This is a genomic window from Polynucleobacter kasalickyi, from assembly GCF_900176405.1.
In the GTDB taxonomy this organism is placed as follows: domain Bacteria; phylum Pseudomonadota; class Gammaproteobacteria; order Burkholderiales; family Burkholderiaceae; genus Polynucleobacter; species Polynucleobacter kasalickyi.
On record NZ_FWXJ01000004.1, the window covers coordinates 57,672 to 173,014 of the forward strand.

Sequence of the window (115,343 nt, forward strand, 5' to 3'; positions counted from 1 at the left end):
ACCGTCAAGCAAAGTCCTCATCTTGGTCAAGCAATGACGGCGTCTGATATTAAAAAAGTTGACATTAGTATTGGCCCTGATGGTGTTGGCTTACCTGTTGGTTCTGGGAATGCTAAAACTGGACTTAAAGTATATGAAGCTCAATGTTTATCATGTCACGGTGCTAAAGGACAAGGTAAGCCAGTGGATGCGTTGGTTGGTGGCATCGGTAGTTTGAGTTCCGATAAGCCGGTAAGAACTGTCGGTAGCTTTTGGCCTCATGCCTCTACCTTATTTGATTACACAAGAAGAGCGATGCCACTCCAAAGTCCTAAATCCCTAACCAATAATGAAGTGTATGCCGTGAGTGCCTATATTTTATTTTTGAATGGCATCATTAGCGAAGATTATGAATTAAATCAGGGAAATTTAGCGCAAGTAAAAATGCCTAATCGGGATGGAATGATCGATTTTTCAAAAGAAAAATCAGTTGTATATAAGTAGTAATCATTTAGTTTTGTTATCTGTAGTAGTCATTATTAAAAACGTCCAAAGAGGCGAAGTTTGGTGATGTATTCAACGTAGCGAATGCATTGTTATCAAAAAATTTAAAGGAGACAAATCCATGAAATCATTTGGATTTAAATATGGCATCCAATGGGTGGCTTCAATTGCTGCTTTAGCGATGACGTCAGTAACGTTTTCGCAATCTTTACAAGATTTAAAAAACGACCCCAATAATGCTGAAAATGTTCTGACCTATGGCATGGGTTATAAACAACAGCGTTATAGTGATTTGTTACAAATTAATAAAGATACAGTCAAACGTTTAGTGCCAGTATGGAGTACTTCACTGGGTAGTAATTACGGTGAGCAAGGACAACCCTTGGTATACAACGGTGTCATGTATCTGGTGAATGCCGAATATACTGTCGCAATTAATATTGAAAACGGTCAACAACTTTGGCGCACCAAAGTGGATTGGGATCCAAATACACCACGTGTAGTCTGTTGCGGTATTACGAACAAGGGCCTGGCGATTTATAACGGGAAAGTTTTCCGCGGCACGCTAGATGCGCACATGGTAGCGCTGGACCAAAAAACAGGTAAACAAGTTTGGAAAACGAAGATTGCGAATTGGCAAGAAGGTTTCACCATTACTTCAGCGCCATTGATTGCCAATGGCGTTTTAATTACTGGTATTTCAGGTGCTGAGTTTGGTGTTCGTGGTTTTTTAGACGGTCTTGATCCTGAAACTGGTAAGCAATTATGGCGTAAATATACTATTCCAGCTCCCGGTGAAAAAGGGAATGAAACATGGCCAAAGGGGGATGCCTATTTACGCGGTGGTGGATCAACTTGGATTACTGGTTCTTACGACGCTGATTTAGATACCGTCTATTGGGGTGTTGGTAATGCTGGTCCTTGGGCGCCAAGTGGCAGACCAGGTGATAACCTTTACACAGCATCAGTCCTTGCGCTAAATCCAAAAACTGGTGATATCAAATGGCATCGTCAGATTGTACCGAACGAAATGTTTGACTTAGATGCCGTCTGGGAATGGATTGTTGGTGATATAAAGTACAAGGGAGCGAATCGAAAAGTCATCATGCACTTATCGCGTGGTGGATTCTTATACGTGGTAGATCGCACCAATGGCGAATTACTCTCGGCTAAACCTTTTGAGAAAATCAATTGGGCTACCCATGTCGATATGAAAACAGGTCGCCCAGTTGAGTCTGAGGTGTCTAAAAAAGTTCGTGCTGGTGAGCAAATTGAATTATGGCCAGGTCAATGGGGAGCTAAAACGTGGGGGCATGCGGCGTTCAACCCGATGGATGGACTGATTTATACCAATACGACCCATGCATCTCGCTTAGTGAAGTTTGAGCCCGTTGAGTATAAGGTCGGACAACGTTATGTGGGCTTACAAAATGCTCCAGCACCAAGAGATCCTAAAGAACCTATTGGTCATATGGAAGCGATTGATCCAATCACTGCAAAAGCGAAATGGCGTGTACCGTTAATGGATATTCCAAATTACTCTGCCGTACTAGCGACAGCAGGTGGTTTGATGTTTACAGGTAAAGAAACCGGTGAACTCGTCGCCTTAGATATGCAAACTGGCAAACAATTGTGGGAGTATAAAACGACCTCAGGCATTAATGCACAACCAATTACTTACTTACATCATGGCAAACAATATATCGCTGTGCAGTCTGGGATTGGTGGCGTTAACGTGGTTAGAATGGGACCTCAACTGAAAGACATCCCACGGGGTGGCTCAGTTGTTGTTTTTGCTTTAATGGATAAATAATCGAAAGACGATGATGAAAAAAATATTTACTACTCTTGCGATCGTTTGCTCAATCAGTTTAAGTGCCTTTGCACAGACTAATCAGGATTTGATCGCTAACGGAAAAACGGGCTCCACGGATGAGGTTCTTACCTATGGTATGGGGTATAACCAAAATCGATATAGCCCTTTAAGTCAAATTAATAAAAATACCGTTAAAAAACTCGTGCCGGTATGGAGTGTCGGCATGGAAAACGATACGGGCGAACAAGCACAGCCAATGATTCATGATGGCGTGATGTATGTCAGTGATGCGAAGTGGACGATTGCCATTGATGCTGTATCTGGTAAGCAGTTATGGAGAACACCGGTTGACTTTGATCCAGATACCCCTAGGGTCGTCTGTTGTGGTATTTCCAATAAAGGTGTTGCGCTTTATAAAGGCATGGTCTTAAGAACCACTTTAGATGCCCATGTGATGGCACTTGATCAAAAAACAGGTAAGCAAATTTGGAAGCAAAAGGCAGCAGATTGGAAACAAGGCTACTCCTTAACTGCAGCACCACTTTTAGCTAATGGCGTTTTGATGACCGGTTGTTCTGGTGCTGAGTTTGGTGCGCGTTGTTTCATTGATGGTTGGGAACCTGAAACGGGTAAACATTTATGGCGTCGTTGGACCATTCCAGGACCTGGCGAAAAAGGTCACGAAACTTGGATTCCATCCGAATCTTATAAGAATGGTGGCGGAAGTGCTTGGATCACAGGTTCTTACGATCCGGAATTAGATCTTGCCTATTGGGGAACTGGTAATGCTGGACCATGGAATCCTACCAACAGAAAGGGAGATAATTTATATTCTGCTTCGATTTTGGCGATTCGTCCAAGTACTGGAGAGATTGTTTGGCATTATCAAGCTGTCCCTAACGATGTTTTTGACTGGGATACCGTCTTCGAACTAGTTCTAGCTGATATTAAAGTTGAAGGCCAAAATAGAAAAGTACTCATGCAACTTAATCGTAATGGCTTTTTGTATGTATTAGATAGAACCAATGGTAAATTGATTTCTGCTAAGCCTTACGAGAAAGTGACTTGGGCTACCCATGTAGATATGGCAACAGGGCGTCCCGTAGAATCTGAAGACACCAAAAGGTTAAGAGCTGGCGAGAAAATTGAGATGTGGCCTAGCGTTCGCGGTGCCAAAAATTGGCCGCACGTTGCCTTTAATCCAAACACAGGGTTAGTGTATGCCACAACCAATCACGCCTACTCAAACTATCGATTTGTGCCACTGGCAGAATTTAAGCCAGGATTTAGATATCAAGGGGTTGAGAATTCTTATTCTCCAATTAACCCAGATACAGTAGCGGGTCATATTGAGGCGATTGATCCGCTAACTGCAAAACCTAAATGGCGTTTGCCGTTAATTGGCCAGGTAGGTGGTGCATCGATCATTGCAACCGGTGGCGGTTTATTATTTACCGGCAAACATACTGGTGAGGTGATCGCCATTGACTCCGATAAAGGTGAAATTGTTTGGGAGTTTAAGACACCTTCAGGTATCAACTCCAATCCAATCACTTGGTCAAAAAATGGTAAACAATACGTTACCATCTTATCGGGTCTAGGCGGGGTTGTTTCAGGAACTAGGGGCTTACCTGATATTCCTAAAATGGGCTCAATTTGGACTTTTGCTTTAATGGAGTGAGTATTTAATGTATTTTAAAAAAATAACAACCGTAGTTGTATTCAGCACCCTAGCCTGTGGTTTTGCTATGGCACAAGAGGAAGTGTTTTCAAAAGAATCGATTGAGAAGGGAAGGGCAATTTATGCACAAAATTGCTCTCCCTGTCATGGTCCTCAGATGGCAGATCCTCAGGGCGCATTTGATTTAAGAATCTTTCCACCTGAACAAAAAAATCGATTTTTTTATTCGGTGACAAATGGTAAGAATGGAATGCCACCCTGGGGTGGTCTCTTCAATAAAGAAGAAATCGCCACCTTATGGGCTTATGTAATGGCTGGTGAAAAAAAATAAGAAGAGATGTTTGCGATTCTCTTCATAGCAGAAATATGAAAGAGTATTTTTCTCTGAAGTTCTGAAAAGATTGACCATCATTCGGTAAATTACGGAATGATGGTCAATGTCTCTTTCTACATACTGACCCGGTTGTTTTAAACCGAATCTTTAAGAACTCTGTACGCTATTTTTAAAGAAACTTTTTGAAGTTAGTATGATTTTGATTATTATGTATCTAATACAACATCAGAGACACACCTATGTCATTTAGTTTTCCCTTTTCAGCCATTGTTGGCCAAGATGAAATGAAACTGGCCTTAATTCTTTCAACAATCGACCCTAATATAGGCGGGGTCCTGATGTTAGGAGATCGAGGAACCGGAAAGTCGACCGTCGTTAGATCGCTTGCCGCACTCTTGCCACCTATCAAGGCAGTCAGTCTTTGTAAATACCATTGCGATCCTGCATTGAGTGTTTTATGCAGTGAATGCGAAGATAAGAAACGTAACGGGATTAAATTAAAAGTAGATGTGATTAATACACCCGTCGTGGACCTGCCACTTGGGTCTACGGAGGATCGCGTGGTTGGATCCATTGATCTAGAAAAAGCATTATCGCAAGGTGTTAAATCTTTTGAGCCTGGATTACTGGCGAAGGCAAATCGTGGCTTTTTATACATTGATGAAGTAAATCTTTTAGAAGACCATTTGGTAGATTTGTTAATTGATGTGGCAGCTTCCGGAGAAAATGTGGTTGAGCGGGATGGATTAAGTGTGAAACATCCAGCGAAATTTGTGTTGATTGGTAGTGGCAATCCTGAGGAGGGTGAGTTGCGTCCACAACTACTTGATCGATACGGTATGTCCGTTGAAGTCCGAACCCCTACTGACGTGTTACAGAGAATTGAAATTATTAAGCGTCGGGAAGCGTTTGAGCGCGATCGAGAGCAATTTATTGCAAAATGGGCAGAGCAAGATTTAGAGATACAAAAGCACATTGTTCAATCTAAAAAAAGATTAGAACGTGTTGAAATCAGTGATGAATTATTAATAAAAGCCTCGACACTCTGCGCACATTTGGGTGCTGATGGTTTGCGAGGTGAATTAACCATGATGCGGACGATGCGGGCTTTAGCTGCTTATCAAGGTAAAAAGCACGCAGATATTCAGCATTTGAAGGCAGTAGCCCCCTTGGCGTTAAGACATCGTTTACGGCGTGATCCACTAGACGATACAGGATCTTCAGCGAGGGTTGAACGAGCAATCGAAGAAATCATTCAATGAAAACTGAACAAGCCGTTCAGGTTTGGCAAGATGCCTTATTGATTGCACAATTGCTCTCAGTTGATCCGCATGGCTTTGGAGGTGTTTGGGTAAAGTCTTCTGCGAGTGATGTGCGCAATCGTTGGTGGCAATTTACTCAAGAGTTATTTGGTAAGTCTAGGATTGTGACTGTTCCGTCGAGTGTTGACGATGAAGCTTTATTGGGCGGTATTGACCTTTCCAAAACGCTCGAGCATGGATCTCCCGTTTATCAACTAGGCATCTTAGAAAATCAACAGATCCGATTATTAAAACTGACAATGGCTGAGCGCTTACGATCTGCCTCTGTTAGTTATATAACCCAGTCTTTTGACGCTTCCTCTAGTAACTATGGGATGGCAGTGTTTGATGAAAGTACCCCGGATGAAGCTGGGGTTGCCCAAAAAATTTTAGACCGGTGTGCATTTCAAATACGGTTTGATGGACTGTCTTATTTTGTCATCGATCCAATCGAAGCCAATACACTCCCAAGCATTGAGAAGATACAACAAGATTATCAACAGCTTGTGATTGCAACTGAAACTATCGAAAGTATTGTTCGTACTGGGCTCGCATTTGGTATAACTTCAATTCGAGCTGTTTTATTTGTGGTGAAGACGGTACGAGCGTTGACTGCCATACGCGGCGTTGACGTTCCTACTGTAGAAGATATTCAAACTGCCATTCGACTGGTATTTACCCACCGAATCACTGCTTTACCAAGCATGCCTGAGGAGTCAGAAAAAGACCAAGCGGCAGAACCTCCACCCCCAGAGCCTGAGCAAGAGCCAGAACCTGCGCCAGAGGAACCACATGAGCCCTCTGAGACTGAGCAGACAGACGCGAACGATCCAAAGAATATTCCTCAAGAAGATTTAGAGGAAATGTTGATAGAAGCAGCCAAAGCTTATTTACCGGCTGATATTTTGGATTCGATTGTGTCAGGTCGAGTTGCGCATCGAGCCATGCAACAGCAACAAGGAAAATCTGGTAGTACACAGATGAGTTATGTCCGTGGCTTTCCTTTGCCTGCTAGAAAAGGGGTGAGAAAGTCAGGTCAGAAAATAGATTTTCTGAAAACATTACAAGCCGCAAGTCCTTGGCAAAAAATTCGTCGCCAAGATCCAAACCAAACAATGGCTTTTAAAATATTGCCAGAAGATATCCACATCAAAAGGTTTGAGCAACGTAAAACGACTCTGACGCTCTTCGTGGTGGATGCCTCTGGATCAAGTGCGCTTGAGCGCTTATCGGAAGCAAAGGGTGCCGTCGAGTTATTGCTGGCGCAATGTTATGTGCGCAGAGATGAAGTGGCTTTAATGACTTTTAGAACGAATCGTGCCGAATTAATTTTGCCTCCAACGAGGTCATTGGTGCGTGCGAAACGTCTATTAACGATGATGCCAGGTGGTGGTGGTACGCCACTCGCTTTAGCCATTCATGCAGCTGGCAATTTTCTAGCGCAGATTCAAAACAACGGTCAAACACCGATGATGGTATTGATGACTGATGCACGTGCGAACGTTTCGCTGGCGGGATTAGGGGGGCGAGAACAAGCATTTACAGATGCCTTGCAGGCGGCAAATGTATATCGTGGTTTTGGGATTAAAAGTATCTTAGTGGATACAGCTATCATGCCACAAGCGAACGCAAAATTAGTTGCGGATGCGCTTGGAGCGTTTTATGTACCCCTGCCACAAGGTAAATCAGCGAAAGTTGCTGCAGTTGCCAAGCAACTATCAAAGTAATTCAATTATTCCGATGGCTCGTTTTTATGTTTGTCAAATGTTTTCATGGACTGATTCCCTTTAACCCATGCTCTCACAAAAATTCCTAAGCCAAAAATCATAATAATTACGGCTGCAATGGTGCTTAAATCCATCTTCGTTCTCCTCGTATTGTCTTTGTTATAAAAGTCTATCTTAATCTTTACTACTGATTGCCTCTTGAGTCGCTTGAGCTATCAAGTCACTTGTTTCCGTGGGGTGAATTTCATGAAAAAGGTGACCTCCTTTTTTGATGAATAATTCTGCTGTTGGAAAGTATTTTTGCAGCACGGGCTGCAAACTTACTTGTGGTATCCATGGATCATCTTCGGTCATTAAAAAGGTCATGGCACTCTTGAGGGTACTACTTTTACGGAGTAGGGCCGGAATATCACTGGCTGCCATAAAATTCATTGAGCCGTGAATGTGCGAAGCTTGTTGAAATAAATAACGGTAATGAACCCGCTGATGTTCTTGCAAAATCGAATTGGTAGAGTCTAATAATTTATCAATCATCTTGGTGAGTCCAAGCGTCTGTGATAAGAAATTCGCCAACATACTAGAGGTTGCAATCGGATTGATGAATGGCGCCATAAAGTAGTTGTAGGCCGTCGGTGGGCTTACAAAAGAAGGATTTAACCCGAGTAGCACTTTGGGGTACGCCTTGCTGAGTGTTGCTAAATTGAGGCCACAATTTGCTCCTGCCGAATGACCAACGATGGTATCTGGCATCCATAACTCGATAGCTTCTAACAGTTGTTTGAGCTCAACAGCCATTTGATCAATATGTAATTGTGCCTTCGTCGCTCCTTGAGTAAAGCCATGACCAGGTAGATCTGGGGCAATGACTGTATAAGTTTCTCGGAGTTGATTAAAGATGATGTGCCATGAGTGCGCAGAGGATCCGGTACCGTGGATTAAAAGAATGGAAGGTGCTAATGGGTTTGGGTGGCGACAGATTTGATAATGCCAATGCAGATTGCCGACCTGAGTAGACTCACTAAAGGTTCTATTCGGCCATTGATATGGGATGCGAGCTGGATTCGATATCATGATACTTTTAAACACTAAAAAAATGTATTTTCCTCATGTTGAGTCATTTTCCAATTATTCTGATTGAAGTCATTTTGTGCTTTGGTGGCGTTTTATTGTTCGCTGGGTGGCAACTCAGAGAATTAAAAAAACTGCGCAAAGAACGTGAAAACAAGCAAGATACCTCTTCATAAAAAATTACAGTAAGTTCCTTCTAGATATAAACCCTTACCTCATCTGACAGGATTTAGGTTGACAGTAGTATTGATAGTGTCTATATTTATTTACATCATTATATGTATTTATAAATTTACAGTCATCTTTTCTGTTGTAAGGAGAGTTTATGTCCCCCAAAGAACTAATTGAACATGCCATCGACCATACGTTAAAGAACTTTGAGGACCCTACAGGACCTGAACTTCTCAAAAATGCGATTCGACATGCTGTTTTTCCTGGCGGAGCTCGGATTCGTCCGCAATTGACCTTGGCTGTAGCCGCGGCAAATGGCAATGATGATCCAAAATTAGCCATGGGAGCTGCAGTTGCTATTGAACTTTTACATTGTGGGTCTCTAGTACACGATGATTTACCTTGCTTTGATAACGCTGATTTAAGGCGTGGTTTACCAACTATTCACGCAGCTTATGGCGAGCGGATTGCTGTCTTAACCGGTGATGCCTTAATCGTGATGGCCTTTCAAGGTCTGGTGAGTGCAGCAAGTCAGTCTTTAAATCGCTTAGCCCCTGTATTAAATACGATTATGAGTGGTGTCGGTGCTCCACACGGCATTATTGCTGGTCAAGCTTGGGAGTGCGAAAGCAAGGTTTCTTTAAGAGTCTATCAACAAGCTAAAACGGGGGCCCTATTTACGGCGGCAACCTCAGCTGGCGCTATTAGTGCTGGAGCAGACCCTAAGCCTTGGCAATTACTGGGTGATAGCTTAGGAGAGGCTTACCAAGTTGCTGATGATATTCGGGATGTCATTGGTGACATGCAATCGATGGGTAAACCCGTCGGCAAAGATGAAGAATTGGATCGACCAAGTGCTACGCGTGAGTTAGGTTTGTCCGGTGCCGTGGAATACTTTGATGGCCTCGTCGCAAAAGCGGTAGACTCAGTTCCCGAGTGCCCAGGAGCGCCCATGCTCAGAAAATTGGTGGCATTAGAATCTGAGCGTTTGGTGCCAAATGCTTTGTATCAAAGAAACAATGTGCGTGCTCGTACATTAAAAAAGAAAAAAGTAGCGCATTAAGATGTCTAAAACTCTACCTTTCCAAGCGAGCGAGCCGGGTGTGACTTATTCAATCTTCGATCAGATCGTCATTTGGAAAGACCGCCAAATTGCCAAAAGATCGTTTCAGCGTCTAGCCGCTGGCATCCCGATTTTCAGATCAATTTCTAAGACGCGCGCAAATGATGTATTTGATTTAATGGCAGGATTTGTTTATTCACAAATCTTATTAGCTTGTGTGCAAGTTGAATTGTTTCAAAAATTGGCTGATGGGCCTAAATCCCAAGAGGAATTATTAAGCTTAATTCCCTTGCCACCTAAAGGACTTGAAAGACTATTGCTAGCTGCAGAGTCACTGGAATTACTTGAAAGACGATCAAATCAACGTTATGGGCTAGGACGTTTAGGAGCGCCCATGGTAAATAACGATGCATTATGTAGCATGATTTTGCATCACACTGCCTTATACGAGGATTTAAGAGATCCACTGTCCTTGCTGAGGGGTGATCCTCGAAAAAAAATTCTAGAGCAATACTGGCCCTATATCACTGAACAGGAGGAAGAGTTAAGGTCCTTGTCCGACAGTGAAAAAGTATCTGAGTATTCGAAGTTGATGTCAGATTCATTGCCTTTAGTGGCAGACGAGGTGATTGAGGCTTATGATTTTTCCAAACACCACACGCATTTGGATATTGGTGGTGGTCAAGGTACCTTTCTGAGACTAGTTGCGCCCCACGCACCAAATTTAGAAATGCAACTATTTGATTTGCCTGGTGTGGCGAATCTGGCGCAAGAGCAATTTAAGCAATCTCCAATTGCGAACCGAGTTGACTGTATTGGTGGTAACTTTTTTGAAGATACTTTGCCAAAGGGTGCGGACATTATTACCCTCATTCGGGTAATTTTTGATCATGACGACAACCGAGTTCTTCATTTACTCAAAAAAATTAGAGAAACATTACCAAAGGGTGGTGTTTTATTAATTGCTGAGCCAATGGCGGATACACCTGAAATACCAGCCATGGGACAAGCCTATTTCGGTATGTATTTGTTAGCGATGGGCCGTGGCAAACCACGCTCTACAGAGGATTTAAAGCAGTTGTTGACGCTTGCAGGTTTTAGTCAATTTAAGGTCGTAAAAACCAAAATGGCGATTAATGCACAAGTTTTACTTGCGGGTTATTAGGGTAAATACTGATTACCAATGCAAAATAAGTGTATATATTTGTTTACATATTGTGTTGTAAGTTTTAATATACATAAAGTTGTTCAGTTAAGAAAAAATTACTAGGGATTATGTGAAAGCTACTGCGATTCTCATTCAGCAACCAAAGCAAATTGAACTTGCTCAATTATCGATAGATGATTTAGTAGAAGGTCAAATAGCTGTAGAGATTGAGTATAGTGGCATCAGCACGGGTACTGAAAAACTCCTCTGGAGTGGTAAGATGCCCCATTTTCCGGGTATGGGCTACCCACTAGTCCCAGGCTATGAGTCAGTCGGCAAAGTGATTGAGGTCACAAAAAATTCCCAATATCAAGTAGGTGACACCGTATTTGTGCCTGGTGCCAAATGCTTTGGTGATGTTCGTGGCTTATTTGGCGGCGCTTCCTCGCACGTTGTGGTGCCACAAGAGCGAGTAATCCAACTAGACGAACAGATCGGTGCAGAAGGCGTATTGTTGGCTTTGGCGGCAACTGCATATCATGCAACACAGGGCTTACCAGAAAATCAGCCAGATTTAATCGTCGGGCATGGTGTAGTAGGCCGATTGCTCGCAAGAATTGCAGTGGCAAAAGGAAAATCGCCTGTTGTCTTGGAGACGAATAGTGCTCGTATGGCAGGAGCTGAGGGTTATCAAGTAGTGCACCCTAGAGAGCAAGATGCCAGTAAAAAGTACCCAATTATCATTGATGCGAGTGGTGATGCCGGTTTAGTCAATACGCTCATCAGCCAATTAAGTATGAATGGAGAACTGGTACTTGCTGGGTTTTACGACCAAGCTATTTCCTTTCTGTTTGCCCCTGCATTTATGAAAGAAATGCGGATGAGAATCGCCGCACAATGGCAACCTCAAGACCTTATCGCAGTCAAAGAATTAATTGATTCAAAACAGCTTTCCTTGGCTGGCCTTATTACGAATACATCAACACCAAAAGAAGCGCAGTATGCCTATCAAACTGCATTTGGCGATAGCAACTGCTTAAAAATGATTTTAGATTGGAGACAGAAATAATGAATACACCGATTCCAACACAAGCAACGATTCAGTTTATGAACTTAAAGCAAGAGGCTGCAATTGAGCCTTCTCCAGTGCCAACTGGTCCAGTGACGAAAGAAACACAAATTATTGCAATTTATGGCAAAGGTGGCATTGGTAAAAGTTTCACTTTGTCGAATCTGTCCTACATGATGGCTCAGCAAGGTAAAAAAGTATTATTAATTGGCTGCGATCCAAAGAGTGATACTACCTCCTTGTTATTTGGTGGTAAGGCTTGTCCAACGATTATTGAAACTTCATCGAAGAAAAAGCTTGCTGGCGAAAATGTCGAAATTGGTGACGTTTGCTTTAAGCGTGATGGTGTGTTTGCCATGGAATTAGGCGGTCCTGAGGTCGGTCGTGGTTGTGGTGGTAGAGGAATTATTCATGGTTTCGAAACCTTAGAAAAGCTAGGCTTTCATGATTGGGGATTTGACTATGTTCTCCTTGATTTCTTGGGAGATGTGGTCTGCGGTGGCTTTGGTTTACCAATTGCTAGAGATATGTGTCAAAAAGTGATCGTAGTAGGAAGTAATGATTTGCAATCACTATATGTGGCGAATAACGTTTGTTCTGCAGTTGAATATTTCCGTAAATTGGGTGGTAATGTCGGTGTAGCCGGTATGGTCATTAATAAGGATGACGGCACAGGAGAGGCAGCAGCCTTCGCAGAAAAAGTTGGTATTCCAGTCTTGTCTGCAATCCCGGCAAATGATGATATTCGTCGCAAAAGCGCTAACTATGAAATTATTGGCACGCCAGACAGTGAGTGGGGTAGCTTATTTGCTGAATTAGGTTTGAACGTAGCGACTGCGCCACCTGTTAGACCTAAACCACTCACTCAAGATGAATTACTAGGGCTGTTTTCAGCGGATCAAGTTGGGCGAAATGTTGTCTTAGAACCAGCTACTTTATTTGATATGGTTGGTAAGGATGAGATTGTTAAAGAATCCTTAGAAGTGGTCTACGACAAAGTATAAGACCATGAGCGATCATAAAATAATTCCAATTATTGCCAACCAAGAGACTTTAACGTCGGATGGTATGGGTTGTCACTCGGGTGCGGAGCAGATGTTAGATGCTGCACGCAAGGCCAATAAATCTGAAGTATTAAATCAATACGCTAAAGATTATCCAAAGGGCCCTCACGACCAACCGCAAAGTATGTGTCCTGCTTTTGGCTCGTTGCGTGTAGGCTTAAGAATGCGTCGCACAGCCACTATTTTGTCAGGTTCTGCATGCTGTGTTTACGGTTTAACCTTTACATCGCATTTTTACGGAGCGCGCAGAAGTGTTGGTTATGTGCCGTTTAATTCTGAGAGTTTAGTGACTGGAAAGTTATTCGAAGATATTCGTGACGCGGTTCATCAAGAAGCAAATCCTGATAAGTATGATGCTATCGTCATCATTAATTTATGTGTGCCAACAGCAAGTGGTGTACCACTACAGTTGTTACCTAAAGAGATTAATGGTGTTCGTATCATCGGAATCGATGTACCAGGATTTGGGGTGCCTACTCATGCTGAAGCAAAAGATGTCCTAGCTGGCGCCATGTTGAAATTTGCTAGAGCAGAGGCTCAGGCAGGTCCAGTGACAGCACCAAGAACGGGCTTATCTTCAAAGCCTACGATTACTTTACTTGGTGAAATGTTCCCTGTGGATCCAATTGGTATTGGCATGATGCTTGAGCCGATGGGTCTTGCAGCAGGTCCAGTAGTACCAACGAGAGAATGGCGGGAACTCTATCAAGCCTTGGATTGTGCAGCTGTAGCAGCGATTCATCCTTTTTACACCGCCAGTATTCGTGAATTCGAAGCTGCTGGTAGAAAAGTGGTTGGTTCAGCCCCGATTGGCTATGAAGGAACAGCCTCATGGCTCGAACAAATAGGAAAATCCTGCAACGTATCAGCAGATATGATTGCCAATGCACAAAATAAATTTTTACCAGCGATCAAAAGTGCCTTAGCTGCTAAGCCGATTAAAGGCCGAATCACGATGAGTGGTTATGAAGGTTCAGAGTTATTAGTAGCAAGATTACTCATTGAAAGTGGTGCTGATGTTCGTTATGTTGGAACCGCTTGTCCTAAAACTCCTTGGAGTGCAGATGATCTAACCTGGTTAGAGTCTCGCGGTGTTCATGTTCAATATCGTTCATCACTAGAACAAGATTTAGCTGCCATGAAAGAGTTTCAGCCTGATTTAGTGATTGGAACTACGCCGGTTGTGCAAAAAGCAAAACAGTCTGCCATTCCAGGTTTGTATTTTACGAATTTGATTTCAGCCAGACCATTGATGGGCGTCATGGGCGCTGGATCACTCGCGCAAGTCATCAATGCAGCGATTGGCAATAAAGAGCGTTTTGACACGATGGAAGCATTTTTTACGGACGTTGGGCATGACCACGCAGCGGGTGTATGGGATGAAATACCGCAAGATCGCCCTGACTTTAAAGCAGATACGCGTCGTCGTATGGAGAAACTTGCCAAAAAACGTAAAGCGGAGGAGATGGGTTAATGTTCGTTATTGATCACGATCGTGCCGGTGGCTATTGGGGAGCTGTCTATGTCTTCACCGCAATTAAAGGGTTACAAGTCGTTATTGACGGCCCTGTTGGCTGTGAAAATTTACCAGTGACCTCGGTTTTGCACTATACCGATGCTTTGCCACCTCACGAATTGCCAATCGTTGTTACTGGTCTCGGGGAAGAGCAACTGGGTCGTGAGGGTACTGAAGAGTCGATGAAGCGCGCCCATAAAGTACTTGATCCAGATCTGCCTTCTGTGGTTGTCACAGGTTCAATTGCCGAAATGATCGGTGGTGGCGTAACGCCTGAAGGTATGAATATCGCCCGATTTTTACCACGTACCATTGACGAAGATCAGTGGCAAAGTGCGAATCGTGCCATGTATTGGTTATGGACTGAATATGGCATGAAGCATATACCAGAACGACCTGCCAAAAAAGAAGGTGAAAAGCCACGGGTAAATATTATTGGCCCCTGCTATGGCACCTTTAATATGTATAGTGATTTAGCAGAGATTAAGCGCTTGGTAACTGGTATCGGCGCAGAAATTAATTTGGTATTTCCGCTATCCAGTCACTTAGCTGATGTTTCCCGATTGGTGGAGGCAGATGTCAATATTTGTATGTATCGTGAATTTGGTCGTTTACTCTGTGAAGGCTTAGAGCGGCCTTATTTGCAAGCTCCAATTGGTATGCACAGCACTACCAAATTTTTACGTAGTTTAGGTGAGTTACTTGGCTTAGATCCAGAACCATTTATTGCGAAAGAAAAGCATACTACTCTAAAACCTATTTGGGATTTATGGCGTTCGGTGACACAAGATTTCTTTGGTACAGGATCTTTCGGTGTCGTGGCTAATGAAACCTATACCCGAGGGTTACGTCATTTCTTAGAAGATGAAATGGGTTTGCCTTGTAATTTTGCAGTACCGCGTAAGCCTGGTGAAAAAACAGATAATGCGCAAATTAGAGAGCTCGTACAAACCAAAACACCTTTAGTGATTTTTGGTAGTTACAACGAAAGAATGTACTCAGCTGAAGTTGGTGGAAGAGCAGCATATATACCAGCTTCTTTTCCAGGTGCAATTATTCGCAGACATACTGGTACGCCTTTTATGGGGTACGCAGGCGCAACTTATATTATTCAAGAATTTTGTAATGCATTATTCGATGCTTTATTCCACATCATTCCTCTTGGGACTGAATTAGATAAGGTTGAAGCTACTCTGGCAAAAGAGGGGCAGCTTCACAACTTACCGTGGGAAGAAAAGGCACAAATCCTTCTGCAAGAAATGGTTGATTCTCAACCAGTACTCACTCAAATCTCAGTTGCTAAGAAGATTCGTGATCGTGCAGAAAGGGAAGCTCGACTCCATGGAGAGCAAGTAGTTAGTACAGCGCGGCTAGAAGAATTACAGACATCACTTGGCATGGTTATTGCTAAATGAAAACAATCAAGGTAACGATTGGGTCTAAAAAATATGGTGTAGTTAAGCCGTATCCCCAAGCTACACGGGGTGTGTGTGGTAGATGCCGCAAGGCTTTTTTATGGAGTAATCAACATGGCTGAAAACAGATCTATATCTGGTTTATCCGATGCGGAAGCTCAAGAGTTCCACACATTTTATGTACAGGGACTTGTCGGCTTTGCAGCAATCGCCGTAGTAGCGCACATCCTCGTTTGGGCATGGCGTCCTTGGTTTAATTGATTTAAACCAATATTTAAAAAGGAAAACTATCATGCAACTTAGTAAAGATTCTTTCTCAAAAACAATTCAAAGTGACTCTATGTCCTTTAAATTAATTTATGTTTTGTGTTTTTCAATTTGCCTGGTGGTGGCACTTTTTACGGTATTCCTACCTCATAAATGGAAGTTTTCTCTTCCTGGTGCCGAAAGCGGTCACTCGTTTATCGACTCTGTGAGAGTAGGTGTTTATAGCTTTATGTCTTATTTGATTTAGGAGAAAGACTATGTGGAGAGTTTGGAAACTATACGACCCATTACGTGCAATGGTCGCACAAGGAGTTTTCTTGTTCGCACTAGCAGCAATGATTCACTTGATTTTGTTAAGCACCAACCAGTACAAATGGTTAGATGGTATGAGTCAAGCGCAGTATTTGCAGTCACGTGCTGCAGCGAAGTAATTTGTAAAAAGCCTTGGGATAGGCTTTTTAGACTATCCCAAGCACTAATTCTTTTGTAACAATTTTATATAAGCGAGAGCAAAATGGCGATGCTCAATTTTGAAAGAAAGTACCGCGTACGCGGTGGAACCTTAATTGGTGGCGACTTATTTGATTTTTGGGTCGGACCATTTTTTGTCGGATTTTTTGGCATTACTACTATTTTCTTTGCCTTCTTAGGGACGGCGATGATTATGTGGGGTGCTGCTCATAATGGTGTTTTTAATTTTTGGCAAATAAATATTGCGCCCCCAGATATTGCCCTTGGCTTAGCTCCAGCACCCATGCATGAAGGTGGTATTTGGCAGATAGTGACCATTTGTGCTTTAGGCGCATTTGGTTCATGGCTCATGCGAGAGGTCGAGATTTGTCGTAAGTTAGGTATTGGTTTTCATGTACCTATCGCCTATGGCTTTGCCGTATTTGCTTACTTTACCTTGAATGTGATTCGACCAATTATGATGGGTGCTTGGGGACATGGTTTTCCCTACGGCATTATGAGTCACTTAGATTGGGTATCCAATACCGGTTATCAGTATTTACATTTTCACTATAACCCCGCTCATATGATTGCCGTGTCACTGTTCTTTACAACGACCTTAGCGCTAGGTTTGCATGGTGCCTTGATCTTGTCGTCTACGAATCCTTCCGATGGCGTGGTCAAAACCCCTGAGCACGAAGATACATTTTTCAGAGATATTATTGGCTACTCCGTTGGAACCTTAGGGATTCACCGAGTTGGCCTATTCTTAGCTCTTGCGGCGGTATTTTGGAGCGCTGTTTGTATCATTATCAGCGGACCGTTCTGGACCAAAGGCTGGCCAGAGTGGTGGACATGGTGGCTAAATATGCCAATTTGGAATTAATTAAGGACTGGAGAAAATAATGAATTATCAAAATCTTTTTACTCGAGTTCAAGTACGTGGCCCAATTAGTCATGGCATCCCCCTAGATGACTATGATCAACGCGAGCGTGGTAAGGGTGCTTTTTTCAATACCTTGATGGGGCGTATTGGCAATGCTCAAATCGGACCTATTTATTTGGGAAGATTAGGTTTGGCTTCCCTTATATTTGGAGCCTTAGCTTTTGTTCTTATTGGGATGAATTTTTGGGCGCAGGTTGGTTGGAGTCCGATTAAATTTGTACGGAATTTGTTTTGGCTTTCCTTAGACCCACCAGCACCACAATATGGCTTAAGAATGCCACCTTTATGGGAGGGTGGTTGGTTTCTTATCGTGGGCCTCTTTCTGATTATTTCTGTCCTACTCTGGTGGATGAGAACCTATCGCAGAGCTATTGCTCTAGGTCAAGGCACTCATATTGCATGGGCATTTGCTTCCGCAATTTGGCTCTTTTTGGTACTAGGCTTATTCCGCCCTATCTTAATGGGACGTTGGAGTGAAGCTGTTCCATACGGCATTTTCTCTCACCTGGACTGGACTGCTGCATTATCTATTCGTTATGGCAATCTGTTCTATAACCCATTCCATATGCTTTCCATCTTCTTTTTGTATGGATCAGTGTTGCTATTTGCAATGCATGGGGCAACGATTCTGGCCGTAAGTCGTTACGGTGGTGAGCGCGAGATTGAGCAAATTGTTGATCGTGGTACTGCTTCTGAAAGAGCCGCATTATTTTGGAGATGGACGATGGGCTTCAATGCAACGATGGAATCGATTCACTATTGGGCCTGGTGGTTTGCAGTTCTGACAACTTTAACGGGCGGCATTGGTATTTTGTTAACTGGTACGGTCGTTGAAAACTGGTACTTATGGGCGCAACACCATAATATGGTGCCAGCTTATCCCCCAACGCACGTGACTGATCCATCCCTCACAACCCCTGCGTTTGTACCCCCAGTTCAAGGAGGGAAATAATGAAAAATAGACTTTATTCTTTGGCAGCGCTATGCGGTCTAGTTGTGCTACTAACAGCCTGTGAGCGTCCGCCAATTGACTCTACTCAGCTTGGTTTTAGAGGTACGGCAATGGCTGATATCAAAAATCCAAGAACTGAGGCGACTTTAGTGAATCTCAATAAAGCGCCAGCTTCGATGGGACTAGCACCTGCTGAAGGTGATAAAGCGGGGAAAGTGTATAAAAACGTACAAGTATTAAACAACTTGAGCGTTGCACAGTTCACGACTTTTATGGTTTCGATGTCTAGTTGGGTTGCACCAGCTGAAGGTTGTACCTATTGCCATAATCCTGCAAATTTTGCTGAAGACTCAAAATATACAAAAATTGTCGCACGCAAAATGATTCAAATGACACAGGGTATCAATACCGGTTGGCAGTCCCACGTTAAGGAAACAGGTGTTACTTGTTATACCTGCCATCGGGGTAATAATATTCCACAAAATGTCTGGTTTAAATCACCTGAGCAGGCTGGTGGGCATATGTTAGGAAATTTGAATGGTCAGAATGATCCAAAACAAAGTACCGCATATACCTCGATGCCGAATGAGCCGTTTTCTAAATATATCTTAGAAAATAATCCTGCAAGGATTCAGGGGCAAACTTTCTTGCCAACTGGTAATAAAAAGACTATTCAGGAAACTGAGACGGTTTATAGCTTCATGAATCATCTTTCAAAATCTCTTGGTGTGAATTGTACCTATTGCCACAACTCTCGGATATTTAGTGATTGGGATCAAAGTCGTCCACAAAGATCACAAGCTTGGCATGCTATCCAGATGTTAAAAGATGTGAATAACGATTATATGTTGCCACTAACCAGTACTTTCCCTCAGGCAAGATTGGGTCCAACAGGAGACGTGGCCAAAGCAAATTGTGCTACATGTCATCAAGGTGTTAATAAACCATTATATGGGGTCAGTATGCTAAGTGATTATCCTTATCTTACGGGTCCAAAGAAACAACAAGCTGTAGTAATCGATAGTGGTAAATCCACATCGGTTGCAATGAAATAGCTTTACCGGTGTTGTAGCGCTGTCTTTGGCGCCTTCGGGCGCCATTTTTTTAAAGGATTTATATGGACGCACAAGTTGATCGATTTAAGATTGCCAGCTTAAATGCGGATGATCCACACCCCTCCAAATCACGTGTCATCGTGATTGGCTCTGGCTTTGGTGGACTTGCTGCGGCTATTCGGTTGTCTCTCAAAGGGTATGAAGTAACGGTGCTAGAAAAGCTCGATACACCTGGCGGCAGAGCTTATGTCTATCGACGCAATGGCTATGTGTTTGATGCTGGGCCAACCATTATCACCGCGCCATTTTTACTCGAAGAGTTATGGGAGATGTGCGGTAAAAAAATGAGCGATGAAGTGGACTTGCGCTTGATGAATCCTTTTTATCAAGTACGGTTTTTAAATGGGCGAGTGTTTAACTACACAGGTGATCGCACAGAGATGGAACAAGAAATTAACAAGTTTTCACCAAAGGATGTCGAAGGGTATCGACGTTTTTTAAAAGAAGCAGAAAAATGTTATCGCTTAGGATTTGAAGATCTATCAGCAATCGCCTTTACTAAATTATGGACACTGATCAAAACCTTGCCAAATATGTATAAGATGCGAGCTTGGGAGAGTATCTATACTTTAGTTGCTAGACATATCAAAGACCCCCAACTCCGAGAAGTAATGAGTTTTCATCCTTTACTTATTGGGGGCAATCCTTTTTCAGTCACGGCTGTATATGCCTTAATTAATGCTTTGGAGCAAAAAGGAGGTGTCCACTCTGTAATGGGGGGTACCGGCGAATTAATTAAAGGAATGGTGAAGTTATTAGACGGATTAGGTGTCAGAATTCGTTATGACAGTGAAGTGAAAAAAATCAATATCAATGAGCATGGAGTAACTGGCGTTACTTTAGCTGATGGTAAAGTTTTGTATGCGGACAAAGTAGTCTCTAATGCAGACTCTGCTTGGACTTATAAAAATTTAGTAGATGTGAAGTATCGTAAGCACTGGACAGATCGAAAAATTGCTCGCGGTAAATATTCCATGAGTCTATTTGTTTGGTATTTTGGCACCAATAAACGTTATGAAGAAGTTACCCACCATACGATGTTAATGGGCAATCGATATGAGTCTTTGTTAAAAGATATTTTCAAAAAACATCACTTACCCAAAGACTTTAGTTTGTACTTGCATCGTCCAACCGCAACTGACCCGTCAATGGCGCCGGACGGGCATGATACTTTTTATGTCTTGTCACCCGTGTCACATTTAGATAGTGGTACTGATTGGTCAGAACAAGTCGAAACGTATCGGCAATCGGTACAAAAAATGTTAGAAGATACTATTTTGCCGAATTTAGGCGAGCATCTGACAGAGTCATTCTGTACCACGCCACAAGACTTCCAGGACCGGCTCTTATCGTATAAAGGCGCTGCATTTGGACTAGAGCCATTATTGCTGCAAAGTGCTTGGTTCAGACCGCACAATATTAGTGAAGACGTCGAAGGACTGTATATGGTGGGTGCAAGTACTCATCCTGGAGCAGGAATTCCGGGAGTATTATCCTCTGCAAAAGCCCTAGACTCAGTGATTCCATCCCTTGTTAAAAGGTAACAATATGTTTAAAAATATCTTCAGTTCCTTGATTGCGCGCCCCATGTTAATGAGCCCAAGTGTTAGTAATGCTTCGTTGGATACCAAAGAATGTGAAGAATTAATGCGCGGAGGCTCCAAATCATTTTTTGCGGCATCCAGGGTATTGCCATCGCGAGTGAGAACCCCTTCCATTGCGCTATATGCATTCTGTCGCTTGATGGATGATATTGTGGATGATGGTCCTGATGATGAGAATGTAATCGCAATTTTGCAAGAACGAATTAATTGTATTTATCAAGGAGTACCCCACGATATACCAGCTGATCGAGCGTTAGCGAAGGTTGTCAAACCATGTGCTATTCCACAACCTTTGTTAGAAGCTTTACTAGAGGGTTTCTTATGGGATAAACAGGGTCGCGAATACGAAACCTTGGAAGATGTATATGATTATGCGGCGAGAGTAGCGGGTACTGTAGGCGCGATGATGGCCTTGATTATGGGGGTTCGCTCGCATCAAGCCTTAGCACGCGCTTGTGAATTAGGCCTCGCGATGCAACTCACGAATATTGCCAGGGACGTTGGGGAGGATGCACGTAATGGCAGGTTATACCTCCCAAGACAATGGCTTCGGGAAGAAGGTATTGCACCTGAAGAGTGGTTAAAAAATCCAGAATTTACACCTGCTTTAGGTAGAGTCATTGCGAGACTTTTAAAGAGTGCTGATGAACTTTATGCACGTTCACAAAATGGCATTGCCTATTTACCCAGAGACTGTCGATGCGCCATTATGGCCGCCCGTAAAGTGTATGCAGAAATTGGCCGAGTAGTTGAACGTCAAGGCTATGACTCAGTAAATAGTCGAGCAGTTGTATCTGGTGGACGCAAAAAACGCTTAATTATTCTTTCATTAAGCAGCATCATTTTTGGAGGTGCTCATAAAGAATATGAACACATGGAGCCCTCTATTGAGTACCTAGTTAAGACAGTACCCACAGAAGATCCATTTGCGCATTATGGAGGAAGCTTCGAACAACGGGTTGTTTGGGTAATTAACTTACTTGAGAAAACCGAATTAAGAAGAATTGCAGACTTTGAGACAATGGCCAGTCAAAACACGAAAGCCTAGATTTCTCAAAGAGTTGGTATGCGTGGCATTCTCCAAGGTAGCATCCATTTGACAATCGTAGAGCTAAACCTTGGAATGTTCAGCGTTTCATGCATCGCTTGTACCGGTTCGCCAAGCCAGTCGGCAGCAATCATCGAACGCGTATAAAAAGGAGTATCTTCAAAGCTTTGAAGAAGTTTGACAGACTTTTGGGAGCGAAGGTGTCCCTGGATTCTCCAAAAGGAAAGAGGTAAGCTCTGACGTGGGATTTCAGCAAATGTTTCAACTGTCCCTGCAGGAGTAAATCGTAGTAAAAGTAAATTCTCCTGCCTAGATTTTTCTCTGACGTCATAAATGACTGCAGTACTGCCATCTTTTAGGGTAGCCCTTGCCCAGTCCCACTCTTCAAAAGGATGATGAATACCCTCGTCGCCTTCATTGGAGTCAAGATATGCATGACCTGACCATTTAACGCCTGGATTTGGAAGATTTACCTCTACTCGTGAGGTCGGTGAAATAGGACCCCAGCGATGTTTTTTATTAGTATCTAATGGCACTGAATAATTAAATAAACCTTGTGGATAGACCGTGATCTTGCCACTAATTTTTTGGGCAAACGGTAAAGAGCGTTCATTGACTTGAATCGTTAGAGCATCCCCATTCCAAGTTAAATCACTCGGCCCCACCGAAAAATGTTCCGCATCTCGGAACATCGCCGTTTTCGTTCGTTCGGTCATCGCCCATCTTTTTTTACCCGGGGTATAAATCGCCACATTGATACAGCAATAATTATTCGGATCTGCGGGAGCTTTTTGATTCGCCCAAGCGTAGTAAGGTGAAAATACACTACCGACAAAAGCGATAATCGTAATGCCATGCTGGCCATCGTCGCTAATGGCATCCACATACCACCATAAATAACCACCACTTGGAACTACTTGGTTAAAGCAAGGTTCTCCATGAGCGTTGCGGCCGCCATGCGTCCCGAAAGAGTAGCCATCGGCACTCCCGGGCCCGGATGAACGCTCCCGCCTGCTAAGTATAGATTCCGAATGCTTGACTGAGAGCTTGGGCGATTGAATGAACTCATCCAACCGTGGGTTGCCATGCCGTACAGTGCCCCCCCCGTAGCTGGAAAACGCTGATGAAAATCCCAAGGGGTAGTTCGAACCGTCGCTGGGGAGGATAAATCTAGTGTTAAGCCACTCTTTGAAAGTAGTGTTTGGACTTGATCTTGGCATCGTGAGATTTCCGAAGGGTTTGGGTGGGAATCGCCAATAGCAGGTGCATTGACTAAAAGTAACATCCGCTCTAAATCTGGCGCTGTTTCATTGTTTAAGCGATCTTGCGCACAGAGGTAAACCGTTGGCGTTTTTGGAAAAGTTTGTAAATGAAAAATATCTTTGAATTCGTTAGCGTATTCTTGATCAAAAAAGACATTATGACGGGTAAGTGGGAGTGTAATACCTGACGTACTAACTGACCAAGTAATAGCTGATAAAGATCGACCGGTAGGGGATTTTGGTACGGCTGACTTTACATCATCACCTAATAGGCCATCATAGAGTGCGCTCACATCACCATTAAAAATAATACTATCTGCCGGTAAAAATGTTTGATCAGAAAGCGTCACTCCAGTTGCTTGATGATTGGTGATTGTAATTTTTTCAATTGTTTCAGAATGAATAATTTTTGCCCCACGAGAGATGGCTAATTCAGCAATTTTTTTAGGAATTTGAATCATGCCACCATCCACTGACCAAACCCCCTGAAGTTCAACATGGGCAATTAGCATTAAAGTCGCAGGCGCTAAGAAAGGTGAGGAACCACAGTAGGTCGCATAACGAGCAAATAATTGCCGTAACCGGGGGTCAGGAAAGTAATACTCAAGTGCGTCCCAAAGATTTTTAAATGGACCAATCCCCATCAATGTCTTACTACCCTTGAGACCAAGACCTTTGAGCATACTGGTCAGAGTTGGTCGTTTGGCGCAAATATAGGAAGACTCTAAACTTTCATACACATTTTTAGTCGTTTGGCAAAATTTTAAAAACAACTCCGCTTGTTTTGCGTTAGAAAATTCACGAATCGCTTGAGTACTAAGACTAGGGTCGGCAAATAAATCAAGTTTTTCTTGCCCCCAAAAGTGTCTTGCTAAAATAGGCAGAGGGGTAGATTTGATATGCAAATCAAAAGATTCATCACAAGCTTTAAAAAGTTCTTCAAATACCCAGCGCATGGTAAATACAGTAGGGCCAGAATCAATGCCGAGTTCTTGGGATTGCAGTTGTCGAATTTTCCCTCCGACCTCAACACCTTGATCAATCAGCGTAACATCAAGTCCTTGGTGAGCTAGTTCTAAGCAGGCGCTTAAACCAGCTATTCCACCTCCAACAATAACAACTCGATGTTTTTTAGGCATATGTTTTCCCCCGCCAAACCCCTTTCGGATTGATAGGAATAAAGCGTGTAAACATTGATTCTGAGAAATAGCCTTCTGTCTGCGCTGCTTTGATTGCCGCTAAATGCGCACCAGTTCTAGCATATTGATTCATCTGTTCAGTAGACTCCCAAATCGTAAATGTAGCTTGCCGAAAGTAAGGTGCTTCGCCGAGTCCAGCCGCTAATAAGCAACCATTAGCAGAGGTTAAAGAGAGTTCAGCAGGAGGGGCTTTTTGCCAAAAAGAGAATGCTTTTGAGGGTTTAATCGAAGCGCGGGTAATGGCTGCTATAGGGCCTTGTGAAGGCGCTACAACAGTCTCCGTTAAAGCGGTACTTGCCCACGTGCCTCTATTTGAGTATGTTTTTAATAAGACACTAAAAAACTCATTACTATGCTGTTGATAAGACTCAATGATGGGGGATGTATTTAAAAACGCTTTAGCGAACTCTTCTGTTTGAAAAACACAAAATAAGCCTTGGTGTTTAAAGCTTGGTTCAACAGCAAATCCACCTTGTTTACCACTTCCTAAAATTTTAAAAAATTCAAGTCCGGGTATTTTTCTGAGCTTGTATTTGCCGACTACAAATCTTGCTAAGCCCCAATAAATCGAATCAGACCGATAACCCATAAGACATAGGACAGCGGTTTGTGTACCCATAAACGCCGATTAGTTATCCTCAGCAGGGTTATGATCAATGATATTAAATCGACGCATCTTAATGTAGAGGCTCTGACGAGAGAGCCCTAACATCTCTGAAGCTGAAACACGATTATTCATTGTCAAATCCAAAGCGGACATAATGCATAATTTTTCAATCATATCGGTTGTTTCATTCACAATATCCCTTAATGGAACTTTACCAACTAACTCAGTTAATTTTGCGGCAGAATCTCGTAAGTCACTCGTTGTTTCATTGCGCTTATTCACTTGACTGCCTGTGGAGCGTACGCTAAATCCGATGACGCCACCTTCTACTGAAGGCACTTTAACTGCCGATATTTCCACATCTAAATTATTTCCCTGGGAACTAATCATCGTTGTGGCGTAATGCTTGATAGAGTCTCTATCTTTTAAATTGTTAAGGATGATGCGCAAATCAATATTGCCACGGCCTAACCAGTTTTCTAAAGATTCGTTGGTAATTTCAGAGCGATTTTCAACGCCTACCATTTTTAAAAAGGTCGTATTCCCCGAAATTACTTTGCCATTTGAGTCGGAGATCACAAAAGCATCAGGTGAAACATCTAAAGCACTAATGAGTTTCTGTGTGTCTTGATCCACGCTCTCAGGAGTAGTTGCACTGCCATCAATCGGGACGATGTTAATGAGGAAAACAGTTTGGTTGTCTTCCCTTAAGAAGTTTGACCTAAACTCCACTTTGGTGGAATTTTTTGCTAAGCAGAGTTCAATCTTTTTTTGTATATTGGTGTTACGTGATGAGTTTAGTAGATCTTGTAATTTTACAAAATCTGACATATCAATGAATTCAGCAATGGTTTTACCTTGCATTCTTTTATTCGGCTCTGACATCATTTTTTGAGCAACAAGATTTACTTCTAAGATTCTGAAGGAACTAGCTTCAATAATGATGTGGGCAGTCGTACTTAAGTCAAATAATTGACGATACCTTGCTTCAGCGAAGCGCAATTTTAAGTAATCTGTTTCAATCGCTTGTTGTGCTTCTACTAAGCGTTGTTGAAGTTTTGCTAAATTACTTAAATCTCGTCCAAAAGCTAAAATTTTATCGTCTTTGATGAGATGGACTGTAGAGAACATCAGTGGCACTGAATTGCCATTCGGTAAATTTAAATTAATCTGACGCCATCTTTGATTGCCCTCATCGCCGTTTAATGACAGCATTGATTCAATTTTTTTGGTACTTTCAATGGTGGCAGTTTCCACCCATGTTTTTCCAATTAAACCTTTTAAATCGTTCAGGCCTGGTGTTTGGGAGTCAATCACATCTTCAATCACCCCTTTTCTGTCTAGAATAAATACCGTATCTGCAATGTGGGACGCGATAACAGCGGCCGATTCAGAATCAATATTTTCTAAATGACGTGTAAAAGGATTTATTGAAAAATTCATATTTTATAGGGTTACTCGGGTAATCAACCATTGTAAATTGTTTTTCATCCGATAGCCTCTAATTCCTCGTGCTTAATTTTTGTTTAGAAATAAGAATCTCTGCTTGCCGGATTGCATCATTTGCATCTGATGATTTAATTTCGGCATTCACTGTAGCAAAGTACTCGGGATTAGAAATAAATAAAGGTCCACCGACCATAAATGAAACATTTGAATTCATTGACTTAGAGCGAAGCGTATCAATTAGATCATTGAGAGACTCAGCTTCTTTTTGAGTTCCCACAGAAATTCCAATCACGTCAAACCATTGTGTAAAAACTAACCGACTTAGCTCATGAGGTTGTAATTTGGGTTCGCCTGAAACTCTCCAGCCAGCACGTCTAAAAAACTCAACTAAGATAAATAAGCCTAATGTGTGTTGGGAGTTAAAGGCAGGTATTAATAGTGCATTTAATGTACCAACAGGTTTATTGTCTTGATTTTGGAAATGATGGCTCAACTCATACAAAATATGTTGTAAGCGCCAAAGTCCAACCGTCACATCCGAAAATGTACAAATATCATTTTCCCAAAGTTCCCCCAATTTTCTAGCAGTTTGAGGGATTAAGTCGAGATAAATTGAATCTGCAGATACTTGTTTTTCAATCAGTTTTTTTACAAAATCTAAGGACGTTTCTTGACTGCCATTGACGACTAGACCGACTAAAAAGTCAGATTCAATGGTCGTAACACTTCGTTGGCCTGGATTTGCAAGTTCTTCTAGCGAAGCATTTGCCTTATGGCTAACCAAAAGTCTAGGAATAATCTCTTCGTCTAACATTTTTACCAAAATATCTACAGGTTGTTTATCTGTTGACTTACTGATGTAGGGGTTGTCTTGCTTATCAAATTGTTCTGACCCAGTCAAACAATTCTCTACAGAATCAAAATATGTGTTTGGATTTTGTCGCATTAACTAACTCCTTAGAAGCATTTGCGGCGGGAAATTACCCAAGTTACACATTAATGAAAAATCCGTTTAAAAAATAGTAGGGGAAATACTGTCTAATTAAATATACAATATTACTTACATGGTGTCTAATTTATTTTACACAAACTAGGGTAATCCCTATTATGTGCAGGTATCAATAAGCGTAAACTTAAGTTGACAGTAAGGCTACTAGATCAATTTGGAGAAGAAGTGAAAAAAACCGTAAAGCCCCTATATACAACGGAACAGCGTAAAAAGCGTGACGAAACTGTATGGACTTTTATACAAGGTTTGTTAGCACCTCTACAGTTTATCGCATGTTTTGTCAGTATTTATTTAGTAACACGTTATTTACTTACAAGTGATGGTTATCAAATAGCGAACATTTCTGTGCTCGTTAAAACTGGATTTTTGTTGACCATCATGGTCACGGGTGCCATTTGGGAAAAGGTTGTATTTGGGCAGTACCTATTTGCGGAAGCATTTTTTTGGGAGGACATGGTCAGTATGGTTGTGATTGCCTTACATGTGACTTATGTTTATTGTCTCTTCCAAGGTAGTCTAGAACCTAAGTATTTAATGATTTTGGCACTAGTAGCTTATGCCACTTATATCGTCAATGCGATCCAATTCATATTAAAGCTTCGCCAAGCAAGAAAAGGTGAGCAAGCAAATAAAGTCTTCCAAGCGCCACAAATGAAAGCGGAGTTGCAATCATGAACGCCATTATTCCAATTAATCAAATCGTTGAAGCGGGTTGCGCAACCCAACCAATCTTAAAAGAACGTGGGCAACGTGAAGTATTTTGTGGGTTGACAGGTATTATTTGGATGCATCGAAAAATTCAAGATGCATTCTTTTTAGTAGTTGGTTCAAGAACCTGCGCTCACTTGATTCAATCAGCAGCAGGCGTCATGATCTTTGCAGAGCCACGCTTTGCAACAGCTATTATTGATGATCGTGATTTGGCAGGTCTTGCCGATGCAAATGCTGAGTTAGATAAGGTGGTACAGCAACTTCTAGATCGAAGACCAGATATCAAATTACTGTTTTTGGTGGGATCCTGTCCTTCTGAAGTGATTAAGTTAGATTTACATCGTGCAGCTGGAAGGTTGGATAAGCAGTATGGACCTAATGTACGCATCTTGAATTACTCAGGGAGTGGCATTGAGACAACCTTTACGCAAGGTGAAGATGCTTGTTTGGCTGCGATGGTTCCAGAACTGCCAGGCGTATCTCCTGATACGCAAAAATCACTCATGGTGGTCGGTTGCTTACCAGATATTGTGGAAGATCAATTTAAAAGAATATTTCAAGAACTAGGATTAGATCAAGTTCAGTTTTTTCCTCCAAGAAATTCGAAATCACTACCTAAGGTTGGACCGAATACTAAATATGTATTGGCTCAGCCATTTCTTGGCGATACTGCAAGAGCCTTAGAAGCACGTGGCGCAACCTATTTACCGGCGTTATTTCCCTTCGGAATTGAAGGAACCACGGACTGGTTATGGAGCGCTGCTCAAGAATTTGGAATTACTAAAGAACACTTTGATCGGGTCACTTTGCCCAAGCGCGAAAGAGCCAAGCATGCTTTAGAAAAACACCAAGCAGTGCTGAGGGATAAAAATATATTTTTCTTTCCAGATTCACAGTTAGAAATTCCTTTGGCTAGATTTTTACATGAAGAATGCGGTATGCAATTAACTGAAATTGGCACACCTTATTTACACAAAAACCACCTCGCAAAAGAATTAACTCGCTTACCTCATGAAGTTCTTATTTCTGAGGGTCAAGATGTGGAAAAACAATTAGACCGTGTGAAAGCTACTAACCCCAATTTAATTGTTTGTGGCTTAGGTTTAGCGAATCCACTTGAAGCGCAGGGAATGACGACGAAATGGGCTATTGAATTAGTCTTTAGTCCAATCCATGGCTATGATCAAGCCGCTGATTTAGCTGAATTATTTGCCCGACCACTGCGTAGAAAACAAAAATTACAGTTTAATGTGGAGGAGTTATGCAACTAACCCTTTGGACTTATGAAGGACCTCCGCATGTTGGGGCGATGCGTATAGCTACTGCCATGCAAAATTTGCACTATGTGTTGCATGCCCCTCAGGGGGATACTTATGCAGATTTATTATTCACGATGATTGAACGTCTCCCTAAGCGTCCTCCTGTTACATATACAACGTTCCAGGCGCGTGATTTGGGTGGAGATACTGCGCAGATTTTCAAAAACGCTGCAAAAGAAGCTTATGATCGTTTCACACCACAAGCTATGATTGTGGGCGCATCTTGTACTGCCGAATTAATTCAAGACGATCCTGGTGGCTTAAGCAAAGCGCTTAATTTACCAATTCCAGTGATTCCGTTGGAGTTACCTTCGTATCAGAAGAAAGAAAACTGGGGAGCTGCAGAAACCTTTTATCAAATTGTTCGTAGCCTCGCTAGCATCAATAATCAGTTAACTCAGACAGAACATGTTGCTAAAAGAAAAGCAGAATTAGCTGCTGGTAGAAAGCCACGTTGTAATGTCCTTGGCGCGACAGCACTTGGCTTCAGACATCGCGATGATGTGAAAGAAATCTCTAAGTTACTAGAAGAACTTGGAATAGAAATTAACGTATTGGCCCCTCTCCATGCAAGTCCGGTGGATATCACAAGTCTAGCTAATGCGGACTTTAATGTGATTCTATATCCAGAAATAGCGCATAGTGCTGCAGCCTGGCTCTCAAGAACATTTGGTCAAGCAAATACAAAGGTGATTCCGATTGGTGTTAATGCAACGATTGAGTTTATTAAAGAAGTTTGTGCACTTGCAGGAATCGATTCACAAGCTAAGTTAAAAAAAATGCAGTCCAATGCAGCTTGGTATGCACGCTCAGTTGATTCTACATACCTTACTGGGAAGCGAGTATTCATTTTTGGTGATGCAACACATGTGATTGCTAGTGCAAAAATGGCGACTGAAGAGTTTGGTTTTGAAGTAGTAGGAATGGGCACTTACTCCAGAGAATTTGCTAGAGAAGTTAGGGAAGCTGCCAAAAATTATGGCTTGGAAGCAATTATTTCTGATGATTATTTGACGATTGAACAAAAAGTTACTGAGCTTTCACCTGAACTCGTGCTGGGTACACAAATGGAGCGTCACATTGCAAAGCGTCTAGGAATACCCTGTGCAGTTATTTCGGCACCAGTGCATGTGCAAGATTTCCCATCACGTTACTCACCTCAAATGGGGTTTGAGGGAGCGAATGTCATGTTTGACACATGGATCGCACCTTTAATGATGGGCTTAGAAGAGCATTTATTAACGATGTTTAGAGAAGACTTTGAGTTTCATCAAGATGCACCAGCTTCTCATTTGGGACGAAGTGGTGGGGTAATTAAGAACGAATTACCGGCCTATTACGAATTAGATGAAAAGCCTTCTGAAAATATTGAAGCGATAAAAAATCCTTCTGAAAAGTCTTCCAATAGCAATGCAATTTGGACAGAGGATGCATTAAAAGAACTTGGGAAAATCCCATTTTTTGTAAGAGGTAAAGCACGGAAAAATACTGAAAAGTTTGCAGTTGAACAAGGCATGCAGGAAATCACTTTGGAAACTTTATACGATGCAAAAGCCTACTACAGTAAGTAAAAATATTCCTATCAAGTTTGTCATCGTGACCATGGATACACATTTGGTGAGTGCGACCGAGCGTGCCTATCAGCAATTATTAAAAGACTTACCAGGCTTAGAGTTAAAAATTCATGCGGCATCAACCTATAGTAGTGATGCTAAGCATCTTGCACAATGTCTTGATGATATCGCAACAGCTGACATTGTCGTTTCCACGATGTTGTTTATCGAAGATCATTTTTTACCAGTGCTTGAAGCATTAAGGGCAAGAAGAAATCAATGTGATGCGATGGTCAATGCCATGTCAGCGTCTGAAGTGGTGACTTTAACGCGTTTAGGTAACTTCGATATGAGCCAGCCTGCTTCTGGACCGATTGCTCTGCTCAAAAAATTAAGAGGTAAAAAGAAGGGGCAAGAAGGAACCGGTGGTGAAGCGCAGATGAAAATGTTACGTCGCTTACCTAAAATTCTTCGATTTATTCCGGGCACCGCTCAGGATGTTCGTGCTTATTTCTTAACTCTCCAATTTTGGTTGGGTGGCTCTGAAGAAAATATGTATCACATGGTTCGATATTTGATCAATCGATACGCAAGTGGCCCAAGAGAGGTCTTGAAAGATGCAAAATACAAACCATCTGAACCGATTGTTTATCCTGAACTTGGTATCTATCATCCGCGCTTAAAAGGTCGGATGAGTGAAGATATTACGAAATTACCGAAATTAGTTCCTGATGCAAAGGCAAAGGGTAAAGTCGGGGTGTTATTGCTGCGTTCCTATGTTTTAGCAGGTAATACTTTGCATTATGATGCTGTTCTAGCTGCCTTAGAGGCTCGTGGGTTTCAAGTTGTACCAATCTTTGCTGCTAGCTTAGATGCCCGTCCCGCAATTGATCGTTTCTTTTTAAAGAACAGTCGGGCAACGATTGATGCCATGATTTCATTAACAGGATTTTCACTCGTTGGTGGACCAGCTTATAACGATTCAAAAGCAGCAGAAGAAATTCTTGCTACTTTAGATATTCCTTATATTGCTGCGCATCCAGTCGAGTTTCAAAATATCTCAGAGTGGGGTAATTCAGAGCGTGGGTTGCTACCGGTAGAGAGTACCTTAATGATTTCTATCCCGGAACTGGACGGCGCAACTAATCCAATGGTCTACGGTGGTCGCACTGGTCCAATTGGCACAACTTGTACTGGTTGCCACAAGGCTTGTACATTTACAGAACAAAATAACAAAAACGATATGTTTACATGCGTTGAGCGAACCGATATGTTAGCTGCGCGCATTGAAAAAATGGTTGCATTAAGAAAGTCAACATTAGTAGATCGTCAAATTGCGATTGTTTTATTCAATTTTCCACCCAATGCTGGGTCCGTTGGGACAGCCGCTTATTTAGGTGTCTTTGAATCGCTCTATAACCTTCTAGAGAGAATGAAGCAGGAGGGTTATACGATTCCATTACCGGAGAGCGCAGATGCCCTACGAGAGTCGATTCTAGAAGGCAATGCAAGTCAACATAGCACGACGGCTAATCTACATTACAAAATTCCTCTGAATGATCATGTGAAGAGAGAGCCTTGGTTGCGCGAGATAGAAAAAGTGTGGGGATCTGCTCCAGGTAAACAATTAACAGATGGAACGGGTTTATTTGTCTTAGGTAAACAGTTTGGTAATGTTTTAGTCGCGATTCAACCTTCTTTTGGTTATGAGGGTGACCCAATGCGTTTATTGTTTGAAAAAGGTACTGCTCCTACTCATGCCTTTTCCGCATTTTATCGCTATATTCGGGAAGATTTTGGCGCCAAAGCTGTCTTGCATTTTGGTACGCATGGTGCATTAGAGTTTATGCCTGGAAAGCAATCTGGCTTGTCGGGTGCTTGTTGGCCAGATCGTTTAATCAAAGACATCCCAAATATTTATTTATATGCATCCAACAATCCTTCTGAGGGGGTGATTGCTAAGCGCCGTGCTGCGGCTACGTTGATTAGTTATTTGACGCCACCGATTGCGCAAGCCGGATTGTATAAAGATTTAGCTGACCTAAAAGAAGTGATCAATCGTTATCGATTAATTCCAGAAACTGAACAAGAAGAAGCGTTCTCGACCGAAAGAGCTGAATTATCGAAAATGATTGTGCAGCTTGCTCATACCGTTGAGTTAATCAAAGAGCCTCAGAATTGGGATAATTTATCAACTAGCGAAATCGATCGGCAAGTTGTTCAACTCAGCGAGTCTTTATTAGAACTTGAATATTCTTTGATCCCAGAAGGTTTACATGTCATCGGTAAAAAAAGATCAGACAAGCATCGTCAAGAAACCTTGCAATGCATGTCTCAATTTTCTTGTGATCAAAGTTTAAGTCTAGAAGTGATGGGAGATTTAATTGCTGGCAACTCGCCACAAAGTATTATTGAAAAACATCAATTAGAGTCCTCTGAGAAGCTCATTGAAGGTTTGCTTGAAATGCAAAAAGCAGATCAATTAATGCAAGAAGATTCGGAATTATCGGGAATTTTAAAAGCGTTAAATGGACAGTATATTAAACCAGCTCCTGGTGGGGATGTACTACGTAATGCTGAGGTTCTCCCAACAGGACGTAATTTACATGGCTTTGATCCATTTAGAATTCCTAGTAAATTTGCAGTCAAAGAAGGTGCTGCTCAAGCACAAATCTTATTAGATCGATACTTTAAAGATGACAAGACGATTCCAGAATCGATAGCGATTGTTTTGTGGGGTACTGATAACTTAAAAACAGAAGGAACACCTCTTGCGCAGGTCTTAGCGCTGATGGGTGCAGAGCCTCGCTTTGATAGTTATGGACGCTTGACGGGGGCACAACTCATTGATTTAGCTGTCCTAGGTAGACCAAGAATTGATGTAGTCACCTCAATCTCTGGCATCTTTCGTGATCTGATGCCCCTGCAGGTTAAATTATTAGCTGAGGCTGCATTGCTTGCGGCTAGTGCTCCAGAACCGATTGAAATGAATTTTGTCCGGAAGCACGCTTTAGCGTATCAAGAAAAAGTTGGTTGTGATTTAGAAACAGCGGCTCTTCGAGTTTTCGGTAATGCGGACGGCGCCTATGGGGCTAATGTGAATCACCTCATTGAAAACAGTTGTTGGCAAGATGAAGATGAATTAAGCAATACGTATAACAACCGTAAAGGTTTTGCTTATGGTGTAACAGGTAAGCCAAAGGTTCAAAGTGCAGAATTGATGAAAAACATTTTGGCTGATATTGATCTTACCTATCAAAATTTAGACTCTGTAGAACTTGGCGTTACAACGATCGATACTTATTTTGATACCTTAGGTGGTTTAAATCGCGCTGTCAAAGTCGCCAAAGGGGGTGTCGATACACCTGTTTATATTGGCGATCAAACAAGTGGCAGTGGTGTTGTTCGATCATTGAGTGAACAGGTGGCTCTTGAAACAAGAACTAGAGTGCTCAATCCAAAATGGTATGAAGGCATGATTGCTAATGGGTATGAAGGTGTTCGGCAAATCGAAACACATGTAACGAATACGATGGGGTGGTCGGCCACAACGGGTCAGGTACAACCTTGGGTATATCAAAAAATCACAGAAACATTTATTTTGGATGATGCAATGCGAGAAAGATTAGCAGCGCTAAATCCAACCTCATCCGCAAAAGTAGCTAATCGTTTACTTGAAGCCAGTGAACGGCAGTATTGGAAACCATCCGCTAAGGATCTCGCTATGCTTCGCCAGTTCGCTGGTGAGTTAGAAGATCGGCTTGAAGGCGTTTATCAAGGAGTATCTGTCTCATGAACACAGTATCAATCCCAGTATCAGCAATTCAAAGTGCTCGCCCACCTGATGGTGATGGTAGTGTGCAAGTTCACTTAGATCCTAATATGAAAATAGGTAATGCGAAAGTATTTGCAATTTACGGCAAAGGTGGCATTGGTAAAAGTACTACCTCCTCGAATTTGTCTGCAGCTTTTTCAAAATTAGGTAAAAGGGTCCTGCAAATTGGTTGCGATCCGAAGCATGATTCTACGTTTACTTTAACGGGAAAGTTAGTACCAACTGTCATTGATATTCTTGAAACAGTAGACTTTCATGCTGAAGAACTCAAAATTGAAGATTTTGTTTATCAAGGGTATAACGGCGTGATGTGTGTTGAAGCTGGTGGTCCTCCTGCTGGCACTGGATGTGGTGGATATGTCGTAGGTCAAACGGTGAAATTATTAAAAGAACATCATCTTTTAGAAGATACCGATGTCGTAATTTTTGATGTGCTGGGCGATGTGGTTTGTGGTGGATTTGCTGCCCCCTTGCAACATGCAGACCGCGCCCTCATTGTGACTGCCAATGATTTTGATTCTATTTTTGCGATGAATCGAATTGTTCAAGCAATCTCAGCAAAGGCCAAAAATTATGACGTAAGACTTGGTGGTGTAATTGCTAATCGCTCGGCTGGTACCGATCAAATTGATAAATTCAATGAAAAACTGGGTTTAAAACTCATGGCACATTTCCCAGATTTAGATGCTATTCGTAGAAGTCGTCTAAAAAAATGCACTATTTTTGAAATGGAATCTACCCCTGAAATTATTGCTGTTCAAGAAGAATATCTCCGGTTAGCCGCCTCTTTGTTGGAGGATTTACCAGAAGTTTATGCGGAGAGTTTAAAAGATCGTGAAATTTTTGACTTATTAGGATTTGATTGATGAGTACATTAACGCCATTTCGATACCAAAAAAGACGCGGTGAGCTGGAGGAATATTTCGATCGTACCGCCGTTGAGGCCTGGGCAAAATTAACTTCAGATGCACCCGTGAGCGGCATACGAGCTACAGTTCGTGCTGGTCGTGACCAAATGCGCACAACTTTATTAAGCCGCTTACCCGAAGATTTAAAAGGCCGAAGAATCTTAGATGCTGGCTGTGGAACAGGGGCACTTTCAGTGGAACTGGCCAAACGTGGGGCACACGTAATCGCCATTGATTTATCCCCTAATTTAATTGAACTAGCTAAAGAAAGATATGAGCCAACCTTAAGTGGCAATATTGAGTTTTATGCCGGCGATATGTTAGACCCAAGCCATGGATTTTTTGATTACGTGGTATGTATGGATTCAGTGATTCATTATCACTGTGCAGATACTGTCGATGTATTAGCTAAACTTGCTCAAAATACGCAAGAAAAAATTATCTTCACCTTTGCACCCAGTAATTTCATGTTGGAGATGATGATTCGAGTTGGCAAAGTCTTTCCTAGGAAAGATCGTTCACCAACCATTGTGCCTATTGCTGAAAACACAATCATGAGTGCTATCGAAGACCACGATCAATTAGCCGGATGGAAGGTGGGTTTTACCCAAAAAATCTCAAGTAGTTTTTATAAGTCACAAGCGATGGAGATTTATCGTAAATGAAATTTTGGATGAATAAACGTTCTTGGCAACAAGTCAGCATCAAGCTATTGCCTTTTGCTGACATTGCTACGAGCGAACTCCCTTTATCTAAATTGGTACGTTTATCACTCTTTCAAGTGACTGTAGGAATGGCCGCAACGTTGTTGATCGGTACTTTAAATCGAGTCCTTATATTAGAAATGGGAGTAAGCGCTTGGATCGTTTCATTAATGGTCGCTTTACCGATTGTCTTTGCTCCGTTTAGGGCATTAATTGGGTTTAAATCAGACACGCATAAATCGGTATTAGGTTGGAAAAGAGTTCCTTATATTTGGATTGGGACTATCTTACAGTTTGGTGGATTCTCTATCATGCCATTTGCCCTAATTTTATTATCCGGTGATACACACTGGCCCATGTGGTTTTCATACATTGCTAGCGCACTAGCTTTTTTAATGGTTGGGGCGGGCATGCAAACAACCCAGACAGCTGGATTGGCATTAGCAACCGATTTAGCCTCAGAGGAAGCAAGGCCAAGAGTTGTCGCCATGATGTACGTCATGTTGTTGGTTGGTATGGTGCTGAGTGGATTAGTTTTTAGCTTGTTTCTCAGTCCATTTTCGCCGATGCAATTAATTCAGGTCGTTCAGGGAGTAGCGTCAGTTACCGTGGTATTGAATCTTATCGCCGTTTGGAAGCAAGAAGCTAGAGACCCATTGCGTCATCAAAAAGTAGAGGCACAGGTGTTTCAGGCAACCTGGAAAAATTTTACGGCTGATCCAAAAGTAAAACGCTTTTTGATTATGCTTGGTTTAGGCACGGCCGCATTTAGTATGCAAGATATTATCTTGGAGCCCTACGGTGGTGAAGTGCTTCATTTGTCTGTCGCTCAGACTAGTTTCTTAACGGCGATTATGTCTGGAGGAGCAATTTGTGCGTTCGCTTTAGCAGCTCGTTTGTTGTCTCGTGATGTCAATCCCTATCGTATCGCCTCTGTTGCACTGTTAGTGGGTTTGCTCGCTTTTGTCTTAATCATCTTCGCTGAGCCTTTAAATTCACCTAGCTTGTTTCGAATTGGCACAGCCATGGTTGGTTTTGGTGGAGGGCTATTTTCAGTGAGTACCCTAATTATTGCCATGCAATTAGATAAATTATCCATGGCTGGTTTAACGATCGGGGCTTGGGGTGCAGTAAATACAACGGCTTCTGGAGTGGCTATATTTTTAGGTGGATTTATCAGAGACGGAATTACTAATTTAGCGATGAAGGGGGAGCTAGGTACTGCATTGATCTCTCCAGCTATTGGATATAGCTTTGTATACCACATTGAAATCTATTTGTTATTTGCAACACTTATTGCTTTAGGACCTTTAGTAATGTATCAAGCTAAAGAAATTCAACGTAAAAATTCAAAGTTTGGTCTAGCAGAACTCCCGATCTAGACCGTGTAAATAGGAGGAAATTATGGGAACCGGTGCAATCACTCAGTACGTAGATGTGGCTTCAGTTGTATTTACATTATTTATCATCTTCTTTTTAGGATTAATTAGATACCTTACTCTAGAAAGTAAAAGGGAAGGCTTCCCATTAGAATCTCAACGATTTGGTGAAATATATAATGAAAGTGGTATTTTAGGCTTACCAACATCAAAACATTACAAGCAAGAGTTCGGTAAATCTTTTGACGCGCCACTTAAAGAAGCTCCTGCTCCAGAAGTTTTAAATGCCAAACCTGCTCATCGTATGAATGGAGCACCACTAGTTCCAGTTGGCAATCCACTGCTTGCAGGCGTGGGACCAGGATCATACGCCAATCGTCAGGATGTGCCAGATGCCGGCTTACATGGTGAGCCAAGAATTCTACCAAAACGGTTACTATCTGGCTGGGAAGTTTTGACTGGAGATACTAATCCGATTGGCTTGACAGTGTATGGTGCTGATTTAAACCCAGCTGGAACTATTAGTGATATTTGGATTGACCATATGGAGTCAATTATTCGATATTTGGAAGTGAAATTATCATCCGGTCAAACAGTATTACTACCATTTAACTTTGCAACTTTTACAAAGTTTGGAGTAGATGTGGCTGCGATTTTAGCTAACCAATTTGATGATGTTCCTAAAACCAAACATCCCGATCAAATTACTTTGTTAGAAGAAGAAAAAGTGATGGCCTACTTTGGCGCAGGTACTTTGTATGCAACACCTTCTCGCCAGGAACCTTTGTTATGAGAAAAAATCTTAATAACGGATTTGAGTATGAGTATGAGGCTCAGTTAGGTTTGCCAAGTACTTTACCTAAAGATGAAAAAATATTATGGCAGGGCTCACCAGATTTATGGATGGTTGCCAAAAATATCTTTTTTATTCGTTTCGTTATGTTTTATTTTTTGGGACTGATCTTACTGGGATTTTTTGAGGGTTACCAGGAGGATCAAAGTTCTAAGCAGATATTGATTGCCTTTGTGTTGATGTTGGCTTTGAGTCTAATTGCCATCGGACTGTTAGCTTTTTTAGCGTTTTGTACGGCAAAAACTACGGTCTATACGATTACTAATCGCAGAGTTGTCATGCGAATTGGCGTGGTACTTACGAAGACATTTAACTTACCTCTATCGAAAATTGAGGCAGCCGATATTGTTCAGCAGAAAAATCTGCACGGCAATATTGCCATTCAGGTTGAAAGTTCTACCAAAATTGCCTTTTTCCACTTATGGCCACATGTAAGACCATGGCGTTTACAACATCCAGAGCCAATGTTATTGAGCCTTAAGAATGTTGATGAAGTCTCACATGTATTGACCCAAGCTTGGAGTGAAGTAAATAACCAAGAAGTCGTCGTGAATGATGTGCATGCACCACATAAAATGCCTGAGAAAAAAAGAACTACTGGCTTAATGCCAGCGTTTAGTAATGAAACCTCAACAGATTTTGCCCAAATATAGGAAATACGATGCAAATTGCATTCAACAAAACTAAATTACCTAAATCTGTACAGGCAGCAGTAGTCTGTTCATTAATTAGTTTGGTTGGATTTTTAGGAACAAGGTATTTTGAGGAAACGACTCTATTAGAGTCAAATATCCCGCCAGTTGCTACCAAAGTACTCAAGTTTGAGGATCAACAGGATGGTGGTGTACGAGTCATTGACTATACGAATAATGAAACTATTCATGTCATCAGTGGAGAAGCTGGGTTTGTAAGAGGAGTTCTACGAACCGTAGCTCGTGAGAGAAAAATGCGGGGTAAAGGCCCAGAAGATCCAATGATTTTAACGGCTTATAAAGATGGCAGGATTGTTTTAAAAGATCCAATTACTGATACAAAAATTGAATTAGAGTCATTTGGTAAAACCAATGTTGAAGCATTTAATGTGTTGTTATTTCAAGAAAAGAAAAAATCTTCATCATGAAAAAAATTGTCCCTTATGAATTAGATTTGGCCAACACTTGGGAGGACTTATATGCCCATGTACATTTAGAAAATGTGGATATTGGCCCTGGCGATAGCGTCCTGATTCAACAAGCTCCAACAAAATTAGCTTGGGGTGAAAAATATTCAGTGCAAGGTGAAGCGCTATATACAAAAGCAAGTATTTTCCAAAAAATATGGACAAGATTTTTTAGTCGTTTTGAAATCACCATGCTATATGAGGTCAGTTTTTCTTCAACTAGATACTCAAAAACAACGGGTAATAAATACCCTCAGCAACCCCAGAATACGTATTCTACAAATTTAAATGAACAACGGAGAACATCATGAACGCATTAGCCCCAGAATTTAAGGACCTAGCTCCAATCAATATGGCGACTGATAAAGCTCTTGAAAGTACGATGCTGAGTCCTCGATTTTATACCACGGACTTTAAAGAATTAGATGCCTTTAATATTGAATCGATGAGAGTTGAGTGGGATCGTTTGATGGCTGAGTTTGAGAGTGATCCGAATAACGCACATTTTCAACGACCAGAAAACATGCTCAAGGACTACTCCAAATTGCCCGAAGGCCTATATCAAGAATTTTTAGATTTTTTAATTAGTTCGATTACCTCAGAGTTTTCAGGATGTGTTTTATACGCTGAAATCAAAAAGAAAGTGACCAATCCTGATTTGAAAGATTTATTTGGCTATATGGCGCGTGATGAAAGTAGACACGCTGGTTTTATTAATCAATGGCTTAAGGATTTTGGTATCGGCGTTGATTTAGGGTTTTTAGCGAGAACAAAAAAATACACGTTCTTTAAACCAAAATTTATTTTCTACGCAACCTACTTGTCAGAGAAAATTGGTTATGCACGTTACATCACTATTTTTAGATTGGTTGAGCGTAAGCCAGAATTAAGATTTCACCCCATCTTTTTGTGGTTTGAACAATGGTGTAATGATGAGTTTCGCCATGGTGAAGCGTTTGCACTTCTAATGCGCTCTGACAAAAGATTAACATCGGGCATTAATTGTTACTGGATTCGTTTCTTCTTATTAGCTGTGTATGCCACGATGTATGTCCGAGATCACGCAAGGGTAGAGTTTCATCAAGCTTTAAACGTCAGTCCAACTGATTATGACCGCGAAGTTTTAAAAGTCACTTCTGAGATTAGCAAACAAATTTTCCCATTCACCATTAACTTGGATGATTCAAGGGTATGGGAGTATTTTGCAAAATTAAAAGATATTTCGGATCAGATGGATGCGCTAAAAAATCAGCCAGGAATATTGGGTAAGCTCAAGCGCGCTGCTTATGGGATGCAAGCGGGTATAACATTCATCAAACTTTATTTTGTGCCTGTTGTGCCAAATGAATTACCGATTAACGTTCGTCTTCAACCTGTTTGGTAAATCAATGACATCAGTTTGGCTCCCCCTCTTATTTACTATCTTTGTATGGTGGTTTAGTACGGGGTTTATTTTGTGGTTAGATCGTTTTTCACCACACTATTTCAAGACAATTATGTTTTTAAGCACGATTGTCTTGTTGCTTGCTTTTTTAGGTCTTTATCACAGCAGTCGAACCAATACAGTGACTAATGCCTACTGCGCCTTTTCCTGTGCATTATTGATTTGGGGCTGGCAAGAATTAGGTTTCTTATTAGGTTATGTTACAGGCTCTAGAAAGACACCTTGTCCAGAAAATGCTAAAGGGTGGTTACGCGCTAAGTATGCCTTTCAGGCTGTAAATCATCACGAATTAGCCTTAATTGTTTTGTTATTAATAGTGGTTGTCATTAGCCTGGATGCTAAAAACATGACTGGGTTGTGGACCTTCTTGATTTTATGGTTAATGCGGCAAAGTGCGAAATTGAATATTTTTTTCGGTGTTTTAAATCTGAATGAAAACTTCTTACCGACGCATTTAAAGTATTTGCAAACCTACTTTCGTCGTGCCCCAATGAATTATCTGATGCCGGTCTCTTTAGTAGGGTCTATGCTGTTTGTCGTACCTCTTTGGACGGATGCGACGATTGTTGGATTGTCTTCCCCAGAGGTGGTTTCTAAAACAATCCTCGCAACTTTATTATCTTTAGCAATTCTCGAACATTTATTATTGGTAATTCCATTTCAAGTAGAGTTTTTATGGAAGTGGGGCTTTCGCCAGGAAGGTTAATATGGGACATATCGACGCTGAAATCCTCCTTGCTCAACCACGCGGCTTTTGCGCTGGGGTTGATCGTGCTATTCAAATTGTCGAAGAGGCCATCGCACAATTTGGTCAACCAATTTATGTGCGTCATCAAATTATTCATAATGCCAGAGTGATTGAAGATTTAACGGCAAAGGGAGCAATTTTCATTGAAGAGTTAAACGAAGTACCTGCTGGCGCTACACTCATCTTTAGTGCGCACGGTGTTTCAGCCAAAGTCCGACAAGATGCAACTTTAAGAGGTTTTAGAATCTTTGATGCAACCTGTCCACTCGTTAATAAAGTACATGTGGAGGTTACAAAGTTCCATAAAGAGGGCATCAAGGTGTTGATGATTGGGCACGCTGGACACCCTGAGGTAATTGGTACGATGGGACAAGTTGATAGTGATATTTATCTCATTGAATCAGTTCAGGATGTTGAACACTTGAGTTTTTCGAGTTTAGATCGAATTGCTTATGTCACACAAACTACTTTATCAGTGGATGAGACGCAGGAAATTATTGAAGCACTTCTTGTAAGGTATCCGCATATTATCCAACCCAAAAAACAAGATATTTGTTATGCCACACAAAATCGCCAAGATGCCGTTAAAGTGATGGTGCCATTGATTGATATGATGGTTGTAGTTGGAAGTGCCAATAGTTCCAATTCAAATCGTTTAAAAGAATTAGCGGCACGTCTAGGGGTAGATTCATACTTGGTTGATCATCCTAATCAACTTGCTCCAGAATGGTTTGTTGATAAAAAACGTATTGGCATTACTGCCGGCGCCTCAGCGCCAGAAGCTCTGACTCAACAAATTATTCATCAAATTAAAAGCTATGGCTCTAGGGTTGTAAAGACCTTGCCAGGTATTGAAGAAACCACGATTTTCTCTATGCCAAAGGGATTGGTTAGCTAAGATGAAAGCTTCAGCCGTCCTCGAACTACTAAAACCGATTACTTGGTTTCCACCAATGTGGGCATTTGTATGCGGCGCAATCACCTCTGGGACTTCTTTTCAAGATCATTGGCTCACCATCATTTTAGGATTGTTGCTGACGGGACCCTTAGTGTGTGCATCTAGCCAAGCCGTTAATGATTGGTTTGACCGACATGTCGATGCTATTAATGAGCCAAATCGTCCAATTCCGTCTGGCAGAATTCCAGGTAAATGGGGTATTTATTTAGGCATTATTTGGTCATTACTTTCTTTAAGTCTTGGCGCATTTTTAGGCGTTTGGGGATTTCTGGCTACGCTACTAGCCATTCTTTTTTCTTGGGCATATAGTATGCCGCCGATTCGTTTGAAACAAAATGGCTGGTGGGGAAATTTGGCTTGTTCTATGAGTTATGAGGGATTAGCTTGGATTACTGGGGCTGCATTATTATCAGTCACCTTATCCCCGTCAAAACCATCCCTCTTACTAGCTTTACTCTTTAGTTTAAGTGCCCACGGAATTATGACTTTAAATGACTTTAAAGCCATTGAAGGTGATAAAAAAATGGGTATTCGCTCCCTTCCTGTTCAACTGGGACCGAAAAATGCTGCCTTGGTTGCTTGTCTAATTATGCTTATTCCGCAGTTAGTTGTGATCGGATATTTGTTGAGTTTAGACATGTTTACCTATGCGGTAGTATTCTTACTCCTGTTGATTGGACAAGTCTTGATGATGTTTTATTTTTATCAAAAACCCATTGAACGAGCACTTTTTTATAGTGGCTTTGGCGTGCCAATTTTTGTAAGTGGCATGATGGTGGCAGCTTTTGGTATTCGTCAGTTCGGAGTTGCTCAATGAATACAAATGCTTCTATGATTAATCATCAATTAGAAAATAGTCATACCGATTTTTTATCTTGGTTCGGCATTATTCGTTTAGGATTAATTCAAACATGTATTGGAGCAATTGTCGTGATGACAACCTCTACCTTGAATCGGATCATGGTCGTTGAATTAGCTTTACCTGCCATGTTGCCTGGATTTTTAGTTGCGCTTCACTATTTGGTTCAGTTAATTCGACCAAGAATGGGGTTTTCTTCTGATCAGGGAAAAAGTAAAACGCCTTGGATAATCGGTGGCATGGGCGTCTTAGCCTTGGGTGGCATTGGCGCCTCCATTGGTACCGTATTGCTCGCATCAAATTTAATATTAGGACTAGCTGTTTCTACCTTGTCCTTTATTTTGATTGGGATTGGAGTGAGTACTAGTGGTACTTCACTACTGGCCTTATTAGCGAAAAGTGTGAATGATCAAAAGAGAGCTGCAGCTGCCACCTTAGTTTGGATCATGATGATCTTTGGTTTTGCCTTTACAAGTGTAATGATTGGCAAATATTTGGATCCCTTTACGCCAGAAAAAATTATTATTATTGCCGTTACTATTTCTATTATTTCATTGGTAATCACAAATGTATCGCTGTACAAGCTCGAAAGTAGTCTTACCCCGTCCGTGAAAATAGAAAAACCAACTGCTGCCATGAACTTTAAAGTAGTGATTCGTGAAGTATGGTCAGACCCAGATATTAGACACTTTACGAAGTTTATATTTTTATCAATGCTGGCATTTAGTTCGCAAGATTTAATTTTGGAACCCTTTGCCGGTATGGTGTTTCACTACACCGTTGGTGAAACAACAAGTATGTCTGGGTTACAACACACGGGCGTATTAGTCGGGATGGTTTTAGTGGCGATTACGGGTAGTAGCAGACTCAGAAAGTATGTTGGATCTCTGAATCATATGATTGTCTATGGATGCATGGCATCCGCCTTAGCGATGCTAGGTTTGGCCGTAGGCGGTATTGTTGGGCAAACTTGGCCTCTTAAATTGAACGTTTTCATCCTTGGACTTGCGAATGGTACTTTTTCCATCGCTGCGATTGGTTCGATGATGCGATTAGCCGTACATGACGGCTTAGGTAAAGAAGGTGTGCGGATTGGTTTGTGGGGTGGTGCTCAAGCAATTGCATTTGGTTTAGGTGGGCTGATCGGTGCGATTGGATCTGATGTGGCAAGGCAACTTATTTCAGATACAGGATATTCCTATGCGGTCGTATTTTTGATTGAGTCTTTTTTGTTTGTAATTTCAGCTAAGTTAGCCTTGGATATAAAAAAATAATCCAGAAGAAAGGGTAGAAAATGGAACACGAAATTTTTGATGTAGTAGTTGTTGGGGGTGGTCCTGCTGGATCGACGGCAGCTGAAAAATTAGCATCTTCTGGTAAAAGTGTCTTACTTTTAGATCGTGGTGGTAGAGTCAAGCCATGTGGCGGTGCTATCCCACCGAGACTGATCAAAGATTATCAGATTCCAGATTCTTTACTAGTGGCTAAAGCTACTTCTGCACGGATGGTCTCACCAAAAAATAATCGTGTTGATATTCCGATTGATAATGGTTTTGTGGGTATGGTCGACCGCAGTGTCTTTGATGAGTGGTTGAGAGAGAGGGCTAGATCAAAGGGTGCAGAGCGTCGGTTAGGTAGTTTTGATCACCTAGAAGATCTTGGTGAGTATACAAAGGTGTTCTATAGTGTAAGAGCTAAGGGTGATGTGGCTGGAGGCGAATTGAAGAGTGTTCTAGCCAAAGCAATCATTGGTGCTGATGGTGCCAAATCAAAGGTTGGTAGATCTGCTGGTGTGCCTGGTTGTTCTGAAGCGAATTATGTGTTTGCTTATCATGAAATTATTCGCAAACCAACCACTACCAATTCCGATTACGATCCAAGTCGATGTGATGTAATCTATCAAAAAGACATTTCTCCTGATTTTTATGGCTGGGTATTTCCTCATGGAGATACGCTTTCTATTGGGACAGGTAGTGCCGACAAAGGCTTTTCTTTAAGAAATGCTGTTGCTAAGTTGAGGAAAGATATCGGCTTAGAAGATGCGGAGCTAGTTCGTCATGAAGGCGCACCTTTGCCAATGAAGCCTCTCAAACGCTGGGATAACGGTAAGAATGTAGTGCTTGCTGGTGATGCTGCTGGGGTGGTTGCTCCTGCCTCTGGAGAAGGTATTTATTATGCAATGTTAGGTGGAGATTTGGCGGCGCAATCCGTCGAAGCTTATTTGGTCCATCAAGATGCTAGTCAATTAAAGTTTGCCAGAAAAGCTTTCATGAAAGAGCATCGCTTAACCTTTGTTGTTTTAGGTGTGATGCAGTACTTCTGGTACAGCACGAATAAACGTCGTGAAAGTTTTGTCAAAATGTGTGAAGACAAAGATGTTCAACGTTTGACTTTTGAATCTTATATGAACAAGAAGATTGTTCGAAAAGATCCAATGGCACATTTAAAAATCTTTATGAAAGACATGGGACATTTATTAGGATTGACTAAAGTTTCATGAAATCTTTTTTTAAACAACCTCATCTCCTTGCCGCTGGAATTTGGATATTTACAATTGCACTCATCGGCGGGCTTCTGACTGAAATTGGACCTTGGTATATGAGTCTAAAGCAGCCAGGTTGGAAACCACCTGATTGGTCATTTGGGGTTATTTGGACAATTATTTTTATATTTTCTGGTGTGGCCTGGAACATTGCTTGGTTGAGCAGTAATCAAAGAAAAGAAAAAATTATCTTATCGATTTTGTTTCTTTTGAATGGCATTTTAAATGTTCTGTGGAGCTTTTTATTCTTCAAGCTACATCGCCCAGATTTATCGTTGATTGAAGCAATCTTTTTATGGTTATCCGTGTTTTTTATCATCTTAAATACGGCATCTTATGCACGTAAAGCTAGTGTATTGATGTTGCCTTATTTAATTTGGGTCAGCATCGCCATGTTACTCAATTGGCAAATTATTCAAATGAATAGCGCGTTTATTAGTTAAGGAAATCTCAGTGAATTTAATCTCCATCGGCATTAATCATCACATTGCACCTCTAGAAGTGCGTGAAAAGGTAGCGCTAGTTCCTGAAATTATGCCGGATGCACTGCAAGATTTACAAAAATATCTGAGCCAATCTCAAGCAAAAGATAAGTCAGAAGTGGCGATTCTCTCAACCTGTAATAGAACAGAAATATATTGTGCTGCCAACGATCAAATTATTACCGATCAACAAGTTACTGATAAAACGATTGATTGGTTGTCTCAGCAAAAGGGTTTTCAAGCCGATGAACTCACACCTTATTTGAACACTTCTATTGCCTCAGATGCTGTCAGACATGTGTTTCGGGTCGGTTGTGGCTTGGATTCGATGGTTCTTGGTGAAACACAAATATTGGGACAAATGAAACAAGCTGTACAAACAGCGAAGCAAGTTGGTTCCATGGGGACTTATTTAAACCAATTATTTAATAAAACTTTTTCGGTGGCGAAAGAAGTACGAACGAATACCGAAATTAATATGCATGCAATTTCACTTGCAAGTGCCGCCTTACGTTTATCAACTTTAGTGCTGGGTGATGTTGCAGAGCAACGTATTTTATTTATCGGTGCTGGTGAGATGATTCAGTTATGTGCCGCCCACTTTGCTGCGAAGAATCCAAAATCAATCACAATCGCCAATCGAAGTCTTGAGCGCGGTGAGTTATTAGCCGGATATTTACGAGATCAAGGCAGGGTTTCTGAAAGTATTCAATTAGTAGAACTGCCTAGCAAATTACATCAATTTGACATTGTGATTTCATGTACAGCAAGTTCATTACCAATTATTGGGATGGGGATGGTTAAAACAGCCCTTAAAAAACGTATTAGAAAACCATTGGTAATGATTGATTTAGCTGTGCCAAGAGATATTGAAAGTGAAGTCAGTAGCCTGCCAGATGTGTATTTGTATACCGTTGATAATTTAGGTGAGGTGGTGAAAGAAGGTCTTGGTCATCGTTTAAGTGCAGTGAAGAGTGCGGAACAAATTATCGATCAACAAGTTAGTCAATTTATGCAATGGCTGTCGCAACGAGCAGCTGTGCCATTGATCACTAGTATTAAAGAACGTAGTGAAGCGTTTCAGAAATTAGAACTTGAAAAAGCGCAAAAGAGATTAGCCAGAGGGGAAAACCCCCAAGAAGTAATGGCTGAATTAGCAAGGGCTTTAGCCAATAAATTTTTACATGGATCCTTTCATTTATTACATCATCAAGATGAGGAGACTTTTAAAGATTCAGAAAGAATGCTGAGCCAAATATACATGATGGATCATTTTCGGAGGTAACGATGTTAAAAATAACCAATCTTTTAAAAACAATTCAGAACCCGAATGATTTGCGAGAGCTTCATCGTGTCCAGTTACCTCAAGTTGTCAATGAACTGCGTAGTTTTATTGTGGAATCCGTATCAAAAACAGGTGGTCACCTCTCCTCCAATTTGGGTACTGTCGAACTAGCTGTAGCCTTACATTATGTATTTGATACGCCGAATGATCGTGTAGTTTGGGACGTTGGACATCAAAGTTATCCGCATAAAATTCTCACTGGACGACGTGATCAAATGAGTGCACTGCGTCAATATCAGGGAATGTCTGGCTTTCCTAAGCGCTCTGAAAGTCCATATGATGCATTTGGTACGGCACACTCATCAACGAGTATTTCTGCAGCCGTTGGTATGGCTGAAGCATCTTTATTGCAAGGTGAAAAGCGAGTAGCGATTGCGGTCATTGGCGATAGTGCCATGACTGGAGGGATGGCCTTTGAGGCCATGAATCATGCTGGTATCAACCGTAAACTACCGTTGATTGTTATTTTAAATGATAACGATATGTCTATTTCTCCAGCAGTTGGTGCGCTCAATCGATATTTAGCGCGATTAATTAGCAGTCCAATTTATGAAGTAACTAAAAATAGTGTCGGTAATATGTTGTCGGTATTCCCTCCACTCAGAGAGTTTGCAAAGCGACTTGAGGGACATGCTAAAGGCATGGTAGTGCCAGCCACTATTTTTGAAGAGTATGGCTTTAACTATATTGGACCGATTGATGGCCATGATTTAGATTCACTCATTCCTACCTTCAGAAATATTTATAAATTAGCTTTAGAGGGGGATGGACCACAATTTATCCATGTGGTGACGAAAAAAGGAAAAGGTTATGACTTTGCTGAGGCAGATCCAATTCTTTATCATGGGCCAGGGAAATTTAATCCAGTCACAGGCATCACACCATCAAAGCCATCGTCCTTAAAAACCTTTACACAAGTCTTTGGTGATTGGCTATGTGATATGGCGCGTGCAGACCAACGATTAGTGGGTATTACGCCAGCTATGCGTGAGGGTTCTGGCCTAGTGCGTTTTGCCCAAGAGTTTCCCGAAAGATATTTTGATGTCGGGATTGCCGAGCAACATGCTGTGACCTTTGCGGCTGGACTTGCCTGTGAAAAAGTGAAACCAGTTTTGGCTATTTATTCTACGTTCTTACAACGTGGCTATGATCAGGTAATTCATGATGTGGCTCTACAAGATCTGCCGGTTTTATTTGCCATCGATCGAGCTGGTTTAGTTGGCGCAGATGGCGCGACTCATGCAGGGAATTATGACATTGCTTACTTGCGTTGTATTCCTAATATGATCGTTATGACGCCAAGTGACGAAAATGAGTGTCGCATGATGTTATCCACGGGGTTTTATGCAAACCACCCATGTGCAGTGAGATATCCACGTGGTAGCGGGGGTGGCGCGCTAATGAGTGAAGGGCTTGACACTTTAACAATTGGCAAAGGTCTTGTCCGTAGAAACTCCACGCAAACTGAAAAAAGAATTGCCATATTAGCTTTTGGTACTTTATTACGACCGTCATTAGTGGTCGGTGAGAAATTAGATTTAACAGTGGTGGATATGCGATTTGTGAAGCCTTTAGATGAAGAACTGCTCTCAGAGTTACTGAAAACGTATGATCGTTTTGTGACCATTGAAGATGGCACAGTTCAAGGTGGCGCTGGTTCAGCTTGTCTTGAATACTTCGTTAAACAAGGTAAGCTACCGCATGTTTTACAACTTGGCTTACCAGATGAGTTTATTGATCAGGGTGAAGTTCCAATTTTGATGAGAGACTGTGGTTTGGATGCGGATGGGATTGAAAAATCGATCCGAAATACCTACCTATTGAATTAGATCATCTTCATCGAACTGTTTACTTGCCAATCCTTTATTTTATGAGATTGTGAGCCTTGACACTGTAAAATAGAAAGATCCCTTTGCAAAGATCAATTTATGACTACTAGTGGCATTAAACTAACTTCTTTATCTCATGGCGGTGGTTGCGGTTGCAAAATTGCGCCTGGAGTGCTTAGCCAAATATTAAAGCAAGCACCGATGATCAATCTCCCTAAGGAGCTTCTCGCAGGCATTGACAACAACGAGGATGCTGCGGTTTATCAAATTAATGAGCAGCAGGCGATTGTAGCAACCACGGACTTCTTTATGCCAATCGTGGATGACCCATTTGTGTTCGGTCAAATTGCTGCTACCAACGCTATTTCTGATATTTATGCGATGGGTGCACAACCGCTGTTTGCTCTTGCATTATTAGGCATGCCAGTGAATGTCTTGCCGGTTGATGTGATTGCTCAGATTACCGCGGGTGGTGCAAAGGCTTGTGCTGATGCAGGCATTATGATTGCTGGCGGTCACTCGATTGATACCGTCGAGCCTATTTATGGCTTAGTAGTGATTGGTATTGTTGATCCTGCCAAACTGAAGAGAAATAGTGGTGCCAAAGTGGGTGATCAAATTATTTTGAGTAAACCACTAGGAGTTGGCATTTTAAGTGCCGCCATTAAGCAAGAGAAAATTTCTAATGTAGCCTATCAAAAGATGGTGCAGCTAACCACTCAACTCAATAAACCAGGCCTGGCTTTGGCGGCTTTAGAGGGCGTGCATGCTTTAACCGATGTGACGGGCTTTGGCTTAGCTGGCCATTTACTAGAACAATGTCGCGGCGCTAATTTGTCAGCAAAAATCAATTGGTCTAATTTACCAATTATTCCGGAGGCGATTGAATACCTGCGGGCTGGTATTGTAACGGGTGCATCTGGCAGAAACTGGCTAGGTTATGGGCATGAGGTCACCCTTGCTGATGAGATTGAGCAATGGCAAAAGCATTTACTTAGTGATCCACAAACCAGCGGTGGTTTATTAGTTTCTTGTGCTCCTGAAGCGACCTCGTCTGTATTACAAACCCTCAACGAAGGTGGGTTTGAGCAAGCCTGTGTGATCGGCGAATTTACTCTTGGAAATGGATTATTCGTTTCGAAGTAGTATTTTTTGAGATGTAGCAGTTAATTTTTACAATCATTGAGAACAGAAAAAAGATAAAAAATGAATAACTTTTTAAGTATACGTAGTTTAAAAAAATCAATGGTGTTTGCAACTTTGTTGATTTCTTTATGGTCCTTGTCATGTGGTGCTCAAGCACAAAAGGTTCTCAAGGTATCGGCTATTCCAGATGAATCACCGACAGAGTTGCAAAGAAAATTCACACCTTTAGGTGAATATTTAGAAAAAGAAATTGGTATGAAAGTGGAATTTACCCCAGTTACTGATTATGCGGCTGTGGTGGAATCTTTAGCTACTGGCAAGATTGATATGGCTTGGTTAGGTGGTTTTACTTTTGTGCAAGCAAAAATCAGAACCGCTAGTCGGGTGATCCCAATCATTCAACGCGCAGAAGATGAACATTTCACCAGTAAATTTATTGTTCCTCAGGCAAGCACTGCTAAAAGCTTAGAGGATCTAAAAGGTAAAACTTTTGTTTTTGGTTCGCCGTCGTCTACTTCTGGACATTTGATGCCTCGTTTTTATTTAATGCAAGCAGGAATTAATGCAGATGACGATTTTAAGACCATCGCTTTTTCAGGTGCGCACGATGCGACGGTAGCATTTGTTGCTAGTGGTCGTGCTGAAGCTGGGGTATTAAATGCTTCTGTCTGGGATAAGTTAGTCGAGACTGCCAATCCTAATGCAGCAAAGGTCAAAGTTATCTCAACCACTCCGCCATATTTCGATTACAACTGGACAGTGCGAGGCGATTTAGATCCAGCGTTGGTCAAAAAAATTACCACTGCTTTTTTAAAATTAGATAGTAAAAATCCAGCAGACAAAGGTTTAATGGATTTGCAAAGAGCATCAAAATTTATCACGACCAAAGCTTCTAATTACGACAGCATTGAACGTGCTGCTAAATCAGCTGGACTTGTCAAATAAAGCGTGTCGAATCGATTGCAATCATCCAGCGTAACCCACTTAGATTTAAAAAAGGTTACGCTGATTCAACAAAATGGTCATCCATCGATCAATCAGCTTGATTTGAGAGTGAATCATTTTGAGAGAGTAGCTATTATTGGCTCCTCTGGCTCAGGTAAGACGACTTTATTATCTATTTTAGGGACTGCTTTAAAGCCAAGTTCAGGCGAGTATTTGGTAAATACAAAAAATCCTTGGTCTCTCTCCAGGGAAAAGCTCAGGCAGTTACGTACTCAAATTGGTTTTATTTATCAAGCGCCACCACTACCCTTAAAGCAGCGAGTTATTACCAGTGTTTTGGCTGGAAAATTAGGGAAGTGGCCTATTTGGAAAAGTATGCTGAGCTTGTTGTACCCCATGGATATTGCAGGCCCCCAAAATATTCTGGAGAAGTTGAAATTGTCTGAAGCTCTCTTTGTCAGGTGTGATACTTTATCCGGCGGCGAGTTACAACGAGTAGGTATTGCTAGAGTTCTATACCAAGACCCTGAACTGATTTTGGCGGATGAACCTATTTCAGCCTTAGACCCTGTTTTATCCGAATTAATTATTGAACAAATTCTGCATCATCAACAAAAGACAATTGTCGTGAGCTTGCATGATGTCGAAGTTGCCTTAAAGTGGTTCCCAAGAATCATTGGCTTAAAAGAGGGTCAACTTCAATTTGATTTACCTGCCGAAGAAGTTACAGAAGAGATGCTCGCAGCGTTGTACTCCTCTGCAACAGTTGCTTGAACATTAAGACTATTTTCTCACCAATGTTTTTCTTTCCCACCCAAGCGAAATTCAAAGATCCAGATGCTTTGCATCGGTTGAGTTATTTGGTGGTAGCTGTGATTATTCTATGGCCAATGCTGAAGGTTGCACAGGTCAACCCTGCATTGTTATTTGATGCAAATAACTTGAAGGTGATGGGAGATTTTTTAAAGCAATTCTTTCCGCCTAAATTTGAGCATGACTTTCTAGCCATTGTGTTTCGCGCGACGCTAGATACTTTAGCGATGGCTAGTGCAGGTATTTTTATATCATTAGCCATTGCTATTCCACTTGGCTTAGTTATCTCTCAAAGCATGTCTATTTCAAGAATTGGCCCAGGAAAAGGATATCGAATTTCGCAATCCTTACGGTACTTCGCAAGGCTAGTGATTTTATTTCTCAGGGGTATTCCAGAAATTGTTTGGGCCCTACTGTTTGTAAGAATTTGGGGTTTAGGACCAATGGCAGGGGTGTTGGCTATTGGGATTAGTTACGGTGGGATGTTAGCAAAAGTCTACAGCGAAATTTTAGAGTCTAGCAATACTAAAGTACCAAAGGCACTTTTACTCTCTGGTAGTTCAAGACAGTTAGCTTTTTTGTATGGATCTTTACCACTCGCCTCTCAAGAACTTGCGTCTTATACGGTGTATCGGTGGGAATGTGCAGTCAGAGCTTCGGTTGTAATGGGCTTCGTTGGAGCGGGCGGCCTTGGACAGCTGATGGACCAATCCATGAAAATGCTCAACGGTGGTGAGGTTTCGACAATTTTGCTAGTATTTTTGTTGCTTGTGTTGATGGCTGACTGGATTAGCCTTGTGATCAGAAAGCAACTCTCATGAACCGATCACCACAGCCTCAATTTTGTTTCAAATGTGTGGCGATATTTTTAGTAATCATCCTGTTCTTCGGCCTTAGTTTTTGGTGGATTGAGTTTAATCTAAGGACTCTTTTTACGGAGTCTGCCGTATCAAGTGCGGTTACTTTCATTCAAAGATTTTTCACGCCTGACTTGTCTTATAAATTCATTTTGAAAATTTATGATGGCGCTATTCAAACGATTGCTGTTTCTCTATTGGGCACTTTGCTAGCTGCCATCATTGCTTTTTTCTTAGCACTTGGCGTGAAGCCAGCCTCTCCCCTGTTCATCAGAGGGGTCATTCGATTTTTGCTGAATTTTTTGAGATCTGTCCCAGAATTAGTGTGGGCTTCATTAATGGTTCTTGCCGTAGGACTTGGCCCTTTTGCGGGCGTATTAGCGATTGCATTACATACCACGGGAGTATTGGGAAGGTTATTTGCGGAGACATTAGAGAATGCTTCTCCAGAGGTTACGAATGCACTTTTAAGAAATGGCACAAGTTCATTTTTAGCGTATTTATTCGGCACCTTGCCACAGGTTAGTTCACAATTTATATCCTATATTCTGTATCGATGGGAAATGAATATACGAATGGCCACCATCTTAGGCTTTGTTGGCGCAGGGGGTCTCGGGCAAATTTTATATTATGAGCTTTCTCTCCTGCATGAATCGAGAGCGTCCACCGTCATTATTGCGATGTTAATTTTGGTAGTTGCAGTTGATTTACTCAGCTCCAGATTAAGAAAATCGAATATGCCGGCGAATTGCTAGAAAGATTTGAATGGCTTACAAAGTGTATCTTTGTAAGCCATTATTTTTTTAGTATCTAAATCTTGCGCCACCATCTACGTTGATGACTTCACCGCTGATATATTTACCGCTGTTAGACGCTAAAAATACGGCGAGTTCGGCAACTTCAGATGGTTCACCCATTCGGCCAAAAGGTAAGTTACTTACCATTTTTTCGTAGGCTTTACGGTCAACTTCATTTTTTGGATGAAGAATTCCCTCCGTTCTAGAGGTCCGAATGAGGCCTGGACTAATACCAACTACTCTAATATTGTCGTTCACGCTTTCTGAACCGAGTGCATTATTGAACGCAACTAGTGCAGCATTGGCAGTTGAAGTACCAATCGACTTAAAGTTCAAGCGCTCCGCAGCCATGCCAATAATATTAATAATGACGCCACCGTTGGGATTTTTGGCCATAAAAGGATAAATATGTCGAGTTAAGAAAATAGTCGACATCACTTTACCTTCCCAAGCATCTCTAAACTGTACTGGATCAATATCAAATAAACTGCCTCGGCCCATTGCCCCAGCTGAGTTCACTAAAATATCTACCTTTGGGAAAAAGCTAGACAGTTCGGTTAGATTTTTCTCTTCAGAGAGATTCACAGCCTTTACTTCAACGGAAACATTAAATTCTTTTTCAAGAGCAGCTTTAGAGGTATTGAGTGAATCAATATCTCTTGCCACTAAAATGAGAGAAGCGCCTTGTTTAGCAAATGCGCTAGCAATGCCATAGCCAATTCCTTTAGACCCACCAGTGACAAGAACAACTTTATTTTTAAATTCTGAAGACATAGATAATTACTTTCTGTTGGATAGATTTATTCGGGTTTGATATTTAAGGATTGAATGATTTGACCCCAAGTTTTACTTTCATTGGTAATGAATTGAGCAAATTGTTGAGCATTGTAATCGCGAGATTCTGCACCAATATCAAGTAATCGCTTTTGCATTTCAGGGGATTTCATTATTTTAACGACTTCTGCATTTAATTGATTAACAATCGCTGGTGGTGTTTTGGCTGGTAAAAAGAGAGAATACCATTCGTAAGTCACAATATTGGGGTACCCTGATTCGGCGATGGTTGGAATATCAGAGAATACTTCTGGGCGTTTATTACCCGTCGTTGCCAATGGTCGTAAAGTGCCCGCTTTAATGTGCGGCAAGGTAGCTGTTGGGCTATTGATAAAGACTTGAAAACGATTTGCCAATAAATCCGCCAAGGCTGGACCACCGCCTTTATAAGGTACGCTGAGAACATCAATACCAGCTTCTTTCTTCAGGTATTCCATGGTCAAGTGACCAGAGGATAGGCCGCCTGGCTGTCCATATGCTAAAACACCAGGATTCGCCTTTGCGTAAGTAATTAATTCTTGAAAGTTTTTTACTGGTACGCTGGAATGTACGGTTAGTAAGCCTGGCATGATTCCTACGACAGCCAAAGGGATGAAATCTTTCTTGGAATCATACGGCAAGGATTTTGCAATGTAGGGATTGATGACGTGGGAACTGATCAACATTGCCATGGTATGGCCATCAGGTGCTGATTTTGCTAGTTCACTGGTACCAATAATTTGATTGGCACCCGGTTTGTTTTCTACGATTACGGTTTGACCTAAAGCTTTGCCCAGTTCAATCGCCAGAGATCTAGCAAGGTAGTCATTGGTAGCTCCAGGTGCTACGGGCACAATGATACGCAAATTTCGATTAGGAAAATCTGCCGATTGGGCATGATTAATAAGGCAGGTGATAGAAAAGATAGATGCGAAAATACATTTAAATAGGGGGAATTTCATCGCTTTTGTTCCATTGTTTATTGTTAAGGATATTTTTAGTAAAGCGTTTTTACTTGTCTCGCTGACAAGTATAATACCAATAGTAAGTAAAAAAATATAAGGAGATAAACGTGGCAGATAAGCCCCTTGGGATAGCTGTAATTGGTGCGGGTCGAATTGGTACATTACGCGCTAGACTCGCTGCAAAACATCCATCAGTTGGATTTTTAGCAATTTCTGATATTAATCTAGATAGAGCAAAGGCTTTGGCAGAAACGTCTAATGCCCATTTCTATTCTGATAATAATGAAGAAGTCATTTCTAGACCTGAGGTCAATGCCGTGATTGTTTCGACACCTGAACAACTCCATGCAGCGCCGATTAAAAAGGCACTTGAGTTAGGTAAACCCGTTTTAGTTGAAAAACCAATCTCATTTTCTCTTCAGGAAGCTGACGAAATTTTAGAAGTCCTTAAAAGAACCAATGGAAAGTTGAATATTGGTTATAGTCGACGTTTTAAAGAGTGTTACTTGCGGGCAAAAGAACAAGTACTCCACCAACGTTTAGGAAAAATTATTGGTGGTACCGCGCGCGTTTATAACTCGCGGGCGCAAGCCTTCTCCATTTTGAAACGAGACCCGCATGCTACCCCCGTGGTTGATGTCTTAACTTATTATGTTGATTTGATGTGTTGGTTGCTGGAAGATCAAGCTACGCCCGTAGAGATTATTGCGCGTGGCCAAACAGGTATTTTTAGAGAAGCTGGTTTCCCCATCGATGATGTCACCTGGGCAATTATTACTTTCTCCGATGGTGCTGTGATTAATTTGGGAATTAGTTATGCGTTGCCAGAGAGATATCCAACCTTAGGCCAGTCAGACCGGCTTGAATTATTGGGTCTTGAAGGGACGATGATTATTGATGATGACCATATGGATCATATCCTTTATTCCGATCGTGGCGTACCTCACGCCTATGTGCCAGATCATCAGGTGAACATGGCATTTTTAGGGAGTAATACTGCTGGTGATTGGGCCTGCGGTGACTTTTGGGGGCCACTCGGTAATGAAACACGTTCATGGTTAGACGCTTTAATTACCGGACAACCCACCATGCATACGACACCGAATCAAGCTCGCATTAATTTAGAAACCACCCTTGCGATTGAGTTAGCAGTAAGGACTGGCGAAGCGGTTAAACTTCCTTTGAAGCCATAAGTTATGTTCGTTAAATGTATTCTCGCGTGTGTACTACTGGTAGTTTCGATGACAGGGTACACACAAACTTACCCTAACCATACGGTAAAAATTGTTGGCCCCGGGGCAGGTTCCGGTACCGATATTACCGCTCGAATCTTAGCAAAATCCCTCAATAAATTGTGGGAACAGTCTGTGATTGTAGAAAACAAACCTGGGGCTGGTGGTACTTTAGGCATTAGCTCTGTGGTGAATGCGCCCCCTGATGGATACACCTTACTTGCGCAATCGGCAACTTACGTAATCAATCCAGCGGTTTATAAAAATTTACCTTATGACGTAACGAAAAGCCTCATTGAAATTGATATGATTGCTACGAGTCCTTATGTACTCGTTATCTCTGGCGCATCAAAAATCCAGTCATTAGATGATTTCATTAAAGAAGGTAAAAATAAATCCAGTGACTTTACTTTTAGCTCTGCTGGAGTGGGGAGTTCCACGCATTTAGCAGCGGAATATTTGAATCAAACCACGAATATGAAAGCATTGCATATTCCTTACAAATCGACACCTGAGGCGATGCAAGATGTGATTTCCGGACGAGTGACGTATTTAATGGCGCCTTATGAAGCAGCTTTGCCACAAATTCAGTCAGGTAAATTAAGAGCTCTGGGGATTTCTAGTAAAAATAGGGTAGAAGTCCTCGCTCAAGTGCCAACGATAGCCGAGCAACTCAATAACAATTTTGAGATGAATTTTTGGGTAGGATTGTGGGCGCCAATGGCTACTCCTAGTCCAGTGTTGAAGAAGTTAAAAGACGATGTGGCAAAAACACTTAATGATCCTGACACAAAAGCAGCTTTTAATGCGGCAGGCATTACAATTAAGTCGATGGGACAGACTGCATTTACCAAGTTTGTTCGAGAAGAAATTTTGAAATACCAAGTAATTGCTAAAGCAGCTGGTATCCAGCCACAATAACCTAAGACCTGAAAATTAATAAGATGAAAAACCCTATAAGGAAATTTATTTTCCTCAATACCCTATTAGCCTTTGCCTGCGCGTCTAATTTAATGGCTCAAACTGATTACCCAAATCGTCCAGTGAAGATTATTGCGCCACAAGCGACCGGTGGTGGTGTGGATATTGTCGGGCGCTTTATGGCCGATAAAATGCGTCAGGCCATGGGGCAATCTTTTATTATTGATAATCAAGCGGGTGCTGGTGGGGCTATTGCCGCTAAAACTACGATCCGTGCCCTGCCAGATGGTTACACCTTAATGATTGGGTATGTGGCAACCCATGGTACGAATCCGGCTGTGAAGAAAAATATTTATGACTCCGTCAAAGACTTTACACCGATCGCGATGTTTGGTGGCACGCCCAATGTCATCGTGGTTGCTAAAGGAGTACCAGTTAAAAATTTAAAGGAGTTGGTTGCCTACTCTAAAAAACAATCTTTAAATTATGGAACTTCAGGGATAGGTACTTTAAATCATCTCCTCATGGAACAGTTTAAGTTTAGTGCTTCGATGCCAGCCTTAATGGTGCCCTACAAAAGTATTGGCCAAGCTTTTACGGACTCTGTTGGTGGTTCTATTCAGGTGATTTTTCCTGGACTCTCGGCTGCGATGCCCCATATTCGTAATGGTACTTTAATCCCACTCGCTGTAACTGGTAATACTAGAAGTTCCCTCTTACCTGATACTCCTACTTTTAAAGAGTTGGGCTATGAAGGATTTGACGGTGTAACTTGGTATGGTTTAGTCGGTCCGGCAAAAATGCCTGATGACATTAAGAAAAAAATCAATTCAGAAGTGAATAAATTACTAACTCAGTCCGATGTTAAAAAGTTTTTTGTGGAGCAGGCACTCACCCCAATGCCAATGTCACCTGAGCAATTCGAAGACTATATGGTTAAAGAAGTAATTCACTGGTCGAAAGTGGCAAAAGATAGCAATATAACGGCGGATTAATCATGAAAAATATACCTACAACGACAGTATCAGAAATTTTAGCCCAGGCATTTATTGACATGCCATCAGAACTACCGGCAGAGGTAGAGACCTTAGTCGATTCACTGCTGATTGATGTGGCTGGCTTATGTGTTGCGGCAAGGCATGCTGATTACGTAACAGCGTCTTACCGAGCAACATTTGAAGAGGGGCAATGTACGGTCATTGGTCATGCACAGAAGGGTAATGTATTTACTGCGTGTTTTGTGAACGGTACAGCTACCCACGGTGAAGATTATGATGACACTTTTGAAGGTGGGCCGATTCATGCCGGAGCAGTGATTGTGCCGGCGGTACTAGCTGCCTGCGAACAGCACGGTTTATCTGGTAAAGATCTTGCAAGAGGGATTGCGATTGGTTCAGAAGTTATGTGCAGACTCTGTTCGGTAGCCCCAAAATTGGTTCATAAAGCAGGGTTTCATCCGACTGCGGTTTTTGGTGCTATTGGAGCCGCAGCAGGTGTGGCAAGTGCGCTAGGACTGAATAAAGAGCAATGGGTCAATGCACTTGGTATCGTTGGTAGTATGGCTTCGGGCATCATTGAGTACCTTGCTGAAGGTACTTGGACCAAAAGAATGCATCCTGGCTGGGCTGCTCATTCAGGGTATCGCGCTGCCCGGTTAGCGCAAGAAGGATTTACTGGACCAAGAACGTTGTTTGAAGGAGAGCACGGTTTTTTCCACGCATTTGCGAACCAAGATGACAACCATTTTGACGAAATGTTAGCTGGTGTTGGCTCGACATGGCTGTGTGCTGATATGGCATTTAAGCCGTATGCTTGCGGTACGATGGCGCATCCTTATATTGATTGCGCTCGGAAGTTGGTAGCAGATGGTTTAGATACAAATGAGATTGCTAGTATTGAATGCAATACTGCGGAAGGGATTGTACATCGCTTGTGGGAGCCGTTAGCCAATAAGAGAAACCCACCAAATGGCTATGCAGCAAAATTTAGTATTCCTTACGCCATTGCTGTTGGCATGATCCGAGATGATGCTGGCTTAATTGACTATGAAGAAGAGGTGGTGCATGATCCACGCATTCGTGAGCTGACCAATAAAATTTCTTATAAGATTGATCCGAACAATCCTTACCCTAAAAAATTTATTGGCCATTTAAAAGTCACTTTAAAAAATGGTGACGTTCTAGAGGCTTATCAAGGTCATTTCAGAGGTGGTAAAGATGAGCCAATGTCCATTGAAGTATTGGAGCAAAAGTTTACAGCGAATTGCATCTATGGCGGTTGGGACGCAGTACACAGTTCACAAGCCTTAGAGCAAATCAGAGGGATGCGTGATGCGGATGTTGTATCTGTCGATCAATTATCCAATTAAACCATCTATTAAATAGCCACGAAATTTTATGACAACACAATCACTTAAAGGCCAAGTAGCCATTGTTACTGGTTCGGTTAAAAATATTGGACGAGCTATTGCTATTGCTTTAGCGAGAGAGGGTGCCTGGGTAGTCATCAATGCTCGCTCACAGAGCGAGCAAATGGCAGAGTTAGTCAATGAGATTAATCAGTTTGGCGACGGGGCAAAAGCGATTGGTATCGCAGCTGATATTAGCTCGGTGGCTGGCGCAAAACTGTTAATCGATGAATCGGTCAAGGCTTTTGGCAAAATTGATATCCTCATTAATAATGCTGCACTTCGTAGACATACCCCATTTGCTGAATTGGAGTGGGAAGATTGGCGAGAGGTCATGGGCACTATTCTGGATGGGGCGTATTTATGTTCAAAGGCTGCTCTGCCTTATTTGAAAGAATCCTCAATGGGATCAATTGTCAATTTTGGTGGTTTATCGGCGCATACGGGTTCTAAAGAAAGAGCGCATGTGGTGACGGCAAAAATGGGACTTATTGGTTTAACTAGAGCACTTGCCCATGATTTAAGTGAGTTTGGTATTACGGTAAATTGCATTGTGCCTGGTTTGATAGATACCGTCCGAGGCGAGAGTGCCGGCAGTGGCACTCCTGAGCATCATGGCAAAAATAAGACCTTATTTGGCCGTCGTGGTACGACAGAAGAAGTGGCGAATTTAGTCGAGTTTTTATGTGGCCCTAAAGCGAGATATATCACTGGACAAACCATCCATGCTAACGGTGGAGCTTACTTAGCATAGTTTGTTTGTTTTTGAAGCAGCGCAAAAGCTTGACTAAAAAAGCCTTATTTCAAAAGCCTTACATTAGGATATTTTGTGCTGCAACAACCCCACTCGCTTTAGGCGTAAAACCATAAGCAGCCAAACCCATCTCACAGCCTGATAGGGCCGCTAGTAAAGATAACTCATTGCAGTCACCTAAATGGCCGATTCGAAAGACTTTCCCTTTTAATTTACCAAGGCCAGTACCAAGGGATAAGTTGTATTTCTCATGGATGAGTTTACGCAGTGCATCTGCATCAATCGATTCAGGTACTAATACGCTGGTAACCACTGGAGAGTAGACACTTGGATCCTGACACAGTACTTCAAGTCCCCAGGCTTTTACAGCCGCTCGACAGGCGAGTGCTAGTTTTTGATGGCGGGCAAACACTTGATCTAACCCTTCACCCAAAATCATATCGATCGCTTCGGATAAGCCGTAGAGGAGATTGGTAGCCGGTGTGGTGGCAAAATAGCCAGTTTGATTGGCTTCTAAAATTTCATCCCAGGCCCAAAATGCTTTGGGGAGGGTGGCAGTTTTACTGGCAGCTAGCGCCTTTGCGGAAATGGTATTAAAACTGAGGCCAGGAGGGAGCATCAGACCCTTTTGTGAACCACTGACGGTTACGTCCACACCCCAGCCTGAGTGTTCGTAATTGGCAGAACCTAGACCGGAAATTGTATCTACCATTAATAAGGCCGGATGATTTGCGGCGTCCATGGCAGCTCTTACCGCCGCAATATCGGAAGTAACTCCAGTGGAGGTTTCATTATGAACCACACAAACCGCTTTAATAAGGTGGTCTGGATCTGACTTCAGGCGTTCTTCAATGGCTTTTGCATCCACCCCACCACGCCAACCTTCTAAGCCTGGTTTAGAAATAAATTCGGTATTTAAGCCAATTCTTTGGGCAAGTCGCTTCCACAGGGCGGCAAAATGACCCGACTCATACATGAGAACCGTATCTCCGGGATTTAAGGTGTTGACCAAAGCTGCTTCCCAAGCACCCGTGCCAGAGGCGGGATAGATAATTACAGGATCATCGCTTTTAAATAAGAGGCGAATTTTTTGCAGTAACTCTAAACCAAATGCGCCAAACTCTGGACCACGATGGTCAATGGTTTGGTAACTAATGGCTCTTAATACTCTGGAGGGAACTGGACTTGGTCCCGGAATATGTAAAAAATGTCGACCTGAGGGATGGTTATCTAGTTTAAGCATTGGAATGAGTACTTTCTTCTTAGTGTTTCTTAGTAGATACTTTTTGCGGAATTTCAATTATATTAATACCTAAAATATAACATTCAACGCTATGCCATCGATTAATTTTTTGATGGAGTGAGTTGAGCAACCATCTTGGAAATAATGGAGACGAGTCAACAACTTCAAGCCCTTTTGTTAAAAAACACAAGTGGTGATGTATTCACTGATTTAGCTAGTCGTGGCCGTTATGCAACGGACGCTTCCATTTATCAGACCATGCCAATATCTGTCTTCATCCCGAAAACGGCTGAAGATATTGTTTGCGCGATCAATATTGCTAGAGAACTTGAGATTCCAGTCTTACCTAGAGGTGGTGGCACGAGTCAATGTGGTCAAACCACTGGAGCTGCTTTGGTCATTGATAACTCAACCCACTTCCGGAATATGCTGGAGCTGAATGTAAATGACGGCTATGTAGATGTCGAGCCTGGCATTGTGTTGGATCATCTGAATCAGCGCTTAAAAAAACATCATGTCTGGTTTCCAGTGGATGTATCTACTTCTGGGCAAGCAACGATTGGTGGCATGGCGGGGAATAATTCCTGCGGTAGTCGTTCCATTGCCTATGGCAATATGGTGCACAACGTCTTAGGGATTGATGCTTGGTTAAGTGATGGCCAACCACATGCCTTCGAATTGATGCAACATGCTAGCGGTAAAGTGTTAGAACTAGGGCAGTTTGTTCAACAGTTGGCACTGCAACATCGTCAGGAGATGGAAGAAAAATGGCCCAAGGTATTGAGAAGAGTGGCAGGTTACAACTTAGATGTCTTCCATAATCAAAATGAAAAACCCTACACGAGTGATGGGCGAGTGAACCTAGCTCATTTATTAGTCGGTAGTGAAGGTAGCCTCGCCTATTTTAAAAAATTACGTTTGAAATTAGCTGAACTACCCCAGCAAAAAACCCTTGGCGTGATTAACTTTACGAGCTTTTATAAAGCGATGGAAAGTGCACAGCACATTGTGAAGTTGGGACCTTGTGCGGTGGAACTGGTGGATCGCACAATGATTGATCTGGCCAGAACCAATCCCGCCTTCAAAAAAACCATTGAAACAGGTTTGAAAGACCCGCAAGCACCTACCCCAGAAGCAATTTTGTTAGTGGAATTTGCGGGTAATGATTTGCCAACACTCAAACAACAATTAAGTAGCCTAGTAGAGCTGATGGGTGATTTAGGTTTGGCGGGTAGTGTGGTGGAAATGATTGATCCGCAGATGCAAAAAAATCTTTGGGAAGTGCGTAAAGCGGGTTTGAATATTATGATGAGCCTGAAGGGCGATGGGAAACCCGTTAGCTTTATCGAAGATTGCGCGGTTCCCCTAGAACACTTAGCGGAGTACACCAGTGCACTAACAGAGGTGTTTTCTAAATATGGTAGTCGTGGCACTTGGTATGCTCATGCCTCAGTCGGGACCTTGCATGTTCGACCGATCTTGGACATGCGTCGGGATGGTGCAGTAAAAATGCGTGCCATCGCAGAGGAAGCTGCTGCTTTAGTGGCGAAATATAAAGGTGCTTTTAGTGGTGAGCATGGTGATGGAATTTCGCGGGGGGAGTGGATTGAGTGGCAATTTGGCTCAAACATCAACCAAGCGTTTAGAGAAATTAAAAATGCGTTTGACCCCAGTAACCTGTTCAATCCTGGGAAAATCATTGATCCGCCGAAAATGGACGATACGACCTTATTCCGGTTTCCACCAAGTTACCAGGTCATTCCCATTCAGCCCGTTTTAGATTGGTCGAGTTGGAATGTGCAAAATAATCCCTTAACGGAAATGACCTCAGCGCCAGGCTCTGGAGGCGACCCAGCCCAAGGATTCGCCAAAGCTGTTGAAATGTGTAATAACAATGGCCATTGTCGGAAATTTGATGCAGGCACGATGTGTCCCAGTTACCGTGTGACTCGAGAAGAAAAGCATGTCACGCGTGGTCGAGCAAATACCTTAAGGTTAGCCTTGTCGAATCAGTTGCCAGAAGCTGGCTTAGCCAGTGAGGAAGTGAGAGAAGTGTTTGATCTTTGTGTGAGTTGTAAAGGCTGTAAGCGCGAGTGTCCTACTGGCGTTGATATGGCAAAAATGAAGCTCGAATTTACGCATCAATACAAATTGAAACATGGCTTTACGCTACGCGATAAGTTAATTGGTAATTTGCCCCAATATGCGCATTGGATTGCCAATACTCCAGGACTGCCAGCGGTTTTAAATTTTAGAAATAAAAACAAGTTCGTTGCGAATCTACTCGAAAAATTGACCGGCATTTCTACCAAAAGAACTTTACCCAATTGGACCAAAGAAACTACTTTTAGATCTTCCTTGGAAGAGGAATTTGGTTTAGTTAATTTAACGGATTTACCAAATTCTCATAAGCCAGTAGTGTTTTGGGTGGACACCTTTAATGGTTTTTTTGAATCAGAGAATGTCCGTGCTGCCTTACAAGTGTTAAAAGCGGGCGGATTTAGTGTTCACTTATTAAGAAAAGAGAAAGGGCATTATTGTTGCGGTAGAACGTTTATGAGTACTGGCATGATGGATAAAGCCCATGCTTCTGCTAAAGAGCTTTTAGATGTGTTGATGCCCATCACGCAATTAGGGATTCCAATCATTGGCCTTGAACCCTCTTGTTTACTGAGCTTAAGAGATGAGTACCTAGTCATGGGCCTTGGTTATAGTGCACAAGAATTAACACAGTTAGCCAACAATTCAAAATTGTTCGAAGAGTTTTTACGAAAAGAATTAAGTCACGGCCGCTTACATTTAAAGCTTCAAGAGGCAAAACAATCTATTCAAGTACATGGGCATTGCCATCAAAAAGCCATGGATACTGTCAACCCTCTCTTAGATCTATTAGAGCTGATTCCTAATGCGGAAATTACTCTGATTGAAACCTCTTGTTGTGGGATGGCGGGAAGCTTTGGCTATGAGGCAGAGCATTACGATGTTTCAATGCAAATGGCTGAATTATCTTTATTACCAAAGATCAGAACCCACGCGAATGCGATTGTTGTGGCGAACGGTGCGAGTTGTCGTCATCAAATCCATGACGGCGCAGAGAGGCAAGCATTACATGTAGCAAGAGTATTAGCAATGCATTTAAAAGAACAGTCTTTTAGTACTTCAGTTTTCTCCATCAACGTATGAGGTGAGGTTCAGTATGCAAAGTTTTCAGAAGAAACAAAATTTTAAATTTCTAGTTGGGATATTTTTGATAGCCGGTTATATGTCATCTCTGGCATTAGCGCAAAACAGTAATCAAGTAGGTGCTTATCCAAATAAGACCATTCATTTGATTGTGGGTTTCGCTCCTGGTGGCGGTACCGATATTGTGGCTCGTGCAATTGCACCAAAGCTTGGGGAAATTTTAGGTCAAACTGTGATTGTAGAAAACAAATCTGGAGCGGCTGGCACTATCGCAGCAGACTTCATCGCAAAAAGTCCAGCGGATGGTTATAACTTGTTAATGGGGCATTCGAATTCGAATGCAATCGCACCGTTTGTTTTAAATAAGGTACCTTACAACCCTGCGACCGATTTTTCAGCGATTACCTACCTTGGTTATGTGCCCAATATATTAGCGATTAACCCAGCAACACCAGCGAATACGGTGAATGAATTAATTAATATTGCCAAAACGAAACCAGGCGAAATGACCTATGGCTCCTCCGGTATCGGCAGCACGCAACATTTGGCAGGTGCACTATTCGGTAAAATTGCGAATATTGATATTCGTCATGTTCCTTATAAAGGCAGTGGACAGGCGATTATTGATTTGATGGCTAATCAGATCTCTATGAATTTTGATACGATGCCGCCCTTATTGGAGCAAATCAAAGGTGGTAAGTTAAAGGCTTTGGCCATTTCAACACCGAATCGATTGGCCATCTTACCTAACTTGCCAACTTTTAATGAGGTAGGTATTCAGGGATTTGATGTAACCAATTGGTATGCGATCATGGGGCCTAAAAATATGTCCCCAGCGTTAATCGATAAAATCAATAAGGCGGTCAAGCAAGTCATGAATGACAGCAGCATTAAAGTCACCTTAGATTCTCAGGGACTGCAAACGACCGGGCCTAATACCCCAGCCGAATTTTCTGCTTTTATTAAACTGGAGTTAGATAAGTACCAGAAGATGGTCAAAGAACTCAACATTAAAACAGACTGAAAAAATTTCACAATTCATTACAAAATCGGAGACATGGATGACAACGCATGCAAAAATAGGCTTTATTGGGTTAGGCATTATGGGAGGTGCCATTTCGAATAATTTATTGAAAGCAGGTCACCAAGTGATTGGTTATGATGTCTCTCCCAGCGCTATCGAGCAGTTTGTGGCAAACGGTGGTCAGATTGCAAAGTCCCCATTAGAAGTTGCTAATGCAACCCCTTTTATCTTTACTTCTTTACCCACCGAGAAAGTGGTGAGAGAGGTATTTACTGGCAAAGAGGGTATTTGTCATAGTGAGTTACCCAATGTGGTGATGGAACTCAGTACGATGCCTTTGACATTAAAAATGGATATGTTTGCAGCGATGCAAGACGTGAATAAGTTTTTTATGGACTGTCCGGTAAGTGGGACGGGCGCTCAAGCTATCACTGGAGATTTAATTGTGTTTGCCAGTGGTCACAAAGAGGCATTCGAAAGTGTGAAAGATGTTTTCCCTAGTATGTCGAAGTCGAATTACTATTTGGGCGAGTGTGGCAATGGTTCGAAAATGAAATATTTAGCTAATTTGTTGGTAGGGATTCACAATGCTGCTGCGGGTGAGGTTTTTGCTTTAGCTGGTAAAGCGGGGATGAATTTAGATGATGTCTATGAAGTCCTCAAAGATAGCGCTGGTGGATCAAAAATGTTTGCCATTCGTGGGCCATTGATGGTGAATGATCAATATGATCAGATCACCGCGACAGTCAATACTTTCATGAAAGACCTGTCGATTATTTCAAAATTTGCGGCAGACCTAAATTGTCCTACCCCATTATTTGATACCACCCACCAACTGTATTATTCAAGCTTAAATCAAGGTTATGGTGAGGCTGATACGGCAGTTGTTTGTAAAGTACTCGAGCAAATGGCCGGGGTCAAACGTTGACATCCTCCCCGCTCTGAACGACGAGGTTTTCCGCACGATTAGATTAACAAATGGGCTTTGCTCTGCAAAGCCCATTCTTTATGAACTAACTTGGTTTATGCAGCTGCTTCGTCCTCTGGTGCAGTAATACTGCCATAGTGGGTATAGGTATTTTTCATATACCACTGAAAATACGACCAATAGCTCTGTTCTGGATAGAGTGGTGGATTGTCGGTGCTTTGACACGTTGGCAAACAAGATGCTACGGCATCTAAGCTAGTATTAATGAAACAGGCAAAAGAGTACCGGTCATTGTTTTTAGGCGGTAGTACGCGATGTGGCGTTGCTCGAAAGCGATTATTGGTCCAACGTGATAAAAATAAGCCGGTATTAACAATAATGGCTCCTTCTGGTACAACGGGCCAAAACCATTGACTATGCTCATCTAGTACTTGTAAACCTTGTTCAAGCGCGGGTGGCAAAAAGGTCATAAAGCCAGTATCTGCATGGGCACCTAAGCCAAACTCTTGGTGTTCTACGAATGCAGTTTTTGGATATTTAGCAATTCGAAAGTAGCTATAAGGTTCCTCAAAATAAGGTAAGAAGAAATTTTCTGGAAGCTCTAATGACTTGGCCCATACCGGCAGAAGTTTTAAACCTAGTGATTGGACCGTACTCATATATTTTTCTACGGTTGTCTGAAAACTAGGTAGTTTTTCTGGCCATCGGTTTCTTGAATAAAACTGCTTCCCAGCTAATACTTCAGGATGGTCTTCAGCATAATCCGTAGCGACCACCATACATTCGACGGAGTCTAATTTGGTATGTGTTTCATAACTTGAATGTTTTAGGATGGTAGCTCTTGATGGGACATACCCCCTTTGATGATCCGTGACTTTAATTTTTAATTTCTCTTCATCATCCAAAGCATGAAAAGCGCGGGTAGCTGCTTCCATTTCAGCAATTAATGCATCAGAGATTCCATGATTAATTACACACAAGAAGCCTAGTTTTTCACAGACCTCTCGCCACTCTGCACTTAACTGTTCAAGGGCACCAGGATCACCTCTTAAATACGGCCCCAAATCAATTACTGGCAGTGCTCTGCGTGGCATCTCGGCATCACGCGCATCGATTGCAGGTGAGTTCATTATGTTTTGTCTCCTATTTTTTATTTTTAAAATACCATACCTTTAGTGAACTTGTAATAGGGATCTTTCACTAAAGGGCTTTCCAATGGATCTAGGTGATTAATTTCCCAGGGTTTTTTTGATAGATTGTTTTAATGAGATCTGCAGTTCGATACGATAACGCACCCAATAAACCAGTTGGGTTATAGGCGGAGTTATGTGGAAATACGGATGAACCCAGAATGAATAAATTGTGTAGATCCCAACTTTGGCAATGTTTATTGACGACGCTATTCGATGGATCTGTGCCCATAATAGTACCTCCCGTATTATGGGTAGATTGATAAACTGCTGCGTTCCATGGGGTTACTCTAGGTGCTGGCTTTGTCATGTGAGTTGGATTTAATGACTTACCAATTTGATCGATGATACCTGCAGCAAAAGTAGAAATCTTATGTTCATTCGGTTTGTAATCAAATGTCATCCGCATGAGGGGAGTGCCAGCAGAATTTTTATAGGTGGAGTCTAAGTCAAGATAGTTATAGCGGTTCGGCATCACACTGCCATTCGCAGCAATCCGCATCGTTTTTTGATACCAAGTCGCCATAGATTCTTTCCAAGCAGATCCCCAACTTGGTGTACCTGGTGGCGTTGGATGGTACTCGAGTGGGCGACCATTAAAGAAGCCTCCCCAAATGGTCGCTCCACCGACGAAATTTTGTGGGGTGCGATCGAAGTCCCAATTAGCATGAAAGTCATCCATGACTGTAATCAGTCCACCAGCAGACATAAATGGATTAAAGATTTTATCTTTAAAAAATAGGTTCGCATTTGCGCCAGTTTGATAGGCGTAGTTTTTACCAATTAAGCCTTTTTGAGTAACTGGATCATACACTTGACCGATTCCAGAGGTCAGCATGAGTTGCGTGTTATTCAAACCAAAAGCTGCCAATATAACGATTTTCGCCGCTTGAAAACACTCTTCGCCGGTGACGGTATTGAGATAGCTGACACCCGTGGCGTTCTTCTTATCTTTACTCATCACCACTTTAGTCACCCAACTATTGGTGCGTAACTCGAAAGAAGGTTGACGCAATGCGACCGGTATCACCGTATTTAAAGGAGAACCTTTAGCATTGGATTCACAACCAAATTTTTCACAAAAGCCACAGTATTGGCATTGACCAAATTGAATCCCATCTGGGTTTTTATAGGCGGCTGAGGCATTGGCAGTGGCAATCGGAAAAGGGTTGTAGCCTAAATCTTTGGCGGCCTTTGTAAACAAATCACAGGCTAAACTTTGTTTGAGTGGGGGCAGTGGGTACTGATTTTTTCTTGGCGCCTCAAAGGGATTTCCCTCTTTTTTTAATTGACCATTGAGATTTCCTGCAACGCCTGAAACCCCAGCAATTTTTTCAAAACGATCATAATACGGTTCTAATTCAGCGTAGGTAATGCCCCAGTCTTGAATTGTCATATCTTCTGGGATGAATTTTTTTCCGTAGCGTTCAACATAGTTCGATTTGATCTTGAACTCCATATCCGTCCAACGCCATGTCTGACCATTCCAGTGCACACCTGATCCACCTAAGCCATCTCCGGGAATAAATGAACCATATTTACGCATCGGCAAAGCCATTTGTGTAATGGTATTTCGAACTGTCCAAGTTTCTTTTTTGAGGTTTTGTGCAAGACCAGTTCTCGCATGATATTCCAGTTCATCTCGAATATGAGGTACGGAAAAGTCGTTTTCCACTGTTCGATTGGCGCCACGTTCAAGGCCTACTACTTTCATACCTGACTCAGAAAGCTCTTTGGCGAGAATGCCACCACACCAGCCCATACCAACAATCACTACATCCACTTCTGCAAAATTTTTAGCCATCTCAAATCCTTCGAATTAACTGATATCAGAAATACTTAAAGTATTTGAGACAAATGGTTTGTTTTTATAGGTTTCAATATTAATGGCATGGGTCGCAATCACACCAGGGAAGCCAAGCATACGCCAACTGGCTTTGTTCGCATTGCCACCATAAATTGGGTCACAAAAGAAACCTTCATTGACCGTTTGATATAACAAGTCAAAAAATGTTTTACCTGATAAACCATTTTCAAAGGTAATCTGAGCAGATTGTAGTTTCTTTAATAATTCTTCTTTGGTGTTTTTGGGTAATAAATGGAAAGTATTTTGGTGATTTTTTACACAATATAAGTTCATTTGTTCGATGCCAAGGCGAGCTAACTCGGCTGGCGTCATAGGCAATTGGTAGCCCTGAAAGGCTGTTCCAGCCTGCCAAGGGCCATTGAGATACAGTCGATCACCTTTACCCCAGCCATCATTCAGCGCTCTATCCATAAATATATTCACTCCCAAATCACTACCCTTGGGACTATATTGATCCGCCGGAATCATATGATCTACCAATGCTTCGACAAATTCTTGTTCTGCAGGGGTAAAGAAAACATAACCTTTACTTACTGACGGCTCGGCTGCTGGCTTGGTGGGTTGGGAATTATTATTCTGTGCACTTACTGCCATTGAACTACCAATCGCTACAGAGCCGATTGCTGACTTTAGTAAAGTTCTTCGGTTTAATTGAAAGCCTTGGCCTGTATCAGCCTCTTTTGAATTACTCATATATTGCCCCTTTTTTAATACTTATTTTTTTAATATTTTAAACAAGTCTAAACCATGTAGATTAAACGAGGCTTTTGTTTCCGCAATGCCCCACTTCAATGAGCAAGAATGAAAACGCTAGAAACACCTATTTAGGTGTTTTTAATGGTTTTGTAGCTGTTCTGAATTTTCGAGGAGTTGATCCCAAAGCGCTTTTGCCGCAAAGGATAGGCTACGATTCCGTTTTTTTACGAAATAAATGGGCCTAATCATCGATGGGTCGCGAAAGGGAATCGCGATAATCTCTGGCCGATTACACAATGTAATCGCTGACTCTGGAACAATACTAATACCAAAACCATTGGCAACTAATCCAGCTACCGAATTTATTTGAGACACCTCAAAACCACTGTCATGAATCCCAATATCTTTAAACAAAACGTTTAATTTTTGTCTGATACTACCAGTTTTTGAGGTGAAAATAAAAGAACGGTTTTTGAGATCTTCAATCTGGATTGAAGAGTTCGTAGCTAGGGGGTCTGAAATATGGCAAAGTAAAAAGAGTCGTTCATTGATAAATAAAGTTTTTTCGAAGTCAATTTCATACTTAAGGTGGGCGACAAAACCAAAATCCACTTCCCCAGCCGATATTAATGCTAAGCAGTCATCTGCCACAACATCGTGTAATTTCAGAACAATCCCTGGAAATTGAACTCTAAACTCTGCTAGTTGTTTCGGTAGCAAAGAGGCTACTAGGGAAGGAGGAGCACCAATGGCAACTTTGCCGGCGTTTTTAGCAGACCGAAACTGTACTTCATGAACTATCTGCGCCATTTCATTGGCAATCCGGTGGGCTCCGATAGAAAAGATCTTGCCTTCGGGGGTGAGTGAGACATTTCTGGTGTTCCGGTCAAATAATTTCACGCCAATTTTTTCTTCGAGTCGGCTAATCATTTGACTAAATGCCGAGGCTGAGACATTACAACGTTCGGCTGCAAGAGAAAAACGTTGCGTTTCCTCTAGAGCTAAAAAGGCATCTACTAACCGACCAGAAAGATTCATAAGTAAAACTTCATAATTATTAAGTTAAATTAAGTTTACATTAATTATGTCGTAGTTCAAAATTTGGTTTTGGAGGGATTGATTGCAAAACTTTAATATTTCTTATGCCCAGAGTTTTTTCGGTGATCAGATTGATACTGTGATTCGAACTGTGGACTGTATGATCAAGCGGCGTTTGCCAGGTGCAATCGTTTTTGAAAACTTAGTGATGCCTGGTAATCACTCCTCCCATTCGGATTTTTTGAATCAACTAGGATCGGCTGCAATTCTGAATCAAGCAACTGGTAAATTGATTACAAAGTGCCTAGAAAATCATCTCCTGATCATCTGTAATTATGGCGAAAACTTTCCGGAGGTATTAGCGCAATCGATCATCAAATTTGCCATGGAGTTAGGGTTATCTTCGCCAAAGATTATGATTGACAGCGATAAAATCTTGCCAAGACACGGTTTCCCTGGAGTTCCTTTTTATCGCTTTGATCATCAGCATCATGCTACTTCTATCTTTTATAAAAACTTCCAAAATGGGCGAGATATTGCGGATGGTATTCAGTCTGGTGCGCAGATTCTGTTTACCAAAAATTTATCCTATTCATCACTGATTTTGGGAACCTCTATGGCGCATTTTGATTGGTCTGAGATGGATCAAAACCAATTGGCGAGCGCATCGATTATTGGCTCGATATTGGAATCTGATGGGCAATCAGAACACTTCTCGACGAGGATGGAAAACTTCGATAAATCTTTAACAGAGAAGTCAAAAACATTCGCAATCGCAGAATTTTCTGACGATGGTAGCTGTGTAATTTCTAAGTCTGATGCAGCAAAAGGTTTTTTAAATAACTTCATTGTGAAAAAGTTATATGAAATTGAAGAGCCCCATGCTCTGATTACGCAAGACATCATAGCGGATATTTGTAAACTAGTTGTTGAAGATCTAGGTGAAAACCAAGTGAGAATAAGGGGTGTTGTCGGTCATCCCTTGAGAACGATTCAATATCTCGATGATGTGGCGCTCTAAGGCATCTACTGTCAGTCTTCTTTAAAGATACAATCGGCATCCCTCCCTAGTAGAGGCATTCGTAGCTTGCACAACTATATATTGAGTATTTTTTTGCTCAGTTCTCGTTTAATGGCGATTGCGACCGTGATTCAGTTATCATTATAAAAAATACAAATAATTGGGGACATCGTATGAAAATAAATGATTTTCAGTATCGTTTATGGAAAAAATCTTTTCGCCTATTCAACATTCTTACTTGCGTCATTGGTCTTTTGCCAATAGCCGCATATAGTCAATCCACTTCTTTTCCACAAAAACCCATTACTCTGATTGTCCCTTATACCGCAGGGGGTGGAGTTGATTCGATTGCCAGATTGATTGTCCCCTTGTTATCTGAAAGATTAGGACAAAGAGTCGTGATTGAAAATAAGCCAGGTGTGTCTGGCATGGTTGGGGCGCAATATGTAGCAAAAGCGAATCCAGACGGTTATACGCTACTTGCTGGTAATACGACCACGAATGCGACGAATTATTACTTAACGAAAAGTTCTGGATATCACCCCATTAAAGATTTTGTGCCTCTTTCTTTATGGGATAGAGGTCCAACGGTATTAGTCGTACCGATGAATAGCCGTTTTCAGACTGTAAATGATGTGATTAAAGAATTAAAGAGTAAGCCAGGTAGTCTTAATTACGGATCCAGTGGTTTAGGTAGCGCGCATCATTTGTCCGCTGAGGTCTTTATGCATCTTACGGGGACATCGATGCAACACGTACCTTATAAGGGGGGGCCTGGTGTCATGGCGGATCTCATTGGTGGCCAATTAGATTTGGCGTTTGAAGTGGTGCCAGTTGCTAGCCCGTTTATTAAGAGTGGCAGGCTCAGAGCTCTGGGCGTAAGCAGTAAAGCAGAAATTCCCGCATTACCAGGTGTAAAACCGATTGCCGATATTGCAGTGCCTGGCTTTCAAATGGAAACTTGGCAAGGTGCTTTTGCTCCTGCTGGAACTCCTTTGGAAATTACCGAAAAATTAGGGAAAGAATTTGCTGCGGTGATTCAAAACCCACAAGTTCAACAAAAAATGCAAGAGCTAGGCCTCATTCCAGATTATCGCCATAACAATGAATTCAAAGAATTCTTGCAAGCGGATTTTGCAATGTGGGGTAAGTTAGTTAAAGATGCCAACATCAAAGCAGAATAGTTCAACCTATTAAGGGATCGTTTTGAAAGTTCAATCACTCCAGATTCAAGCTGTTAAAGTTCCACTCGAAAAACCAATCCCAAGTGGTCGGATGGTGATTTACTCAGCAGATGCTCTATTAGTTACGCTAAGAACCGATGATCATTTTGGGGAAGGCATGGTCTTCACACTTAATGGTGTTCGACTTAGCCTCATTCGCGAAATGATTTTGAGCTTAGAGCATCTTGTCATTGGTCGTGACATTAGTACCCATGGGGAATTTATTGCCCATGTTTGGCGGGAGTTGGTTTTTTTAGGTCAACGAGGCGTTGGGGCTGTCGCACTTTCTGCGCTTGATATGGCCTTGTGGGACCTCAAAGCCAAGCATGCAAACCAAAATGTCAGTCAACTATTAGGGGTTGTTCAACAGAGCTTACCCATGTATCGTAGTGGCAGCTTACGACTTTCTGCTTCAATTTCTGAATTGGAAGCGGAAGCTACGCAACTAGTCAACGAAGGTTTTAAAGCCATCAAAATGTCTCTAGGCTCTAAAAAGATAGCAGATGATGTGGCGAGAGTGAAAGCCGTTCGACAAGCTATTGGCAATGAGATTGAACTGATGACCGACTGTAATCAGCAATTGACAGTAACGCATGCGATTCGTTTAGGTCGCCAATTAGAAGCGTTTCAATTAGCCTGGATTGAAGAGCCAGTTGTGTTTAGTGATCATCTCGGCGAAGCGCAAATTGCAGCGGCTCTAGATACCCCGATTGCGAGTGGAGAAAATGAATTCACTGCTCTAGGTATGATCGAGATGCTTGAAAAAAAATCGGCAGATATCTTGATGCCTGACTTGCAAAGAATGGGCGGTCCTACTGAGCTCTTAAAAGTTGCTCACTTAGCCAAAGCCGCTAATATTGCGATTGCGCCACATTTGTTTACACAAATGTCACTACCACTAGCGGCGTCAATGACGAATGCGATTTATGTAGAGTACATGCCGTGGTTCTCACCACTCTATGAAGAACAATTGGTTTTAAATCCAGACGGTACCGTGAATGTGCCAACCACACCTGGCTGGGGATTTCAGTTTGATCAAAGTGCGATTCAGCAATTCTTATATAAATAAAAAGTAGTTAGTTGAAGTTGGAAATCAGTAGATTGGCGAGTTAAATTTTTAGAATGTCATTGAACATCATAGGAGACAAATCAATGAAAAAAGTTCTGTTAATGAGTATGTTGGGGCTGAGTATTCTGGCCAATGCACAGACCAATAATGACTTACTGATCGGCTCTAAGAACCCAGAAAATGTGGTGAATTTTGGCTTGGGCTACGATCTAAAAATGTTTAGTTCTCTAAAACAAATTAATAAAAAGAACGTCAAACAATTAGTGCCTGTCTGGAGTTCTAGTGTCAGCAATGAAATGGGGGAGCATTCTCAACCTACCGTCTTTGACGGTGTCATGTATGTCGTGAACGGCAATTGGACCTTTGCGTTTGATTTAGAAACGGGGCGTCAGATTTGGCGCACACCCGTGCAATATGAACGTGCTGCTTTAAGAGTGGCTGGTGGTGGAGCGCTCATGCGTGGGCCGGCAACGATTTATAGCGGTAAGTTATTCCGTCAATCGGTTGATGATCACTTAATGGCCTTAGATATGAAAACCGGTAAGGAAATTTGGAAGACCAAATTTGCTGATTGGAAAGACGGAACCAAAGGTGTAATTGCACCGATGATTGCGAACGGCGTGTTAATCAGTGGTATGGGCGGTAGTGATACAACTGCGCGAGGCTTTATTGAAGGGTATGATCCAGAAACTGGCAAACAACTCTGGCGTACTTATACGATTCCTGCCCCAGGAGAACCTGGATCAGAGACTTGGCCGACTAAAAATAGACCCGATGCCTGGAAGTATGGTGGTGGTTCAACTTGGCAATATGCAAACTATGACCCGCAACTAGATTTAATTTATATCGGAACGGGGAATGCTGAACCGTATAACCCTGAGTATCGAGACGGTACAGATGGTCTTTATACATCGAGTATCTTAGCGCTTCGACCAAAGACAGGGGAAATGGTTTGGTTCTATCAATACGTACCAAACGATAGTTATGACTTTGACTCTACTGCTGAGAGTATCTTAGCGGATGTGAAAATCAATGGCGAAGATCGGAAAATTTTGATTAACGCGCATAAAAACGGATTTTTATATGTCCTCGATCGTACCAATGGCAAATTACTTTCTGCCAAGCCGTATGTCAAAGTGAATTGGGCTAGTGAAATTGATCTAAAAACAGGCCGCCCAGTATTAACGGATATATTAAGTCGAGCAATGAGTGGTGAGACGGTGGATGTCTATCCTTCACGTGGCACTAATGCAGTATTAAATGCCTATAATCCCAAGAAAAACCTCATGTACATCAATGCTTGGAATCAAGCGCGGGTGATGAAGTATGTAAAAGCTGAGTTCAATTTAGGCTCAGATTATACGGGCGTTCAATCGGGATACAAAACTCCAGCCGGAGAGCCATTAGGATTTTTTAAAGCTGTTGAGCCCTTGAGTGGTAAAGTCGTTTGGAGTGCACCGGTGACGGATATGTTCAACTCCGCAGGTGTTTTAGCGACTGACGGCGATTTACTCTTCACTGGTAAATTAACGGGTGAATTTATTGCTTTAGATCAAGATAGTGGCAAACAATTATGGCAATATAAAACTGGCTCAGGGATTAATGCTCCTCCAATTACTTATTCATACAAAGGACGCCAATATGTAGCGATTCTTTCTGGGATTGGCGGTAGTAATCCGAAGCGATTTGCTGGTGATAAAGTACCGACTGGTGGTTCAGTCACCGTATTTGCCTTACCTTTAAAAAATTAATGTTTTAAGAAACATATTGAATGAAAAGTAGAAAATTATTAGTACTATTGACGATAGGTCTTGGGCATTGTTTGCAGCTTGGTGCTCAAGAGATGACTCCAGTGACAGTTGGTGAAAAGACCTATCAACAATATTGTGCGGCTTGTCACGGCGCGCAAATGAAAAATCCCCAATGGGGCTTCGATTTAGGGAAGTTTCCACGAGATAGCAAAATTCGATTTATCGATTCTGTTACATATGGCAAAAATGCGATGCCCCCTTGGGAGGATGTTCTTAGTAAAGATCAGTTAGAAGCCTTATGGGCCTATTTGCAATCAGTGCCTGCATCAATGTAGCGTACTCAGTAGTTTTTGCTGAGTAGCTTTTATTAGTAAGCCATCTTTACGATCGTGAAGATGGCGTTGCTTTATTGGGGTTCAATCCCTGCTGATGCAGCAATTTTTTGGTACTTCACAATATCTGCTTTCACAAACTGCTTGACTTGATCTAATGTCATATGACGTGATTGGATACCTGCTTTTTGGAATGAGTCCTTGACCTCAGCATCCTGCATGGCTAACCCAACATCACGATTAATTTTCTCAATAATAGGCGCCGGAGTGCCTGTTGGTGCCCATAATCCCACCCAAAGATTAATTTCAAAATTTGGGTAGCCCTGTTCTGCAATCGTCGGAATCTCAGGCATGATCTCTAAGCGATTTTTACTAGTCATCCCCAACACTCTTAACCGACCCGATTTGATCATGCCCATTGCCGCATCTACTGGAGCCATATAAAAAGTCGATCGTCCTGCCATCACATCCGCAATAGCGTCTGGAGAGCCTTTGTAGGGCACATGTAAAAGTTTGACGCCAATGGTTTGATTGAAGTATTCCGCAGCCAGGTGGGTGGAGCTGCCAACGCCAGCTGAAGCAAAGGCCATACTAGACTGTTTCACTTTAGCCATCGCTTCTAAATCTTTAACGGTTTTAATTGGATATTCAGCGTTAGTCACTAATGCATAAGGAGTCATCCCTAGAATATCAATATCGATAAAGTTCTTTCCTGGATCATAAGGAAGTTTTTTATAAATGGAAGGGTTTGCAGCATAGGAAGCGGATTGAATTAACAGAGTATATCCATCTGGCTCTGATTTAGCCACGAAGGCGGTACCAATGGACCCTCCTGCACCTGGTTTGTTTTCCACAATGACTGGTTGTTGCCAAAGTTTAGATAAATATTTTGCGACGATTCGAACGGTGAGATCAGCACCAGATCCGGCCGCTGGCCCAATAATCTTAACGGTTCTGCTGGGCCATGGTGGTTCTTCTGCAGGGGCGCTTGCAACAAATAATAAGCTAGTACATTGAAGAAGAAAAAAGAATGTCAGCCTTCTGTGTGAGGTGAAATTTTGTAACATAGGTCTCTTAATAATTGTTATGAATAGTTATACTACTAGTACATTCTAAACAAAAATAATTGGAGACGTGGTTATGCAGAAAATTGCCATTTTAGGCACTGGTGCAATTGGTGCAAGTGTAGGACTTGATTTAATCGAAGCCGGACACGATGTCATCTTGATTGATCAATGGCCTGCACATGTCGATGCGATGAAGCAAAATGGTCTTTTTGTAAAAATGCCAGGTAGTGAACATCAGCAAGCTGTGAAGGCTTACCATTTAAATGAAATTTATACCTTGAATCCTCAGTTGGATGTCGTGTTACTCTGTGCCAAATCGTATGACAGTATGTGGTTAACTCAGTTCATCAAACCCTATTTAAAATCGGACGGTGTTTTGGTCTGCGTACAAAATAGTTTCAATGATGAATGGGTTGCACCGATCATTGGTAAAGAAAGGGATATCCCCTGTGTCATTGAATTATCTGCTGCCATTACGGAGCCTGGCAAAGTACAACGTAATACAAATCGCCAAGGTACCTGGCTTGGGCTAGGGGAGTTGGATGGTCAAATAACACCTCGTCTTGAAGCCCTCAAAAACCTCTTATCAATTGTTGGAACGACGGAACTAACGAATAATATTTTCGGATCGAAGTGGTCAAAGTTGATTGCTAACTCAATGACGCAAGGACCAATTGGGATGTTGGGCATGAAATCATCCGAGGCAGTCCTCTTAGATGGTTTCTTTGAAATTGCTTTAGCGGCTGGGATGGAAACCTTTTTAGTTGCCAAAGCAGCCGGTTTTACGATTGAGCCAGTATTTGGTTTAGAACAAAGTGATTTTGATGGCTCACCCCGCAATGCGGTCGAACTTTTATATAAGACCTTAGTCAAACATATTGGACCTCATTCAAGAAACGCAGTGGTTCAGGACCACTCCAAAGGGCGACGCACAGAGGTGGATTATTTAAATGGCTACGTTGTTAAAAAAGGATTGGAGTGTAATGTGCCAACGCCGATGAATACTGCCGTTACGAAGATGAATCAGATGATTGCGGATGGTGTTTTTCCGGCCGAAGCACAAAATCTACAAAGAATCCAAACACTTCTAACCTGAGAAGATCATCATAAAAAATATTAGGAGACCCTATGAATAACACAAATATTAGTAATAAAAGAAATTTTTTAAAGATCTCTTCTTCCTTGTTAGGTAGTTCACTCTTGGCACCATGGGAAAGCTTTGGGCAAGAGAAAAAGGCGGATCTAGGCGCTAGTCAAGATGCAACCAAAAGAATTGCTCAATATGCATTGAGTGTCAGATATGACGATCTACCAGAAAAGATTGTGAATGAATGTCTGCGCGCCTTTGTTAATTTTGCTGGGGTAACCACGGGTAGTTGCAGGCATGAAGCCGTCGATATTTCGATTAAAAGTTTAGCGCCAGTTTCAAAATCTAACCAAGCTACCATTTTGGGTAGGAAAGAGCGATTTGATATTTTAAATGCAGCGTTCATTAATGGCGTTTCTAGTCATGTATTTGATTTTGATGACACGCATTTAGTCACTAATGTGCATGCGGCAGGACCAATTGCGAGTGCTTTACTTGCCTATGCGGAATATCGCCCAGTTTCAGGCCGAGAGTTTTTAACTTCCTTTTATTTGGGAATTGAAATGTCTATTCGCCTCTCGAACGCTTTGCATCCAGGTCACGCAGGAGTGGGTTGGCATGTTTCTGGCACTACGCCAACCATTGGTGCTGCCGTTGCTGTAGGGCGACTCATGGGGCTTACTGAGCAACAAATGATGTGGGCGATTGGCTTAGCGGCCTCGCAACCGGTTGGCTTTAGAGAATCCTTTGGTTCCATGAATAAAAGTTTTAATCCGGGAAGAGCTGCTTCCAGTGGCTTATTCTCTGCTTTGTTAGCCAAGAATAACTTTACTAGCTCTAATCAAACCATTGAGTCACGGATCGGTTGGGCAAATTCATTAAGTCTGACTAGAGATTATCAAGAAATGTTGGGTGATTTAGGCGTTCGTTTTGAAACAGCTCTGGATACCTATAAACCATTTGCTTGCGGTATTGTGATTCATCCAGCGATTGATGCCGCGATTCAATTACGTAATGAATACCGCTTACAACCAGAACAAATTAAGTCGATTCTGTACAAAGGTAATCCTATGGTACTTGAATTGACGGGTAAAAAAACACCGCAAACGGGCTTAGAAGGAAAATTTAGTGTGTATCACTCGGTAGCTGTTGCGCTGTTAAATGGTAAAGCGGGCGAGAAAGAGTACTCTGACCAGATTGTTTTAGATCCTAAAACCATTGCCATCAGAAATAAAATTGAAGTTGCAGTCGATGCTAATATTCCGAAAAAATCAGGAGATATGACCATTACCTTGAATGATGGCAGAGTCTTACATCAATTTATAGAAAATGCCGTGGGTAGTGTTGAAAAGCCAATGACGAATGCCCAGTTAAATGAGAAGTTCCACGATTTAGTAGATGAAGTGATGCCGAGAAAAAATACGAATCAATTACTCGATGCGAGCTGGAAGATTCATACCATGGCCAATGTCGGCAAGTTTCCTCGATTAAGCGTCGTCTAAGCGAAGAAGTAATAGTCATTTAGAATGAGGTAAATTTTTTTTTACCTCATTCTTTGAATATCTCTTAAAAACTATTCGGACTTAATATTGGCCTGACGCGCAACACCGCTCCATTTATTAAATTCAGATTTTAAATACTGGTCAAACTCTTCTGGGGAACTTGTGATAATTTCAATCCCTAACTTATCCATTTTTTCTTTAATCTCCGGACCACTCATCGCGAGCTTGATATCACTTTGTAGTTTGGAGACTAATTCTTTCGGTGTTTTCGCTGGTGCCAATACGCCGGCCCAAAGCGCTGCGTGAAAACCAGGAATTAGTGTCTCTGCAACGGTTGGCACTTCTGGTAACAATGGCGAGCGCTTTAATCCCGAATAAGACAAGGCCTTTAGTTTGCCTGCTTTAATTTGTTGAATTGCCTGTGAGGGACTTCCAATATTTAAGTCCACGACTCCTGTCATCGCATCCAACATCGCTGGCGCTCCGCCAATGTAAGGTACATGAACCATCTTGATGCCTAAAGTGGAGTCCATTAATTCCTGTGATAGATGATGGATTGATCCATCACCTGGAGTTGAGTAGGTCACCATGCCTGGTTTTGATTTGGCTAAACTCACTAATTGGGCTAAGGAATTGACGGGTAATTTAGGATTTGCCATCAACACGAGTGGTGAGTCACCAACGAGGCTCACCGGTGCAAAATCCTTAAAGGAGTCATAGGGTAACTTTGGTCGAATTGCTGCGACGACCACATGGTTTGTTAAGATGACCAGTAATGAATAACCATCAGGATTCGCTTTAGCAACGGCATCTGCCGCAATCGTACCTGAGGCACCGGGACGGTTTTCGACAATCACAGATTGTTTCCAAACCATGCTTAAACGCTCTCCTAATTCTCGCGCCACAATATCAGCCATACCACCTGGTGGAAAACCAACGACTAGCTTTACTGGTTTATTCGGAAAAGTTTGGGCTTGTGCATGGATTGATAAACAGGCCATGAACATCACATTACCAATAAGGAATATTTTTTTAATCATTAATAACTTCATTTACTTGACTCCTGATGATGGGTTAGCCACTGATGGGCTTGTTTTAAATTCGGAATGACACCAATACCCACTTGCTGGGATAACTGAAAGGTGCCATTTTGTACTTTTGGAAAGGGTTCGGCTAAAAGTTCTCTAAGTGGGTTTTCGTTCACATCGAGTTCTAATAAGCCATCACCACCTATCGCACTTAAGACATGCGCTGAGGTGAGTAGGCCAACGCCACTACCAAGCCAATGAGGGCAGTAGCGCAGACCTTGTTGCAAAGTGTTTTTAGCGACTATCCAATTGCCGGTCACTCCACCCCACTTGCCCACATCGGGTTGAAGTATTTTTAACCACTGACTTTGCTCGTTAAATGAACTACCCCGCAAGTTCTCACCGCCAGCGAGTGGGGCAGTAAATAGCTGTGCACACTCTTGCCAATCCTCTTTGCTCGCATTAGCAAGTAATGGTTCTTCAATCCAGCGTAGGGGAAATGGATTGATCATTGGTGCGATTTGGCGAATTTGCTCAATCGTCCAACCTTGATTGACGTCCACGAATAACTGCTCATCCTGCTGTAAATTGTCACAAATATTTCGCAGATTTTTTTCATCAATATCGGCACCAAAGCCAATCTTTTGTTTAAAAGCCCGAAATCCTTGAGCTCTGCTATGGGCTACTACTTCAGGGCCATCCGCAGGGTTGAGACCGCTGGCATAAACGGGTAAGGCGCGCAGAAGACCGCCTAAAAAATTCGCTAAAGGTAGATGATTTTTTCTGGCGAGCAAATCCCAAATAGCACAATCCAGTCCAGCAATCACAGAAGAAAATGGTCCAAACTCCCCGGTCTGAATTTGCATGGCAAGGGTTTTTTGTTCTAGAAAAGTCCAACATGCTTGCGGATTATCAAAGCTTTTGTTTTTAAGTAATGGAAAGATAATTTGATGAACGATATTGTTTTTATGATCTGCCGCAAAGGAAGGTAGGGTGGCATAAATTTCCCCCCAGCCAAAACAGCCGTCTAGATCCTCTACCCTAACTAACAACGCCACTCGTAAATTAACTGTAGTCAAGGTCGAAACAACCGGTTTTTGTACTGGAGCTTTAAAAATAAAGGTACTAACCCTCGCAATTTTAAATTCGGTTTGATACTGTTCTAAATTCGGTAATAGTTCAAGATTCATGATGGGATGGTCATGCTACGGACGATTTCTTCATTTGGGTCGCACCCAAGTCCAGGCACTGTTGGCAAACTAATTTCTCCATTACTCGCTAAAACCGAATGACCTAATGGATTATTCGTTAAGGTAGCAAACGAATATTCAATCAAAGGTTTTTCAGGTAAGCAGGTGGCCAAATGTAAGGTAGCTAATAAGCCAGGCCCAAAGTAAGGGGAGTGTGGCATTACTGGAATATTAAACTTTTCTCCTAAAGCGATGATTTTTAGCATTTCAGAAATGCCGCCAATTTTGGTGACACTGGGTTGAATAAAGTCGACCGCATTCGCCTCAATCATTTGCTCAAAATGTTTGAGGCTTAAATTGTTTTCACCGGCCGCAATCTTCATCTTGCCATAGCGCTTTACTTTAGCTAAGTTACTAAAATCTTCGGGAGGCCAAATAGGTTCCTCTAGCCAATAGAGTTCAGATGGTATCAACTGATCAATCATCTCTATCGTGGTTTGATAATCCCACGGACAGTTCACATCCATCATGAGTGGCAAGTCTAACCCCATCACTTCTCGAGCGGCCTGTACCTTATCTACGCCAAGTTCATGTAATTTGATGGCTCTAAAGCCCTTGTCTAAGGCATCTTGGGTATTCTTTTTCACGAGATCCACCGTACCATAGCGCATCAGACTGGCGTAACAAGAAAAGGATTGATGTGACTTACCCCCAAAGAGCTCGGTTAAAGATTTATTTTCACGTTTACCTTTTAAGTCCCACAGGGCAATATCTAAGCCGGATAGTGCGTAGGTAACGGGGCCAGTTCTGCCTAAAATATGTAATTGTCTTTGCAGTTGATTCATCAAAGCAGGAATATCGGTTTCGTCCCGACCCATCATCAGCGGAGCAATTAAGTGTTCGAATGCTTGTTTGGTCGCTGGCCACACCGATAAACCAAAAGCTTCGCCCCAGCCAACTAAGCCCTCTTCCGTTTCAATCCGGATCAATAAAACTTCCATTCTTCGCGGGATCCCTGCAAAGGTCGGCTTAGGACCGCCAATCTCATAGGGAATACTGATAGGTATTGCTTGTGCTGAACGTATTGTCATCGCAATACCTCCTTTTAGGTCTCCAAAATTTTTGAAATATTCTCTTTTTTTATAGTATATACTAGCGAAAAATAACTATTTGCATTCATAAAGGTGCAAAACAATCAGGAGACAAGACATGACGATTCGCTCTGTCGAAGCCTTTCCTTTAAGCTTGCCATTTGATATCGGTGGACCAAAACCTATTTTTGCTGGCAAGACAAGAGAAATGGAGATGTTGCTAATTCGAGTAGAAACTGAGGATGGCCTCGTCGGTTGGGGGGAGTCCTTTGGCTTCAGCATTTGGCCTGCAACAGTACAGGTAATCGAGCGCCTAGTTAGTCCTTTAGCGGTCGGTCGTGATGAGTCAAAAATTGACGAACTCATCCTAGAAATTAGTCGCAAACTTCACCCACTTGGGCGTGCTGGAGCAGTGATTTTTGCCATTTCTGGTTTGGATATTGCCTTATGGGATATTCAGGCGCAACGACAACATCTCTCTTTAGCAAATTACTTATCTAAAGACCCCAAAAAAACCATCCCAGCTTATGCTAGTTTGATTCGTTACAACAATCCTGATTTAGTCGCAAAGAATGCAGCAGCTGCGGTGAGTAAAGGCTTCAAAGCGATTAAATTGCATGAAACTGGCGTAGCTGAAATCAAAGCAGCGCGGGAGGCGATTGGTCCAGATATTCATTTAATGGTGGATACGAATTGTCCATGGACGCCAGAACAAGCCATCCAAATGTGTCAACAATTAGAACCGCTCAATTTGTTGTGGATCGAAGAGCCGGTATGGCCGCCTGAAGATCATATCGGTTTAGCGACAGTAAAACGAGAGGGGAATATTCCCACTGCCGCGGGAGAAAATGCTCTAGGCTACACAGATTTGAAGAGTCTAATTACTCATCAAGTCGTAGATTACTTACAGCCGAGCGTGACGAAAATTGGCGGGGTTTCTGAAATGTTAAAAATTATGGGTCTTAGCAAAAATACGACGATTCAAATTGCGCCCCATTCCCCGTATATGGGACCTGGCTTGATTGCGACAGCGCATCTGATTGCCGCTCAAGCAGAAGATATTTTCTTGGAATACACCTTTTGTCAAATGGATCTTAATCCACTCGGAAAATCAGTCCTCACGGAAGATGGGTGCTTTCCTATCTCCAATGAACCTGGTTTAGGTTTGGCAGTAGATATGAATATTGTGCAGCAATTATTAGTGAGTTAATCATGATGAATCATCGAATGAACGTTTTATTTTTAAATTTCCTTACTTTGGGTTTATTGATGTTTGGCGTGAATCTATCAGTTCATGCCCAACCTACCAGTATGGTGCGACTCGTCATCGCCTTTCCTCCCGGTGGTCCATCTGATGCCCTAGCCCGGCAGTTAGCAGATCAGTTAGGGGTTGAATTGGGACAGAACGTCCTTGTTGAAAATAAACCCGGCGGGAATGGTGCCGTTGCTGCTCAATATGTACTGAATGCTCCGAATGATGGTAAAACTTTATGGCTCACTACTGCTGGAGCCATCACGATAAATCCGAACTTGTATCCGAAACTGACCTATGACGTTCAACAGTTTGCGCCGGTATCGTTGGTAGTCAATAATCAAGAAGTATTAGTGGTGAATGGCAAAAATCCAGTAAGCGATGTCGACGAATTCTTAAAGAGCTCTCTGTTAAAAAAAGGTGGTTTGAATCTCACCTCTTCTGGCATTGGTAGTATGCCGCACATGGCCATTTCTTTATTTCAAGATTCCACGGGTAAGACCTTTACCCATATTCCTAATAAAGGAGCTGCTCCCGCTATTACCGATTTATTAGGTGATCATGTGGATGGTTTTTTTGGAGATATTCCAGGCGTGCTTTCTTATATACAGGCTGGCAGTTTAAAAGCGATTGGGATTGCGGCAACTCAGCGCAATCCCTTATTGCCGAATGTCAAAACTTTTGATGAAATGGGTATTAAAGGGATGCACTTAAATAATTGGAGTGCGATTTATGTTTCTAAGGGAGTTTCTAATAGTGTCTTGGATGAGTTAAATAGTGCGGTTAAAAGGACCCTAGAAAATAAAGCCACCTTTGAAAAAATCAAAGCATCAGGGGCAGATCCACAATGGTCAACCCGCAGTGATTTATCTCGGATGGCACAAAACGAATCAACAACTTGGCGTAGAGTGATTCAAAAATACAATGTAAAGGCGGAGTGATGAAAAAAAATTGGTTGATTTTTTCCCTGATGGTTTGGATTGGTCTATCCAGTAGCTCAGCCCAAGAGTATCCGAATCGGCCTGTAAAAATGTTGACGGGTTACCCAGCTGGTTCTTCGGTTGATTTGTATGGCCGAGCCATCAGTTCGAAATTGCAAAAAGTATTCAAACAACCCTTCGTCTTCGAAAATAAAGTAGGGGCTGCTGGTACTATTGCTGCTGAAGCAACGGTTCGCGCACCAGCTGATGGTTATACCTTGTTAAATACTGCCTCGCAAATCACCATCAATCCCTTTGTCCAAAAACTTTCCTTTAATACCGAAAAGGATTTGATCCCAGTAGCGCAGACACTATCGATTAGTTACATCTTACTGGTTGGTCCTGACTTCCCTGCGAAAAACCTATCGGAATTAATTGAAGTTGCTAAAAGCAATCCTAAGAAATTCAATTACGGTTCTTATGGTAATGGTTCTGGTCCGCACCTTGCGATGGCGATGCTGAAAAAAGCCGCCAATATCGATGTGACTCATATTCAGTATCGTGGATCGGGGCAAATGTTGACAGCACTCATGGCGGGCGAAATTCAAATGGCTTTTGATACGACTACCGCTACTTTAGAGTTAATTAAGGCTGGTAAATTAATTCCACTGGCAACGGGAGGTAGTAAAGTATTAGAGGCTTTGCCCAACTTACCCACGATTGCCCAAAAATATCCTGGATTTGATGCCGACGGTTGGCAGGGGGTTTTTGTACCTGCAGGAACACCTAGTCCGATTGTGAGCAGACTCAATCTAGAAATTAATAAAATTATTCAAGAGAAAGAGTTTCGCGACCTTGCTAATTCAAGGGGAGTAATTGTTACACCAGGTTCTCAAGAGCAGTTTACCGAGTTTGTTAAATCAGAACTCAAGAAATACGAACAAGTGGTGCGTGAGAATAATATCTACCTAGAGTAATAGACACTCTTCTCTACTCTACAAGTCTTTAAGAAATCATGCCAATGATTTCTTAAATAAGTGCTACATTTAAGCTTGTTAATTGAATAACTTTAACCTCTAATTTTTCTAGTTGAGAATTCAGTAATTGACACATGCACCAACTTGGGTGACGATGTTCTTTGCGGTGCATATAATTTAAGAATAGTAATAAACTAGGTTTAAATTAACACTTATTGATCAAACGATCTTCAAATATATTAGGGAATGCGAATGGAAGTTAGTCAAGAAACGCAAGAAGTTGATGTCGATAATGCCATTGACAAAATCACTAATAACCCATTACCCCACTATGAGCCTTACGGATGGCATCACTGGCCAGCTTCTCCTTGGTTTTCTTATCAGTTCCGTCGAGGTCTTGGTGAAACACAAGAAGGTGGAGGAGCGGTTAGTGAAGTGTTTCAAGTTGCTTCCAGAATTGATCCTACGAGTGATGAGAGCTGGCACGAAGAGTGGAAACACATTGCGGATCGCAATTTTTTAAGAGCTGAAGAAGCCGAATCGAAGAAGCATATTGTTACTGCTTCGAACTGTTTTAAGAGAGCAGCTGATTACTATCGTCAGGCAGAGTTTTTTCTATTACCCGATGATCCAAGAAGGCTAGAGACCTTTACGCTGATGGAAAAATCCAGTTATGGATATTTAAAATATTTAAATCCGCCAGGTGAAATCGTTGATATTCCTTACGAAAATGGGGCTACTTTACCGGCCTATTTTGTCAGGGCTCCATTTCCTGGTGATAAGTTGCCAGTGCTCATTTGTATGGGCGGCTTAGATTCCATTAAAGATGAAATGTGGTTTATGCAAGCGCATGGTTGCTTGCAACGTGGGATCTCGGTACTCATGATTGATGGCCCTGGTCAAGGTGGCGCTCTAAGACGTCAGGGTCTTGTGAATCGACCCGACACGGAAGTACCGATTGGTTACTGCATTGACTATTTAGAGACCAGAAGTGATGTGGATGTCTCAAAAATTGCTGTTTGCGGTTCTAGTCTAGGTGGTATCTATGCGGCTAGAGCAGCTTGCTATGAGCATCGTTTAGCTGCTTGCATTTCGCATGGCGCTGTATTCGCAATTACAGATATGTGGGGTGGGGCAGCAGAAGATCACGGCTTAGCTACGCATATTAAGTGGGTATTTGGTTGCGATAGTATGAAATCGTCGATGGAAAAAGCGAAGGACTTCACCCTTGCCGGCCATTTAGAAAACATGCGTTGTCCTTATTTGATTATGCATGGCGGTCATGATGTCTTGACGGTTTCCCAAGCGAAGAAAGTATATGACTATGGTCAAGCAAAAGGTGTGAACTGTACACTTCGCTTACTTGATGAGGAGGAGACGGGTGCAGAACATTGTCAACATGATAACCCGACGATTGGCCAAGAAATTTTGGCGGACTGGTTAGCAGATCAATTTGGTATTGATCAAGAGCAGTTACTGAAATCAACCGTTAACAGTGCTATCTAGGAAATTTGATGATTAATATTGGGGTAGATCGCATTCGAGCGGCTGTCATTGGCATTGATTTACATCGCGGACATTTGGATATGTCGGTAGCCACCATGCCAGCGAGTCCTGAAATAGCTAGTGCTGTGGTTGAGAAAAATATTGCTCTCATGAATTGGGCAAGAACCAGTTCGATACCCGTCATTCATTTAGTGACACGGTATCGCGATTCCAAAGAAATTAGTATGAATGCTTTTTGGAGAACGCGCGCGGCGGATCCAAATAACCCAAGAAAAAATGTCATGAGACACAATCTCATTGGTATGCCTGGCTGTGAAATCATGCCGGGAATCTATGATCCAGCTAAAGACTTTGTCGTAGATACCAAAAAACGCTATAACTGTTTTGTTGCTACCGATTTAGAATTTTTACTCAAAACCCACGATATCAACACCCTCATTATCACTGGTGTGAATACCAATAGTTGCGTGTTATCTACGGTTACTGCCGCTTGCTCGATGGATTATGCTGTGATCGTTCCAAGTGATTGCGTGAATACGATGGATCATCCGAGTCTGCATGACGCCGCCTTATTGTGTATTAAAACTGCCTTTGGCTTTGTGATGAGTTCGGAAGAAGTCATGCAATTACCGGAACTTCAGAACGTATGAATAAAACCTTAACTCTGCAGGAGCGATTGCAATCCGATGAATTGCTCTGGATGGTGAATGCTGGCGGCTCTTCCATCGATGTGATTGATTCATTAGCCAGAGCTGGTGCTGAATGTGTGTTTATCGATTGCGAGAGAACGGCCATCAATATAGAGAGTATTACACCGATGGTTCGAACCATCCATGCGCACGGGATGTTTGCGGTTTTAAGAAGTGAGTCGCTACAACCTGAAGTTCTGATTCGTTATTTGGACCGGGGGATCGATGGCTTAATTTCTCCGCACATTGAAACGACTAGTCAGTTACAAATGATTAGTGAAGTTGTGGATTACGTGGGTAGCTCACAATCTAGAACAATTTTTAAGATTGCACAAATTGAATCGGTGCAAGCATTAGAAAATATCGCCAATTTATCCATCGATCAATCCACCGATACATTTTTAATTGGTCCGAATGATCTCTCGCACAGTCTTGGCTTAAAGGGAAGTCAAACCGACCCGCTTTTGTGGCAAAAGGTAGATGAGGTGATTAGCGCATTAAATCAACAGACAAGAACTTGGGGTATCCCTGGCAATCCGCAAACAGCAAGCAATTGGGTGAATAAAGGGGCCAGTTTTTTATATTGTTCAGTAGATCAGATTTTGAAACTGGGCTACGCAAATTTCTGTAAAAAAAACTAAATAACTAAGGAGAAAAAAATGGCAATGTTACCAAGTGAACGGACGAACTTTTCAGCAATTGTTGATCGCCCACCCTTAAAGTTTCCCAATAAAGCCAAGGTAATTATCTGGTCGATTGTGAATTTAGAAGTGTGGGATATCGCCAGACCGATGGCACGTCAGGTAATTCCTGCGCCAACTGGATTGCCATTGTTGCCAGACGTTCCTAACTGGGCTTGGCATGAATACGGTATGAGAGTTGGTTTTTGGCGGTTTAAGGCGCTGTATGATTCGCTCAATATTACCCCGACCTTGGCATTAAACGCACGCGTTTGTTTGGACTATCCACGGGTTGCCGAAGCTTGCTTGAAATCGAACTGGGAGTTCATGGGGCATTCCTATGAACAAATGCCGATTCATAAGGTGGAACATCAAGAAGAAATGATCGCAAAGTCCATGTCGACGATTGAAGCCTTTACTGGTAAGCGTCCAGTTGGTTGGCTTGGCCCTGGCCTAACACAGACTTATGAAACCCCTGATTTATTAGCGGCCGCTGGCGTTAAATACATTGGCGATTATCCCTATGATGACGAACCAACCGTGATTAAAACCACCAATGGTCCTCTAGTGACTCTGCCCTATACCGTCGAGAATAACGACATCCCAATGATGATCGTACAACATCATGAAGCTGCTTATTGGACGCAAAAATGTATTGATACCTTTGATCAATATTATTTAGAAGCTGAAGAACGGCCAAAGATTTTGTCAATCGCCATTCATCCCTATATCAGTGGACAACCTTTCCGGATTGCTTACCTTAAAAAAGTGTATGAACACATCAACAAACATGCGGATGTAGTTCATATGACTGGCGAGCAAATCTATGACTGGTATAGCCAAACTTCAATGTAAAAACAAGCGATCCCTATGACTTTTTTCCTTTTCCAATTATTAAATGCTTTCACTTTTGCAGCGCTACTCTTCATCGTCGGGAGTGGCTTTACTTTAGTGTTTGGATTAATGCGAATCGTCAACTTGGCTCACGGCGCCTTTTACCTCTTGGGTGGATATGTTGCTTACGTTGTAACAAATCAAACCAATAATATGTTTTTTGGTATTTGTGCGTCGATCTTAACGCTTGCCATCATGGGGATGCTTGAACAGTTTCTATTGAAATTTGCAAAGGGGGCTGAGCTCCGTCAGGTATTGATGTCACTGGGTATCGGCCTCATGGTCAACGATATATCCCTGGTAATTTTTGGGGGAGATAGTTTGTCGGTGCCCATCCCGTCGTATTTACAGGGACCGATGGAACTGTTTGACATTACTTATCCGAAGTACCGACTATTTGTTTTATTGATTGGCATATTGATATTTTTTGGTTTGAATTTCTTAATTAACCGAACAAAGCTAGGTGCTTTGATTCGCGCTGGGGTAGATGATGCTGAAACAGTTGAGGCGTTAGGAGTTAACATTCGCCAAATTTTTACCATTACTTTCATGATTGGTATGGCCTTAGCTGCTATTGCTGGTTCACTGGGTGGTGCTTTCCTATCCCTCTATCCAACGGCAGATTCGGAAATTCTGGTCTACAGCTTAGCCGTGGTGATTATCGGCGGACGAGGAAGTTTGATTGGCGCAGCCATTGGTAGTTTAACGGTGGCTTTACTCTCCACTTTTGGGCAAGTTTCTTTCCCTGAATTATCTTATTTTGTTATTTTTGGTCCAATGGCATTGCTACTTGCCTTTAGACCTAATGGACTATTTGGAAAGCCGGTATAACTATGTTACTTAAACACTTTGCTTCTAAATTTGGCGTTCTTTTTTTGGCACTACTGTGTGTGGTGTTGCCTTTAATGGTACATCCATATTTTTTAAGTCTCATGACCCTGACATTTATTTATTCAATTTTTGCTATTTCGATTGATATTTTGGCGGGCTATGCTGGTAGGACTCCTTTGTGTCATGGTGCGATTTTTGGAAGTGCTGCTTACACCGCTATTTATTGTGTGATCACGAGTCAATATGATCCTTATACGGCCGTACTGTTAGGGATTGGAATGGCGGCAATCATTGGACTAGTGTTCGCGGTACTAGCGGTGCGTACCAGTGGGGTTTATTTCTTATTACTCACCCTTGCTCTTGGCATGATCATTTGGGGAATTTGCCAACGGTGGACCTCTGTCACCGGAGGTGAGAATGGCTTGAGAGGCAATATTCGACCAGATTGGTTACAAAGTGCTGAGCATTTCTATTATTTCTCTTTTGTTGTTTTGATTGTCATTGGTTTCTCCGTCTTGCGTTTTGTGAAATCCCCGTTTGGCTTAACCTTAAAAGGCATCCGCGAGAGTGAGTCTAGAATGCGTAGTTTAGGTTACAACACGACCTTACACCTCATCATTGGCTTTGTTATTTCATCCGTAGTGGCTGGGATCGCAGGTGTTTTGTACGCACTCTTTAATAGTTTTGTAAGTTCCTCTAGCGTCTCTCTCGCCCAATCAGTAAAAGGCTTGCTGATGGCAATTATGGGTGGGGTGGGTACTATTTTTGGTGGCGTGGTTGGTTCCGCTCTCATTATTTCGTTAGAGAACATTATTAGTTCTTACACCGAACGTTGGTCATTTGTGATGGGTTTTATGTTTGTTCTGGCGATGATTTTTATTCCAGAAGGAATTGTTGGCAAATTAAAAATTTCCAAGAAATAATTTTTTACTATTTTTAACAGGGGTTTACTATGAATCGTCGTAACTTTATTAAATCAGGAGCTGCAATTAGTGGATTATCTGTTTTCGGCTCATTTGAAGAAGTCTTAGCCCAAACAACTGGTCCGATTAAAATTGGTTTGATGGCACCTTTAACTGGGGTGTTAGCGGCAGGGGGTAAAGAAATTGTTGAAGGTTTTACCATGTATTGGGAGTCGATTGGTAAAAAAGTGGCAGGAAGAGATATCCAAATTTTTATCGAAGATGATGCCTCGAATCCGGACATCGCTTTACAAAAAGCCCGTAAATTAGCGGAGCAAAATCAGGTAGATTTCTTGGTTGGTAATTTACTTGCGAATACTGGTTTAGCAGTCGCTGAATACGCTAAGACAAGTGGTATTCCTTATTTTATTCCTGTCATTGCGGCCGATGATTTAACGCAGCGCACCAGAATTCCTAACGTGATTCGTATTGCTGGCTACACAGCGAGTCAAACTTCGCATCCTTTAGGTGACTATGCCTATAAAACTTTAGGTTATAGAAAGATTGTTACTATTTCTCAAGATTACACCTTTGGTCATGAGCAGTGTGGTGGTTTAGTGCAAGTCTTTACAGAACTAGGTGGTCAAGTATTGAATCAATTCTGGAATCCACTCAATACGCAAGATTTCAGCCCTTACTTTGCGCAAATTCAGGCGCTAAAGCCAGATGCAGTTTTTGTGATGGAAACCGGCGCTGATGGTTTGAGATTTTTACAGCAATGGACCAACTTTGGCTTGAAAGGTAAGATTCCATTATTGTGCGCACAAAATACTACTGACCAATCAGTGATTCGTAGCTTAAATAGTGGTGAAGCTGATGGCTTGATTTCTGCAGCGCATTTCGCGGAAGGCGCACCGAATGTACAGACACAAAAATTTGTGGCTGACTATTTAATTGCACACAATCACTTCCCATCTATCTATGGCTTCTCACACTACGTCGCTGCTATTTGGATTGCGAAAGCAATTGCCAAAGTGGACGGTAATATTTCTAATCGTCCAAAATTCTTAGAAGCCATTAGAGGGACTGTTTTAGAAGATTCTCCACTCGGTCGGCCAGTAAAATTGGATACATATGGTAATCCGATTTATGACGTCTTCATCCGTAAAGTAACGAAGCGTTCCGATGGAAAATATTGGAACGTGCCAATCGAAACTTATCCTGGCGTATCTCAGTTTTGGAAATACAAGCCTGAGGAATATTTAAAGCAACCTCCTTACTCTAGAACTTTCCAAGGAATAAAGAAAATTTGATGGAAAAATTGATTCTTGAAGTGACCAGCCTTTGCGTCCAGTTTGGCTCTTTTAAGGCAGTTAATAATGTTTCCATGAAAGTAAGTGCTGGGGACAAAATTGCTATTCTTGGCCCGAATGGGGCTGGTAAAACTTCTCTCTTTAATGCGATTACAGGGATGACACTACCCACTCAAGGAACCGTATCGATGGGTGGTGTTGCTATTACTCGAGCATCACCTAATCGACGTGCTGAGTTGGGTATTGCAAGAACCTTTCAAATTACAAACTTATTCTTTGGTTTAACAGTGGAAGAAAACTTACTACTTGCCGCCAGAGGTTTACAACGTAGGAAGTTTTCACTATTTAGTTCAGCGACTCTACCCATCAGTGAAGAAGAGTTGGTGGAGTCTGTTTTAGAAAGATGCCACCTCTTAACGAAACGACATTGGTTAGTCAAAGAGATTTCTTATGGGGAGCAACGCCAGTTAGAGTTAGCCATGTCACTGACAAGCTCTCCTAAGGTGTTGCTCTTAGATGAACCTGCTGCCGGTTTATCCCCAGCAGAGCGAGTCGTGATGTCAGACGTGATTAAAAGTTTGCCAAAAGATTTAGCCATCGTATTGATCGAACATGATATTGATTTAGCCTTGAACTTAGTCGATAGAGTCATTTGTATGTATCAAGGGGGTGTTTTGGTAGAAGGAAAGCCGGACGAAATTAGAGGAAATAAGAAGGTCCAAGAAATTTATTTAGGAAAACCTCGCAATGCTTAAAATTGATCAAGTTTGTTCATCTTATGGAGAAGCCCAAGTCTTAAATGATGTTTCTATGCAGGTGAATGAGGGGGAAATTGTTGCACTATTGGGCAGAAATGGCATGGGTAAGACCTCCTTAGTGAGAACCGTCATGAATCTGTCCAACCCTTTGAAATCAAAAGGGCAAATTGCCATTGGCCAGCAATCATTGGAGGGCTTAGCTCCATATCAAGTCTCACGTGCTGGGGTTGGATATGTGCCGCAAGGAAGGCGATTATTTTCATCCCTGACAGTTTTAGAGCATTTACAGATTCTCGATAAGAAAAGTCCTGGTGCCTGGAGTGTAGAAAAAGTCTTTGAAAACTTTCCGCGCTTAGCAGAACGAAAGACGAATCGTGGTAATGAGTTATCCGGTGGTGAAAGACAACTGCTTGCTATTGCTCGTGCACTCATGACGGGTCCAAAAATTCTACTAATGGATGAACCCACCGAAGGTTTGGCGCCAGTAACGGTTGAACTGGTTGAAGGGGTGATGCAAACATTGAGGAAAGAAGGACTCGGTATTTTGTTAGTAGAGCAAAATTTATACAGTGCTTTAGCGGTTGCCGATCGCGTATATATTCTTGAGACAGGAATGGTAGTTTGGTCAGGCACGCCAGATCAACTCTTATCGCAGCCCGGCATCTTAGATCGATACTTGGGAATTCATTAATTGTTACCCTTTAATGAATTTGATTTAGTTGGTATTGCCAATGCGATTCGTGCAAAACAGTTTAGTGCCTATGAGTTAACTCAGGAGTCGATTCGACGCTTCAAAACCATTGGTGCTAAATTCAATGCCGTATTTGAGGTGAGTGAAGAAGAGGCTTTACTACGAGCAAGTGAATTAGATAAAAAACAGCAAAATAAGGTAGCTTTAGGTTTACTCCACGGGGTACCGTTAGCACATAAAGATCTGATTGCTAGAGCAAACCACCAGATGCATGTGGGCTCGAAGATATTGTCAAACAACATTGCTACTGTGAGCGCTAAGGTCAATGACTACTTAGAAAATGCGGGTCAAGTCAATATTGGTTCTTTACATATGGCCGAATTTGCACTTAGTCCAACTGGTTTTAACCAACATTACGGTCATGGAAAAAATCCTTGGAATCCGCTCTATGTTTGTGGAGGATCATCGAGTGGTTCTGGCATTGCAGTTGCTTCACGGCTTGTATTTGGTTCTATTGGCTCAGATACTGGTGGCTCTATTCGACATCCAAGTGCCATGTGTGGCCTGACCGGCTTGAAGCCAACGAATGGTCTAGTATCGGTTGAGGGGGTTTTCCCACTGTCTAACTCCTTGGACTGTGTGGGACCAATGACCCAATCGGTGCGAGATGCTGCAAGGCTTCTCACGGTCATTACTGGCAATATAAAAAATTATGAAGCCCATCTAACAAATCCAATTCGTGGCATGAAAATCGGTATTCCTAAAGTTTATTTTTATGAAAACTTAGATCCTGCTATTGAAGCATCTTTGCAAGATACTATCTCCGCCTTTAAAGATTTAAATGTTGAATTTGTGGCAGTCGATGTGCCAGAGATGTCGACGGTGAATCAGAATATGGGGATTGTATTAGCTTATGAAGCTTTCCAACTCCATCAAGCATGGTTGCAGCAGTTTCCAAACGATTATGCTGATCAAGTAAAGGCTCGTATTGAGTTTGGTAAAGACATCTCGCCAAGTACCTACGCGAATGCCTTAAACCAAAGATCAATCATTCAAGAGGCCTTTCAAGCAAGCTGGTTCGCCCATTGTGATGCGGTACTAGTGCCAACTATTCAAGTGCAAACTCCTGCGATTGAAGCTACCACGCGGGGTACCACTACTGAAATCCTAACAAATCTATTCAGAGTGACTCAAACCACCAAGGGAATTAATTATTTGTCCTTTCCGGCTTTAAATCTACCAAGTGGCTTTACCAAAGAAGGGCTACCGATTGGCGTTCAATGCATCGGTAATGTTTTTCAAGAGGAAACATTATTGCAATTAGGAAATGCTTTTCAAGCGATTACTGATTATCATCAAAAAATGCCTAAACTTGCCTAAGTGTGAGTTTGACGATTAGATGGTGATCTTGCCAATAGTGCGCATGGCATCCAAAATTTGAGTACTTTGAGTGTCATAGGTCGAAAGGGAGCCATGCAGTATAGGGATCATTTTGAGAATTTCATCAGCCCCAAAAAATTGCATCGACCAATTGGGAAACATTCTCTTTTCTATTTTTCTTTTCTCTAGAATACGTTTAACGCTATGCTTTGGGTCCCTAGATATTTTTTCGAAAGTCTCTATGATTTGTTTTTCTGGGCCTTCTAAAATTTGTCCAAAATAACCATTGTCGTAATATAGGACGCCCGTAATTTGATGATCATAATTCCAACGTAGCGAATCCTTCAAGATTGGCAAAAGAATCAGAGCATCTACTTCGTAGCTGGCTTTACTAACATAGGTGAGATCGATTAAGTCCATGATGTCCTAATCATATCAAAATGATCGATCCAACTTTCAAAATCTGTAACATTCATTGGCTTTGCAAAGAGATATCCTTGGGCATATTGACAGCCTAAAGCGGATAATGCCCTCAGATGATCGATACTTTCAACCCCCTCAGCAATTACTTTCCGATTAAAAACATTCGACAAAGCGATAATACTTTTGACAATTGCCATATCATCCATGTTACTCAACATGTCAAAAACAAAGCTTTGGTCAATCTTAATAAAGTCAACCTGTAGGTGTTTCAAAAAGTTTAATGACGAATATCCAGTGCCAAAGTCATCTATGGCAAATAAGAAACCATATGACCGGAGTTCATTAATGAGTTGAGAAGTAGCGATCGAGTCTTCAAAAGCACTCGTTTCTAAAATTTCAAAGCCAATTTGATGAGGAGAAACCTCCGGATATTGCTGAATCAACTCCTTGATAAACGGCATTAAAGTTTTCGATTGGAGATGATACGCTCCAATATTCAAGAAAATTTCAGTTCTTCTACCCACTAAATTCCACTTATTTAGCTGTTCAAAACAAGAACGAATGACCCATTCGCCATGTTTGATGCTGACCTCATCATTTTCGATATAGGGTAAGAAATCACCTGGTGTCATTAAGCCCTTGGTGGGGTGATTCCACCTAGATAGTACTTCAGCGCCTGCCATCGTTAAATTGGATAACTGAATTTTGGGTTGAAAATAGAGTTCGAGTTCGTTTCGTTTCAGGGCGTTCAGGATGTTCGAAGAGGCTTCTTTTTTCACCCTAAAGGAATAATGTGTTTTGGTATCAAAATATTGAATCGAGTTTTTGCCAGACTGCTTTGCTTGATACATTGCTTGATCTGCATGGCGGATCAGAACTTCTTGGTTGGATGAATCTTTCGGGTAGAAATTAACACCAATACTACAAGAGAGTTGTACGAAGCGATCATCCACCATAAAGGGCTTTGAGGTGGCAGCTAGAATTCTTTCTAAAACAATGGAGGACTCATTAATTTCCTCAAGATCAGTGAGGAGCACAATAAATTCATCACCACTGATTCTGGACAAGGAATCACCTTTGCGTAATGCAGCTTGGATCACATTACTAATATGGATTAATACTTTATCGCCGACGATATGGCCATATGTATCATTTATTTTTTTAAAATTATCTAAATCAACAAAAGCAAGTGCTAAAGACTGACTCTTTCTATCGCAAATTGTCATTGCTTGAGTGAGTCGATCCAAAAAAAGAGTTCGATTGGGTAATTTGGTGAGGGGGTCATAGTGGGCCAAAAAACGCATTTCTTCTTGGTCTTTGTGGTGCTGCGTTACATCTCGAATCACGCCCACATAATTTTTGCCCATGTGACTCAGAGAAAGTTCTACCCACAAAATATTACCAGTGACATGGTTGAAACGGATTTTGTAGGATTTCTTTAATTGGTCTAATTGGATATGATCTTTAAAGTTTAAATCCAGGACATCTTGATCTTCATAGTAGAAGAAATCACTGAGCAGTTTGCCTAAAGGGGACTCGGTGAGCCCAGTAATTTTGTGCCAAGCAGAATTAACAAATAAAAAACGACCTTCACTATCCAACTCAAATAAAATTTCGTTCAGTAACTCGACACGCTCGCGCATGCTTTTCTCACTTGCAACAAGGGCTTCCATGAGTTTATTAGTTGCTGATATTTGTAAATCAACTAATATACTTTTATCTGTTTCCATGTTTCCTTGATTGGCATGATTCGTTCATGAGACCCGCTAATAAGATCTTAGCGACTTAACTCATCACCAATGATTTTGATTCAATCACAGATCCATAAAGTGGGAAAACATTCTCACAATAGAAGGAGTGCTCTAAGGCAGTTCTTGCCGATGAACAATCTTCCACAATCGATACTTTGTAGCCACGCTCATACGCTGCACGACCCGTTGAATCGATACACAGTGAAGTGACCATGCCGCATACCCAAACTTCTTTAATCGAGTTCGCTAACAAGGTATTGTCTAAATCTGTTTTTGAGAAGGCATTAAAACCAACTTTGCCAGATACATAGGTAATTCTGTCACCAAACTCAGCTAATTCAGGAATATTTTCTGCACCAAAAGTGCCGACAGAAAAAGCGCCAGACTCTTTAATCTTATCTAAAATTCCAGACGAATTAGAAAGTGCTCGGTAACTACTTTCTAACACAATCGGCGTAGAGATAATGAGTGCTTTTGTATTCGCTAATTTACGAATTAAATTCATCGTGTTTGCTAGCACTTCATCAACGCGTCCAGGTTCTTCTACTACACCTCTGAGAACGCCATTTTTTGCGAAGTAATCGTTTTGAAAGCCAACCAAGATTACTGCTAAGTTATCAAATGCATCCATATTATCACCCTGTGAAATTACTAAATCAATGAAAACTAGTTTTTATAATACTCTAGATTAAAACAATATGATTACTGCTTGATTAAAAAAATCCTCTAAAATCAATAAAGAAGACGGTTCTATCAAAAAATCCAAGAAATTCTCCTCGCCGGTGCATAGTTTTAATTGGTTTTTAAATTTTGTTCCTCTAATTGGATCGATAGCATCAAGCTACTCAGCGATTTGCCATGTGGGTCTAGGGCTAATGATCTGGTCACGCCCCCACCTAAAGCTCCTTCGATGACAAAATTTAAAGCCTGCAATTTGGGTAATTCATATCGAATAATCGGTCCCTGCGTGATGTGCTGGAATGCCTTTTGTACCACCTCTACGGTCAAGTGTTGTTGAATAACTTCCCAAGCTGCTTGGTTATATGCAATCACAGAAATGTTGGAGGTGTTTCCCTTATCGCCAGCCCTTGAATGTGCAATATCATGTAACAGAATCATGCCGTAATCTTTCGTATTTGTAGGTTGGGGTCGACCCAATGTCTCGGAATTAAAACGGACTGAACCGCTAAGACGGATTTAACCACGGGGTCTATACCACCCCCAGCCCCAGTGGGTCCATTAATATGGAGGGCGCGACATTCAAATCCGACAGCAGTTGCAGCGGACTTGTTGTCGGTTCTAACGGCTAAACGCAAGCGTACTTCATAGGGCAGTGCTCGGTGCTCGGGTAAGCCATGCAAACTTGACATGCCAATGTAATCAATCCGAAATTCAGAATACGAGAAGCCGCGTTGTTTGAGTCGATCCTGCACGATTTCCGCTCCCCATTTGGCTCTTTCTAGCGCATTGGGTCCTGCGTAAGAAATTTGTCCCTCGCCGATATATCCATCATCGTAGCCAACCGTCACTTTATAGCTAGGGGTTCTTGGCTTCCCCAGTGCAGAGGTCACTTGCACCCGGTCTAGACCAAGTTGTAATAATTCTAGTTCACTTACATCTAAAATACAGTCTGGCGTAATGTAATGTTTTGGGTCGTGTAATTCATACAGTAATTGTTCTTTCACGGTCGCTAAACTCACTTGGCCACCCGTACCGGCTACCTTGCTAATAGAAAATCTGCCATCACGATGAACATCTGCATAGGGATTGCCCAGTTCTGATAAGTTATTCACCTCTTTGATTCCCGGATCTGCAAAATTTCCACCGCTGACTTGAGCACCACATTCCAATAAGTGCCCACATACTGTCCCTGCAGCAATTTTAGGTAGATCGTGATAACTCCAGCCAAACTCATGCATCATCGGTGCTAAAAATAAAGAAGGATCCGCCACTCTGCCAGTAATAATGATTTGTGCATCGGTTTCCAAAGCTCTCACGATGGCGTCGGCGCCTAAATACGCATTACTTGCAATCATCTTCGGTAGCAACGATTCAACGGGTAAGCCTGACTCCATGATTTCGAGTTCAGGATGCGAGCGTACTAGCTCAGTCACATCATCACCGGTCACAATCGCACAGGAAACATCACCCAGGTCAAGTTCTCTGGCTAACTTTCTGGTTTCGATCGCGGCTGACTCAGGGTTCGCTGCGCCCATATTGGTGATAATGCGAATTTGATGAGTCACACAGGCAGGTAAAACAGCCGACATTCTCTCGATTAATCTTGGGGTATATCCTTTTGAGGGATTTTGTAGTTTGGTTTGTTGTTCTCTAGCGATGGTTCTTTCGGCTAGACATTCAAAGATTAAATAATCGATCTGTCCTTGTTCAGCCAGCTCAACAGCGGGAGGGATTCGGTCGTCCGAAAATCCTGCACCGCCGCCAATCCTCAAAAATTCTGTATGTTTCATTCGTTGTAATATCTCACTTTTATGTCTCAAGATTGGTTTTAATATTATGATGTTGAAAAGAATTAATATAACTGATACTGGAGATAGTAAATAAATGTCGATGTGTTCATTCAAGACTGTCCAAAACCTCAAAATTGTTTTTTTGTTTGCCCTTTTGTGTGGGCAATTAGTTGCCCAAGCTCAGAACTTCCCCAGTAAAGCCATTACCTTAGTGACCCCTTTTACGGTCGGTAGCGGTACTGATCAAAAAGCGCGGGCGTTGGCACAGATTATTAGTGCCGAATACAAAATTCCAGTCATCGTAGATCCGAAACCGGGTGCGAGTGGGTTTATCGCTTCCCAATATGTCGCAAAAGCAGCTCCTGATGGTTATACCTTGTTGTATACGACCAATACGACTCACGCAGCGAATGAACATCTTTTTAAGAAAATTCCTTACGACCCTGTGAAAGACTTTACCCCTGTGGCACTCTTGTTTAAGGGATATATGTTTTTATTGGTAAATCCTAAATCTAAAATCTATTCCTTAAATGACTTACTGGATGTAGCGCGTAAAAATCCTGGTAAGGTGAATTTTGCAAGTGGTAGCTCTTCTAGTCGAGTGGCGAGTGAGTTACTTGCACAAATGACGAATATCGATATTATGCATATCCCGTATAAGAGTAATCCTCCTGCGGTAACGGATTTATTGGGCGCCCAATTTGATTTTATGTTTGCAGATGCTTCCACTGCAGTACCACAGATTCAGAGTGGGAAGTTACGCGCACTAGCCGTTAGTGGTACCTCCCGCATTGCCTCAGTGCCTAATGTGCCAACCGTTGAAGAAGCGGGAGTAAAGGGGTATGACATGTCTTTTTGGAATGCGATTTACTTACCCGCTGGAGCACCTGAGAAAATCACCAAACAGCTAAATGAGATGTTTGTTAAAGCAGCTGAAACGAATGAAATGAAAAATCATTTAATGAAAAATGGTGAAGAACGTGTCGTCTCGACGCCTGAGGGCCTAGCGAAGTTTCAAGCAGCAGAGTCCCTTAAATGGGGTAAGGTGATTCGTGCGGCACATATTGAGCCAGAGTAAAGATTTTATTAATAAAAGATAATCGTTCGTCGATGAAAAAAATCCTGATGAGTTTGGCACTATTGCTTAGCGTACTTTTTTATTTTTGGACTCCCAACCTGGACGTCCATCAACTAGAAGCTAACTATGCGAAGCCACCAAGTCAATTCATGAATGTGCTGGGAAGCAGAATGCATGTGCGGGATACGGGCCCTAAGCAGGCGCCAGCATTGATTCTCATCCATGGTTTTGGTGCGAGTTTACATACTTGGGATGAGTGGTCATCGACCTTAGACAAAGAGTATCGGGTAATTCGTTTTGATCTACCAGGATTTGGTTTGACCGGCCCTGATTCGACAGGGGACTATACAGATGATCGAACAAATGCGCTTCTCCTCGAACTGATGAGGCAATTACAGATCGAACAAGCAACGCTGATAGGCAATTCCATTGGTGGCAGAATCGCCTGGTACTTTACTAGTCAATATCCTGCGCAAGTAAATAAATTAGTGTTAATTTCCCCAGATGGTTTTAAAAGTCCAAATGGGAACTATGGACAACAGCCTGAGATTTCTTCCCTGATGTATCTCATCCAATTCATAATGCCAAAATTTTTACTCAAGCAGAACCTAGAAATTGCCTATGCTAACCCAGCAACCTTAACCCCTTCTATGTTAGACCAATACTATGAACTGTTATTAGCTCCTGGGGTACGGCAAGCCATGATGCAAAGGATGCAACAAAGAGTTCTAAAAGATCCTAAGCCCTTCCTGCAGTCGATTCAGCAGCCTACCTTACTCCTTTGGGGAGAGCAGGACAGAATGATTCCTGTAGAAAACGCACAGGATTATTTGAGCTTGCTGCCTCATGCAGAATTACAAACTTTAAAAAATACCGGGCATCTTCCTCAAGAAGAAAACCCCGCTCACCATCTGCGGGGTTTGTTAGAGTTTCTAAAATCTCCAAAATTGTACTGAATGCAACGAAATACCAGTGAGGTGTTGACTGTCTATGCAATGATTCGATTTCGACACTCACCAAAGCCAATGCGCACTTGATTGGGCAACTCGCAGTAAGCTCTAATGGTTAACTCATCGCCATCTTCTAGAAAGCTACGTTCCTGACCATTGGCTAATCGAATCGGCGTTTTACCACCTTGACTTAATTCCAGTAAGGAGCCAGCGTTTGCGGGACTGATGCCTGATAAAGTGCCAGTTCCCAGTAAATCGCCGGATTGTAAATTACATCCATTACTTGCATGGTGAGTAATGAGTTGGGCAATCGTCCAATAGGCTGCTTCACTAAACTCGGACTGCGTGAGTCGATGAGCGGGAAGACCTGCTTCGCGCATGGCTGCAGTTTCTAGATCTACTTCGAGTTGAATGGATATGGAACCATGCGCTGTGTTTTCGGGGTGACTCAGATAGTCTAATACCTCTTCATTCTTATCAGAGCGGGTCCAGGCTTTACGAAATGGTGCTAGAGCCTCTTTGGTAACAATCCATGGGGAGATGGTCGTTGAAAAATTCTTCCCTAAAAAAGGTCCTAAAGGTTGACCTTCCCAACCTTGGATATCGCGAGCAGACCAGTCATTCAAAATGCACATACCAAAAAAATGTTCCTCCGCCTGCGCCATTGAAATCGGTTCGCCTAAAGCATTACCGGTGCCAATGAAAATGCCAAGCTCGAGTTCGAAATCAAGTCTTCGAGAAGGACGGAAATAGGGTGGTTTTCCCTCACTTGCCCGCATTTGCCCGGAAGGTCGTTTGACATTTGCTCCTGATACCTGAATAGACGAGGCTCTACCGTGATAGGCCACGGGTAACCACTTGTAGTTGGGTGATAAGGGCGCATCTGGCCTGAGCATTTTGCCAACCGAAGTTGCATGATGGATCGATGCATAAAAATCGGTGTAATCATGAATAAAGCAAGGTTTTGACATGCAGGCTGCTTTTTGATCGACTAAGCGCGTTTCGATTGCTTGAGTATTGGTATTGGCAGTTGACAGTAAATCGGTGATCCAATTCCGCATGGATTGATGAATCTCTCCCGATAAATTCATGTACTGATTGAAGTGACCTTGGTTGAGCATTAAAAATGCTGCATGGAGATCCTGAGGTACTTCTACTAGACCTTCGAGTGTTGAAAAATCAAGAATTTTAGTACCAATTGCGACCCCAATACGGTTTGTACTGGGTAGATCACCCGGGAGTTGAAAACTGCCCCAAGGTAAGTTTTCCAATGGAAAGTCACAGTTTGGAGTATTTGCAGAGCTTACCCAGCTTGATTTTTTAAGGTTTTGCATAATTGAAAAGATAGAGTTGTACGTCAAGGTTAATGAATTGACAGAATTTGCTTAGAAAAATTAAAGCGATTAAACTAACAAACAGTATAAATAATTCCTAACCACGATTAGGAAAAATGCCCATGAGGCACAGGAGACAAAAAATGATAAATAAAGCCTTAGCGTTGCCAAAATTTCGCCACTTGATCAGCGATCTGTTGCAAGTGTTTTCGGTGGCTACCGTATTGTGCGGTTGCTTCATGAATCCCTCATTTGCCCAAAATGCACCGAAAGAAGAGTACCCTGACCGTCCGGTGAAGTTGGTTGTCCCTTATGCTCCGGGTGGACCTACCGATATCATCGCCCGACTTCTCAGTCAAAAATTGACTACCCTTTGGGGGCAGGCCGTGATTGTTGATAATCGACCAGGTGCCAGCGGTAACACTGGTACTGCACAGGTGGCTAAATCAAAACCGGATGGTTACACCATTCTTTTAAATACAAGTTCAGTTGCAGTAAACACGAGTTTATTCATCAACCCTGGCTACAACTTAGAGAAAGATTTTGTTGGGATTGCAAATGTTGCCTCTACACCCAATATTTTCGTGGCTGGATCAAGTTTGCATGAAAAAACTTTGAAAGAGGCCATTGAAAATGCGAAGTCTGGAAAATATAACTATGCATCACCTGGCGATGGCACAACCCCCCATCTTTCGGCTGAGTATTTGTTTAAAGTATTAGCAAAGGTACCTGTTGCCCATATTCCTTATAAGGGGGCTGGACCGGCTGTTAATGCTGCTTTAACCGGGGAGGTACAGTTTGGTAGCGTTGCTGTACCAGCGGCTAGCCAATTAATTATCGGTGGACAATTGAGGGGATTAGCGGTCACTAGTTCGAAACGTATTGCTTCTTTACCCAATGTGCCAACCGTTGCTGAATCAGGCTTTGCTGGTTTTGAAGATTACACGTGGGTCGGCGTATTTGTTCCGAAAGGAACTCCTCAGTCTTTAATTAATAAACTGAATAGTGATATTAATAAAATCTCTAATCAAGATGACTTCAAAGACCGCTTAGCAACCCTTGGTTTTGAAGGTGTAGGTGGTAGCGTTGAGCAATTTAATAAATACCTTCAAGCAGAATCTGTGAAATGGTCAAAAGTGGTTAAAGAGATTGGTATCACCCCCCAATAATAAGGATATTTAGATGCAGAACGAGTTACCTCCAGTGAGAAGAGTTGTTACCGAAAACGATGAAAATGGGAAATCTTTTTTTGTCAGTGATGGGGCGCCCACTTCAATCCGTGAAGTTGCTGAGCGACCAGGATACCGCGTAAATAATATTTGGCGCACCAGTGCTAGTCCTGCTCTCATTCGAGCAGCTGATGATATTCATACGCACCAGGGCATCATGCCACCCAAAAATGGTACGGTACTCAGAATTATTGATTATCCGCCGGATCCTCAAGATCCTGTTGAGTTAAAAAAGCAACTTGATGCGATGTTCTCTCATCTTTATAAAGATGCTGGCCATGACTTAAAAGAGGGTGAGCATCCCGGTATGCACATTACTGAAACGGTGGATTATGCAATTGTTCTTTTTGGACAAATGACTGCGATTTTAGAATCAGAGGAAACGGTTCTTAATGCAGGAGACGTACTTATTCAACGTGGGACGAATCATGCTTGGACGAATCGATCAGGTAAAGCAGCAAGAATTGCTTTTATCTTAATTGATGGTTCAAACCAAGAATAACAATCGAATCTTTTTCTTCTATAACTCAAACAGAAGCAGGGCTGGTCAAACACTGCATGGTAGTTAGCACCTAGGCTAATGCTTGATTACACAATAGTAGTTCATGCACCAAATTGTTCATCTTGTGTAATTTTTGGTGCATGAAGAATCTTGCACCAATCAGCTCACTATAAACTCAATTGAATAAGAGATGATTTTATCGGTGGAGAGATTCAGGGTATTTCATTCATCTCGTAACTTGGTTGATAGATGATAAGAGTGAGGGGGGAGCATGATTCAATCAGAGCCATACTCATGGCCATTTGATGGTAACTTGACGATTCAAAATACTGCATTAATTGTGATTGATATGCAAACGGATTTTTGCGGGTTTGGGGGCTATGTCGATAAGATGGGCTATGACTTGAGCTTGACCAGAGCGCCTATTGAACCGATTAAAAACTTACTCCAAGTAGTTCGTGAATTGGGACTTTTTGTGATTCACACGAGAGAAGGACATCGTCCTGACTTGACTGATTTACCCGCTAATAAACTCTGGAGATCAAAAAACATTGGTGCTGGTATTGGCGACCCTGGTCCCTGCGGAAGAATACTGATTCGAGGCGAACCGGGTTGGGAAATTATTCCAGAACTTGCGCCATTAGCAACTGAATGTATTATCGACAAGCCTGGCAAAGGTTCTTTTTATGCAACTGACTTAGATTTGATTTTGAGAACGCGTGGTATTCGTAATTTAATTTTGACGGGTATCACTACCGATGTTTGTGTCCACACTACCATGCGAGATGGGAATGATCGTGGCTATGAGTGTTTGTTGCTAGAAGACTGTACTGGAGCAACCGACTATGGAAATTATTTAGCTTCATTAAAAATGATTCAAATGCAAGGTGGCGTATTTGGGGCTGTATCCAATTCACTGCAATTGATTGAAGGATTAAAAAAACTATCCAGATGAAAACAATTTTAGCGAAGCCCTATGATTTTCCATTAGATCCCAAGTCTTGCGCTTTGGTCGTGATTGATATGCAAAGAGATTTTGTTGAATCGGGTGGATTTGGTGAAGCATTAGGTAATGATGTTTCTATTTTGCAAGAAATTGTGCCAACAGTTGAACAGTTACTAGCTCTATGGAGAGAGGGTTCTGGGCTCGTGATTCATACGAGAGAGGTACATCTTCCCGATTTAAGTAACTGTCCCCCAGCAAAAATTCGTCGTGGAAATTTAAAAACAAAAATTGGTGATCAAGGGCCAATGGGTAGATTGTTAGTTGCAGGGGAGTATGGATCCGAAATTATTGAATCTCTGATGCCCTTGGAGGGTGAAATTGTGATTGATAAACCCGGTAAGGGGGCTTTTTACAATACAGATCTTGGCAAAATACTGCTTGAAAAAGGGATCACTCAATTAATCATTGTTGGTGTAACGACTGAAGTTTGCGTTCAAACAACGATGCGTGAAGCGAACGATCGTGGATTCGACTGTCTATTAATTGAAGATGCAACGGCAAGTTATTTCCCTGATTTTAAGCAATCGACGATTGATATGATTGTTGCACAAGGGGGTATTGTGGGTTGGTCAACTCCTTTCGCTAACTTATTGCAAGGGATAAAAAGTTGAATCAACATCCTTTTACGATTAGAGAGTGGAAAGAACTTTATCAGGGTGGAGTCTATACCCCGAGAGATTTAATTTTTAAATTAATTTCGGGTTTAGATCCGCACGATCCAGCTTTGATTTTGGTGTGCCCCGACTGGTTTGTTGAGGCTCAATTACAACAACTTGAAAAATCCGACCATCACGCCTTACCTTTGTATGGTGTGCCTTTCGTTGTCAAAGATAATATTGATGTGGCAGGTCTTGCTACCACCGCGGCCTGTCCAGAATTTGCTTATATTGCCAAAGAAAATGCTCAAGTTGTTGATCGACTCATGCAGGCCGGAGCAATCTTAATTGGTAAGACAAACCTTGATCAATTTGCAACGGGACTAGTCGGTACGCGTTCCCCATTTGGAGCGGTACCTAATACTTTTGATGCTAGATATATTAGTGGGGGTTCTAGTTCCGGCTCAGCCTCTATGGTGGCCAGAGGGATAGTGCCGTTTTCCTTAGGAACAGATACAGCCGGTTCAGGTCGTATCCCTGCAGGGTTAAATAATATTGTTGGTTTAAAAGCCACGCCAGGTAAAGTGCCAATGAAAGGCGTGCTACCAGCCTGTAAAACAATTGATGTGGTTTCGATTTTTTCCTTAACGGTGGCAGATGCCGGAACCGTTCTATCCATTATTGAAGAGCTTGATGATACCAATACCCCCCCTAGGTTTGTGCATCAAAATGCTTGGTTCAGAAATGGTGAAGGCCTCCCAAAACTTGGGATCCCAGCGAATCCTTTACTCAACCAAGAGCTAGGATACCAAAAAGCTTTTGAACATTCGATGACCGAAATCAAGCAACAATTTTCAGTAACGCCTATCAATATGACTCTGTTTGATCAGGTTGCGCAATTACTCTATGAAGGTCCTTGGGTTGCTGAACGGTTTATAACGATAGAAAAGCTATATCAGTCGAATCCTGATGCAATTGATCCTACAGTAAAAAAGGTGATTGAAAAGGCGCTCCAGTTCGATGCTATTACAACCTTTAAAAAACAATATGAATTAGAGGACTTAAAGCGTCAAACTCAAGCAATTTGGCGTGAAATTGATGTCTTAGTTGTGCCAACTACGCCAACCTGTCCAACCCTTGAAGCGGTAGCAAAAGATCCGATTCTTAGAAACTCTGAACTTGGCGCCTACACCAATTTTGTTAATCTCTTAGGTCTATGTGCAATTGCAATCCCCGCCTCTATGAGTGATAGTGGTTTGCCATTTGGTATTACATTGATAGCGCCGCATGGCTATGATCATGCCCTAGTAAAGTTGGCGAGTTTTCTTGAAAAAGACAACACGCTATTATTAGGTAAAAATTTACGAAGTAAGCTACCCCAAGACCAAGCGTTGAATCATCCATTGGCGGCTAGACCTACCATGGAGATTGCAGTGGTGGGAGCACATTTAAAAGGCATGCCACTGCATTACCAAATTCAAGATAGTGGCTGTCAATTGGTTGAATCAACCTTTACTGCCAAAGAGTATCGACTATTTGCTTTGGCAAATACAATACCACCGAAGCCTGGATTAGTTCGAGTGGAAGACGGTGGAACTGCGATTGAAGTCGAAGTGTATCAAATGCCTCTAGATCGAGTCGGTGAATTTTTAAATCTAATTCCTACTCCGTTAGGCTTAGGCTCGATAAAACTAGAGAGCGGTAAAGTTGTGAAGGGGTTTATTTGTGAACCAATCGGTATACAAGGAGCCAAGGATATCAGTGAGTTTGGTGGCTGGAGAGGATATTTAAATCATGCTGCATGAACCAATAGTGAATCAGCCTGAAGTTGTGGCAGAAATTACCAAAATTTTTTACGAATATGAGCAGGCTTTGATGACCAATGATGTCGAAAAATTAAATCAATATTTTTGGCAAGATGAGCGGGTCACTAGATATGGCATTGGTGATCGACAATGGGGCATTCAAGAATTAGTTGCTTATCGACAAGAAACTCCGGCACCTGATTTCACGAGAACTTTAGAGCACCTTCGGGTGAGTACCTTTGATCAACATACGGCGATTTGCCAGGTTGAGTTTGTCAGAAGTGATACAACATTACGCGGTTTTCAAACGCAAACGTGGCTGAAGATGTCAGGTATTTGGCGGATTGTATCAGCCCACGTTAGTATGATTCCGTTTGGAAAATAAGACGAAATATCTTTAGTCTAGCAAGTCGATCGAGTACTCTTTTAATAATTCTAAAGACACGATTTCAAGTGCCTTCATATTCGTGCTTTCTAATTTAATTTTGGGGGCGCAGTTGGCTTCTAGTGCTTCTAACCAGCGATTGATACAAAGGCACCATTGATCGCCAGCAAGCAAGCCTGGAAATCGATGTTCTGGCCTGGGCGTGGTCAAGTCGTTTCCTTGGCGAAAACTGAACTGTAAAAACTCATCCGTTACTACCGCGCAAACCAAGTGACTGCCAAAATCGCTCTCATCCGTTTTGCAACAACCATCTCTAAAATAACCTGTTAGCGGTTCAAAAGAGCAAGGAACAATCGGTTGCTTGAGAACATTGAGGGTGATATTTGAGTTCATTGAGTTATTTAAATAAAAAGGTAAAGTTCAGTCCAACAGTGTATTGAAAAAGCAGTAACTCTGCTAGAAAGTTTAAACATTTTGCTAACTGATTAGAAAATTGTAACTTCTGCATAGACCCGTAAATTGTGGCAAACTTTGCTCTAACCAACAAAAAACCTTAATTGGATTACCGATGAAAATTGACGACAAAGATCCCGAAAGACATGCTGGCATTGAATATCCCATGGAGGTCGGTGCTCCCGTTTTTGCTCCCATTAAGGTGTTGGAGGAAAAAGATAAAGCAGTCAATATTGCTCGTCAAAATGCTAAGCAAGAGTATGACCGTATCATGGAGCAAGCTGAGGTACTAATGAGGCAGGCTAAGGCTTTGCAGGCTAGACTTGATGCCACAGAAATGGTACATGGTGCTAAATTTAGCTTTAATCCTATTCATGGCAAGATTTACCATTTGTACGCTGATAGTAAAAATAGTGTGAACGTTTTAATTCATAACGGACCCATGGATTGGAGTTGTGGTATCCCCCAAAACTGGATGTATTTGATGGCGGTTAAAAAATTAGGTGACAGCACCTGGGCTGTCATCGATGGCGACAACAATCCAATTTAGTCTAGGTGAATGTTGGCATCCTTAATGACTTTCCCCCATTTGAGAATGTCTTTTTCGATGAGAGTTTGAAATTCCGCTGGCGTGGAGGTAAAGCCTACAGCCCCTTCCTGACGTAATTTTTTTGAAAATTCTTCAGATGCCACCGATTTAATAATCGCTTTATTGAGTTTTTCTATGACTTTCGGTGGCGTACCTGCTGGAGCCAAAATCCCATTCCAGCCTTGCACATCAAAGCCCTTGATACTCTCCGTCATGGATGGTGTGTCAGGAAAAATCGGTAAGCGATCTTTGGTACTAACTCCAAGAATTTTAATTTGTTTGGATTTAATGTAGGGAACTGCACTACTTGCCGAGGCTACTAAGTACATATCTGTTTCGCCACTAATTAAAGCTGTCATTGCCTGTGGGCTACCTTTATAGGGGATGTGAGTAATATTGGTACCTATCATGGCATTCAATAATTCAGCACCAAGGTGTCCAAGACTGCCAGCTCCAACTGTTGAAAAGTTTAATTTTTTTGAGTTTGCTTTCGCGTAACTAATAAACTCATTCATGGTATTCGCTGGAGAGTCTTTGGGTACTACAAATACCATGGACACACTACTCACTAGTGATACCGGCGTAAAGGACTTTAAGGTGTCGTAAGGTAATTTAGAAAATAAAGAGGGATTCGTGACATGAGATGGGAAAACCATTAATAAGGTGTAGCCATCGGGAGCAGATGTCGCCACAAATTGAGACCCTGTGATGCCACTTGCGCCAGGGCGATTATCTACAAATACTTGTTGCCCCAAGTTTTGACTGAGTTCTAGGGCTAATAGTCTAGCTAAACTATCCGTCACTCCACCAGCACCAGAAGGTACGACTAGTCGAATCGAATGATCTGGGAATTCGCCCTTGGAAGATTGGGCAAAAACCAAATTAGTGATTAATAACATTGCTGAAATCATCCAGCCAAAGACATATTTGATGGTCATGTTCTACTTTTTCGGAAATTGGTCAATAAACTGACGAACTACTTGACTACTTTGGTCTGGCGCTACTGCCCCTGTATGGTAGCCGTCTACGTCAATCATTTCTAATCTTGCTTGAGGTATTGCGCTCTCATAGCTTGCAAATTGAGCTCGGCCACGGCGCTTAGACTCATTGCCAACAATAAGTACAGGCTGCTGAATGCCGTGTAACTCAGGCTCTAAATTCACCTGAGAGACCCAATTTAGATAAGCGTGAGTAGTGCTAACTGACGTTTGACCCATCAAATGAATCCACCATTCAACTCCTTCTTTGGGCATTTTGCTGCCAAGTCTCTCACCCATTGTCCAACGAGCCCAACTTTCAACGCCATGTTGATCAATATGATCTAACCAACCGGTCGATTCAGGAGCCTTAATAGCAGGAGTTACCATAGTGATACTTTTAATTAGCTCTGGATCAGCTAATGCGGTAGCAATCGCACAAATATTGCCACTTTTCCCACCCACCAAATGAACTGGTTTATTTGGTGACACCGTTTTAATCAGTGTTTTTAAGTCACGAATTAATAAATCTGTTGTGTATTCAAAACTTGCTTCCACTGCTCCTGAAAGGCCAAAACCCCGTTGGTCAAATCGAATCACACGATAATTTCTGGAGAAATGAGGTACCCAACTATGCCATGCCGGAGTACTCTCAGTGAAGCCGTGAATAAAAATGACCGTCTCAGACTCAGTCCACGGATCGGTATGGTCATCTACCACATAAAATAGTTGAGCATTCTGCTCCACTGCCAAAAAGAATCCATTCATCGGTGTTTTAGGTTCTTTTGAGTTGGCAGTTAATGTGTGTTGTTGGGTTGTCATTCTGAGGTCTCCAAATTGCAGATACTTTAATTGTCGTTATTCTTTCAATTATAGTGAGAGTCGAGCGCATTCGTGCTGCCTTAGTTCCTGAGTGGCTATCTGAAAATTTTCTCTGATTCAGCTAAAATTCAATTACTTTGTGGAGCATTGAAACTCCTGCATTCTTTAAATATCTTCATTTCAAACTTTTTTGTCACAATTGAATAAAATTTGGGGTGCCAATAAAGTATCTGATTTTCCGTCTAGCTATTTTTAATTCATTCAATAAGTACATTTCATGTTTGCAAAATCATTCTCCAGTTGGTTAAATCGTCGAGGTATTCACTATGGTTTTGTAGTAGCTACGGTGACCTTTTTTACGATGTTAATCATGGCGGCGGCGCTTGGTTTACCCGGCGCGATGATGAAATCCTTTAATCAGGAGTTTGGTTGGAGTGTGGATGAAGTTTCTTCAGCAGTGGCTCTCAGGTTCTTCTTGTTTGGATTAATGGGACCTTTTGCTGCCTTACTGATGGAACGTTACGGCTTAAAAAAAGTAATGTGTGGGGGCTTATTTTTGGTAGGTACTGGCTTGGCACTAGCCACCCAAGTAACTGCCCTGTGGCATT

111 protein-coding genes (2 of these 111 cut by a window edge) are annotated in these 115,343 nt (G+C 42.0%); 84 read left to right on the forward strand and 27 right to left on the reverse strand.

Annotation, left to right across the window (positions count from 1 at the left end; all coding sequences use genetic code 11):
- The 6 genes from B8983_RS04935 to B8983_RS04960 form a co-directional block, all read left to right on the forward strand.
- On the forward strand, positions 1–483 hold the 3' portion of the coding sequence (locus B8983_RS04935) for a c-type cytochrome (protein WP_084283029.1). Its footprint begins 69 nt before the window's first position; the window shows 483 of its 552 coding nt (coding positions 70–552); its start codon lies off the left edge, out of view; the stop codon is at positions 481–483.
- 121 nt (positions 484–604) lie between these two features.
- Positions 605–2,296 carry a PQQ-dependent dehydrogenase, methanol/ethanol family gene (locus B8983_RS04940; protein WP_084283030.1) on the forward strand — a complete coding sequence of 564 codons (1,692 nt, stop codon included), beginning with the start codon at positions 605–607 and terminating at the stop codon, positions 2,294–2,296.
- A gap of 10 nt (positions 2,297–2,306) precedes the next feature.
- Entirely contained in the window at positions 2,307–3,980 is a 1,674-nt protein-coding gene (locus B8983_RS04945; RefSeq protein WP_200806870.1) for a PQQ-dependent dehydrogenase, methanol/ethanol family, read from the forward strand.
- A 7-nt stretch (positions 3,981–3,987) separates the two neighbouring features.
- Positions 3,988–4,311, forward strand: a complete 324-nt coding sequence (locus B8983_RS04950; protein ID WP_084283031.1) for a c-type cytochrome — start codon at positions 3,988–3,990, stop codon at positions 4,309–4,311.
- A gap of 242 nt (positions 4,312–4,553) precedes the next feature.
- Positions 4,554–5,576: a magnesium chelatase ATPase subunit I gene (gene bchI / locus B8983_RS04955; RefSeq protein ID WP_084283032.1), complete on the forward strand. Its 1,023-nt coding sequence runs from the start codon at positions 4,554–4,556 to the stop codon at positions 5,574–5,576.
- Positions 5,573–7,342, forward strand: coding sequence for a VWA domain-containing protein (locus B8983_RS04960; protein WP_084283033.1), 1,770 nt, complete (start codon positions 5,573–5,575; stop codon positions 7,340–7,342). Before bchI ends, B8983_RS04960 begins: the two co-directional genes overlap by 4 nt.
- A gap of 5 nt (positions 7,343–7,347) precedes the next feature.
- Here B8983_RS04960 and B8983_RS14265 read toward each other — a convergent pair whose 3' ends face one another.
- The gene (locus tag B8983_RS14265; protein WP_255372799.1) at positions 7,348–7,476 is read right to left on the reverse strand and encodes a hypothetical protein; all 129 of its coding nucleotides are present in this window, start codon (positions 7,474–7,476) and stop codon (positions 7,348–7,350) included.
- Positions 7,477–7,516: 40 nt separating this feature from the next.
- Complete coding sequence (locus B8983_RS04965; protein ID WP_084283034.1) at positions 7,517–8,413, reverse strand: alpha/beta fold hydrolase; 897 nt, start codon at positions 8,411–8,413, stop codon at positions 7,517–7,519.
- A gap of 35 nt (positions 8,414–8,448) precedes the next feature.
- Here B8983_RS04965 and B8983_RS13995 point away from each other — a divergent pair, with 35 nt between their 5' ends.
- The 15 genes from B8983_RS13995 to B8983_RS05035 all read left to right on the forward strand — a co-directional run bounded on the left by B8983_RS13995 (position 8,449) and on the right by B8983_RS05035 (position 22,237).
- Positions 8,449–8,586, forward strand: coding sequence for a hypothetical protein (locus B8983_RS13995; RefSeq protein ID WP_159460817.1), 138 nt, complete (start codon positions 8,449–8,451; stop codon positions 8,584–8,586).
- Positions 8,587–8,735: 149 nt separating this feature from the next.
- Entirely contained in the window at positions 8,736–9,644 is a 909-nt protein-coding gene (locus B8983_RS04970; RefSeq protein ID WP_084283035.1) for a polyprenyl synthetase family protein, read from the forward strand.
- A 1-nt stretch (position 9,645) separates the two neighbouring features.
- Positions 9,646–10,809 carry a methyltransferase gene (locus B8983_RS04975; protein WP_084283036.1) on the forward strand — a complete coding sequence of 388 codons (1,164 nt, stop codon included), beginning with the start codon at positions 9,646–9,648 and terminating at the stop codon, positions 10,807–10,809.
- A 112-nt stretch (positions 10,810–10,921) separates the two neighbouring features.
- Positions 10,922–11,860 (forward strand): chlorophyll synthesis pathway protein BchC, encoded by a 939-nt coding sequence (bchC, locus tag B8983_RS04980; RefSeq protein WP_084283037.1) that lies wholly within the window; start codon positions 10,922–10,924, stop codon positions 11,858–11,860.
- Entirely contained in the window at positions 11,860–12,864 is a 1,005-nt protein-coding gene (locus B8983_RS04985; RefSeq protein WP_084283038.1) for a chlorophyllide a reductase iron protein subunit X, read from the forward strand. The genes bchC and B8983_RS04985 overlap by 1 nt, the downstream gene beginning before the upstream one ends.
- Positions 12,865–12,868: 4 nt before the next feature.
- Positions 12,869–14,398: a chlorophyllide a reductase subunit Y gene (gene bchY / locus B8983_RS04990; protein ID WP_084283039.1), complete on the forward strand. Its 1,530-nt coding sequence runs from the start codon at positions 12,869–12,871 to the stop codon at positions 14,396–14,398.
- Positions 14,398–15,855 (forward strand): chlorophyllide a reductase subunit Z, encoded by a 1,458-nt coding sequence (bchZ, locus tag B8983_RS04995; protein WP_084283040.1) that lies wholly within the window; start codon positions 14,398–14,400, stop codon positions 15,853–15,855. Before bchY ends, bchZ begins: the two co-directional genes overlap by 1 nt.
- A gap of 114 nt (positions 15,856–15,969) precedes the next feature.
- A complete protein-coding gene (gene pufB / locus B8983_RS05000) occupies positions 15,970–16,116 on the forward strand; it encodes a light-harvesting antenna LH1, beta subunit (protein ID WP_084283041.1) in 147 nt (48 codons plus the stop codon).
- 31 nt (positions 16,117–16,147) lie between these two features.
- A complete protein-coding gene (locus B8983_RS14000) occupies positions 16,148–16,369 on the forward strand; it encodes a hypothetical protein (protein ID WP_084283042.1) in 222 nt (73 codons plus the stop codon).
- 10 nt (positions 16,370–16,379) lie between these two features.
- On the forward strand, positions 16,380–16,553 hold the full coding sequence (gene pufA, locus B8983_RS05010) for a light-harvesting antenna LH1, alpha subunit (RefSeq protein ID WP_084283043.1): 174 nt from the start codon (positions 16,380–16,382) through the stop codon (positions 16,551–16,553).
- Between the two features lie 83 nt (positions 16,554–16,636).
- Positions 16,637–17,458 carry a photosynthetic reaction center subunit L gene (gene pufL, locus B8983_RS05015; protein ID WP_084283044.1) on the forward strand — a complete coding sequence of 274 codons (822 nt, stop codon included), beginning with the start codon at positions 16,637–16,639 and terminating at the stop codon, positions 17,456–17,458.
- 19 nt (positions 17,459–17,477) lie between these two features.
- Positions 17,478–18,470, forward strand: coding sequence for a photosynthetic reaction center subunit M (gene pufM, locus B8983_RS05020; protein ID WP_234986898.1), 993 nt, complete (start codon positions 17,478–17,480; stop codon positions 18,468–18,470).
- Positions 18,470–19,525, forward strand: coding sequence for a photosynthetic reaction center cytochrome PufC (pufC, locus tag B8983_RS05025; protein WP_084283046.1), 1,056 nt, complete (start codon positions 18,470–18,472; stop codon positions 19,523–19,525). The genes pufM and pufC overlap by 1 nt, the downstream gene beginning before the upstream one ends.
- A gap of 62 nt (positions 19,526–19,587) precedes the next feature.
- On the forward strand, positions 19,588–21,129 hold the full coding sequence (locus B8983_RS05030) for a phytoene desaturase (RefSeq protein ID WP_084283047.1): 1,542 nt from the start codon (positions 19,588–19,590) through the stop codon (positions 21,127–21,129).
- Positions 21,130–21,133: 4 nt separating this feature from the next.
- Positions 21,134–22,237: a phytoene/squalene synthase family protein gene (locus B8983_RS05035; RefSeq protein ID WP_234986899.1), complete on the forward strand. Its 1,104-nt coding sequence runs from the start codon at positions 21,134–21,136 to the stop codon at positions 22,235–22,237.
- Positions 22,238–22,242: 5 nt separating this feature from the next.
- Here the strand turns inward: B8983_RS05035 and B8983_RS05040 are convergent, their stop codons facing one another.
- The 5 genes from B8983_RS05040 to B8983_RS05060 are packed head-to-tail and all read right to left on the reverse strand — an operon-like array spanning position 22,243 to position 27,700.
- Positions 22,243–23,121, reverse strand: a complete 879-nt coding sequence (locus B8983_RS05040; protein ID WP_234986900.1) for a carotenoid 1,2-hydratase family protein — start codon at positions 23,119–23,121, stop codon at positions 22,243–22,245.
- A gap of 29 nt (positions 23,122–23,150) precedes the next feature.
- Positions 23,151–24,638, reverse strand: a complete 1,488-nt coding sequence (crtD, locus tag B8983_RS05045; RefSeq protein ID WP_084283048.1) for a 1-hydroxycarotenoid 3,4-desaturase CrtD — start codon at positions 24,636–24,638, stop codon at positions 23,151–23,153.
- On the reverse strand, positions 24,631–25,317 hold the full coding sequence (locus B8983_RS05050; protein ID WP_084283049.1) for a hypothetical protein: 687 nt from the start codon (positions 25,315–25,317) through the stop codon (positions 24,631–24,633). Before B8983_RS05050 ends, crtD begins: the two co-directional genes overlap by 8 nt.
- A 9-nt stretch (positions 25,318–25,326) precedes the next feature.
- Entirely contained in the window at positions 25,327–26,748 is a 1,422-nt protein-coding gene (gene ppsR, locus B8983_RS05055) for a transcriptional regulator PpsR (RefSeq protein ID WP_084283050.1), read from the reverse strand.
- Between the two features lie 58 nt (positions 26,749–26,806).
- Positions 26,807–27,700, reverse strand: coding sequence for a cobalamin B12-binding domain-containing protein (locus B8983_RS05060; protein ID WP_084283051.1), 894 nt, complete (start codon positions 27,698–27,700; stop codon positions 26,807–26,809).
- Positions 27,701–27,928: 228 nt separating this feature from the next.
- On the opposite strand from B8983_RS05060, the gene bchF reads away from it, so the two are divergent.
- The 25 genes from bchF to phnE all read left to right on the forward strand — a co-directional run bounded on the left by bchF (position 27,929) and on the right by phnE (position 54,907).
- Positions 27,929–28,438 (forward strand): 2-vinyl bacteriochlorophyllide hydratase, encoded by a 510-nt coding sequence (gene bchF, locus B8983_RS05065; RefSeq protein WP_084283052.1) that lies wholly within the window; start codon positions 27,929–27,931, stop codon positions 28,436–28,438.
- Positions 28,435–29,745, forward strand: a complete 1,311-nt coding sequence (locus B8983_RS05070; RefSeq protein WP_084283053.1) for a ferredoxin:protochlorophyllide reductase (ATP-dependent) subunit N — start codon at positions 28,435–28,437, stop codon at positions 29,743–29,745. The genes bchF and B8983_RS05070 overlap by 4 nt, the downstream gene beginning before the upstream one ends.
- Positions 29,736–31,364 (forward strand): ferredoxin:protochlorophyllide reductase (ATP-dependent) subunit B, encoded by a 1,629-nt coding sequence (gene bchB / locus B8983_RS05075; RefSeq protein WP_084283054.1) that lies wholly within the window; start codon positions 29,736–29,738, stop codon positions 31,362–31,364. The genes B8983_RS05070 and bchB overlap by 10 nt, the downstream gene beginning before the upstream one ends.
- Entirely contained in the window at positions 31,339–35,142 is a 3,804-nt protein-coding gene (locus B8983_RS05080; RefSeq protein ID WP_084283055.1) for a magnesium chelatase subunit H, read from the forward strand. The genes bchB and B8983_RS05080 overlap by 26 nt, the downstream gene beginning before the upstream one ends.
- Positions 35,139–36,047, forward strand: a complete 909-nt coding sequence (gene bchL / locus B8983_RS05085; protein WP_084283056.1) for a ferredoxin:protochlorophyllide reductase (ATP-dependent) iron-sulfur ATP-binding protein — start codon at positions 35,139–35,141, stop codon at positions 36,045–36,047. Before B8983_RS05080 ends, bchL begins: the two co-directional genes overlap by 4 nt.
- Entirely contained in the window at positions 36,047–36,754 is a 708-nt protein-coding gene (bchM, locus tag B8983_RS05090; RefSeq protein ID WP_084283057.1) for a magnesium protoporphyrin IX methyltransferase, read from the forward strand. The genes bchL and bchM overlap by 1 nt, the downstream gene beginning before the upstream one ends.
- Positions 36,751–38,175, forward strand: a complete 1,425-nt coding sequence (locus B8983_RS05095) for a BCD family MFS transporter (RefSeq protein WP_143736103.1) — start codon at positions 36,751–36,753, stop codon at positions 38,173–38,175. Before bchM ends, B8983_RS05095 begins: the two co-directional genes overlap by 4 nt.
- A 22-nt stretch (positions 38,176–38,197) precedes the next feature.
- Positions 38,198–38,965 carry a photosynthetic reaction center subunit H gene (puhA, locus tag B8983_RS05100; RefSeq protein WP_084283058.1) on the forward strand — a complete coding sequence of 256 codons (768 nt, stop codon included), beginning with the start codon at positions 38,198–38,200 and terminating at the stop codon, positions 38,963–38,965.
- On the forward strand, positions 38,962–39,678 hold the full coding sequence (gene puhB / locus B8983_RS05105; RefSeq protein WP_084283059.1) for a photosynthetic complex putative assembly protein PuhB: 717 nt from the start codon (positions 38,962–38,964) through the stop codon (positions 39,676–39,678). The genes puhA and puhB overlap by 4 nt, the downstream gene beginning before the upstream one ends.
- Positions 39,679–39,686: 8 nt before the next feature.
- Positions 39,687–40,145: a photosynthetic complex assembly protein PuhC gene (gene puhC / locus B8983_RS05110; RefSeq protein WP_084283060.1), complete on the forward strand. Its 459-nt coding sequence runs from the start codon at positions 39,687–39,689 to the stop codon at positions 40,143–40,145.
- Entirely contained in the window at positions 40,142–40,495 is a 354-nt protein-coding gene (locus B8983_RS05115; RefSeq protein WP_084283061.1) for an O2-dependent cyclase accessory protein, read from the forward strand. Before puhC ends, B8983_RS05115 begins: the two co-directional genes overlap by 4 nt.
- Entirely contained in the window at positions 40,492–41,568 is a 1,077-nt protein-coding gene (acsF, locus tag B8983_RS05120) for a magnesium-protoporphyrin IX monomethyl ester (oxidative) cyclase (RefSeq protein WP_084283062.1), read from the forward strand. The genes B8983_RS05115 and acsF overlap by 4 nt, the downstream gene beginning before the upstream one ends.
- A 4-nt stretch (positions 41,569–41,572) precedes the next feature.
- Complete coding sequence (gene puhE / locus B8983_RS05125) at positions 41,573–42,334, forward strand: putative photosynthetic complex assembly protein PuhE (RefSeq protein ID WP_159460818.1); 762 nt, start codon at positions 41,573–41,575, stop codon at positions 42,332–42,334.
- Position 42,335: 1 nt separating this feature from the next.
- The gene (ispH, locus tag B8983_RS05130) at positions 42,336–43,274 is read left to right on the forward strand and encodes a 4-hydroxy-3-methylbut-2-enyl diphosphate reductase (RefSeq protein ID WP_084283064.1); all 939 of its coding nucleotides are present in this window, start codon (positions 42,336–42,338) and stop codon (positions 43,272–43,274) included.
- A gap of 1 nt (position 43,275) precedes the next feature.
- Positions 43,276–44,151, forward strand: a complete 876-nt coding sequence (chlG, locus tag B8983_RS05135; protein WP_084283065.1) for a chlorophyll synthase ChlG — start codon at positions 43,276–43,278, stop codon at positions 44,149–44,151.
- Positions 44,148–45,467, forward strand: coding sequence for a BCD family MFS transporter (locus B8983_RS05140; protein WP_234986901.1), 1,320 nt, complete (start codon positions 44,148–44,150; stop codon positions 45,465–45,467). The genes chlG and B8983_RS05140 overlap by 4 nt, the downstream gene beginning before the upstream one ends.
- Before the next feature lie 20 nt (positions 45,468–45,487).
- Positions 45,488–46,693: a geranylgeranyl diphosphate reductase gene (locus B8983_RS05145; protein ID WP_084283066.1), complete on the forward strand. Its 1,206-nt coding sequence runs from the start codon at positions 45,488–45,490 to the stop codon at positions 46,691–46,693.
- On the forward strand, positions 46,690–47,178 hold the full coding sequence (locus B8983_RS05150; protein WP_084283067.1) for a TspO/MBR family protein: 489 nt from the start codon (positions 46,690–46,692) through the stop codon (positions 47,176–47,178). Before B8983_RS05145 ends, B8983_RS05150 begins: the two co-directional genes overlap by 4 nt.
- Before the next feature lie 10 nt (positions 47,179–47,188).
- Positions 47,189–48,502: a glutamyl-tRNA reductase gene (gene hemA, locus B8983_RS05155; RefSeq protein ID WP_084283068.1), complete on the forward strand. Its 1,314-nt coding sequence runs from the start codon at positions 47,189–47,191 to the stop codon at positions 48,500–48,502.
- Between the two features lie 2 nt (positions 48,503–48,504).
- Positions 48,505–50,391, forward strand: a complete 1,887-nt coding sequence (gene dxs / locus B8983_RS05160) for a 1-deoxy-D-xylulose-5-phosphate synthase (RefSeq protein ID WP_084283069.1) — start codon at positions 48,505–48,507, stop codon at positions 50,389–50,391.
- Between the two features lie 99 nt (positions 50,392–50,490).
- The gene (selD, locus tag B8983_RS05165) at positions 50,491–51,537 is read left to right on the forward strand and encodes a selenide, water dikinase SelD (protein WP_084283070.1); all 1,047 of its coding nucleotides are present in this window, start codon (positions 50,491–50,493) and stop codon (positions 51,535–51,537) included.
- Between the two features lie 99 nt (positions 51,538–51,636).
- Complete coding sequence (locus B8983_RS05170; protein ID WP_234986910.1) at positions 51,637–52,482, forward strand: putative selenate ABC transporter substrate-binding protein; 846 nt, start codon at positions 51,637–51,639, stop codon at positions 52,480–52,482.
- A 3-nt stretch (positions 52,483–52,485) separates the two neighbouring features.
- Entirely contained in the window at positions 52,486–53,256 is a 771-nt protein-coding gene (locus B8983_RS05175; protein WP_200806871.1) for a phosphonate ABC transporter ATP-binding protein, read from the forward strand.
- Entirely contained in the window at positions 53,253–54,116 is an 864-nt protein-coding gene (locus tag B8983_RS14165; protein ID WP_369405842.1) for a PhnE/PtxC family ABC transporter permease, read from the forward strand. Before B8983_RS05175 ends, B8983_RS14165 begins: the two co-directional genes overlap by 4 nt.
- Positions 54,113–54,907 (forward strand): phosphonate ABC transporter, permease protein PhnE, encoded by a 795-nt coding sequence (gene phnE, locus B8983_RS14170; protein WP_234986903.1) that lies wholly within the window; start codon positions 54,113–54,115, stop codon positions 54,905–54,907. The genes B8983_RS14165 and phnE overlap by 4 nt, the downstream gene beginning before the upstream one ends.
- A gap of 48 nt (positions 54,908–54,955) precedes the next feature.
- Here the strand turns inward: phnE and B8983_RS05185 are convergent, their stop codons facing one another.
- On the reverse strand, positions 54,956–55,723 hold the full coding sequence (locus B8983_RS05185; RefSeq protein WP_084283073.1) for an SDR family oxidoreductase: 768 nt from the start codon (positions 55,721–55,723) through the stop codon (positions 54,956–54,958).
- A 26-nt stretch (positions 55,724–55,749) separates the two neighbouring features.
- Entirely contained in the window at positions 55,750–56,724 is a 975-nt protein-coding gene (locus tag B8983_RS05190) for a Bug family tripartite tricarboxylate transporter substrate binding protein (protein WP_159460819.1), read from the reverse strand.
- Positions 56,725–56,834: 110 nt separating this feature from the next.
- Between B8983_RS05190 and B8983_RS05195 the strand changes: the two genes are divergently transcribed.
- From B8983_RS05195 to B8983_RS05215, 5 genes are read left to right on the forward strand one after another with little or no spacing between them, the layout of a single operon-like run.
- On the forward strand, positions 56,835–57,920 hold the full coding sequence (locus B8983_RS05195; RefSeq protein WP_159460820.1) for a Gfo/Idh/MocA family protein: 1,086 nt from the start codon (positions 56,835–56,837) through the stop codon (positions 57,918–57,920).
- Between the two features lie 48 nt (positions 57,921–57,968).
- Positions 57,969–58,880 (forward strand): Bug family tripartite tricarboxylate transporter substrate binding protein, encoded by a 912-nt coding sequence (locus B8983_RS05200; RefSeq protein ID WP_159460821.1) that lies wholly within the window; start codon positions 57,969–57,971, stop codon positions 58,878–58,880.
- 23 nt (positions 58,881–58,903) lie between these two features.
- The gene (locus B8983_RS05205; protein WP_084283077.1) at positions 58,904–59,875 is read left to right on the forward strand and encodes a Bug family tripartite tricarboxylate transporter substrate binding protein; all 972 of its coding nucleotides are present in this window, start codon (positions 58,904–58,906) and stop codon (positions 59,873–59,875) included.
- A 2-nt stretch (positions 59,876–59,877) separates the two neighbouring features.
- A complete protein-coding gene (locus B8983_RS05210; RefSeq protein ID WP_234986904.1) occupies positions 59,878–61,248 on the forward strand; it encodes an MmgE/PrpD family protein in 1,371 nt (456 codons plus the stop codon).
- Positions 61,249–61,276: 28 nt separating this feature from the next.
- Positions 61,277–62,041 (forward strand): SDR family NAD(P)-dependent oxidoreductase, encoded by a 765-nt coding sequence (locus tag B8983_RS05215; RefSeq protein ID WP_084283078.1) that lies wholly within the window; start codon positions 61,277–61,279, stop codon positions 62,039–62,041.
- Between the two features lie 58 nt (positions 62,042–62,099).
- On the opposite strand, the gene B8983_RS05220 is transcribed toward B8983_RS05215, so the two are convergent.
- Positions 62,100–63,284, reverse strand: coding sequence for a pyridoxal-phosphate-dependent aminotransferase family protein (locus tag B8983_RS05220; RefSeq protein ID WP_084283079.1), 1,185 nt, complete (start codon positions 63,282–63,284; stop codon positions 62,100–62,102).
- Positions 63,285–63,428: 144 nt separating this feature from the next.
- On the opposite strand from B8983_RS05220, the gene B8983_RS05225 reads away from it, so the two are divergent.
- The 3 genes from B8983_RS05225 to B8983_RS05235 all read left to right on the forward strand — a co-directional run bounded on the left by B8983_RS05225 (position 63,429) and on the right by B8983_RS05235 (position 68,419).
- On the forward strand, positions 63,429–66,467 hold the full coding sequence (locus B8983_RS05225) for an FAD-binding and (Fe-S)-binding domain-containing protein (RefSeq protein WP_084283080.1): 3,039 nt from the start codon (positions 63,429–63,431) through the stop codon (positions 66,465–66,467).
- A 79-nt stretch (positions 66,468–66,546) separates the two neighbouring features.
- Positions 66,547–67,491 carry a Bug family tripartite tricarboxylate transporter substrate binding protein gene (locus B8983_RS05230; protein ID WP_159460822.1) on the forward strand — a complete coding sequence of 315 codons (945 nt, stop codon included), beginning with the start codon at positions 66,547–66,549 and terminating at the stop codon, positions 67,489–67,491.
- A 37-nt stretch (positions 67,492–67,528) separates the two neighbouring features.
- The gene (locus B8983_RS05235; protein ID WP_084283082.1) at positions 67,529–68,419 is read left to right on the forward strand and encodes an NAD(P)-dependent oxidoreductase; all 891 of its coding nucleotides are present in this window, start codon (positions 67,529–67,531) and stop codon (positions 68,417–68,419) included.
- A gap of 95 nt (positions 68,420–68,514) precedes the next feature.
- Here B8983_RS05235 and B8983_RS05240 read toward each other — a convergent pair whose 3' ends face one another.
- From B8983_RS05240 to B8983_RS05255, 4 genes are all read right to left on the reverse strand, one after another.
- Positions 68,515–69,549 carry an isopenicillin N synthase family dioxygenase gene (locus B8983_RS05240; RefSeq protein WP_084283083.1) on the reverse strand — a complete coding sequence of 345 codons (1,035 nt, stop codon included), beginning with the start codon at positions 69,547–69,549 and terminating at the stop codon, positions 68,515–68,517.
- Positions 69,550–69,640: 91 nt separating this feature from the next.
- Positions 69,641–71,413: a GMC family oxidoreductase gene (locus B8983_RS05245; protein ID WP_084283084.1), complete on the reverse strand. Its 1,773-nt coding sequence runs from the start codon at positions 71,411–71,413 to the stop codon at positions 69,641–69,643.
- A gap of 15 nt (positions 71,414–71,428) precedes the next feature.
- Positions 71,429–72,169, reverse strand: a complete 741-nt coding sequence (locus B8983_RS05250; protein ID WP_084283085.1) for a gluconate 2-dehydrogenase subunit 3 family protein — start codon at positions 72,167–72,169, stop codon at positions 71,429–71,431.
- A 141-nt stretch (positions 72,170–72,310) separates the two neighbouring features.
- Complete coding sequence (locus B8983_RS05255) at positions 72,311–73,210, reverse strand: LysR family transcriptional regulator (RefSeq protein ID WP_084283086.1); 900 nt, start codon at positions 73,208–73,210, stop codon at positions 72,311–72,313.
- 82 nt (positions 73,211–73,292) lie between these two features.
- On the opposite strand from B8983_RS05255, the gene B8983_RS05260 reads away from it, so the two are divergent.
- From B8983_RS05260 to B8983_RS05280, 5 genes are all read left to right on the forward strand, one after another.
- Positions 73,293–74,231: an acyclic terpene utilization AtuA family protein gene (locus tag B8983_RS05260; protein WP_084283087.1), complete on the forward strand. Its 939-nt coding sequence runs from the start codon at positions 73,293–73,295 to the stop codon at positions 74,229–74,231.
- A gap of 173 nt (positions 74,232–74,404) precedes the next feature.
- Entirely contained in the window at positions 74,405–75,415 is a 1,011-nt protein-coding gene (locus tag B8983_RS05265) for a Bug family tripartite tricarboxylate transporter substrate binding protein (protein ID WP_084283088.1), read from the forward strand.
- A 22-nt stretch (positions 75,416–75,437) separates the two neighbouring features.
- Positions 75,438–76,523 (forward strand): mandelate racemase/muconate lactonizing enzyme family protein, encoded by a 1,086-nt coding sequence (locus tag B8983_RS05270; protein WP_084283089.1) that lies wholly within the window; start codon positions 75,438–75,440, stop codon positions 76,521–76,523.
- Positions 76,524–76,606: 83 nt separating this feature from the next.
- Positions 76,607–78,274, forward strand: a complete 1,668-nt coding sequence (locus tag B8983_RS05275) for a pyrroloquinoline quinone-dependent dehydrogenase (protein WP_084283090.1) — start codon at positions 76,607–76,609, stop codon at positions 78,272–78,274.
- Between the two features lie 20 nt (positions 78,275–78,294).
- A complete protein-coding gene (locus B8983_RS05280; RefSeq protein WP_084283091.1) occupies positions 78,295–78,609 on the forward strand; it encodes a c-type cytochrome in 315 nt (104 codons plus the stop codon).
- Positions 78,610–78,680: 71 nt separating this feature from the next.
- Here B8983_RS05280 and B8983_RS05285 read toward each other — a convergent pair whose 3' ends face one another.
- On the reverse strand, positions 78,681–79,673 hold the full coding sequence (locus B8983_RS05285) for a tripartite tricarboxylate transporter substrate binding protein (protein WP_084283092.1): 993 nt from the start codon (positions 79,671–79,673) through the stop codon (positions 78,681–78,683).
- Between the two features lie 73 nt (positions 79,674–79,746).
- On the opposite strand from B8983_RS05285, the gene B8983_RS05290 reads away from it, so the two are divergent.
- Complete coding sequence (locus B8983_RS05290) at positions 79,747–80,769, forward strand: ketopantoate reductase family protein (RefSeq protein ID WP_084283093.1); 1,023 nt, start codon at positions 79,747–79,749, stop codon at positions 80,767–80,769.
- Positions 80,770–80,801: 32 nt separating this feature from the next.
- Positions 80,802–82,262: an MmgE/PrpD family protein gene (locus B8983_RS05295; protein ID WP_084283094.1), complete on the forward strand. Its 1,461-nt coding sequence runs from the start codon at positions 80,802–80,804 to the stop codon at positions 82,260–82,262.
- A gap of 71 nt (positions 82,263–82,333) precedes the next feature.
- On the opposite strand, the gene B8983_RS05300 is transcribed toward B8983_RS05295, so the two are convergent.
- The 3 genes from B8983_RS05300 to B8983_RS05310 are packed head-to-tail and all read right to left on the reverse strand — an operon-like array spanning position 82,334 to position 85,571.
- Positions 82,334–83,314, reverse strand: coding sequence for a tripartite tricarboxylate transporter substrate binding protein (locus B8983_RS05300; RefSeq protein WP_084283095.1), 981 nt, complete (start codon positions 83,312–83,314; stop codon positions 82,334–82,336).
- Entirely contained in the window at positions 83,311–84,480 is a 1,170-nt protein-coding gene (locus B8983_RS05305) for a mandelate racemase/muconate lactonizing enzyme family protein (RefSeq protein WP_084283096.1), read from the reverse strand. The genes B8983_RS05300 and B8983_RS05305 overlap by 4 nt, the downstream gene beginning before the upstream one ends.
- Positions 84,477–85,571, reverse strand: coding sequence for a mandelate racemase/muconate lactonizing enzyme family protein (locus B8983_RS05310; protein ID WP_084283097.1), 1,095 nt, complete (start codon positions 85,569–85,571; stop codon positions 84,477–84,479). Before B8983_RS05310 ends, B8983_RS05305 begins: the two co-directional genes overlap by 4 nt.
- 118 nt (positions 85,572–85,689) lie before the next feature.
- Between B8983_RS05310 and B8983_RS05315 the strand changes: the two genes are divergently transcribed.
- The 13 genes from B8983_RS05315 to B8983_RS05375 all read left to right on the forward strand — a co-directional run bounded on the left by B8983_RS05315 (position 85,690) and on the right by B8983_RS05375 (position 98,364).
- Positions 85,690–86,781: a mandelate racemase/muconate lactonizing enzyme family protein gene (locus B8983_RS05315; protein ID WP_084283098.1), complete on the forward strand. Its 1,092-nt coding sequence runs from the start codon at positions 85,690–85,692 to the stop codon at positions 86,779–86,781.
- Positions 86,782–86,783: 2 nt separating this feature from the next.
- A complete protein-coding gene (locus B8983_RS05320) occupies positions 86,784–87,764 on the forward strand; it encodes a Bug family tripartite tricarboxylate transporter substrate binding protein (protein ID WP_084283099.1) in 981 nt (326 codons plus the stop codon).
- Entirely contained in the window at positions 87,764–88,720 is a 957-nt protein-coding gene (locus tag B8983_RS05325) for a Bug family tripartite tricarboxylate transporter substrate binding protein (RefSeq protein WP_084283100.1), read from the forward strand. Before B8983_RS05320 ends, B8983_RS05325 begins: the two co-directional genes overlap by 1 nt.
- Positions 88,721–88,972: 252 nt before the next feature.
- Complete coding sequence (locus B8983_RS05330) at positions 88,973–90,226, forward strand: alpha/beta hydrolase family protein (protein WP_159460823.1); 1,254 nt, start codon at positions 88,973–88,975, stop codon at positions 90,224–90,226.
- Positions 90,227–90,234: 8 nt separating this feature from the next.
- Positions 90,235–90,876 carry a cysteine hydrolase family protein gene (locus tag B8983_RS05335; protein ID WP_200806872.1) on the forward strand — a complete coding sequence of 214 codons (642 nt, stop codon included), beginning with the start codon at positions 90,235–90,237 and terminating at the stop codon, positions 90,874–90,876.
- The gene (locus B8983_RS05340; RefSeq protein WP_084283102.1) at positions 90,873–91,556 is read left to right on the forward strand and encodes an aldolase/citrate lyase family protein; all 684 of its coding nucleotides are present in this window, start codon (positions 90,873–90,875) and stop codon (positions 91,554–91,556) included. Before B8983_RS05335 ends, B8983_RS05340 begins: the two co-directional genes overlap by 4 nt.
- A gap of 18 nt (positions 91,557–91,574) precedes the next feature.
- The gene (locus B8983_RS05345) at positions 91,575–92,450 is read left to right on the forward strand and encodes a polysaccharide deacetylase family protein (protein ID WP_200806873.1); all 876 of its coding nucleotides are present in this window, start codon (positions 91,575–91,577) and stop codon (positions 92,448–92,450) included.
- 15 nt (positions 92,451–92,465) lie between these two features.
- Positions 92,466–93,320, forward strand: a complete 855-nt coding sequence (locus B8983_RS05350) for a branched-chain amino acid ABC transporter permease (protein WP_084283103.1) — start codon at positions 92,466–92,468, stop codon at positions 93,318–93,320.
- 2 nt (positions 93,321–93,322) lie between these two features.
- A complete protein-coding gene (locus tag B8983_RS05355) occupies positions 93,323–94,243 on the forward strand; it encodes a branched-chain amino acid ABC transporter permease (protein WP_084283104.1) in 921 nt (306 codons plus the stop codon).
- Between the two features lie 29 nt (positions 94,244–94,272).
- On the forward strand, positions 94,273–95,535 hold the full coding sequence (locus B8983_RS05360) for an ABC transporter substrate-binding protein (RefSeq protein ID WP_084283105.1): 1,263 nt from the start codon (positions 94,273–94,275) through the stop codon (positions 95,533–95,535).
- Positions 95,535–96,290, forward strand: a complete 756-nt coding sequence (locus B8983_RS05365; RefSeq protein ID WP_084283106.1) for an ABC transporter ATP-binding protein — start codon at positions 95,535–95,537, stop codon at positions 96,288–96,290. The genes B8983_RS05360 and B8983_RS05365 overlap by 1 nt, the downstream gene beginning before the upstream one ends.
- Positions 96,283–96,984 carry an ABC transporter ATP-binding protein gene (locus B8983_RS05370; RefSeq protein WP_084283107.1) on the forward strand — a complete coding sequence of 234 codons (702 nt, stop codon included), beginning with the start codon at positions 96,283–96,285 and terminating at the stop codon, positions 96,982–96,984. Before B8983_RS05365 ends, B8983_RS05370 begins: the two co-directional genes overlap by 8 nt.
- Positions 96,985–98,364, forward strand: a complete 1,380-nt coding sequence (locus B8983_RS05375; RefSeq protein ID WP_084283108.1) for an amidase — start codon at positions 96,985–96,987, stop codon at positions 98,362–98,364.
- A 15-nt stretch (positions 98,365–98,379) separates the two neighbouring features.
- On the opposite strand, the gene B8983_RS05380 is transcribed toward B8983_RS05375, so the two are convergent.
- From B8983_RS05380 to B8983_RS05400, 5 genes are all read right to left on the reverse strand, one after another.
- Positions 98,380–98,784: a BLUF domain-containing protein gene (locus tag B8983_RS05380; RefSeq protein WP_084283109.1), complete on the reverse strand. Its 405-nt coding sequence runs from the start codon at positions 98,782–98,784 to the stop codon at positions 98,380–98,382.
- Positions 98,775–100,517, reverse strand: a complete 1,743-nt coding sequence (locus B8983_RS05385) for a putative bifunctional diguanylate cyclase/phosphodiesterase (RefSeq protein WP_084283110.1) — start codon at positions 100,515–100,517, stop codon at positions 98,775–98,777. The genes B8983_RS05380 and B8983_RS05385 overlap by 10 nt, the downstream gene beginning before the upstream one ends.
- A 55-nt stretch (positions 100,518–100,572) precedes the next feature.
- On the reverse strand, positions 100,573–101,169 hold the full coding sequence (locus tag B8983_RS05390) for a cysteine hydrolase family protein (protein WP_084283111.1): 597 nt from the start codon (positions 101,167–101,169) through the stop codon (positions 100,573–100,575).
- A gap of 161 nt (positions 101,170–101,330) precedes the next feature.
- The gene (locus B8983_RS05395; protein ID WP_234986906.1) at positions 101,331–101,657 is read right to left on the reverse strand and encodes an AtuA-related protein; all 327 of its coding nucleotides are present in this window, start codon (positions 101,655–101,657) and stop codon (positions 101,331–101,333) included.
- Positions 101,654–103,009 carry an acyclic terpene utilization AtuA family protein gene (locus tag B8983_RS05400; protein WP_084283112.1) on the reverse strand — a complete coding sequence of 452 codons (1,356 nt, stop codon included), beginning with the start codon at positions 103,007–103,009 and terminating at the stop codon, positions 101,654–101,656. Before B8983_RS05400 ends, B8983_RS05395 begins: the two co-directional genes overlap by 4 nt.
- Before the next feature lie 94 nt (positions 103,010–103,103).
- Here B8983_RS05400 and B8983_RS05405 point away from each other — a divergent pair, with 94 nt between their 5' ends.
- Together B8983_RS05405 and B8983_RS05410 are read left to right on the forward strand one after the other, a co-directional pair.
- Positions 103,104–104,087: a Bug family tripartite tricarboxylate transporter substrate binding protein gene (locus B8983_RS05405; RefSeq protein WP_143736105.1), complete on the forward strand. Its 984-nt coding sequence runs from the start codon at positions 103,104–103,106 to the stop codon at positions 104,085–104,087.
- A 32-nt stretch (positions 104,088–104,119) separates the two neighbouring features.
- A complete protein-coding gene (locus tag B8983_RS05410; protein WP_084283113.1) occupies positions 104,120–105,043 on the forward strand; it encodes an alpha/beta fold hydrolase in 924 nt (307 codons plus the stop codon).
- Positions 105,044–105,075: 32 nt separating this feature from the next.
- Here the strand turns inward: B8983_RS05410 and fahA are convergent, their stop codons facing one another.
- The gene (gene fahA, locus B8983_RS05415) at positions 105,076–106,371 is read right to left on the reverse strand and encodes a fumarylacetoacetase (RefSeq protein WP_084283114.1); all 1,296 of its coding nucleotides are present in this window, start codon (positions 106,369–106,371) and stop codon (positions 105,076–105,078) included.
- Between the two features lie 143 nt (positions 106,372–106,514).
- On the opposite strand from fahA, the gene B8983_RS05420 reads away from it, so the two are divergent.
- The 6 genes from B8983_RS05420 to B8983_RS05445 all read left to right on the forward strand — a co-directional run bounded on the left by B8983_RS05420 (position 106,515) and on the right by B8983_RS05445 (position 111,894).
- Positions 106,515–107,540, forward strand: coding sequence for a tripartite tricarboxylate transporter substrate binding protein (locus B8983_RS05420; protein WP_159460824.1), 1,026 nt, complete (start codon positions 106,515–106,517; stop codon positions 107,538–107,540).
- 13 nt (positions 107,541–107,553) lie between these two features.
- On the forward strand, positions 107,554–108,102 hold the full coding sequence (locus B8983_RS05425; protein WP_084283116.1) for a cupin domain-containing protein: 549 nt from the start codon (positions 107,554–107,556) through the stop codon (positions 108,100–108,102).
- 271 nt (positions 108,103–108,373) lie between these two features.
- A complete protein-coding gene (gene biuH, locus B8983_RS05430) occupies positions 108,374–109,057 on the forward strand; it encodes a biuret amidohydrolase (protein WP_084283117.1) in 684 nt (227 codons plus the stop codon).
- Positions 109,054–109,719, forward strand: coding sequence for a cysteine hydrolase family protein (locus B8983_RS05435; RefSeq protein ID WP_084283118.1), 666 nt, complete (start codon positions 109,054–109,056; stop codon positions 109,717–109,719). The genes biuH and B8983_RS05435 overlap by 4 nt, the downstream gene beginning before the upstream one ends.
- Entirely contained in the window at positions 109,716–111,509 is a 1,794-nt protein-coding gene (gene atzF, locus B8983_RS05440; RefSeq protein ID WP_084283119.1) for an allophanate hydrolase, read from the forward strand. The genes B8983_RS05435 and atzF overlap by 4 nt, the downstream gene beginning before the upstream one ends.
- Positions 111,499–111,894, forward strand: coding sequence for an AtzH-like domain-containing protein (locus B8983_RS05445; RefSeq protein ID WP_084283120.1), 396 nt, complete (start codon positions 111,499–111,501; stop codon positions 111,892–111,894). The genes atzF and B8983_RS05445 overlap by 11 nt, the downstream gene beginning before the upstream one ends.
- 12 nt (positions 111,895–111,906) lie before the next feature.
- Here the strand turns inward: B8983_RS05445 and B8983_RS05450 are convergent, their stop codons facing one another.
- The gene (locus B8983_RS05450; protein ID WP_084283121.1) at positions 111,907–112,287 is read right to left on the reverse strand and encodes a DUF2237 family protein; all 381 of its coding nucleotides are present in this window, start codon (positions 112,285–112,287) and stop codon (positions 111,907–111,909) included.
- A gap of 175 nt (positions 112,288–112,462) precedes the next feature.
- Between B8983_RS05450 and B8983_RS05455 the strand changes: the two genes are divergently transcribed.
- A complete protein-coding gene (locus tag B8983_RS05455) occupies positions 112,463–112,897 on the forward strand; it encodes a DUF2452 domain-containing protein (RefSeq protein WP_084283122.1) in 435 nt (144 codons plus the stop codon).
- Here the strand turns inward: B8983_RS05455 and B8983_RS05460 are convergent.
- Together B8983_RS05460 and B8983_RS05465 are read right to left on the reverse strand one after the other, a co-directional pair.
- A complete protein-coding gene (locus tag B8983_RS05460) occupies positions 112,894–113,874 on the reverse strand; it encodes a Bug family tripartite tricarboxylate transporter substrate binding protein (RefSeq protein ID WP_084283123.1) in 981 nt (326 codons plus the stop codon). The two genes, B8983_RS05455 and B8983_RS05460, sit on opposite strands and share 4 nt — an antisense overlap.
- A 3-nt stretch (positions 113,875–113,877) precedes the next feature.
- Positions 113,878–114,735 carry an alpha/beta fold hydrolase gene (locus B8983_RS05465; protein ID WP_084283124.1) on the reverse strand — a complete coding sequence of 286 codons (858 nt, stop codon included), beginning with the start codon at positions 114,733–114,735 and terminating at the stop codon, positions 113,878–113,880.
- A 277-nt stretch (positions 114,736–115,012) separates the two neighbouring features.
- On the opposite strand from B8983_RS05465, the gene B8983_RS05470 reads away from it, so the two are divergent.
- Positions 115,013–115,343: the start of an MFS transporter gene (locus tag B8983_RS05470; RefSeq protein ID WP_084283125.1), read on the forward strand. The gene runs 956 nt beyond the window's last position; the window shows 331 of its 1,287 coding nt (coding positions 1–331); the start codon lies at positions 115,013–115,015; its stop codon lies off the right edge, out of view.

What these genes read in the sequence shown, in the direction of transcription:
- pufL (WP_084283044.1), top strand. Translation starts at nt 16,637, where the DNA reads ATGGCGATGCTCAATTTTGAAAGAAAGTACCGCGTACGCGGTGGAACC.
- B8983_RS05325 (WP_084283100.1), top strand. Translation starts at nt 87,764, where the DNA reads ATGAAAAAAAATTGGTTGATTTTTTCCCTGATGGTTTGGATTGGTCTA.
- fahA (WP_084283114.1), bottom strand. Translation starts at nt 106,371, where the DNA reads ATGCAAAACCTTAAAAAATCAAGCTGGGTAAGCTCTGCAAATACTCCA.
- B8983_RS05385 (WP_084283110.1), bottom strand. Translation starts at nt 100,517, where the DNA reads ATGGAAACAGATAAAAGTATATTAGTTGATTTACAAATATCAGCAACT.
- B8983_RS04975 (WP_084283036.1), top strand. Translation starts at nt 9,646, where the DNA reads ATGTCTAAAACTCTACCTTTCCAAGCGAGCGAGCCGGGTGTGACTTAT.
- B8983_RS05245 (WP_084283084.1), bottom strand. Translation starts at nt 71,413, where the DNA reads ATGGCTAAAAATTTTGCAGAAGTGGATGTAGTGATTGTTGGTATGGGC.
- B8983_RS05235 (WP_084283082.1), top strand. Translation starts at nt 67,529, where the DNA reads ATGACAACGCATGCAAAAATAGGCTTTATTGGGTTAGGCATTATGGGA.
- puhA (WP_084283058.1), top strand. Translation starts at nt 38,198, where the DNA reads ATGGGAACCGGTGCAATCACTCAGTACGTAGATGTGGCTTCAGTTGTA.
- B8983_RS05080 (WP_084283055.1), top strand. Translation starts at nt 31,339, where the DNA reads ATGCAAAAGCCTACTACAGTAAGTAAAAATATTCCTATCAAGTTTGTC.
- B8983_RS04945 (WP_200806870.1), top strand. Translation starts at nt 2,307, where the DNA reads ATGATGAAAAAAATATTTACTACTCTTGCGATCGTTTGCTCAATCAGT.
- B8983_RS05460 (WP_084283123.1), bottom strand. Translation starts at nt 113,874, where the DNA reads ATGACCATCAAATATGTCTTTGGCTGGATGATTTCAGCAATGTTATTA.
- B8983_RS05350 (WP_084283103.1), top strand. Translation starts at nt 92,466, where the DNA reads ATGACTTTTTTCCTTTTCCAATTATTAAATGCTTTCACTTTTGCAGCG.
- B8983_RS05205 (WP_084283077.1), top strand. Translation starts at nt 58,904, where the DNA reads ATGAAAAACCCTATAAGGAAATTTATTTTCCTCAATACCCTATTAGCC.
- B8983_RS05340 (WP_084283102.1), top strand. Translation starts at nt 90,873, where the DNA reads ATGAATAAAACCTTAACTCTGCAGGAGCGATTGCAATCCGATGAATTG.
- B8983_RS04950 (WP_084283031.1), top strand. Translation starts at nt 3,988, where the DNA reads ATGTATTTTAAAAAAATAACAACCGTAGTTGTATTCAGCACCCTAGCC.
- B8983_RS05330 (WP_159460823.1), top strand. Translation starts at nt 88,973, where the DNA reads ATGGAAGTTAGTCAAGAAACGCAAGAAGTTGATGTCGATAATGCCATT.
- puhC (WP_084283060.1), top strand. Translation starts at nt 39,687, where the DNA reads ATGCAAATTGCATTCAACAAAACTAAATTACCTAAATCTGTACAGGCA.
- B8983_RS05190 (WP_159460819.1), bottom strand. Translation starts at nt 56,724, where the DNA reads ATGAAATTCCCCCTATTTAAATGTATTTTCGCATCTATCTTTTCTATC.
- pufB (WP_084283041.1), top strand. Translation starts at nt 15,970, where the DNA reads ATGGCTGAAAACAGATCTATATCTGGTTTATCCGATGCGGAAGCTCAA.
- B8983_RS04960 (WP_084283033.1), top strand. Translation starts at nt 5,573, where the DNA reads ATGAAAACTGAACAAGCCGTTCAGGTTTGGCAAGATGCCTTATTGATT.
- B8983_RS05455 (WP_084283122.1), top strand. Translation starts at nt 112,463, where the DNA reads ATGAAAATTGACGACAAAGATCCCGAAAGACATGCTGGCATTGAATAT.
- B8983_RS05240 (WP_084283083.1), bottom strand. Translation starts at nt 69,549, where the DNA reads ATGAACTCACCTGCAATCGATGCGCGTGATGCCGAGATGCCACGCAGA.
- B8983_RS05275 (WP_084283090.1), top strand. Translation starts at nt 76,607, where the DNA reads ATGAAAAAAGTTCTGTTAATGAGTATGTTGGGGCTGAGTATTCTGGCC.
- B8983_RS05315 (WP_084283098.1), top strand. Translation starts at nt 85,690, where the DNA reads ATGACGATTCGCTCTGTCGAAGCCTTTCCTTTAAGCTTGCCATTTGAT.
- B8983_RS05465 (WP_084283124.1), bottom strand. Translation starts at nt 114,735, where the DNA reads ATGACAACCCAACAACACACATTAACTGCCAACTCAAAAGAACCTAAA.
- ispH (WP_084283064.1), top strand. Translation starts at nt 42,336, where the DNA reads ATGGGACATATCGACGCTGAAATCCTCCTTGCTCAACCACGCGGCTTT.
- B8983_RS05115 (WP_084283061.1), top strand. Translation starts at nt 40,142, where the DNA reads ATGAAAAAAATTGTCCCTTATGAATTAGATTTGGCCAACACTTGGGAG.
- B8983_RS05445 (WP_084283120.1), top strand. Translation starts at nt 111,499, where the DNA reads ATGCTGCATGAACCAATAGTGAATCAGCCTGAAGTTGTGGCAGAAATT.
- B8983_RS05145 (WP_084283066.1), top strand. Translation starts at nt 45,488, where the DNA reads ATGGAACACGAAATTTTTGATGTAGTAGTTGTTGGGGGTGGTCCTGCT.
- phnE (WP_234986903.1), top strand. Translation starts at nt 54,113, where the DNA reads ATGAACCGATCACCACAGCCTCAATTTTGTTTCAAATGTGTGGCGATA.
- B8983_RS04985 (WP_084283038.1), top strand. Translation starts at nt 11,860, where the DNA reads ATGAATACACCGATTCCAACACAAGCAACGATTCAGTTTATGAACTTA.
- B8983_RS05035 (WP_234986899.1), top strand. Translation starts at nt 21,134, where the DNA reads ATGTTTAAAAATATCTTCAGTTCCTTGATTGCGCGCCCCATGTTAATG.
- pufA (WP_084283043.1), top strand. Translation starts at nt 16,380, where the DNA reads ATGTGGAGAGTTTGGAAACTATACGACCCATTACGTGCAATGGTCGCA.
- B8983_RS05140 (WP_234986901.1), top strand. Translation starts at nt 44,148, where the DNA reads ATGAATACAAATGCTTCTATGATTAATCATCAATTAGAAAATAGTCAT.
- B8983_RS05250 (WP_084283085.1), bottom strand. Translation starts at nt 72,169, where the DNA reads ATGAGTAATTCAAAAGAGGCTGATACAGGCCAAGGCTTTCAATTAAAC.
- B8983_RS05285 (WP_084283092.1), bottom strand. Translation starts at nt 79,673, where the DNA reads ATGTTACAAAATTTCACCTCACACAGAAGGCTGACATTCTTTTTTCTT.
- B8983_RS05310 (WP_084283097.1), bottom strand. Translation starts at nt 85,571, where the DNA reads ATGACAATACGTTCAGCACAAGCAATACCTATCAGTATTCCCTATGAG.
- dxs (WP_084283069.1), top strand. Translation starts at nt 48,505, where the DNA reads ATGTTAAAAATAACCAATCTTTTAAAAACAATTCAGAACCCGAATGAT.
- B8983_RS05220 (WP_084283079.1), bottom strand. Translation starts at nt 63,284, where the DNA reads ATGCTTAAACTAGATAACCATCCCTCAGGTCGACATTTTTTACATATT.
- B8983_RS05265 (WP_084283088.1), top strand. Translation starts at nt 74,405, where the DNA reads ATGAAAATAAATGATTTTCAGTATCGTTTATGGAAAAAATCTTTTCGC.
- B8983_RS05210 (WP_234986904.1), top strand. Translation starts at nt 59,878, where the DNA reads ATGAAAAATATACCTACAACGACAGTATCAGAAATTTTAGCCCAGGCA.
- chlG (WP_084283065.1), top strand. Translation starts at nt 43,276, where the DNA reads ATGAAAGCTTCAGCCGTCCTCGAACTACTAAAACCGATTACTTGGTTT.
- B8983_RS05435 (WP_084283118.1), top strand. Translation starts at nt 109,054, where the DNA reads ATGAAAACAATTTTAGCGAAGCCCTATGATTTTCCATTAGATCCCAAG.
- B8983_RS05230 (WP_159460822.1), top strand. Translation starts at nt 66,547, where the DNA reads ATGTCATCTCTGGCATTAGCGCAAAACAGTAATCAAGTAGGTGCTTAT.
- B8983_RS05215 (WP_084283078.1), top strand. Translation starts at nt 61,277, where the DNA reads ATGACAACACAATCACTTAAAGGCCAAGTAGCCATTGTTACTGGTTCG.
- B8983_RS05225 (WP_084283080.1), top strand. Translation starts at nt 63,429, where the DNA reads ATGGAGACGAGTCAACAACTTCAAGCCCTTTTGTTAAAAAACACAAGT.
- B8983_RS05360 (WP_084283105.1), top strand. Translation starts at nt 94,273, where the DNA reads ATGAATCGTCGTAACTTTATTAAATCAGGAGCTGCAATTAGTGGATTA.
- puhB (WP_084283059.1), top strand. Translation starts at nt 38,962, where the DNA reads ATGAGAAAAAATCTTAATAACGGATTTGAGTATGAGTATGAGGCTCAG.
- B8983_RS05290 (WP_084283093.1), top strand. Translation starts at nt 79,747, where the DNA reads ATGCAGAAAATTGCCATTTTAGGCACTGGTGCAATTGGTGCAAGTGTA.
- B8983_RS05060 (WP_084283051.1), bottom strand. Translation starts at nt 27,700, where the DNA reads ATGCGACAAAATCCAAACACATATTTTGATTCTGTAGAGAATTGTTTG.
- B8983_RS05425 (WP_084283116.1), top strand. Translation starts at nt 107,554, where the DNA reads ATGCAGAACGAGTTACCTCCAGTGAGAAGAGTTGTTACCGAAAACGAT.
- B8983_RS05335 (WP_200806872.1), top strand. Translation starts at nt 90,235, where the DNA reads ATGATTAATATTGGGGTAGATCGCATTCGAGCGGCTGTCATTGGCATT.
- B8983_RS05185 (WP_084283073.1), bottom strand. Translation starts at nt 55,723, where the DNA reads ATGTCTTCAGAATTTAAAAATAAAGTTGTTCTTGTCACTGGTGGGTCT.
- B8983_RS05405 (WP_143736105.1), top strand. Translation starts at nt 103,104, where the DNA reads ATGTCGATGTGTTCATTCAAGACTGTCCAAAACCTCAAAATTGTTTTT.
- biuH (WP_084283117.1), top strand. Translation starts at nt 108,374, where the DNA reads ATGATTCAATCAGAGCCATACTCATGGCCATTTGATGGTAACTTGACG.
- B8983_RS05280 (WP_084283091.1), top strand. Translation starts at nt 78,295, where the DNA reads ATGAAAAGTAGAAAATTATTAGTACTATTGACGATAGGTCTTGGGCAT.
- B8983_RS05070 (WP_084283053.1), top strand. Translation starts at nt 28,435, where the DNA reads ATGAACGCCATTATTCCAATTAATCAAATCGTTGAAGCGGGTTGCGCA.
- pufM (WP_234986898.1), top strand. Translation starts at nt 17,478, where the DNA reads ATGAATTATCAAAATCTTTTTACTCGAGTTCAAGTACGTGGCCCAATT.
- B8983_RS05400 (WP_084283112.1), bottom strand. Translation starts at nt 103,009, where the DNA reads ATGAAACATACAGAATTTTTGAGGATTGGCGGCGGTGCAGGATTTTCG.
- bchL (WP_084283056.1), top strand. Translation starts at nt 35,139, where the DNA reads ATGAACACAGTATCAATCCCAGTATCAGCAATTCAAAGTGCTCGCCCA.
- bchY (WP_084283039.1), top strand. Translation starts at nt 12,869, where the DNA reads ATGAGCGATCATAAAATAATTCCAATTATTGCCAACCAAGAGACTTTA.
- B8983_RS05030 (WP_084283047.1), top strand. Translation starts at nt 19,588, where the DNA reads ATGGACGCACAAGTTGATCGATTTAAGATTGCCAGCTTAAATGCGGAT.
- B8983_RS05370 (WP_084283107.1), top strand. Translation starts at nt 96,283, where the DNA reads ATGCTTAAAATTGATCAAGTTTGTTCATCTTATGGAGAAGCCCAAGTC.
- B8983_RS05395 (WP_234986906.1), bottom strand. Translation starts at nt 101,657, where the DNA reads ATGATTCTGTTACATGATATTGCACATTCAAGGGCTGGCGATAAGGGA.
- B8983_RS05095 (WP_143736103.1), top strand. Translation starts at nt 36,751, where the DNA reads ATGAAATTTTGGATGAATAAACGTTCTTGGCAACAAGTCAGCATCAAG.
- B8983_RS14000 (WP_084283042.1), top strand. Translation starts at nt 16,148, where the DNA reads ATGCAACTTAGTAAAGATTCTTTCTCAAAAACAATTCAAAGTGACTCT.
- B8983_RS05355 (WP_084283104.1), top strand. Translation starts at nt 93,323, where the DNA reads ATGTTACTTAAACACTTTGCTTCTAAATTTGGCGTTCTTTTTTTGGCA.
- crtD (WP_084283048.1), bottom strand. Translation starts at nt 24,638, where the DNA reads ATGCCTAAAAAACATCGAGTTGTTATTGTTGGAGGTGGAATAGCTGGT.
- B8983_RS05450 (WP_084283121.1), bottom strand. Translation starts at nt 112,287, where the DNA reads ATGAACTCAAATATCACCCTCAATGTTCTCAAGCAACCGATTGTTCCT.
- acsF (WP_084283062.1), top strand. Translation starts at nt 40,492, where the DNA reads ATGAACGCATTAGCCCCAGAATTTAAGGACCTAGCTCCAATCAATATG.
- bchZ (WP_084283040.1), top strand. Translation starts at nt 14,398, where the DNA reads ATGTTCGTTATTGATCACGATCGTGCCGGTGGCTATTGGGGAGCTGTC.
- B8983_RS05380 (WP_084283109.1), bottom strand. Translation starts at nt 98,784, where the DNA reads ATGGACTTAATCGATCTCACCTATGTTAGTAAAGCCAGCTACGAAGTA.
- bchI (WP_084283032.1), top strand. Translation starts at nt 4,554, where the DNA reads ATGTCATTTAGTTTTCCCTTTTCAGCCATTGTTGGCCAAGATGAAATG.
- B8983_RS13995 (WP_159460817.1), top strand. Translation starts at nt 8,449, where the DNA reads ATGTTGAGTCATTTTCCAATTATTCTGATTGAAGTCATTTTGTGCTTT.
- B8983_RS05295 (WP_084283094.1), top strand. Translation starts at nt 80,802, where the DNA reads ATGAATAACACAAATATTAGTAATAAAAGAAATTTTTTAAAGATCTCT.
- B8983_RS05200 (WP_159460821.1), top strand. Translation starts at nt 57,969, where the DNA reads ATGACAGGGTACACACAAACTTACCCTAACCATACGGTAAAAATTGTT.
- B8983_RS05410 (WP_084283113.1), top strand. Translation starts at nt 104,120, where the DNA reads ATGAAAAAAATCCTGATGAGTTTGGCACTATTGCTTAGCGTACTTTTT.
- B8983_RS04970 (WP_084283035.1), top strand. Translation starts at nt 8,736, where the DNA reads ATGTCCCCCAAAGAACTAATTGAACATGCCATCGACCATACGTTAAAG.
- B8983_RS05365 (WP_084283106.1), top strand. Translation starts at nt 95,535, where the DNA reads ATGGAAAAATTGATTCTTGAAGTGACCAGCCTTTGCGTCCAGTTTGGC.
- B8983_RS05300 (WP_084283095.1), bottom strand. Translation starts at nt 83,314, where the DNA reads ATGAAGTTATTAATGATTAAAAAAATATTCCTTATTGGTAATGTGATG.
- B8983_RS05390 (WP_084283111.1), bottom strand. Translation starts at nt 101,169, where the DNA reads ATGGATGCATTTGATAACTTAGCAGTAATCTTGGTTGGCTTTCAAAAC.
- B8983_RS05255 (WP_084283086.1), bottom strand. Translation starts at nt 73,210, where the DNA reads ATGAATCTTTCTGGTCGGTTAGTAGATGCCTTTTTAGCTCTAGAGGAA.
- bchM (WP_084283057.1), top strand. Translation starts at nt 36,047, where the DNA reads ATGAGTACATTAACGCCATTTCGATACCAAAAAAGACGCGGTGAGCTG.
- pufC (WP_084283046.1), top strand. Translation starts at nt 18,470, where the DNA reads ATGAAAAATAGACTTTATTCTTTGGCAGCGCTATGCGGTCTAGTTGTG.
- bchB (WP_084283054.1), top strand. Translation starts at nt 29,736, where the DNA reads ATGCAACTAACCCTTTGGACTTATGAAGGACCTCCGCATGTTGGGGCG.
- B8983_RS04940 (WP_084283030.1), top strand. Translation starts at nt 605, where the DNA reads ATGAAATCATTTGGATTTAAATATGGCATCCAATGGGTGGCTTCAATT.
- selD (WP_084283070.1), top strand. Translation starts at nt 50,491, where the DNA reads ATGACTACTAGTGGCATTAAACTAACTTCTTTATCTCATGGCGGTGGT.
- B8983_RS05345 (WP_200806873.1), top strand. Translation starts at nt 91,575, where the DNA reads ATGGCAATGTTACCAAGTGAACGGACGAACTTTTCAGCAATTGTTGAT.
- B8983_RS05420 (WP_159460824.1), top strand. Translation starts at nt 106,515, where the DNA reads ATGATAAATAAAGCCTTAGCGTTGCCAAAATTTCGCCACTTGATCAGC.
- ppsR (WP_084283050.1), bottom strand. Translation starts at nt 26,748, where the DNA reads ATGAATTTTTCAATAAATCCTTTTACACGTCATTTAGAAAATATTGAT.
- B8983_RS05150 (WP_084283067.1), top strand. Translation starts at nt 46,690, where the DNA reads ATGAAATCTTTTTTTAAACAACCTCATCTCCTTGCCGCTGGAATTTGG.
- B8983_RS05305 (WP_084283096.1), bottom strand. Translation starts at nt 84,480, where the DNA reads ATGAATCTTGAACTATTACCGAATTTAGAACAGTATCAAACCGAATTT.
- puhE (WP_159460818.1), top strand. Translation starts at nt 41,573, where the DNA reads ATGACATCAGTTTGGCTCCCCCTCTTATTTACTATCTTTGTATGGTGG.
- B8983_RS05170 (WP_234986910.1), top strand. Translation starts at nt 51,637, where the DNA reads ATGGTGTTTGCAACTTTGTTGATTTCTTTATGGTCCTTGTCATGTGGT.
- B8983_RS04965 (WP_084283034.1), bottom strand. Translation starts at nt 8,413, where the DNA reads ATGATATCGAATCCAGCTCGCATCCCATATCAATGGCCGAATAGAACC.
- B8983_RS05320 (WP_084283099.1), top strand. Translation starts at nt 86,784, where the DNA reads ATGATGAATCATCGAATGAACGTTTTATTTTTAAATTTCCTTACTTTG.
- B8983_RS14265 (WP_255372799.1), bottom strand. Translation starts at nt 7,476, where the DNA reads ATGGATTTAAGCACCATTGCAGCCGTAATTATTATGATTTTTGGCTTA.
- B8983_RS05050 (WP_084283049.1), bottom strand. Translation starts at nt 25,317, where the DNA reads ATGGGTACACAAACCGCTGTCCTATGTCTTATGGGTTATCGGTCTGAT.